The organism is Duffyella gerundensis, assembly GCF_001517405.1.
In the GTDB taxonomy this organism is placed as follows: domain Bacteria; phylum Pseudomonadota; class Gammaproteobacteria; order Enterobacterales; family Enterobacteriaceae; genus Duffyella; species Duffyella gerundensis.
Map to the genome: position 1 here is coordinate 402141 of NZ_LN907827.1, position 110965 is coordinate 513105.

Here is a 110965-nt window from a genome sequence, read left to right on the forward strand (position 1 = left end):
GCGATTTTTTTAGCCAGCGAGCTGGTGCTGTTATCGCCTGGCCCAGGCCGCATCGTGGAGCGGCTATCGCTGAACTTCGGCCAGCGCTACGCCGCTGGTGAAGCGTGCCGCGCCATTAAATCAGACGCTGACTTTATCGCCTGCCGTGAATACGTGCTTAGCCGTGTTTTCCAACAGCGCGAGGTGTTTTCATGAGCGCATTCATCAATGATAAACCGGCAACGCGTCGATTTACGCTGCGCTGGCCAATTTCCCGTCAGCTAACGCTGAGCATTTCCACGCTGCTGGTGCTGCTGGCGATCTGGTGGGCGGTAACCCGCTTGCAGCTGATTGGGCCGCTGTTCCTGCCGCCGCCGCAACAGGTGCTGCATCAGCTGTTCACCATTGCCAGCGCGCAGGGCTTCATGGATGCCACGCTGTGGCAGCATCTGGCTGCCAGCCTGACGCGCATCCTGATCGCGCTGGCCGCTGCGGTGCTTATCGGTGTGCCGGTTGGTATCGCAATGGGACTGAACGAGACCGTGCGCGGCATTCTGGATCCACTGATTGAGCTTTATCGTCCGATACCGCCGCTCGCCTATCTGCCGCTGATGGTGATCTGGTTTGGCATTGGGGAAACGTCGAAGATCCTGCTGATCTATCTCGCCATTTTTGCACCTGTCGCGCTGTCAGCGCTGGCTGGCGTGAAAAGTGCGCAGCAGGTGCGAACTCGCGCCGCGCAGTCGCTGGGGGCCAGCCGCTGGCAGGTGTTGTGGTATGTGATTCTGCCCGGCGCGCTGCCGGAAATCCTGACCGGCTTACGTATTGGGCTTGGCGTCGGCTGGTCAACGCTGGTGGCGGCCGAACTGATCGCCGCCACGCGCGGACTCGGCTTTATGGTGCAGTCCGCCGGAGAATTTCTTGCAACCGACGTGGTGCTGGCGGGCATAACCGTTATCGCCCTGATCGCCTTTACCTTAGAACTGGGGCTGCGTGCACTTCAGCGCCGCTTAACGCCCTGGCATGGAGAACAGCAATGAACGAACGTTTGGTCATCAAACCCTTAGGCCCTTACATCGGTGCGCAGATCAGTAATGTCGATTTGGCCCGGCCGCTGAGCGACGCACAGTTTGAACAGCTTTATCATGCGCTGATTCGCCATCAGGTGCTGTTTTTGCGCGATCAGCCGATTACGCCGCATCAGCAACGGGCGCTCGCCGCGCGATTTGGCGATCTGCATATTCATCCCGTTTATCCGCACGCCGAAGACGTCGAGCAGATCATTGTGCTGGATACTCACAACGATAATCCGCCGGACAATGACAACTGGCACACTGACGTGACCTTTATCGATACGCCGCCAGCTGGCGCAATTCTGGCGGCAAAACAGCTGCCGGAAACCGGCGGTGATACCTTATGGGCCAGCGGCATTGCCGCATGGGAAGCACTCTCGCTGCCTTTTCAGACGCTGTTAAGTGGGCTGCATGCCGAGCACGATTTTAAAAAGTCGTTTCAGGAATACAAACATCGCAACAGCGAGCAGGAGCACCAGCGCTGGCAGCGAGCGGTGATCAACAATCCCCCGGTGGTGCATCCTGTGGTGCGCATTCATCCGGTAAGCGGCAAAAAAGCGCTGTTCGTCAACGAAGGCTTCACCACGCGAATCAAAGAACTGAGCGAAAAAGAGAGCGATACGCTGCTGCACTTCCTGTTTGCTCATATTACTAAGCCAGAGTTTCAGGTGCGCTGGCGCTGGCAGGAAAATGATGTGGCGATGTGGGATAACCGGGTCACGCAGCATTATGCCAATGCCGATTATTTGCCGGCGCGACGGATTATGCACAGGGCGACGGTATTGGGGGATAAACCTTTTTGAATCAGGAAGGAGAGGCTGCGCAGGACTGCGACGGCGTTGCTCACATACAGTATGCTCCGCTCGCTTAGCGCCTGGTGCCTTGTCTCGCCGTTGCTCAGTCTGGAGCCGCAGCCGGAAAATAAGAAGTAAGTTGGCAGGAAAAAAACGGGCGATGAGAATTCGGCGAGTGGCGATCCCTTGAAGGATCGCCGCTTGCCTGACTGCTGGTGATGTTAGCTTGCCAGCAGGGTTTCTAACTGCTCTTGTGCATCAAGCCATGCCATCTCGACCTCTTCCAGCGCCGATTTTGCGTTGGCCTGGGCGGCAAGCGCGGCGGTGAGATCCGCTTTGCGGCTGTGATCGTAAATCGCGCTGTCGCTCAGTTGGCTTTCAGCGGCAGCCAGCTGCTCCTGAAGTTTTGCCATCTGCTTTTCCAGCTTCTCAATCTGCTTACGCAGCGGCTGCGTTTGGGTGCGCAGCTCGGCGTCGCGACGCTTCTGATCTTTACGCGCCTGCGCGCTGTTGCTGCTGTCCGCTTTCGGTGTGGCGTCCTGCTGCGCCTGCTGTCGCTGCTGATCGCTTAGCCACTGCTGATAATCATCAAGATCGCCGTTGAATACGTCGACTTTACCGTCATGCACTAAATAGAGATCGTCAGTGGTAGAGCGCAACAAATGTCGATCGTGCGAGACTACCACCAGCGCGCCTTCGAAATCGATCAGCGCCTCGGTGAGCGCCTGACGCATATCGAGATCGAGATGGTTAGTGGGCTCATCCAGCAACAGCAGGTTAGGGCGCTGCCAGACGATCAGCGCCAACACCAGCCGCGCTTTCTCACCGCCGGAGAAACGTGCCGTTTGCTCGCTTACGCTGTCGCCCTGAAAACCGAAGCCGCCAAGATAATCACGCAGCTGCTGCTCCAGCGTTTTAGGGGCCAGCCGCGCCAGATGCTGTAGCGGCGACTCATCGGCGCGTAAAAACTCCAGCTGATGCTGCGCGAAATAGCCAAGCTTGATGCCTTTCGCCAGACCAATATCGCCCTGCATCGGCGCCAGTTCGCCCGCCAGCATTTTAATCAGCGTTGATTTACCGGCGCCATTGCGGCCCAGTAAACCGATCCGCGAGCCCGGCACCAGATTAAGCTTGATGGCGTCAAGAATGACGCGATCGCCGTAGCCTGCGGTGACCTTTTCCATCTTCAACAGGGGATTTGGCAGGCTCTCTGGCTGACGAAAGCTAAAGCTGAAAGGATTATCCACGTGCGCGGGGGCAATCAGTTCCATGCGCTCCAGCATCTTTATGCGACTCTGTGCCTGCTTGGCTTTGGTCGCCTGTGCCCGGAAGCGATCGATATACTTCTGCAGATGGGTGACTTTTTCCTGCTGATGCTCATACAACGACTGCTGCTGGGCCAGTTTGTTGGCGCGCTGCCGCTCGAACGAGCTGTAGTTACCGGTATATTCAAACAGCGACTGCTGCTCAATATGCAGAATTTTGTCTACCACCGGATCGAGAAAATCGCGATCGTGGGAAATTAGAATCAGCGTGCCAGGATAGCTTTTCAGCCAGCGTTCCAGCCAGATCACCGCATCTAAATCGAGGTGGTTGGTGGGCTCATCCAGCAGCAGCAGATCGGAGCGACAGAGTAGCGCCTGCGCCAGGTTGAGACGCATGCGCCAGCCGCCAGAAAAATCGCTGACCGGATGTTGCAGCTGCTCCTGACTGAATCCCAGCCCGTGCAGCAGGCTGGATGCGCGGGCATGAATGCTCCACGCCTGAATAGCATCAAGCTTGCCATGCAGCAGCGCAATCGCGTTGCCGTCATTAATGTCGTTGGCGTGCTGAAGTTCTGCTTCCAGTTGACGATACTCACGGTCGCCATCAATCACATATTCCAGCGCAGGCACGCTGAGCGCCGGGGTTTCCTGATTGACCCAGGCGAGCGCCCAGTTGCCGGGAAACGTCAGATTGCCGGCATCGGCCGCCATTTCATTTTTCAGTAGCGATAACAGGGTGGATTTACCACAGCCGTTCTTACCCACCAGTCCCACTTTTTGCCCGGGATTGATGGTGGCGGTGGCGTTATCTAACAGCACGCGGGTACCGCGACGAATTTGTAATGCGGAAAAGACAATCATAAGCGCCGTATCGTCAGAATATGTTAATTTACTGGGATTATAATCAGAGAGCCGGAATAGCTATTCCGTTGCGTCGTGCATGGTAGCGGAAAAGCATCGCCATGACGACGATTTGGAGGGAAACGATGTCGCAGCTGCCTAAGGTTCTGCTTTTATATGCTCACCCAGAGTCACAGGATTCCATCGCCAATCGCGTATTATTGCAGCCCGCTCGTCAGCTTGAGCACGTGACGGTGCATGACCTCTACGCGCATTATCCTGACTTTTTTATCGATATTCATTATGAACAGCAGCTGTTGCGCGACCATCAAATCATTGTGTTTCAGCATCCGCTTTATACCTATAGCTGTCCGGCGCTGCTCAAAGAGTGGCTGGATCGCGTATTGTCGCGCGGCTTTGCCAGCGGCACCAATGGCACGGCGCTGGCAGGAAAATATTGGCGCAGCGTCATCACCACCGGTGAACCGGAAAGCGCCTATCATCACGACGGCCTGAACGGCTATTCGATGTCAGCCATCATGCGGCCCTTTGAGCTGACCGCGCAGATGTGCGGCATGCACTGGCTCACGCCGATGATCGTCTATTGGGCGCGCCGTCAGGAACCCGATGTGATGAAAAATTTTGCCCGCGCTTATGGCGACTGGCTGGCTTCGCCGTTGCCCTATGGAGGCATTTAATGGAAGGACAAACTTTGCTGACCGCAGGGGTGCTTTACCTGTTTGCGGCGGTAGTGGCGGTACCTATTGCGGCGCGCCTGGGCATCGGCGCGGTGCTCGGCTATCTGTTAGCGGGTATCGCCATCGGCCCATGGGGCCTCGGTTTTATCAGCGATGTTCAGGAGATTTTGCACTTTTCTGAACTCGGTGTGGTGTTCCTGATGTTTATCATCGGCCTGGAACTGAATCCCTCTAAACTGTGGCAACTGCGTCGCTCGATTTTTGGTGTAGGCGCCGCGCAGGTGCTGGTCAGCGCCGCTATTCTCGGCGCACTGCTTTACCTGTCGCAATTTAGCTGGCAGGCCGCGGTAATTGGTGGCCTCGGCCTGGCGATGTCGTCGACCGCCATGGCGTTACAGTTGATGCGCGACAAAGGCATGAACCGCAACGAATCGGGCCAGCTCGGTTTTTCCGTGCTGCTGTTTCAGGATCTGGCGGTGATCCCGGCGCTGGCGCTGGTACCCCTGTTAGCTGGCACCGACAGCGGGAATATTGACTGGATGAAAGTGGGCATGAAAGTGCTGGCCTTTGCCGGCATGCTGATTGGCGGCCGCTATCTGTTACGTCCGATCCTGCGCTATATCGCCTCTTCAGGCGTCCGCGAGGTGTTTACCGCTGCGGCTCTGCTGCTGGTGCTGGGATCGGCGTTGTTCATGGAAGCGCTGGGCCTGTCGATGGCGCTGGGCACCTTTATCGCGGGTATCCTGCTGGCGGAAAGTGAATACCGGCACGAGCTGGAAGTGGCGATTGAGCCGTTTAAAGGATTGCTGCTGGGGCTATTTTTTATCTCCGTTGGCATGGCGCTGAACCTGGGCGTGCTTTACACCCATATCGTCGCCATTCTGGTTGGCGTACTGGTGCTGGTGGCGGTGAAAATTGCGGTGCTCTATCTCCTGTCACGCATTTATGGTTTACGCAGCCTGGAACGAATGCAGTTCGCCGGCGTGTTGAGTCAGGGCGGTGAATTCGCGTTTGTGCTCTTTTCTGCCGCATCATCAACCAAACTGTTCAGCGGCGATCAGCTGCCACTGCTGGTGGTAACGGTTACGCTTTCAATGATGACGACGCCATTATTGATGCAGGCGATTGATAAAATCCTGACACGACGCATCAACGATGGCGAAGATCACGACGAGAAGCCGTTTGTTGATGACGATCAGCCGCAGGTCATCGTGGTGGGGTTTGGCCGATTTGGTCAGGTTGTGGCGCGTCTGCTCATGGCGAATCAGAAGCGGATCACCGTGCTGGAGCGTGATATCAGCGCCGTCAGTTTAATGCGAAAATACGGCTATAAAGTATACTATGGAGATGCGACGGAACTGGAGCTGCTGCGGGCAGCGGGTGCGGCAAATGCGCAATCGGTGGTCATTACCTGCAACGATCCGGAAGATTCGATGACCATTGTGCATCTTTGCCAGCAGCATTTTCCGCATCTGCAAATTCTGGCGCGCGCACGTGGGCGCGTTGAAGCTCATGAACTGTTGCAGGCGGGCGTGACGCAGTTTTCTCGCGAAACCTTTTCCAGTGCGCTGGAACTGGGGCGCAAGACGCTGATGACGCTGGGCATGCATCCGCATCAGGCGCACCGTGCGCAGCAGCATTTTCGTCGACTCGATATGCGTATGCTGCGCGAGCTGATGCCGAATCATGCTGACAGCGCGCAGATCTCACGGGTGAAAGAGGCGCGGCGCGAACTCGAAGATATTTTTCAGACTGAAATGCAGCAGGAACGACGCCAGTATGATGGCTGGGATGGACATGAATAAATGCTCAGCCACCGTTGGCTGGGCTGCTGAGGAAACTTATGCGTAAACGTTTTATCGCCGGTGCGGTGTGCCCGCACTGCCAGCAAAAAGATACGCTTGCCATGTGGCGTGAAAACAATGTCGACGTGGTTGAGTGTGTGAAATGCGGTCATCAGATGCGCGAAGCGGATAAACAAATCCGTGACAAAATCCGCACTCAGGAACAAGTCATTGGAATTTTTCATCCGGAGTAGCGAAACGCGCCGGCTTTTTTTAAGCTTAGCCACACAGCGGCATTGAATTCCGCTACAATCGGCGCAATAACGTTTTATACCTCATTTGCGGTAAGCAATGAAAATAGTGTTCAACTGAGTGGTACAACCTTAAACCTTTCTGGTTGGTGTTATTGCACGCAAAAATAGACCAATGAGACGGGGTCTCAGTTCTCAACGGTTAGGAGATATCATGAAAGTAGCAAAAGACCTGGTGGTTAGCCTGGCCTACCAAGTACGTACAGAAGACGGTGTGTTGGTTGACGAGTCACCGGTAAGTGCACCGCTGGACTATCTGCACGGTCACGGTTCACTGATTTCAGGTCTGGAAAAGGCACTGGACGATCATACCGTTGGCGATAAGTTTGATGTGCATATCGCGGCTAACGAAGCTTACGGCCAATATGATGACAACCTGGTGCAGCGCGTACCGAAAGATGTCTTCATGGGTGTGGATGAGCTGCAGGTTGGCATGCGCTTCATGGCGGAAACCGATCAGGGCCCGGTGCCGGTAGAAATTACCGAAGTCGAAGACGATCATGTTGTGGTTGATGGTAATCACATGCTGGCCGGTCAGAACCTGAACTTCAACGTTGAAGTTGTGGCGATTCGCGAAGCCACGCCAGAAGAGCTGGAGCACGGTCACGTGCACGGCGAGCACGATCATCATCACGATCATGACCACGACCACGACCATGGTAAAGGTGGTTGCGGTACCGGCGGCTGTGGCTGCCACTAAGCACAACAGTTTGCACAAGGCCACTCATTGCAGTGGCCTTTTTTTTGGCCTTTGAAAGCCGGTAGTATGTCAGCAAAATCGCTAACTGCGCACGGCTGAGCAGTCAGTGCCGCTAATGCAGCATAATCGCTGCATTAGCGGCAACAAAGTCAGTAGTGTGGTGGCGGCGTTTCTTCTGATTGCGACGCCATCAGTGAAGGTGCAGCGGCCTTGAGTTTCTCCAGCAATGCTCTGAGCTGCTCGCGCATTTTGCTCATCTCCAGCTCATGCTGAACCACGGTGTGATTAAGTTCTTCAATGGTGTGCTCCTGGAAAGCAAGCTTGCTCTCCAGCGCTTCCAGCCGCTGTTCAATCATTGATTGTTGCATACGCTTTCCTCATGTTACCGTGCCAGGCAATGTTTCAGGTTTGAAACCGCTAATTCTACGGGTTATTGGAATGGATTCATCCGTTACGGCCACTAATTTGCGCCGTATGGTTGAAAATAAGTGCCGTCGGTATCATCTATGTTGAAACTTCCGCCGTAAAATAGAGTCGGAAGTTAACCCGGTAAGTTAGGGTGGGAAGCGGTCAGATGCCGTCCCACATATAAAATTCAGGCTTCTGGTCTGTCATGATTCCCGAGGTGAGAGGCTTCGGTTTTGGAGAAAGGATGAAATCACTGTTTAAAGTTACATTGTTAGCTACCACTATGGCCGTCGCGCTGAATGCACCGCTGGCAATGGCAGCAGAATCCACCCCAGCTCAGCCCGCCGCCGATCAGGCTGCTGCGCCTCAGGCCCCTAAAAATAACGCCTTTAAAAATGACGATCAGCAGTCCGCTTATGCGCTGGGCGCATCGCTGGGCCGTTACATGGATAACTCGCTGAAAGAGCAAGAGAAGCTGGGTATCAACCTTGATAAGCAGCAGCTGATCTCTGGCGTGCAGGATGCCTTTGCTGGCAAGAGCAAATTATCCGATCAGGAAATTGAGCAGACCTTGCAGGCATTCGAAACCCGCGTTAAGGGCACTGCGCAGGCGAAGATGGAAAAAGACGCCACTGAAAACGCGACTAAAGGCAAAGCGTTTGCTGATAAATTTGCGAAAGAAAAGGGCGTTCAGAAAACCGATACAGGTCTGCTGTATCAAGTTGAGAAAGAAGGTACCGGTAACGTACCTAAAGACAGCGACACCGTTGTGGTGAACTACAAAGGTACGCTGATCGACGGCACCGAATTTGATAACTCTTATTCACGTGGCGAGCCGCTGTCATTCCGTCTTGACGGTGTGATTCCTGGCTGGACCGAAGGTCTGAAGCACGTTAAAAAAGGTGGCAAGATCAAGCTGGTCATTCCACCGGAACTGGCTTACGGCAAAAATGGCGTTCCGGGTATCCCGCCGAACTCCACGCTGGTATTTGACGTTGAACTGTTAGATATCAAGCAAGCACCAAAAGCCGATACCAAGGCACAGGCGCCAGCAGCCGAAGAGAAAAAAGCGAACTAATTTCTACCACCGCCGCATTTACTGCGGCGGTTTTGTTTTATCCCCACAAAAGCTCTGGCATAAGGCCAGGACATTTGCCAGACTAATGCCTGCGCGAAATATCTATTGTCGAGTCTGCCCTGCTGCGCCGAGACAGGCTCCAGCCATTTAGGGTAATCCTTTGATGTCCAATCCATTTAATCCTGGCGATTTAACTGACTCCGATCTGCTGGAGCAGCATCCTTTTGATCGGACCGACTACGACATTCTGAAATCCTACGAAGCGGTAGTGGACGGTCTGGCGATGCTGATTGGCTCGCATTGCGAAATCGTTCTGCATTCTCTGGAAGATCTCAAATGTTCGGCGGTGCGCATCGCGAATGGCGAACACACCGGGCGTAAAGTGGGATCACCGATTACCGATCTCGCGCTGCGCATGCTGCATGATATGACCGGGCAGGACAGTAACGTCTCCCGCGCCTATTTTACTCGTGCTAAAAGCGGCGTGCTGATGAAGTCGGTTACCATCGCGATCAGAAATCGCGATCAACGTGTTATCGGCCTGCTCTGTATCAATATGAACCTCGATGTGCCGTTCTCGCAGATTATGTCGACGTTTATGCCGCCTGAAATGCAGCAGGTGGACTCTTCGGTGAACTTTGCCTCTTCGGTGGAGGATTTGGTCACCCAAACGCTGGAGTTCACCATTGAAGAGGTTAGCGCCGACCGTAATGTGTCGAACAATGCAAAAAACCGTCAGGTAGTGCTGAATCTGTATGAGAAGGGCATTTTTGATATCAAAGATGCCATTAATCAGGTGGCTGATCGGCTCAACATTTCCAAGCACACGGTTTATCTTTATATCCGTCAGTTTAAAAACGACGATCTGCCTGCTCAGGAGAAGTAATGCGTTTTTCTCTGCTGGTAACCGGTCCGGCGTATGGCACGCAACAGGCGAGCAGTGCACTGCTGTTCGCGCGGGCGGTGCTGGCTGCTGGCCATCAGCTTACGAACGTCTTTTTTTATCGGGAAGGCGTTTTCAATGCGAATCAGCTAACCGCGCCGGCCAGCGACGAATGTGATCTGGTCCGAGCCTGGCAGCAGATTGGCGAGCAGGGTGTGGCGCTAAATGTCTGTGTAGCGGCAGCGCTGCGCCGTGGTGTGACGGATGCACAGGAGGCCGCTAATAACGGCTTGTCCGCGGCTAACCTGCAGCCAGGCTTTCAGCTGAGCGGCCTAGGCGAGCTTGCGCAGGCGGCGTTGACCTGCGATCGCATGGTGCAGTTTTAATGAACAGCGTAGCGATTGTCTTTAGCCAGCCCCCGCATGGTAGCAGTGCCGGCCGTGAAGGGTTGGATGCCGTATTAGCTATCTCTGCCCTCAGTGAAAACGTCGCGCTGTTTTTTATTGGCGACGGTGTTTTTCAATTGGTTCAGGGGCAACAGCCGCAACAGATATTGGCTCGTGACTATATTGCCACCTTTGGTGTGTTGCCTCTGTATGATGTGGAGCAGTGCTATCTATGCGCGCAATCACTAGCTGAACGAGGACTGAGGTCGGAGGATGTAAAAGTCCTGCCCGTTTCTCTACTCTCGGTAACCGAATGGCGCGATCGGCTGGCAAACTTTGACTGTGTGCTGAGTTTTTAAGGCGGCAAATGATGTTATTCACGCTTATGCGCTCACCTTATCAAATTGATTTGGATATTTTACTGCAAGCGTTAACGGCAGAAGATGCGTTGTTATTGCTGCAGGATGGCGTTACTGCCGCCGTTGAAAAGAGCCGCTTTTTACCTCGCCTGAAGGCGTGCGGTGCACAATTATATGTGTTGCAAGAGGATGTTGCGGCGCGCGGGCTTGTTGCTCAAATTTCAACCAACTTCGCTGTGATCGACTATAATGGTTTCGTTACGCTGACGATTAAGCACCAACAACAGGTTGCCTGGTAGCACGCGAAGCCTGGTTATTTCTTGACACCTTTTATGCTCAGCCCTAAAATTCTGCGTCCTCGTACTACTGCGAGGAGATTTATTACGTGTTTACGAAGCAAAAGCTAAAACCAGGAGCTATTTAATGGCAACAGTTAATCAGCTGGTACGCAAGCCACGCGCACGCAAAGTTGCTAAAAGCAACGTGCCTGCGCTGGAAGCATGCCCGCAGAAACGTGGCGTATGTACTCGTGTGTACACCACTACCCCTAAAAAACCGAACTCAGCACTGCGTAAAGTTTGTCGTGTGCGTCTGACCAACGGTTTTGAAGTGACTTCTTATATCGGTGGCGAAGGCCACAACCTGCAGGAACACTCCGTGATCCTGATCCGTGGCGGTCGTGTTAAAGACCTGCCAGGTGTGCGTTACCACACCGTTCGTGGCGCGCTGGACTGCTCAGGTGTTAAAGACCGTAAGCAATCCCGCTCCAAGTACGGCGTGAAGAAGCCAAAGGCTTAATGGTTCTCCGTTAAGTAAGGCCAAACGTTTTAACTTAAATGTCAAACTTAACTCGTAGAGTTTTGGACAATCCTGAATTAACAACGGAGTATTTCCATGCCACGTCGTCGCGTAATTGGTCAGCGTAAAATCCTGCCAGATCCTAAGTTCGGATCAGAATTGCTGGCCAAATTTGTAAATATCCTGATGGTAGATGGTAAAAAATCTACTGCAGAATCTATCGTCTATACCGCGCTTGATACCCTGGCTCAGCGTTCTGGTAAAGATGGTCTGGAAGCTTTCGAGGTTGCTCTCGAAAACGTACGTCCGACTGTAGAAGTTAAGTCACGTCGCGTTGGTGGTTCAACCTACCAGGTTCCAGTTGAAGTACGTCCGGTTCGTCGTAATGCCCTGGCAATGCGTTGGATCGTAGAAGCTGCTCGTAAACGCGGTGATAAATCTATGGCTCTGCGCCTGGCGAACGAACTTTCTGATGCTGCTGATAACAAAGGTACAGCAGTTAAGAAACGTGAAGACGTTCACCGTATGGCCGAAGCCAACAAGGCGTTCGCTCACTACCGCTGGTAATAGCCACGTAGTTGTTATTAACCCAGCGGGCGCTCAAATAGCCAACCCGCTGGGGTTTACTAACTTTGAACGTCCGAGAATCAGAGGAATCAAATGGCTCGTAAAACACCCATTGAGCGCTACCGTAACATTGGTATCAGCGCTCACATCGACGCCGGTAAGACTACTACTACCGAACGCGTTCTGTTCTACACCGGTGTAAACCACAAGATCGGTGAAGTACATGACGGCGCAGCAACCATGGACTGGATGGAGCAGGAACAGGAACGTGGTATCACCATCACTTCCGCTGCGACCACCTGTTTCTGGTCTGGTATGGCTAAGCAGTTCGAACCACACCACGTAAACATCATCGACACCCCAGGACACGTTGACTTCACCATCGAAGTAGAGCGTTCTATGCGTGTGCTTGATGGCGCGGTAATGGTTTACTGTGCAGTTGGCGGCGTTCAGCCACAGTCTGAAACCGTATGGCGTCAGGCTAACAAATACAAAGTTCCACGCATCGCGTTCGTTAACAAAATGGACCGCATGGGTGCTAACTTCCTGAAAGTTGTTGATCAGATGCAAACTCGTCTGGGCGCAACTCCGGTGCCACTGCAACTGGCTATCGGCGCAGAAGAGAAATTCACCGGTGTTGTTGACCTGGTGAAAATGAAAGCCATCAACTGGAACGAAGCCGATCAGGGCGTCACCTTCGAATACGAAGATATTCCAGCTGACATGCAGGAACTGGCTGAAGAATGGCGTGCGAAACTCGTTGAAGCCGCAGCTGAAGGCTCTGATGAGCTGATGGAGAAGTTCTTTGGTGGCGATGAGCTGACTGAAGAAGAGATCAAAACTTCTCTGCGTAAGCGCGTTCTGAACAACGAAATCATCCTGGTTACCTGTGGTTCTGCATTTAAGAACAAAGGTGTTCAGGCGATGTTGGATGCGGTTGTTGAATACCTGCCAGCACCGACTGACGTTACTGCAATCAACGGTATGTTGGACGACGGTAAAGATACTCCAGCTGTTCGTCACTCAGACGACAAAGAGCCGTTTGCTGCTCTGGCGTTTAAAATTGCAACCGACCCATTCGTGGGTAACTTGACCTTCTTCCGCGTTTACTCTGGTGTTGTAAACTCAGGCGATACCGTGTTCAACCCGGTTAAATCTGCTCGTGAGCGTCTGGGCCGTATCGTTCAGATGCACGCCAACAAGCGTGAAGAAATCAAAGAAGTTCGTGCAGGCGACATCGCTGCAGCAATCGGTCTGAAAGATGTGACTACGGGTGACACCCTGTGTGATCCAGATAACGTCATCATCCTGGAGCGTATGGAGTTCCCAGAGCCGGTAATCTCTATCGCCGTTGAGCCGAAAACCAAAGCTGACCAGGAAAAAATGGGTCTGGCTCTGGGTCGTCTGGCGAAGGAAGATCCATCATTCCGCGTATGGACTGATGAAGAAACCAACCAGACTATCATCGCTGGTATGGGTGAGCTGCACCTCGACATCATCGTTGACCGCATGAAGCGTGAATTCAACGTTGAAGCTAACGTGGGTAAACCTCAGGTTGCTTACCGCGAAGCGATTCGCGCGAAAGTTACTGATATCGAAGGTAAACACGCCAAGCAGTCTGGTGGTCGTGGTCAGTATGGTCATGTTGTTATCGACATGTACCCTCTGGAGCCGGGTGTGAACCCTAAAGGCTACGAATTTGTCAACGATATCAAAGGCGGTGTGATTCCAACTGAATACATCCCTGCGGTTGATAAAGGCCTCCAGGAGCAGCTGAAATCAGGTCCACTGGCAGGTTATCCGGTAGTCGATCTGGGTGTTCGTCTACACTATGGTTCATACCATGATGTCGACTCCTCAGAACTGGCGTTTAAACTGGCTGCGTCTATTGCCTTTAAACAAGGCTTTAAACAAGCGAAACCAGTTCTGCTTGAACCTATCATGAAGGTTGAAGTTGAATCGCCAGAAGAGAACACGGGTGATGTCATCGGTGACCTTAGCCGTCGTCGTGGTGTGCTCAAAGGGCAGGAATCTAACGCTACTGGCGTTCAGATTCACGCTGAAGTTCCGTTGTCTGAAATGTTCGGATACGCAACTCAGCTGCGTTCTCTGACCAAAGGTCGTGCTTCTTACTCCATGGAGTTCCTGAAGTATGATGATGCGCCGAACAACGTTGCGCAGGCCGTTATTGAAGCTCGTAGCAAATAAGCTACAGTTTTAAACTATTGATCCTATGCTCTCATCAACGGATGAGAGCATTAAAGTAAGGAATATCGTCGTGGCTAAAGAAAAATTTGAACGTAAAAAACCCCACGTCAACGTTGGTACTATCGGCCACGTTGACCACGGTAAAACTACCCTGACTGCAGCAATCACCACCGTTCTGGCGAAAACCTACGGCGGTTCTGCTCGTGCATTCGATCAGATCGATAACGCACCGGAAGAAAAAGCACGTGGTATCACCATCAACACGTCTCACGTTGAGTATGATACCCCGACTCGCCACTACGCGCACGTTGACTGCCCGGGCCACGCCGACTATGTGAAAAACATGATCACCGGTGCTGCCCAGATGGACGGCGCAATCCTGGTTGTTGCTGCGACTGACGGCCCAATGCCGCAGACCCGTGAGCACATCCTGCTGGGTCGCCAGGTTGGCGTTCCTTACATCATCGTGTTCATGAACAAGTGCGACATGGTTGATGATGAAGAGCTGCTGGAACTGGTTGAGATGGAAGTACGTGACCTGCTGTCACAGTACGACTTCCCGGGCGACGACACGCCAATCGTTCACGGTTCAGCGCTGAAAGCACTGGAAGGTGACGCTGAGTGGGAAGCGAAAATCATCGAGCTGGCCGGTCACCTGGATAACTACATCCCGGAACCAGAGCGCGCAATCGACAAGCCGTTCCTGCTGCCAATCGAAGACGTGTTCTCAATCTCAGGTCGCGGTACCGTTGTGACCGGTCGTGTAGAGCGCGGCATCGTTAAAGTCGGCGAAGAAGTTGAAATCGTGGGTATCAAGGATACCGTGAAATCAACCTGTACCGGCGTTGAGATGTTCCGTAAGCTGCTGGACGAAGGCCGTGCGGGCGAAAACTGCGGTATCCTGCTGCGCGGCGTTAAGCGCGAAGATATCCAGCGTGGACAGGTACTGGCCAAGCCGGGCACCATCAAGCCACACACCCAGTTCGAATCAGAAGTGTACATCCTGTCGAAAGACGAAGGCGGCCGTCATACTCCGTTCTTCAAGGGCTACCGTCCACAGTTCTACTTCCGTACAACTGACGTGACCGGAACCATCGAGCTGCCGGAAGGCGTTGAGATGGTAATGCCAGGCGACAACATCAAAATGGTTGTTACCCTGATCCACCCAATCGCTATGGACGATGGTCTGCGCTTCGCAATTCGCGAAGGCGGCCGTACCGTTGGCGCGGGCGTTGTTGCTAAAGTTATCGCTTAATCGCATAACCAGGCATGGCCGTTTTAAAACGGCCAATGACAGAAAAGAGCACTTCGGTGCTCTTTTTTTTTGCCAAATTACATAGCTACTCATCAGCAGAAGATCAGAACGTCTCAGCATGTTTGTAATGGAAACGATTATTATTTACACTTAACCCAGGCTGGGTTTAAGGGTAGTCCAATGTATATCTGCCTGTGTAACGGCATAAGTGACAAGAAGATTCGCGAAGCTATTCGCCGCTATCAGCCTGCCTCTGTACAACATCTCCGTAAAATTCTGCCTGTTGGTAAACAGTGTGGAAAATGTTTGCGCGCCACGCGTGAAATTCTTGATGAAGAGTTGCAGCACATTCCTCAGTACAAAGAACTTCTCTGACTATACCCACACATTTCATCCAGCTTTTTTGACTTCTTTTTAACCGCTTCTACGCTGTTATAAACAGGATGAGGAGGAAAGCGATGAAAGGTGACAATAAAATCATACAGCATCTCAATAAATTACTTGGAAATGAGCTGGTTGCGATAAATCAGTATTTCCTTCATGCCAGAATGTTTAAAAACTGGGGCCTGATGCGCTTAAATGATATTGAGTATCATGAGTCCATTGATGAGATGAAGCATGCTGACCAATACATTGAACGTATCCTTTTTTTAGACGGCATACCCAATCTTCAGGATCTTGGCAGGCTACGTATTGGCGAAGACGTCGAAGAGATGTTGAGATCGGATTTATTGCTGGAGCTTGAGGGAGCAAAAGACCTGAGGGAAGCCATTGCTTACGCCGATAAGGTTTTCGATTATGTTAGTCGTGACATGATGATCAAGATACTTGCTGATGAAGAACACCACATCGATTTTATTGAAACAGAACTCGATCTGCTTCAGAAAATTGGGCTGCAAAATTACCTGCAAGCCCAGATAAAAAGCGAAGGAAAGGGCGAGTGATTCAAAATTTTATGAACATGATGATCCAGCCGGCAACTGCAAGATAAGGCCCAAAGGGTTGCCTGCTGAACATCACGTTGCGCTTTGCTTTGTGAAAAAATGATATAGCTAGTGTGCCCGCAATACCTAATCCCGCCGCAAGCAAGGCTATTTCTGGTAGCAATGCCCAACCATGCCAGGCGCCCAGAGCCGCAAACAGTTTCACATCACCATAGCCCATACCCGATGAACCACGAACGATTTGCCAGCCTTCAGCTAAAAACGCAAACGCAAGATAGCCCACTGTTGCTCCTGCGATGGCATCAACAGCCGTGAGCTGATTGTGCAAACTGTGAAAAATTAATCCTGCCCATAAAAAGGGGAGGGTCAGGATATCTGGTAAAACTCCATAACGACGGTCAATATCTGCCAGCAAAAGCAGCATCAGCGTATAACTGCCCATCCACAACTGCATCTCAAGACCGGCAATTAGCCAGTACTGCACTACAAGCAGCAAGCTAGAAATGTATTCGAGTAACAATAGAGTGAATGGCAGGGGCTGCGAGCAGTAGCGACATTTCCCGCGTAGCAGCAGCCAACTGATCCCCGGAATCAATTCTCGCCAGCGTAGCTGATGTAAACAGTGTGCACAGTGTGAGGCAGGGGAGAGCAGATAACGTAGCCACTCACGATAATTATTGGCGAGAGAATATCGCTCCGTGGCCAAAGCCAGAAAACTGCCCAACAGCATGCCAACAAGGCCAAAGAGTAATACGCTCATGCCACCTCCTATTAATGTAAGTGGCGAAGATAAGTCGAGATAAGACTTCAGCCAAACGCTAAAGTGCCGCTATGCGTCGCGACTCGAATGAAACATCTCGCAGATGCGAGCCATTACAAAGTGACCTGCGTTGCATTCAAAAAGTGATTTAAGCTGGCTGCATGGGTTGCTTCCTGAGCTGATTTACGTATAATGCGCGGGCTTGCCAATATTAGCAGGCGCGATTCGAGCAGAATCGCAGGTGCTGTCGATATGATGTCGCCTGACAATACTCCCAATTGTGGAGTTATATGCTGAACGATTACACTCCCCCATCAATCGCAATGGGGTGCGAGTAGTAATTTTTTTCGTTTATAAAATTGGAGCTCTGGTCTCATGCAGAACCAAAGAATCCGTATCCGTCTTAAAGCGTTTGATCATCGTCTGATCGATCAATCAACCGCGGAAATCGTTGAGACTGCCAAGCGCACTGGTGCGCAGGTTCGTGGTCCGATCCCGCTGCCGACCCGTAAAGAGCGCTTTACCGTTCTGATCTCTCCGCACGTTAACAAAGACGCGCGTGATCAGTACGAGATCCGCACTCATAAGCGTCTGGTTGACATCGTTGAGCCAACTGAGAAAACCGTTGATGCTCTGATGCGTCTGGATCTGGCTGCCGGTGTAGACGTGCAGATCAGCCTGGGTTAATCAGGCCACCGAGCGATTGAGAGGTTGAAACAATGATTGGTTTAGTCGGTAAAAAAGTGGGTATGACCCGCATCTTCACTGAAGATGGCGTTTCTATCCCAGTAACCGTAATCGAAGTTGAAGCAAACCGCGTTACTCAGGTCAAAGGTCTGGAGAACGATGGTTACCAAGCTATTCAGGTCACTACCGGCGTTAAGAAAGCAAGCCGTGTAACTAAGCCTGAAGCAGGTCATTTTGCTAAAGCTGGCGTTGAAGCTGGCCGTGGTCTGTGGGAATTCCTTACCGTTGAAGGTGAAGAATACACCGTAGGTCAGAGCATCAGTGTTGAAATTTTCGCTGACGTTAAGAAAGTTGACGTGACTGGTACGTCCAAAGGTAAAGGTTTTGCCGGTACTGTAAAGCGCTGGAACTTCCGTACCCAGGATGCCACCCACGGTAACTCCTTGTCACACCGCGTTCCGGGTTCTATCGGTCAGAACCAGACTCCGGGCAAAGTGTTCAAAGGCAAAAAAATGGCTGGTCAGCTGGGTAATGAGCGCGTAACCGTTCAGAGCCTGGACGTAGTACGTGTTGACGCTGAGCGCAACCTGCTGCTGGTGAAAGGTGCTGTCCCCGGTGCAACCGGTGGCGATCTGATCGTTAAACCAGCTGTGAAGGCGTGAGGAGATAGGAATGGAATTGGTATTGAAAGACGCGCAAAGCGCGCTGACTGTTTCCGAAACTACCTTCGGTCGTGATTTCAACGAAGCGCTGGTACATCAGGTTGTTGTTGCTTATGCAGCAGGCGCCCGTCAAGGTACTCGTGCTCAGAAGACCCGCGCTGAAGTAACTGGTTCTGGCAAAAAGCCATGGCGCCAGAAAGGCACCGGCCGTGCGCGTGCAGGTTCTGTAAAGAGCCCAATCTGGCGTTCTGGTGGTGTGACCTTTGCTGCAAAGCCACAGGATCACAGTCAAAAAGTTAACAAAAAGATGTACCGCGGCGCGCTGAAAAGCATCCTGTCCGAACTGGTACGTCAAGATCGTCTGATCGTTGTCGAGAAGTTTTCTCTGGAAGCGCCTAAAACTAAGCTGCTTGTAGAAAAACTGAAAGACATGGCTCTGGAAGACGTACTGATCATCACTGGCGAACTGGAAGAGAATCTGTTCCTGGCCGCTCGCAACCTGTACAAGGTTGATGTTCGTGATGCAGCCGGTATTGATCCAGTTAGCCTGATCGCCTTCGACAAAGTCGTTATGACTGCTGACGCAGTTAAGCAAGTTGAGGAGATGCTGGCATGATCCGTGAAGAACGTCTGCTAAAAGTACTGCGCGCGCCGCACGTATCAGAAAAAGCGTCTACTGCGATGGAAAAAACAAATACCATCGTTCTCAAAGTTGCAAAAGACGCGACCAAGGCAGAAATCAAAGCCGCTGTACAGAAACTTTTCGAAGTGGAAGTTGAAGTCGTTAACACCCTGGTTGTTAAAGGGAAAGTTAAACGTCATGGACAGCGTATTGGTCGTCGTAGCGACTGGAAAAAAGCTTACGTCACCCTGAAAGAAGGCCAGAATCTGGACTTCGTCGGCGGCGCAGAGTAAGTCGGAGGAGAGAAACAATGGCAATTGTTAAATGTAAACCGACATCTCCGGGTCGTCGCCATGTAGTTAAAGTGGTGAACCAGGAGCTGCACAAGGGCAAACCATTCGCCCCGCTGCTTGAGAAAAACAGCAAATCTGGCGGCCGCAACAACAACGGTCGCATCACTACTCGTCATATCGGTGGTGGTCACAAGCAGGCTTACCGTATTGTTGACTTTAAACGCAACAAAGATGGTATCCCGGCAGTTGTTGAACGTCTTGAGTACGATCCGAACCGCTCAGCGAACATCGCTCTGGTTCTGTACAAAGATGGCGAACGCCGTTACATCCTGGCCCCTAAAGGCCTGAAAGCTGGCGACCAGATTCAGTCTGGCGTTGATGCTGCGATCAAAGCAGGTAACACTCTGCCGATGCGTAACATCCCAGTAGGTTCAACTGTTCACAACGTAGAAATGAAACCAGGCAAAGGCGGTCAGATTGCTCGCTCAGCTGGTACTTACGTGCAGATCGTTGCGCGCGAAGGTTCCTACGTTACCCTGCGTCTGCGTTCTGGTGAAATGCGTAAAGTCGAATCCGACTGCCGCGCTACCCTTGGCGAAGTCGGCAATGCAGAGCATATGCTCCGCGTTCTGGGTAAAGCAGGTGCAGCTCGCTGGCGTGGTATTCGTCCGACCGTTCGTGGTACTGCGATGAACCCAGTTGATCACCCGCACGGTGGTGGTGAAGGTCGTAACTTTGGTAAGCATCCGGTGTCCCCATGGGGCCTCCAGACCAAAGGTAAGAAGACCCGTAGCAACAAGCGTACTGATAAATTTATCGTACGTCGCCGTAGCAAATAAAATTAGAGGATAAGCCATGCCACGTTCTCTCAAGAAAGGTCCTTTTATTGACCTGCACTTGCTGAAGAAGGTAGAGAAAGCGGTGGAAAGCGGTGACAAGAAGCCCCTGCGCACTTGGTCCCGTCGTTCAACGATCTTTCCAAACATGATCGGTTTGACCATCGCTGTCCATAATGGTCGTCAGCACGTTCCAGTTTTTGTTTCCGATGAAATGGTCGGTCACAAGCTGGGTGAATTTGCGCCGACTCGTACTTATCGCGGTCACGCGGCTGATAAAAAAGCCAAGAAACGCTAAGGCAGGAGGAAGAGATGGAAACTTTAGCTCAACATCGCCACGCTCGTTCTTCTGCTCAAAAGGTTCGCCTTGTGGCTGACCTGATTCGCGGTAAGAAAGTGTCGCAGGCTCTGGACATTTTGACCTACACCAACAAGAAAGCGGCTGTACTGGTCAAGAAAGTACTTGAATCTGCCATTGCTAACGCCGAACACAACGATGGCGCTGATATCGATGATCTGAAAGTCGCGAAAATTTTCGTCGACGCAGGCCCAAGCATGAAGCGCATTATGCCGCGTGCAAAAGGTCGTGCAGATCGTATCCTGAAGCGCACCAGCCACATTACTGTGGTTGTGTCCGATCGCTGAGACTCTGGAGACTAGCAATGGGTCAGAAAGTACATCCTAATGGTATTCGCCTGGGTATTGTAAAGCCCTGGAACTCTACCTGGTTCGCGAATACCAAAGAATTCGCTGACAACCTGGACAGCGATTTTAAAGTTCGTCAGTTTTTGACTAAAGAACTGTCAAAAGCGTCTGTCTCTCGTATCGTAATCGAGCGTCCGGCTAAGAGCATCCGTGTGACTATTCACACCGCTCGCCCGGGCATCGTAATCGGTAAGAAAGGCGAAGACGTCGAGAAACTGCGTGCGGTCGTAGCAAATATTGCTGGCGTCCCTGCACAGATCAATATCGCTGAAATCCGTAAGCCGGAACTGGACGCTAAATTGGTTGCTGACAGCATCACTTCACAGCTGGAGCGTCGTGTGATGTTCCGTCGTGCTATGAAGCGTGCTGTACAGAACGCAATGCGTCTGGGCGCTAAAGGTATCAAAGTTGAAGTTAGCGGCCGTCTGGGCGGCGCCGAGATCGCACGTACTGAATGGTACCGTGAAGGTCGCGTGCCGTTGCATACTCTGCGTGCTGACATCGACTACAACACCTCTGAAGCGCACACTACTTATGGTGTAATCGGCGTTAAGGTATGGATCTTCAAAGGCGAGATCCTGGGTGGTATGGCTGCTGTTGAACAACCGGAACCGGCTGCTCAACCTAAAAAGCAGCAGCGTAAAGGCCGTAAGTAAGGAGAGTCGCTATGTTACAACCAAAGCGTACAAAATTCCGTAAAGTGCATAAAGGCCGCAACCGTGGTCTGGCGCAGGGTACGGATGTTAGCTTCGGGACTTTCGGTCTGAAAGCTGTTGGCCGTGGTCGTCTGACTGCCCGTCAGATCGAAGCAGCACGTCGTGCTATGACCCGTGCAGTTAAGCGTCAAGGTAAAATTTGGATCCGTGTATTCCCGGACAAACCAATTACTGAGAAGCCGCTCGAAGTGCGTATGGGTAAAGGTAAGGGTAACGTTGAGTATTGGGTTGCCCTAATCCAACCGGGCAAAGTCCTGTATGAAATGGACGGCGTTCCGGAAGAGCTTGCCCGTGAAGCCTTCAAGCTGGCAGCAGCAAAACTGCCTATCAAAACCACCTTTGTAACTAAGACGGTGATGTAATGAAAGCAACTGAGCTGCGTGAAAAAAGCGTTGAAGAGCTCAACACTGAGCTGCTTAACCTGCTGCGTGAGCAGTTTAACCTGCGCATGCAGGCAGCATCTGGCCAGCTGCAACAGTCTCATCTGTTGAAGCAAGTTCGCCGTGATGTTGCACGCGTTAAGACTTTACTGACTGAGAAGGCGGGTGCGTAATGACCGATAAAATCCGTACTCTGCAGGGTCGTGTGATCAGTGACAAGATGCAGAAATCTGCTGTTGTTGCTATCGAGCGTTTCGTGAAACACCCAATCTACGGTAAATTCATTAAGCGTACGACTAAGCTGCACATCCACGACGAGAACAATGAATGCGGTATCGGCGACGTGGTTGAAATCCGCGAATGCCGTCCGCTGTCCAAGACTAAGTCATGGACACTGGTTCGCGTTGTAGAGAAAGCGATTCTGTAATAGAATCTGCCCTCTTAAAAAATAAAATAAACGGCTCAGTCGAGCCGTTTATTTTTTCTACCCAAATTGGGGAACCGGTGTTATAATGCCGCGCCTTCAATTATGGGGCTATCAATCGACCTGTTTCTAGGTCCCGAAGTAGTAGTTGACATTAGCGGAGCACTAAAATGATCCAAGAACAGACTATGCTGAACGTCGCCGACAACTCCGGTGCACGTCGCGTAATGTGTATCAAGGTTCTGGGTGGCTCGCACCGTCGCTACGCAGGCGTAGGCGACATCATCAAAGTTACCATCAAGGAAGCAATTCCTCGCGGTAAAGTTAAGAAAGGTGATGTGCTTAAGGCGGTAGTGGTGCGCACCAGGAAGGGTGTTCGTCGCCCTGACGGTTCTGTCATTCGCTTCGATGGCAATGCATGCGTTATTTTAAATAATAACAGTGAGCAGCCTATCGGTACGCGTATTTTTGGGCCGGTAACTCGTGAGCTTCGTACTGAAAAGTTCATGAAAATTATCTCTCTGGCACCAGAAGTACTCTAAGGAGCGAGCAATGGCAGCTAAAATCCGTCGCGATGACGAAGTTATCGTGCTGACCGGTAAAGATAAAGGTAAGCGCGGTAAAGTAAAAAATGTCCTGTCTTCTGGTAAGGTCATTGTTGAAGGTATCAACCTGGTTAAGAAGCATCAGAAGCCGGTTCCGGCTACAAACCAGGCGGGTGGCATTGTTGAGAAAGAAGCCGCAATTCAGGTTTCCAACCTTGCAATCTTCAACACGGCAACTGGTAAGGCTGACCGTGTAGGCTTTAGATTTGAAGACGGAAAAAAAGTCCGTTTCTTTAAATCAAACAGCGAAACTATCAAGTAATTTGGAGTAGTACGATGGCGAAACTGCATGATTACTACAAAGACGAAGTAGTTAACAAACTCATGACTGAGTTTGGCTACGCTTCTGTCATGCAAGTCCCTCGGGTCGAGAAGATCACCCTGAACATGGGTGTTGGTGAAGCGATCGCTGACAAGAAGCTGCTGGATAATGCAGTAGCTGACTTGGCAGCAATCTCCGGTCAAAAGCCGTTAGTCACCAAAGCACGCAAATCAGTTGCAGGCTTCAAAATCCGTCAGGGCTATCCGATCGGCTGTAAAGTAACTCTGCGTGGCGAGCGCATGTGGGAGTTCTTTGAGCGTCTGGTCACTATTGCTGTTCCACGTATTCGTGACTTCCGTGGCTTGTCCGCTAAGTCATTCGATGGTCGTGGTAACTACAGCATGGGCGTCCGTGAGCAGATCATCTTCCCAGAAATCGACTATGACAAAGTCGATCGCGTTCGTGGTTTGGATATTACCATCACCACTACTGCGAAATCTGACGATGAAGGCCGTGCTCTGCTGGCCGCCTTTGAATTCCCGTTCCGCAAGTAAGGTAGGGTTACTTAATGGCTAAGCAATCAATGAAAGCACGCGAAGTTAAGCGTGAGAAATTAGCAGACAAATTCTTCGCAAAGCGCGTTGAGCTGAAAGCTATCATTTCTGATGTGAACGCTTCTGACGAAGATCGTTGGAATGCTGTTCTCAAGCTGCAGTCTCTGCCGCGTGATTCCAGCCCGTCCCGTCAGCGTAACCGCTGCCGCCAAACTGGTCGTCCGCATGCTTTCCTGCGGAAGTTCGGGTTGAGCCGTATCAAGGTCCGTGAAGCCGCTATGCGCGGTGAGATCCCGGGTCTTAAAAAGGCTAGCTGGTAATTGTCACCATTTGAATCACGGGAGTTATACTGATGAGCATGCAAGATCCGATCGCGGATATGCTGACCCGTATCCGTAACGGTCAGGCCGCGAACAAAGTCGCGGTCATTATGCCTTCCTCCAAGCTGAAAGTGGCAATTGCCAACGTGCTGAAGGAAGAAGGCTATATTGAAGATTTTAAAATCGAAGGCGACATCAAGCCTGAACTGGAACTGACTCTTAAGTATTTCCAGGGCAAGGCTGTGGTAGAGAGCATTCAACGTGTTAGTCGCCCAGGTCTGCGCATCTATAAGCGCAAAGACGAACTGCCAAAAGTTATGGCAGGTTTGGGCATCGCGGTTGTTTCTACCTCTAAAGGTGTTATGACTGATCGTGCAGCGCGCCAAGCTGGTCTTGGTGGCGAAATTATCTGCTACGTAGCTTAATCGGAGGAAGAAATGTCTCGTGTTGCTAAAGCACCTGTCGCTATTCCTGCCGGCGTAGAGGTAAAACTCAACGGTCAGGTTATTTCGATTAAAGGTAAAAACGGCGAGCTGATTCGTACTATCAATGATGCTGTTGAAGTTAAACAAGCTGACAACACGCTGACCTTCGCTCCGCGCGATGGTTACGTTGACGGCTGGGCGCAGGCGGGTACTACTCGTGCGCTGATGAACTCAATGGTTATCGGTGTTACCGAAGGCTTCACTAAGAAGCTGCAGCTGGTTGGTGTAGGTTATCGTGCGGCCGTTAAGGGCGACGTGGTGAATTTGTCTCTGGGCTTTTCTCACCCTGTTGAACACGCGCTGCCGGCAGGCATCTCTGCAGAATGTCCAACTCAAACTGAAATCGTACTGAAAGGTGCAGATAAGCAGTTGATTGGCCAGGTTGCAGCTGATTTGCGCGCCTACCGTCGTCCTGAGCCTTATAAAGGCAAGGGTGTTCGTTACGCCGACGAAGTCGTGCGTACCAAAGAGGCTAAGAAGAAGTAAGGTAACACTATGGATAAGAAATCTGCTCGTATCCGTCGTGCGACCCGCGCACGTCGCAAGCTCAAAGAGCTGGGTGCTACTCGCCTGGTGGTACATCGTACCCCGCGTCACATTTACGCACAGGTAATCGCACCGAACGGTTCTGAAGTTTTGGTTGCTGCTTCTACTGTAGAAAAAGCTATCACTGAACAACTGAAGTACACCGGTAACAAAGACGCTGCAGCTGCTGTGGGCAAAGCCATTGCAGAGCGCGCAATTGAGAAAGGCATCACTGGTGTCTCTTTCGACCGTTCCGGGTTCCAATATCATGGTCGCGTCCAGGCACTGGCAGATGCTGCCCGTGAAGCTGGCCTTCAGTTCTAAGGTAGAGGTCTAAGATGGCACACATCGAGAAACAAGCTGGTGAACTGCAGGAAAAACTGATCGCGGTAAACCGTGTATCTAAAACTGTTAAAGGCGGTCGTATCTTCTCCTTCACAGCACTGACTGTTGTAGGCGACGGTAATGGTCGTATCGGTTTTGGTTACGGTAAAGCGCGTGAAGTTCCAGCAGCGATCCAGAAAGCGATGGAAAAAGCCCGTCGCAATATGATTAACGTCGCGCTGACGCACGGTACCCTGCAACACCCGGTTAAAGGTGTTCACACGGGTTCTCGCGTGTTCATGCAGCCAGCTTCCGAAGGTACCGGTATCATCGCCGGTGGTGCAATGCGCGCCGTTCTGGAAGTTGCTGGAGTTCATAACGTTCTGGCCAAAGCATATGGTTCCACTAACCCGATTAACGTGGTGCGTGCAACTATTGATGGCCTGGCGAATATGAATTCTCCAGAAATGGTCGCTGCCAAGCGTGGTAAATCCGTTGAAGAAATTCTGGGGTAATCACCATGGCAAACACTATTAAAATTACACAAACCCGTAGTTCGATCGGCCGTCTGCCTAAACACAAGGCAACGCTGCTTGGCCTGGGTCTGCGTCGTATTGGTCATACCGTTGAGCGTGAAGATACGCCTGCTGTTCGCGGTATGGTTAACGCGATTTCCTACATGGTTAAAGTGGAGGAGTAAGAGATGCGTTTAAATACTCTGTCTCCGGCCGAAGGATCTAAACACGCTTCTAAGCGTCTGGGTCGTGGTATCGGTTCGGGCCTCGGCAAAACCGGTGGTCGTGGTCACAAAGGTCAGAACTCACGTTCTGGCGGTGGCGTACGTCGCGGTTTTGAGGGCGGTCAGATGCCTCTGTATCGTCGTCTGCCAAAATTTGGCTTCACTTCTCGCAAAGCAATGGTGACGGCTGAAGTTCGTCTCTCTGACCTGGCGAAAGTAGAAGGCGGTATTGTAGACCTGAACACGCTGAAAGCAGCGAATATTATTGGTGTACAGATTGAGTTCGCTAAGGTGTTTTTGTCTGGCGAAGTTACTACACCAGTAACAATTCGTGGCCTGCGTGTAACGAAAGGCGCTCGTGCTGCAATCGAAGCTGCTGGCGGAAAAATCGAGGAATAAGTAGCAGATGGCTAAACAACCGGGATTAGATTTTCAAAGTGCCAAGGGTGGGCTGGGTGAACTGAAACGCAGACTGTTGTTTGTAATTGGTGCACTTATTGTCTTCCGTATTGGCTCTTTTATTCCGATCCCTGGTATTGATGCCACTGTACTTGCCAAACTGCTTGAGCAACAGCGTGGCACCATCATTGAAATGTTTAACATGTTCTCTGGTGGTGCTTTAAGCCGTGCTTCTATCTTTGCTCTGGGAATCATGCCCTATATTTCGGCATCGATTATTATCCAGTTGCTAACTGTGGTTCATCCTGCATTAGCTGAAATAAAGAAAGAAGGGGAGGCTGGCCGTCGTAAGATTAGTCAGTACACTCGTTACGGTACGTTGGTACTTGCCATATTCCAGGCGATCGGTATTGCTACTGGTTTGCCCAATATGGCGGGAATGCAGGGCCTGGTGATGAATCCAGGCTTTGCTTTCTATTTTACCGCTGTTGTGAGCTTGGTTACGGGAACAATGTTTCTCATGTGGCTGGGTGAACAGATTACTGAGCGCGGTATCGGAAACGGTATTTCAATCATAATCTTTGCTGGTATCGTTGCGGGTTTACCGCCGGCCATTGGCCATACCATCGAGCAAGCAAGGCAAGGTGACCTGCACTTCCTCCTGTTGCTGTTGGTTGCAGTTCTCGTATTTGCAGTGACCTTCTTCGTTGTTTACGTAGAGCGTGGTCAACGCCGCATTGTGGTGAACTATGCGAAACGTCAGCAAGGCCGTCGTGTCTATGCTGCTCAGAGCACGCATTTGCCGCTGAAAGTTAATATGGCAGGGGTTATCCCGGCTATTTTTGCTTCCAGTATTATTCTGTTCCCGGCAACTATTGCTCAGTGGTTCGGCGGCAGTACCGGTTGGAACTGGTTAGCAACTATTACAATGTATTTGCAACCAGGTCAGCCGCTATATGTGCTACTCTATGCGACTGCGATCATCTTCTTCTGTTTCTTCTATACGGCGTTGGTTTTCAACCCACGTGAAACAGCAGATAACCTGAAGAAGTCTGGTGCATTTGTACCAGGAATTCGTCCGGGAGAGCAAACGGCGAAGTATATCGATAAAGTAATGACTCGACTGACCTTAATCGGCGCTCTGTATATTACTTTTATCTGCCTTATCCCGGAGTTCATGCGTGATGCGATGAAAGTTCCTTTCTACTTTGGCGGTACGTCACTGCTTATTGTAGTAGTTGTCATCATGGACTTTATGGCTCAAGTGCAAACTCTAATGATGTCAAGTCAGTACGAGTCTGCATTGAAGAAAGCAAACCTGAAGGGCTACGGCCGTTAATTCAGGCGCTTGAGAAGTTACGGAGAGTAAAAATGAAAGTTCGTGCTTCCGTCAAGAAATTATGTCGTAACTGCAAAATCATTCGTCGCGACGGCGTCGTACGTGTGATTTGTAGCGCCGAGCCAAAGCATAAACAGCGCCAAGGCTGATTTTCACATATTTTTCTTGCAAAGTCGGGTTGAGCTGGCTAGATTAGCCAGCCAATCTTTTGTATGTCTATGCGTTTCCATTTGAGTATCCTGAAAACGGGCTTTTCGGCATGGAACGTATATATTTTTTATAGGAGTGCATAGTGGCCCGTATAGCAGGCATTAACATTCCTGATCAAAAACATACCGTAATCGCTTTAACATCGATCTATGGTATCGGCAAGACTCGTTCACAAGCTATCTGCGTTGAAACGGGTATCGCTGAAAATGTTAAGATCAGTGAGTTATCTGAAGAGCAAATCGACTTGCTGCGTGATGCAGTCGCGAAGTTCGTCGTCGAAGGCGACCTGCGCCGTGAAGTCACCCTGAGCATCAAACGTCTTATGGACCTTGGTTGCTATCGTGGTTTGCGTCATCGTCGTGGTCTTCCGGTTCGCGGCCAGCGTACCAAGACCAACGCTCGTACCCGTAAGGGTCCGCGCAAACCGATCAAGAAATAATCGGGGTGATTGAATAATGGCAAAGGCACCAGTTCGTGCACGTAAGCGTGTAAGAAAGCAAGTCTCCGACGGCGTGGCACATGTCCATGCTTCTTTTAACAACACCATCGTTACTATCACTGATCGTCAGGGTAACGCACTGGGTTGGGCAACCGCCGGTGGTTCCGGTTTCCGCGGTTCACGTAAATCTACCCCGTTCGCTGCTCAGGTTGCTGCAGAGCGCTGTGCAGAAGCGGTAAAAGATTACGGTATTAAGAACCTGGAAGTTATGGTTAAGGGTCCGGGTCCGGGTCGCGAATCAACGATTCGTGCTCTGAACGCCGCTGGTTTCCGCATCACGAATATTACTGATGTGACTCCGATCCCTCATAACGGTTGTCGTCCGCCGAAAAAACGCCGCGTATAACGCTCGTTTTTAGGATAGTTGGAGAAAGAAAATGGCAAGATATTTGGGTCCTAAGCTCAAGCTGAGCCGTCGTGAGGGCACAGATTTATTCCTTAAATCTGGCGTTCGTGCGATTGACACCAAGTGTAAAATTGATCAAGCGCCTGGTCAGCACGGAGCGCGTAAACCGCGTCTGTCTGATTACGGCGGTCAGTTACGTGAAAAGCAAAAAGTACGTCGCATTTATGGCGTTCTTGAGCGTCAGTTCCGTAACTATTATAAAGAAGCAGCACGTCTGAAAGGCAACACAGGTGAAAATCTGCTGGCTCTGCTTGAAGGCCGTCTTGATAACGTAGTTTATCGTATGGGTTTTGGTGCCACTCGTGCAGAAGCACGCCAGTTGGTAAGCCATAAATCCGTCATGGTTAACGGCCGCGTTGTTAACATCGCTTCTTATCAGGTAACTCCGAATGACGTTGTTAGCATCCGTGAGAAAGCCAAAAAGCAATCTCGCGTGAAAGCCGCTCTGGAGCTGGCTGAGCAGCGTGAAAAGCCAACCTGGCTGGAAGTTGATGCTACTAAGATGGAAGGTGTGTTCAAGCGTATTCCTGAGCGTACCGATCTGTCTGCGGACATTAACGAACACCTGATCGTCGAGCTTTACTCTAAGTAAAGCTTAGTACCAAAGAGAGGACACAATGCAGGGTTCTGTGACAGAGTTTCTAAAACCGCGCCTGGTAGATATCGAGCAAGTCAGTTCGACGCACGCCAAGGTGACCCTTGAGCCTTTAGAGCGTGGCTTTGGCCATACTCTTGGTAACGCACTGCGCCGTATTCTGCTTTCATCCATGCCGGGTTGCGCGGTGACCGAGGTTGAAATTGATGGTGTACTTCATGAGTACAGCACCAAAGAGGGAGTACAGGAAGATATCCTGGAAATCCTGCTCAACCTGAAAGGGCTGGCGGTAAGAGTTCAGGGTAAAGATGAGGTTATTCTTACTCTGAATAAATCTGGCATTGGCCCTGTGACTGCAGCCGACATTACCCATGACGGTGATGTCGAAATCGTCAAGCCGCAGCACGTGATCTGCCATCTGACCGATGACAACGCATCTATTAATATGCGTATCAAAGTTCAGCGTGGCCGTGGTTATGTGCCGGCGTCTGCCCGAATTCATTCGGAAGAAGATGAGCGCCCGATCGGCCGCCTGTTGGTTGACGCCTGTTACAGCCCTGTAGACCGTATCGCCTACAATGTTGAAGCAGCGCGTGTAGAACAGCGCACCGACCTGGACAAGCTGGTCATCGAAATGGAAACCAACGGCACAATCGATCCTGAAGAGGCGATTCGTCGTGCGGCAACCATTCTGGCTGAACAACTTGAAGCTTTTGTCGACCTACGTGATGTACGTCAACCAGAAGTTAAAGAAGAAAAACCAGAATTCGATCCGATCCTGCTGCGCCCTGTTGACGATCTGGAATTGACTGTCCGCTCTGCTAACTGCCTTAAGGCAGAAGCTATCCACTACATCGGTGATCTGGTGCAGCGTACTGAAGTTGAGCTCCTTAAAACGCCTAACTTGGGTAAAAAATCTCTTACTGAGATTAAAGATGTGTTGGCATCACGTGGTCTTTCTCTGGGCATGCGCCTTGAGAACTGGCCGCCAGCCAGCATTGCTGATGAATAAACCGATCACAGGTTAAGGTTTCACTGAGAAGGATAAGGTCATGCGCCATCGTAAGAGTGGTCGTCAACTGAACCGCAACAGCAGCCATCGTCAGGCTATGTTTCGCAACATGGCTGGCTCTCTGGTTCGTCATGAGATCATCAAGACGACCCTGCCGAAAGCGAAAGAGCTGCGTCGTGTAGTTGAGCCGCTGATTACACTTGCCAAGACCGACAGCGTAGCTAATCGTCGTCTGGCATTCGCCCGCACTCGTGATAACGAGATCGTGGCAAAACTGTTTAATGAACTTGGCCCGCGTTTCGCGAGCCGCGCAGGTGGTTACACTCGTATTCTTAAGTGTGGCTTCCGTGCTGGTGACAACGCTCCGATGGCTTACATCGAACTCGTTGATCGTCCAGAAGTTCAAGCAGAAGCTGCTGCAGAGTAATCTGTAGCTACTTGGAAAAACCCGCTCCGGCGGGTTTTTTTATATCTTTATTATGGCGGTACGCTAACCTGAGCCAGTCACGTCTCTTTTTTCAGGGGGTAATATATGTGGTTAATTGACCAACTTGCTGAAGAGCATATTCGTAAAGCACTGGCTGAAGGTGAACTCGATAATCTACCTGGTGCTGGCATGCCACTTCAGATAGAGGATGATAGCCATGTCCCTCAGGAGTTACGCGCGTCTTATCGAATACTAAAAAATGCAGGTTTTTTGCCGCCAGAACTTCAGTTGCGTCGCGAAGCCATGGAGTTAAATGAATTATTAGAAAGTTGCCAGCTTGAAAATCCGCAATACGCACACTATCTTAAGCGTCTGCAAGTCGTGGAGTTAACGTTGCGTCAGGCAGGAATGAATACCGAGTTTCTCTATGGTGATTATGCCGCGAGTTTACGCAACCGTATGAAATAATCATCTGCACTAAATTGTTCAGATGACATCCATTTTAAACACAGGAAATGATTGTATGGCCCACTACAAGCATACGAAGGGGAAAATACGCGATAACGCGCTCGAAGCTTTGTTACACGATCCATTATTTAGAGCACGTGTTGAAGTAAATCAGAAAGGGAAAGGAAGTTTTAAACGGAAGGATAAACATCATAAGAAGGGCAACTGGGAGGCCAGTGGTAAAGCAAACTTTACCACTGGCCTTTTAGCTTTAGCCCGGCGTAAATTTTAGATCTTGCTGTTTTGCTGCTTTAACAGGTCTCGGATCTCAGTGAGCAGGTTTTCTTCAGCCGTAGGCTTCGGTGCTGGCTTCTCAACTTCTTTCTTCTTGTGCAACTTATTCATCAGCTTGATAGCAATGAAAATCGCAAAAGCTACGATGACAAAATCGAATACGGTCTGCAAAAACATGCCATATTCCATTACTACCGCAGGCGTTGACCCATCCGCTGGTTTTAATATCCAGCTGAACTGCTTGAAATCTACTCCCCCGATAAGCAAGCCTAGTGGCGGCATGATAATGTTTGAGACCAATGAAGATACAATCTTACCAAAGGCCGCACCGATGATGACACCTACTGCCAAATCCACCACATTGCCGCGCATGGCAAAATCGCGAAACTCTTTGAATAAACTCATTCTTATCTCCTTTCCGTTACCAGTGGGTAAAGTCTAACAAACGATACGGGGTTTGCCATGTTGCTTAGCTAATTTGCATAGATTGCTAATAACTTATCTGGAAATCTTTTACAGAAAAAACGGACTTGGCTGGAACAGGCGCTCAACATCAGGAACGAACTTTTTATCAGTCAGGAACATGATGACATGGTCGCCTTGCTCAATGCGCAAATTGTTATTGGCAATCATCACGTCATCTCCACGAACCACTGCCCCAATGATCGTTCCTGGGGGAAGTTTAATATCGTTAATGGTGCGACCAACAACCCGTGAAGTACTTTCATCGCCGTGAGCAATCGCTTCTATCGCTTCTGCTATGCCGCGTCGGAGTGATGAAACGCTGACGATATCAGCTTTACGTACATGTCCAAGCAGGGCGGAAATAGTGGCTTGTTGAGGCGAAATGGCAATATCAATGACGCTGCCCTGAACCAGATCAACATATGCACGACGCTGGATCAGCACCATGACTTTTTTGGCACCCATTTTCTTGGCCAGCATTGCTGACATAATATTAGCCTCATCGTCATTGGTAACGGCGATAAACAGATCGATTTGATCGATATGCTCTTCGGCTAATAATTCCTGATCGGATGCGTCACCATAAAACACGATGGTATTTTGCAGTTGTTCAGCGAGTTCCGCGGCTCGTTGTTGATTTCTTTCAATCAGCTTGACGCTGTAATGCTTTTCCAGGCGTTGCGCTAAGCCAAAACCGATATTGCCGCCACCGACTAACATGATGCGTTTATAGGGTTTTTCCAGTCGCTGAAGCTCGCTCATCACGGCGCGAATATTCTGGCTGGCGGCGATAAAGAAGACTTCATCACCGGCCTCCACAATCGTAGAACCTTGCGGTCGGATAGGGCGATCCTGTCGGAAAATTGCAGCAACTCGTGTGTCTATATGCGGCATGTGCTCGCGCATAATAGACAGAGCATTGCCAACTAGTGGTCCGCCATAATAGGCTTTTACCGCCGCAAGACTAACTTTCCCATCTGCGAAATTGACCACTTGCAGCGCACCAGGATATTCGATCAGGCGATAAATGTTATCAATCACCAGTTGCTCAGGCGCAATCAGGTGATCAATCGGTACGGCTTCAGGGCCAAATAATTTCTCAGAGTCACGCACATAATCCACGGCACGAATACGAGCAATGCGGTTCGGTGTATTAAAAAGCGTGTAGGCTACCTGACACGCGATCATGTTTGTTTCATCTGAGCTGGTTACGGCGACCAACATGTCAGCATCTTCGGCGCCAGCTTCGCGTAAAACGCGAGGATGTGAGCCGTGTCCCTGAACTACACGAAGATCGAATTTGTCCTGCAACTGGCGCAGCCGCCCGGTATCGGTATCCACAACGGTGATATCGTTATTTTCGCCAACCAGGTTTTCCGCCAGCGTTCCGCCCACTTGCCCGGCGCCTAATATAATGATTTTCATCAGTGAACCTGCCTCAAGTTTTAGGCTTCAGATTAACGTTTAATCAGCTTCGCATAGTAAAAACCATCACCGCTGTCGTGCTGCGGGAAAATTTGTAATCCCGGTTCCGCTGAATCAGTAAGTGGAACATGTTGCGCATCCGGATGCCGCTGTAAAAATGCTGCTACCTGAAGGTGATTCTCTTCTGGGAGTACTGAGCATGTAGCATATAAAAATGTGCCGCCGGATTTTAAGCGCGGCCAGACCGCATCAAATATTTCACTCTGCAGCTTAACCAGTTCGGCAATATCTGCATCTCGTCTTAACCACTTGATGTCTGGATGACGACGAATGACACCGGTTGCAGAGCAGGGCGCATCCAGCAAGATACGATCGAACTGGCTGGCTTCGCACCATTGTTCCGGAAAACGCCCATCTCCTGCTTTAACATCAGCGTGCTGCCCGAGGCGTTTCAAATTTTCGTGAACACGCGCAAGCCGTTTTTCATCGACATCAACGGCAAGTACAATGGCTTCAGGCGCTGCTTCCAAAATATGCGTGGTTTTCCCGCCAGGAGCAGCGCATAAATCAAGAATGCTTTCTCCATTTTGCGGTTCTAAAAACTCAGCACACCGCTGAGCTGAAAGATCCTGTACGGTTACCCAACCTTCACTAAATCCCGGAAGCTGCGAGACACCACAAGGTGTTTCAAGACGCACTGCATGTCTTGCATGCTCGTCAGCGATGGCGTTTTTACCACTTTCCTGCAACAGCTTTAGCCAGTCTTCGCGTGAATGATGCTGCTGATTAACACGTAGCCACATCGGCGGACGCTGATTATTTGCTTCTATAATCGATTGCCATTGCTCAGGCCAGGCCTGTTGCAAGCGATTCATCAGCCATTTAGGATGCAAATAGCGCTGTGCAGATTGCTCATGCTGCGCAAGAAGCTCATCCTGCTGGCGCTGAAATTGACGCAAAACACCGTTAATTACCCCTTTCAGCTGTGGGCGTTTCAGCGCGACTGCGCCTTCAACGGTTTCTGCCAGGGCGGCATGAGCAGGAATACGCGTATGTATAAGCTGATAAAGACCAACCATGATCAAGAAATGAATAGTCCGCTGCTTGCCGGTCATGGGGCGGGCCATTAACTTGCCAATAATACCTTCCAGCTGCGGAAGAGTACGTAGAACGCCATAGCTGAGCTCTTGCAAAAGTGCGGCATCTTTTTCCGCTACTTCTCGCTGTATAACGGGCAATACGGTGCTCAGCGATTGCCCCTGTTCTATTACGCGCTCAACAGCAATGGCCACCAGGCTACGAAGATTGGTTGTTTTTTTCATTTTACATCGTCATTAAATAAAACCCGGCGAAGGCCGGGTTCGGGTATCAGGTAAGCACGGTTCCTGGCGTAAACCAATCACGGCGTGAGTTAAGCAGGTCTTGCGCTGTCATGGCTTTTTTTCCAGCAGGCTGTAATTGCTCAATATTCAATACGCCATCAGACGTTGCGATCTGAATACCGTGCTTATCGGCGGCGATGACTTCCCCCGGCGTGGTATTCGGCTGGTGAGGGAAAATGCTGGACTGCCATACTTTCACTGGTTGCTCATCAACGACAAAAAAGCTGACTGGCCACGGATTAAAGGCGCGAACACAGCGCTCAAGTTGCGCCGCGCTCAAATGCCAGTTCAGGCGAGCTTCCTCTTTACTGAGTTTTTCAGCATAAGTCGCGCTGGCTTCATTCTGCACTTCCGGCTTCGCTTCGCCAGTTGCCAACAAGGCCAACGTTTCAAGCATGCCTGTTGGCCCCAGCTGGGCAAGCTTGTGATAAAGCGTTGCACTGGTATCTTCAGGTTCAATGGGGCAGTCAAGCTTAAGCAGCATGTCTCCAGTATCAAGACCAACATCCATTTGCATAATGGTCACGCCGGTCTGCGCATCGCCAGCCCATACGGCACGCTGAATGGGCGCTGCGCCGCGCCAGCGTGGCAGCAGCGAGCCATGAACGTTGATACAGCCCAGCCGCGGCATTGCCAGTACTGACGCAGGCAGAATCAACCCATAAGCGACAACAACCATGATGTCAGCCTGTAAATCTGCAACCAGCTGCTGATTTTCTGCAGGCCGCAAAGATTTTGGTTGGTACACCGGAATATTATTTTCAAGAGCCAGCGTTTTTACTGGGCCGGCAGCTAATTTATTACCACGCCCGGCCGGTCTGTCAGGCTGCGTGAAAGCAGCCACGACACGATGCTGTGATGACAGAAGCGCCGACAGGTGTTGGGCCGCGAAGTCTGGCGTGCCGGCAAAAATGATGTTCAATGATTCGGACACGCTTATTCCTTAATCAGGCATCGCGCGCATTCAGGCGCGCCAGTTTTTCCATTTTTTGGCGAATACGCTGACGTTTCATCGGTGAAAGATAATCAATGAATAACTTGCCAACCAGATGATCCAGCTCATGCTGAATGCAGATGGCGAGCAGGCCGTCGGCTTCTAGCTCAAATGCTTCGCCTTCGCGGTTTAATGCGCGAATCTTCACTCGTTCTGCGCGCGGCACAAAAGCACGCTGCTCCGGAATAGAAAGGCAGCCTTCCTCAATACCGGTTTCGCCATCTTTTGACAGCAATTCAGGATTGATGAGCGTTAAACGCTCATCACGATTTTCTGATACATCGATAACGATGATGCGCTGATGAATATCCACCTGCGTAGCCGCTAAGCCAATGCCTTCTTCGGCGTACATCGTTTCAAACATATCATCCACGATGCGCTGAATATCCGCATTCACTTCTTTGACTGGCTTGGCGACAATGCGAAGACGATCGTCAGGGAAATGTAATACCTGCAAAACTGACATAACTATCCAGATCTGTGTTCAAGGAAAGGGAAAATTGTTCCCTGTATTGTAGACATTTCACTGCCCGATTGACAGCATTCCGGCATGGGATACCGGGCTTTGCAAGGAGGCAGCCGTGGAAAAAAGTGAGCTTTGGTTGCGGTTATCGGTAGTAAAAGGATTAAAAGGTACACAGCTGCTGGCTACAGCGAGGTATCTGTCTCAACTGGGAGTCGATGAAGACGCGTGTATACATGCCGGATTAACTGAATTGCAGCGGCAGCAATTTTGGTCATGTCCGCAGCGCCTCATAGAGCAGACAGCAATGTGGCTGGAAGCCGATAACCATTTTTTAATTACCGCCGAAGATGAACGCTATCCGCCACAGCTGCTTGCTATTACTGCATTTCCTGCACTGTTGTTTGTGACTGGCAATGTTTCATTACTGCTGACACCTCAGCTAGCCGTTATTGGAAGTCGAAATTGTTCACATTATGGTCGTCAGTGGGGGGAATACTTTACCCAGGCGCTTGCGCTAAGCGGACTAACAATAACCAGCGGGCTGGCAAGAGGAATTGATGGTATTGCACATCGCGCCGCGCTGTCAGTATCGGGAAAAACACTGGCAGTGCTCGGAAGTGGGTTGGAAAATATATATCCGCAGCGACATATTGGCCTGGCACATGACATTATTGAGGCGGGCGGGGCGATAGTTTCCGAATTCCCGCTATCGTTACCCCCCTACGCCACTAATTTTCCGCGAAGGAATCGCATTATTAGCGGCCTTAGCAAAGGCGTTCTGGTTGTTGAGGCTTCCATCAAGAGTGGTTCTCTGGTCACGGCGCGTTATGCGCTTGAGCAAAATCGCGATGTGTATGCGTTGCCCGGACCGCTGGGAAATAACAGCAGTGAAGGTACGCATTGGCTTATTCAGCAAGGCGCCTTACTGGTCGCACATCCCAATAATATTGTTGAGCAGCTCAATCAAAATTTTGCCTGGTTACCATTTTCTGCGGATGACGCAATATATTCATCAGACAACGTTGATGTTCCATTGCCATTTGCTGAGGTGTTGGCTAACGTAGGAGATGAGGTTACACCTGTTGACGTCGTCGCTGAACGTGCCGGCCAACCTGTGCCAGCTATCGCAGCAAAGTTGCTTGAGCTGGAGTTAGCAGGATGGATCGCAGCTGTACCCGGCGGCTATGTCCGATTGAGGAGGGCATGCCATGTTCGACGTACTAATGTACTTGTTTGAAACGTATATCCACAGCGAGGCTGAAATGCGCGTTGATCAGGATAAGCTCACTGATGATTTGACGGACGCCGGCTTTCATCGGGAAGATATCTACAATGCGTTGAACTGGTTGGAGAAGCTGGCAGATTATCAGGATGGCCTCGTTGCGCCGATTTTGTTAACTACCGATCCGCTCTCTATGCGTATTTATACGGAAGAAGAGAGCCAGCGTCTTGATGCCAGTTGCCGGGGCTTTATTCTGTTCCTGGAACAGATTCAGGTACTAAATCTCGAAACCCGGGAGATGGTTATTGAACGCATCATGGCGCTTGATACTTTTGAATTCGATCTGGAAGATCTTAAATGGGTCGTGTTGATGGTGTTATTTAACATCCCGGGATGTGAAAATGCCTATCAGCAAATGGAAGAATTACTTTTTGACGTCAACGAAGGAATGATGCACTGAAGACTCTCTTCATGCCTGAGCAGTTATGAATAAACCAGCGCTCTTTACGGTGCGAAAAAACGAACTCTGCCCCAAATGTGGGGCAGAAATTGTTATACGCTCCGGTAAACATGGTCCCTTCCTGGGCTGCACGCATTATCCTCAATGTGATTATTCTCGTCCGCTTAAAAGTCAAAGCGACGGGCACGTTGTGAAAATTTTAGAGGGACAGAGCTGTCCAGTCTGCAGTAACGATTTAGTATTGCGCCAGGGACGATACGGCATGTTTATTAGTTGCTGCCACTACCCGGAATGTCCGCATACGGAAGTGATCGATCGTCCGGATGAAACAGCAATTGCTTGCCCTCAGTGTGAGACTGGCCATCTGGTTCAACGACGTTCACGTTTTGGCAAAACTTTTCATTCCTGTAATCGCTATCCCAGCTGCCAGTTTGCGATTAACGCACAACCGATAGAAGGCGAATGTGCGTTTTGCCATTTTCCTCTGCTAATAGAAAAGAAAACCGCACAGGGAATGAAGCAATTTTGTGCCAGCAAAATTTGCGGCAAACCTGTGGCATCAGGAACTGAAAGTGATTAACTCGATTCATTCATCATCATTTGAGAACTGCCTGCACCATTTACGCAACCATAACGTTATTGCTTATCCAACCGAAGCAGTTTTTGGGCTGGGATGCGATCCGGATGATGAGCAGGCGGTTTTAGCTCTGCTCGCTCTGAAGCAGCGTCCGATCGAAAAAGGTTTGATCCTAATTGCTGCCGACTACTCGCAATTAGAACCCTATATTGCCGATCGTGAATTATCTGTTATCCAGCGTGAACGCATGCTGAACAGCTGGCCTGGACCAGTAACATGGGTGGCGCCGGCAAAGCCGCAAACTCCACGATGGCTTACCGGCCAGTTTGATTCGTTGGCTATCCGCGTAAGCGATCATCCTGATGTCAGAGCTCTCTGCCAGACATTGGGCAAACCTATCGTTTCTACCAGTGCCAATCTTTCCGGTCAGCCTCCTTGCCGTTCGATGGAAGACGTTTTGGCACAGTTTGGTAGCGATTTTCCCGTATTGGCAGGCGTGACCGGCGGAAGAAAAAATCCTTCGGAAATTAAAGATGTTATTACAGGTGCGTTGATTCGTCAGGGATAAAAGATGGAACGTTTTGCCGTATTTGGTCATCCAATCACTCACAGTAAATCACCGTTGATTCATGCGTTGTTCGCTGCACAAACGGGCATCGAACATCTGTATGGTCGCGTCTGTGCACCCATTGACGCTTTTCCTGCCACGATAAAAGACTTTTTTGCAAACGGTGGCGAAGGCGCAAATGTGACGGTGCCGTTTAAACAACAGGCATTTGAGCTGGCAGATGAGTTAACCGAGCGAGCAGCTCTGGCGGGAGCCGTCAACACGCTTAAAAAAATCGGTGCGGGAAAGATTCTCGGCGACAACACCGATGGGATTGGTTTAGTCAGCGATCTTTCCCGCCTGCAAATGATCGCGCCGGGCTGCCGTATTTTGCTGGTGGGCGCGGGAGGGGCAGCAAGAGGGGTTATTCTGCCACTGCTTTCTGCAGGCTGCGTGATCACCATAGCAAATCGAACGGCTGAGAAGGCGCAGGAACTGGCCACTCTCTTTCAATCACATGGCGACGTAATCGCATGTCCCATGGAAAAATTGAGCGGACAGCCGTTTGATGTGATTGTGAATGCAACGTCCAGCGGGATTTCGGGAGAAGTGCCAGCGTTACCTTCAACAATCATTGCGCCTTCGACCCGCTGTTACGACATGTTTTACCAGCCGGGTTTAACGCCTTTTCTGCGCTGGGGTCAGCAACATGAGGCCAGTCAGCTTGCAGATGGATTAGGGATGCTGGTGGGACAAGCTGCACATGCTTTTTATCTCTGGCATGGCGAGTTTCCCGACGTTGAACCTGTGATTGACCGTTTGCACAAAGAGCTGCTGTCATGAATCAGGCAATTCAATTTCCCGATCGCGAAGAGTGGAATAAAGAGATTGATGCGATGTGTTTTCCCGCGCTGGTAAATGGCATCAGCCTTACCTGCGCTATTTCTGCAAGTGAGTTACAGCATCGTTATGGCAATGAGCACCTGGCTGACAAACTGTTCAGTGCTCATCGCTGGGATCTGGAAGAGGAAGCGCAAACCCTCATCGAACAGCAAAAAGATGATGATCAGGGCTGGGTCTGGTTGGGCAGCGCGAGATAGTCATTTTTCCAGTTAACGTAGTTAGTCGCTGAATGAAGCAATCCTGCAATTTCCTGCTCATTCAAAGGGCGTATCTGCTTTACGGGATTGCCAAAGTAGAGATAGCCGCTTTCCAGTCTTTTGCCCGGAGGTACAAGACTACCTGCACCAATCATTACGTCATTTTCGATAATGACGCCATCCAGCACAATAGTTCCCATCCCAACTAAAACTCGATCGCCAATGGTACAGCCATGCAGCATGGCTTTGTGGCCGACTGTCACATCTTTACCAATCAACAACGGGAAACCCTGAGGGTTACGGTCCGACTTATGCGTAACATGCAGTACGCATCCATCCTGAATGTTGCTGCGTTCGCCAATAATAACGTGATTAACGTCACCACGAATCGCTACCAATGGCCAGATGCTAACATCGTTAGCCAGATGAACATCACCGACTACCACACTGGATTCGTCGACCATGACGTGCTCACGACAGACGGGAAAGGTATCTTTATAAGCTTTTAACGGTTGAGGCATGCTTTGCTCCTTACATGAAATCATCTAATTGTGTGGCAAAACCTCAAGTTTAGTGAGCGAAAGTTAAGCGGATCGTATGTGATCCGGACGATGAGCACAGAATCTGCGCAATCAAAATAAAAGATCTAAAAAACGCTTGTGCTAATCGAACGGATCCCTATAATGCGCCTCCACTGACACGGCACAACGGCTTACACAGCACGGTGTGCAGGATGAGGAAACTCTCCAGTGTGTGGGAGGTTCAGGAAGTTCTGAACCGCCGGAAAAAATCCTGAGAAAAGGGATTGACTCCGAAGGAGGAAAGCGTAATATACGCCACCTCGCAACGGACGGTTAACCCGCCGGTTGCGCTGCTCTTTAACAATTTATCAGACAATCTGTGTGGGCACTCGCAGGATTGATATCACGCGTCTCCGGACGCAAAAAAATATCAAGTCTTAAGAGTGAACACGTATTGAAATTCATTACGACGTTTTCCTTGAGCATCGCTTCACGAGTTGAAGCAAATCGAACTTTTAATTGAAGAGTTTGATCATGGCTCAGATTGAACGCTGGCGGCAGGCCTAACACATGCAAGTCGAACGGTAGCACAGAGGAGCTTGCTCCTTGGGTGACGAGTGGCGGACGGGTGAGTAATGTCTGGGGATCTGCCCGATGGAGGGGGATAACCACTGGAAACGGTGGCTAATACCGCATAACGTCGCAAGACCAAAGTGGGGGACCTTCGGGCCTCACACCATCGGATGAACCCAGATGGGATTAGCTAGTAGGTGGGGTAACGGCTCACCTAGGCGACGATCCCTAGCTGGTCTGAGAGGATGACCAGCCACACTGGAACTGAGACACGGTCCAGACTCCTACGGGAGGCAGCAGTGGGGAATATTGCACAATGGGCGCAAGCCTGATGCAGCCATGCCGCGTGTATGAAGAAGGCCTTCGGGTTGTAAAGTACTTTCAGCGGGGAGGAAGGGGACGAGGTTAATAACCTCGTTCATTGACGTTACCCGCAGAAGAAGCACCGGCTAACTCCGTGCCAGCAGCCGCGGTAATACGGAGGGTGCAAGCGTTAATCGGAATTACTGGGCGTAAAGCGCACGCAGGCGGTCTGTTAAGTCAGATGTGAAATCCCCGGGCTTAACCTGGGAACTGCATTTGAAACTGGCAGGCTTGAGTCTTGTAGAGGGGGGTAGAATTCCAGGTGTAGCGGTGAAATGCGTAGAGATCTGGAGGAATACCGGTGGCGAAGGCGGCCCCCTGGACAAAGACTGACGCTCAGGTGCGAAAGCGTGGGGAGCAAACAGGATTAGATACCCTGGTAGTCCACGCCGTAAACGATGTCGACTTGGAGGCTGTGAGCATGACTCGTGGCTTCCGGAGCTAACGCGTTAAGTCGACCGCCTGGGGAGTACGGCCGCAAGGTTAAAACTCAAATGAATTGACGGGGGCCCGCACAAGCGGTGGAGCATGTGGTTTAATTCGATGCAACGCGAAGAACCTTACCTGCTCTTGACATCCACGGAATTCGGCAGAGATGCCTTAGTGCCTTCGGGAACCGTGAGACAGGTGCTGCATGGCTGTCGTCAGCTCGTGTTGTGAAATGTTGGGTTAAGTCCCGCAACGAGCGCAACCCTTATCCTTTGTTGCCAGCGATTCGGTCGGGAACTCAAAGGAGACTGCCGGTGATAAACCGGAGGAAGGTGGGGATGACGTCAAGTCATCATGGCCCTTACGAGCAGGGCTACACACGTGCTACAATGGCGCATACAAAGAGAAGCGACCTCGCGAGAGCAAGCGGACCTCACAAAGTGCGTCGTAGTCCGGATCGGAGTCTGCAACTCGACTCCGTGAAGTCGGAATCGCTAGTAATCGTGGATCAGAATGCCACGGTGAATACGTTCCCGGGCCTTGTACACACCGCCCGTCACACCATGGGAGTGGGTTGCAAAAGAAGTAGGTAGCTTAACCTTCGGGAGGGCGCTTACCACTTTGTGATTCATGACTGGGGTGAAGTCGTAACAAGGTAACCGTAGGGGAACCTGCGGTTGGATCACCTCCTTACCTGAAGATACCTTCCCGCGCAGTGTCCACACAGATTGTCTGATAGAAAGTAACGAGCAGAAAACCTCTACAGGCTTGTAGCTCAGGTGGTTAGAGCGCACCCCTGATAAGGGTGAGGTCGGTGGTTCAAGTCCACTCAGGCCTACCATGCTTTTCTCCTTGCGGAGCAAAGCGGCATCCTTGCCTGAGGATGCACTCGGTTGAGTGGTAGTAAAGGTCTCTGCAAGACTGTATGGGGCTATAGCTCAGCTGGGAGAGCGCCTGCCTTGCACGCAGGAGGTCAGCGGTTCGATCCCGCTTAGCTCCACCATATGGTTTTCAACAATACTTCAGAGCGCGCCGGCAACGGCGGGCTGCGAAGTATTATGCTCTTTAACAATCCGGAACAAGCTGAAAATTGAAACGACACGTCGTCGCGTCCCTCCGTAATAAGGGGCGCAGAGAGCGGCGTGTTCGCGTCACGCTTATGACCGCAGCGTCTCACGAGACGCCTGTGGGTTGTGAGGTTAAGTGACGAAGCGTACACGGTGGATGCCCAGGCAGTCAGAGGCGATGAAGGGCGTGCTAATCTGCGATAAGCGTCGGTAAGGTGATATGAACCGCAACAGCCGACGATACCCGAATGGGGAAACCCGGTGCACCCAGGTGCATCATTGCAGCATGAATACATAGTGCTGCAAGGCGAACCGGGGGAACTGAAACATCTAAGTACCCCGAGGAAAAGAAATCAACCGAGATTCCCCCAGTAGCGGCGAGCGAACGGGGAGGAGCCCGGAACCATCATCAGCTTGTGCATTAGTGGAAGCGTCTGGAAAGTCGCACGGTACAGGGTGACAGTCCCGTACACAAAAATGCACCTGCTGTGAGTTCGAAGAGTAGGGCGGGACACGTGGTATCCTGTCTGAATATGGGGGGACCATCCTCCAAGGCTAAATACTCCTGACTGACCGATAGTGAACCAGTACCGTGAGGGAAAGGCGAAAAGAACCCCGGCGAGGGGAGTGAAACAGAACCTGAAACCGTGTACGTACAAGCAGTGGGAGCACCTTCGTGGTGTGACTGCGTACCTTTTGTATAATGGGTCAGCGACTTATATTCTGTAGCAAGGTTAACCGTATAGGGGAGCCGCAGGGAAACCGAGTCTTAACTGGGCGTTAAGTTGCAGGGTATAGACCCGAAACCCGGTGATCTAGCCATGGGCAGGTTGAAGGTTGGGTAACACTAACTGGAGGACCGAACCGACTAATGTTGAAAAATTAGCGGATGACCTGTGGCTGGGGGTGAAAGGCCAATCAAACCGGGAGATAGCTGGTTCTCCCCGAAAGCTATTTAGGTAGCGCCTCGTGAACTCATCTTCGGGGGTAGAGCACTGTTTCGGCTAGGGGGCCATCCCGGCTTACCAACCCGATGCAAACTGCGAATACCGAAGAATGTTATCACGGGAGACACACGGCGGGTGCTAACGTCCGTCGTGAAGAGGGAAACAACCCAGACCGCCAGCTAAGGTCCCAAAGTCATGGTTAAGTGGGAAACGATGTGGGAAGGCCCAGACAGCCAGGATGTTGGCTTAGAAGCAGCCATCATTTAAAGAAAGCGTAATAGCTCACTGGTCGAGTCGGCCTGCGCGGAAGATGTAACGGGGCTAAACCATGCACCGAAGCTGCGGCAGCGGCGCGCAAGCGTTGTTGGGTAGGGGAGCGTTCTGTAAGCCGTCGAAGGTGGACTGTGAGGTCTGCTGGAGGTATCAGAAGTGCGAATGCTGACATAAGTAACGATAAAGCGGGTGAAAAGCCCGCTCGCCGGAAGACCAAGGGTTCCTGTTCAACGTTAATCGGAGCAGGGTGAGTCGACCCCTAAGGCGAGGCCGAAAGGCGTAGTCGATGGGAAACAGGTTAATATTCCTGTACTCGGTGTTGCTGCGAAGGGGGGACGGAGAAGGTTAGGTTGGCCGGGCGACGGTTGTCCCGGTTTAAGCGTGTAGGTGTGTGTTCCAGGCAAATCCGGTTCACTTTAACACTGAGGCGTGACGACGAGGCACTACGGTGCTGAAGCAACTGATACCCTGCTTCCAGGAAAAGCCTCTAAGCATCAGGCAGCATCAAATCGTACCCCAAACCGACACAGGTGGTCAGGTAGAGAATACCAAGGCGCTTGAGAGAACTCGGGTGAAGGAACTAGGCAAAATGGTGCCGTAACTTCGGGAGAAGGCACGCTGGCGCGTAGGTGGAGGGACTTGCTCCCCGAGCCGAAGCCAGTCGAAGATACCAGCTGGCTGCAACTGTTTATTAAAAACACAGCACTGTGCAAACACGAAAGTGGACGTATACGGTGTGACGCCTGCCCGGTGCCGGAAGGTTAATTGATGGGGTTATCGCAAGAGAAGCTCCTGATCGAAGCCCCGGTAAACGGCGGCCGTAACTATAACGGTCCTAAGGTAGCGAAATTCCTTGTCGGGTAAGTTCCGACCTGCACGAATGGCGTAATGATGGCCAGGCTGTCTCCACCCGAGACTCAGTGAAATTGAACTCGCTGTGAAGATGCAGTGTACCCGCGGCAAGACGGAAAGACCCCGTGAACCTTTACTACAGCTTGACACTGAACATTGAGCCTTGATGTGTAGGATAGGTGGGAGGCTTTGAAGCGCGGACGCCAGTCCGCGTGGAGCCAACCTTGAAATACCACCCTTTAACGTTTGATGTTCTAACGTGGCCCCGTGATCCGGGGTGCGGACAGTGTCTGGTGGGTAGTTTGACTGGGGCGGTCTCCTCCCAAAGCGTAACGGAGGAGCACGAAGGTCAGCTAATCACGGTCGGACATCGTGAGGTTAGTGCAATGGCATAAGCTGGCTTGACTGCGAGAGTGACGGCTCGAGCAGGTGCGAAAGCAGGTCATAGTGATCCGGTGGTTCTGAATGGAAGGGCCATCGCTCAACGGATAAAAGGTACTCCGGGGATAACAGGCTGATACCGCCCAAGAGTTCATATCGACGGCGGTGTTTGGCACCTCGATGTCGGCTCATCACATCCTGGGGCTGAAGTAGGTCCCAAGGGTACGGCTGTTCGCCGTTTAAAGTGGTACGCGAGCTGGGTTTAGAACGTCGTGAGACAGTTCGGTCCCTATYTGCCGTGGGCGCTGGAGAACTGAGGGGGGCTGCTCCTAGTACGAGAGGACCGGAGTGGACGCATCACTGGTGTTCGGGTTGTCATGCCAATGGCACTGCCCGGTAGCTAAATGCGGAAAAGATAAGCGCTGAAAGCATCTAAGCGCGAAACTTGCCCCGAGATGAGTTCTCCCTGAGACTATAAGTYTCCTGAAGGGACGTTGAAGACTACGACGTTGATAGGCCGGGTGTGTAAGCGCAGCGATGCGTTGAGCTAACCGGTACTAATGACCCGTGAGGSTTAACCTTACAACGCCACAGGCGTTTTGCAGTGACGCGGTTTCAATTTTCAGCACGTACCGGATTATCGGGCCCGCCTTTTTTGGGGGGGTCCGGAACAGAATTTGCCTGGCGGCACTAGCGCGGTGGTCCCACCTGACCCCATGCCGAACTCAGAAGTGAAACGCCGTAGCGCCGATGGTAGTGTGGGGTCTCCCCATGCGAGAGTAGGGAACTGCCAGGCATCAAAATTAAATGTGCTGATATGGCTCAGTTGGTAGAGCGCACCCTTGGTAAGGGTGAGGTCCCCAGTTCGACTCTGGGTATCAGCACCAGTTTTAGATAAGTAAATGGGTTCGGCAAATAAAGAATTTGCCTGGCGGCTGTAGCGCGGTGGTCCCACCTGACCCCATGCCGAACTCAGAAGTGAAACGCCGTAGCGCCGATGGTAGTGTGGGGTCTCCCCATGTGAGAGTAGGGAACTGCCAGGCATCAAACAGACAGAGCCCCGTGCGAAAGCACGGGGCTTTTTCTTTTGGATCTTATTCATACCATTATCCTGAACTACCTGAACTACCTGAACTACCTGAACTACCTGAACTACCTGAACTACCTGAACTACCTGAACTACCTGAACTACCTGAACTACCTGAACTACCTGAACTACCTGAACTACCTGCAGTTCATTTTAATCCTCAGATCACTTCAAATGGGCGAAAGCAGCGTGGGTTAATCTATCAGCGCAAAAAAAAGCCCTCGGCAACTCCAGCGGCCAAGGGCTTCTCTGGTTTTACTACACTTCGTCAGTGAATTACCTGAGACAGAAAGGCGCGTGTACGCTCAGATTTAGGTTGTGAGAAAAATTCTGTCGGCGGAGCCTGCTCAACAATTTCACCACGATCCATAAAGATCACCCGATCGGCTACCGTACGAGCAAAACCCATCTCGTGCGTTACACAAAGCATGGTCATACCATCTTCGGCCAAGCCAATCATCGTATCCAGTACCTCTTTAACCATCTCCGGATCAAGCGCTGAAGTTGGCTCATCAAACAGCATAATTTTCGGCTTCATGCACAGCGAACGCGCGATGGCGACTCGTTGTTGCTGACCGCCGGATAACTGTCCAGGAAACTTATGGGCGTGCTCAGCAATGCGTACCCGTTCCAGATAATGCATAGCCAGCTGTTCTGCTTCTTTCTTCGGTGTCTTACGTACCCATGTCGGCGCCAGAGTACAGTTTTGCAGTACGGTAAGATGGGGAAAAAGGTTAAAATGTTGGAATACCATGCCAACTTCTGTGCGCACACGTTCAATATTGCGCAGGTCATCGTTCAGATGAATGCCATCTACTACAATCCGTCCCTGCTGATGTTCTTCAAGATGATTGATGCAGCGTATGGTGGTCGATTTTCCCGAGCCTGATGGACCACAGAGTACAATACGCTCGCGCGGTTTAACCTGCAGATTGATATCTTTAAGTACATGAAACTGCCCATACCATTTATTGACATTCTCAAGGGATATCATCAGGTTATCGGCATCTTTAATCATAGATTGGGTCATGATATTCCTTAGTGTGCGGTGCGGCCAGTATGAAAACGCTTCTCCAGATACTGGCTATAGCGCGACATGCTAAAACAAAAAATCCAGTAAACCAGGGCAGCAAATACATAACCCTCGGTCGACATTCCCAGCCAGGTCGGATCAACGGTTGCCTGTTGCACACTGCTGAACAGGTCGAATAAGCCAATAATGATCACCAGGCTAGTATCTTTAAACAGGGCGATGATGGTGTTCACCAGCCCTGGAATCGTTAACTTCAATGCCTGAGGCAGGATCACAAACGCCTGCGTTTTCCAGTATCCCAGCGCCAGCGACTCTGCAGCTTCGTACTGCCCTTTAGGCAGCGCTTGTAAGCCGCCACGTACTACCTCCGCAACATAAGCAGACTGGAATAGCACCACCCCTACCAATGCACGAATCAATTTGTCGATCGATGTTCCTTCCGCCATAAAAAGAGGCAGCATGACGGATGACATGAACAGCACGGTTATCAGCGGAACGCCGCGCCAGAACTCGATGAAAATGATCGATAGTGTGCGTACTACTGGCATACGTGAGCGACGAGCCAGCGCCAGTAAAATGCCCAGCGGCAATGCACCGGCAATACCTACCGCGGCAATAATCAGCGTCAGCGTCAGGCCGCCCCATTGGCGAGTTTCAACCCGCTCAAGGCCGAAGAATCCCCCGTACAGCAGAAACCAAACCACGACTGGATAAACGATAATCCAGCCAGCAATGTAGCGTCCGCGATGCGGCATGCTTTTTACAAACATCGGTATCAGGGAAAGCAGGCCAATTATTAGAGTAAGGTTAATGCGCCAGCGCAGTTCATGCGGATAGAGGCCATACATAAACTGGCCAAACCGCGCATGAATGAAAACCCAGCAGGCACCCTCTTTAGTACAGTCTGCACGGGTGGTACCCAACCAGTTAGCCTGAAAAATCAGCCAGTTCAGCGCCGGAGGAATAACCGTCCACATGATCCACAGGCAAAACAGGGTTAGCAGGCTATTGCCCCAGCTGGAGAACAGATTTTTGCGTGCCCAGCGCCATGCGCGTGAAGGAAAGCTGGTTGGTGCTGCCTGTGGTTGATGCGTTGTCACCGTCATGTTTATTCTCTTAGCGCTCAACCAGCGCAATTTTGCGGTTATAGATATTCATTAACAGTGAAATAATCAGGCTGATAATCAGATAAACCGCCATGGTAATCGCAATGGTTTCTATCGCCTGTCCGGTTTGATTGAGCACCGTTCCGGCAAACAATGACACCATATCGGGATAGCCGATCGCCGCTGCCAGTGAGGAGTTTTTAACGATGTTTAAATATTGGCTGGTCAGCGGCGGGATAATGACGCGCATCGCCTGTGGGATGATTACCTGTCGTAGCGTAACTGGATTAGGCAATCCTAATGAGCGTGCCGCCTCATGTTGGCCGTGAGGCACTGACTGAATCCCTGAGCGAATAACCTCAGCGATGAACGATGACGTATAAATAGAGAGTGCCAGCGTCAGCGCAGCCAGTTCAGGGATCAGCACAAAGCCGCCACGGAAGTTAAAGCCGCGCAAGACTGGAATATCCCAGTGCATGGCCGCGCCAAAGATGGCATGGGTTATCGCCGGAAATACCAGCAACACAGCAATGGCTGTGGGCCAGGTACGACGCAATTGGCCGGTTTTAACCTGATGTTGACGGTTAAAGCGATATATCGCGATGGTGCCAATGATGGTCAGAAGCAGGGCGATCAAAAACGGCAGCGTGCCCGGTGCATATTGTGGCCAGGGAATATAGAGTCCGCGGTTGCTGACGAAGGTTAAATCAAATGCACTAAGTGCCTGACGCGGGCCAGGCAGATTACGCAGCACAGCAAAATACCAGAAGAAGATCTGCAGCAGCGGTGGAATATTACGGAACGTCTCAATGTAGATGGTTGAAATTTTTCTCAGCAGCCAGTTGTCCGACAGGCGGGCCAGACCGAGAAAGAAACCCAGGATCGAGGCGAAAACGATACACAGCGCTGATACCAGCAACGTATTGGTCAATCCGACCAGAAACACGCGCGCGTAGGTATCGCTTTCTGAATACTCAATCAGATGTTGAACGATGCCAAAACCGGCAGTGCGCTCGAGAAAACTAAAACCCGACGTAATGCCGCGATTAGCCAGGTTAACGATGGTGTTATGAACCAGATAACCCACAACCAGTATCACAGCGGCTACCGCAATGATTTGGTACACCCAGGCGCGAACCGCAGGGTTGGAGAATGAGAAATCCCTTTTCACGGTTGGGCGTTGAGACATGATGCAACCTCAGTGACGACATTACTGATCCGGACGCCAGAAAGGCGTCCGGTGATAAACAAGAGCGAGCAGAAATTAACGCACTGGTGGAGCGTACTGAATGCCACCCTGATTCCATAACGCGTTCTGACCACGTGCAATTTTCAGCGCACTGTCTTTACCCACGTTACGGTCAAAGCTTTCCTGATAGTTACCTACCTGCTTAATGATGTTGTAAGCCCACTTGTTATCCAGCTTCAGGTCTTTGCCAAAGTCGCCCTCTGCACCGAGCAGATGTGCCATATCCGGCGTGGTTGGCTTAGCGGCCATTTGATCGACGTTTTTAGAGTTGATGCCCATCTCTTCGGCATTCAGCATCGCGAAGAACGACCATTTTACGATGGTAAACCAGTCATCATCGCCACGACGCACTACCGGACCCAGAGGCTCTTTTGAAATCACTTCAGGTAAGACGATGAACTCATCCGGTTTGCCCAATTTGATACGCAACGCGTAAAGCTGAGACTGATCGGAAGCCAGCGTATCGCAGCGTCCGCTATCCAGTGCTTTTGCCGACTCATCCGAACGATCGAACGTCACCGGTGTATAGGTCATTTTGTTGGATTTAAAGAAGTCGGCGACGTTCAGCTCGGTATCGGTTCCGGCCTGAATACAAACGGTGGCGCCATCCAGCTCTTTAGCGCTTTTCAGGCCTGCTTTGTTGTGAGTCAAAAAGCCGATGCCATCATAATAATTCACGCCGGCAAACAGAAAGCCCATGCCTCCATCGCGCGCTGATGTCCATGTGGTGTTACGTGAAAGAATATCGACTTCGCCAGATTGCAGCGCGGTGAAACGTTCCTTTGCAGTCAGCGGGGTATATTTCACTTTTGTCGCATCGCCAAATACAGCGGCAGCGGCAGCACGGCAGACATCCACATCCAGACCGGTAAATTTGCCGCTGGCATCAGCGTAGGAGAATCCAGGCAGGCCATCACTAATGCCGCACTGAACAAAACCTTTCTTTTTAATGGCATCCAGCGTCGTGCCTGCATGAGCCTGATTAGCCAGCGTAAGCAGAGAGGCGGCCGCAACCAAAGTGGTAAGCATCATTTTTTTCATAAAGCATCCTGTGTGGCGAAGCATATTGTTATGGTGAGCAGCGCACCTTAATGCGCGCTTTTGCTGTCTGAGGTGGTTAGCCACCCACGACTTTGCAAAGGCAATGCCAGGTTTGCAGCAGTATGAATTTATTGGAAATATCTGTTAATAACCTGACGTAACTGGAAAGTTCACTTAATATCGCGCACTAAAGCGGTGCGGCGTGAGTCGACAGGATCACATTTGGTGCAAAAAGTTTCACCAGATAGAGGCTATGTGAGCGCTGACGCGAAACGAGAAGGGCGTTGCTGAAAAATTGCAAAAAAAAAGCCCGCCGATCACATTCGGCGGGCTTTGATAACGCTAAGCAGGCTTAGTAAAGCGATGCTTTGCCCGTAGGGCGCGTTTTGAAGCGGCGATGAAGCCACAGATACTGGCTTGGCGCGCGCAGGATTTCGCGTTCAATCACTTTGTTCATGTAGGCTGCGGCCTCATGTTCATTATCCAGCGGATAGTCCTGCAACTCAGGCTGAATAACCAGCTCATATCCCTGACCCTGTTCTTTACGAATCAGTACGACGGTGATCATCGCTGGTTTTGCCATGCGCGCCAGCATATAGGTGCCGCTAGTGGTAGCGGCCTGAGAAACCGCGAACAGCGGAGCGAACACGCTGCCTTTTGGACCGTAATCCTGATCCGGGGCAAACCAAACCGCTTCACCTTGTTTCAGCGCTTTTACCATGCCACGCAGATCACGACGATCAATCATCGCTTTATTAGAACGCGTACGACCTTTGGTCTGTACCCATTCCATCAGTTTGTTGTTATGCGGACGATACATGGCCATCATTGGCTGGCACAGACCCATCGCGCGGCCACCTAATTCAAGTGACATAAAGTGCACGCCAATAATTAATGCGCCGCGTTTCTTTTCCTGCGCGCTTTTGAGGTTATGCAACCCGTTGACGGTGAACCAGCGTTTGACGCGTTCATCTGACCAAAACCAGGCCATCCCGGTTTCCATCAGGCCCATACCGAGAGATTCAAAATTGTGGACGATCAGCGCATCGCGTTCGGCTTCACTCAGGTCCGGGAAGCAGAGCTCCAGATTACGCTGCGTAATGCGCATACGGCGTTTCAGAAACCTCATGGACGTACGGCCCAGCCAGATACCCAGTTTCTCTAACAAAGGAAACGGCAGCTGTACCAGTAAGAAAAGCAGGCCAAGACCAAACCAGGTTAACCAGTAACGTGGATGGAGCATATGGCGGGAAAAGCGAGGTGCTGATTTCATCGATATCTCGTTATGCAGTAATGGATGACGGTAACGCATAAAGATGTACATCAGTCGCGATACAGATCGTTGGACAGCATGATGAATCAAAAGTTGAATAACAAGCGGAATTTTTACACGATTCAGACATTTCAATCGGCAGAATAGTGATTAAAAAAAAGGCGCTAACCCGAAGGCGCGCCTTTTTTTTCCGGTCATGAACTTAGTTCATGCCATATTTTTTCAATTTCTTGCGCAGCGTACCGCGGTTGATGCCCATCATCAGAGCAGCACGGGTCTGGTTGCCACGGGTATACTGCATTACCATGTCCAACAGAGGCTGTTCCACTTCAGCCAATACCAGCTCATAGAGATCGTTAACATCCTGACCATTCAGTTGAGCAAAATAGTTCTTCAGTGCCTGTTTAACTGAATCACGCAGTGGCTTTTGGGTCACCTGGTCTTGTGAGTTAACAGTAGAAACGGTCAGTACGTCAGAATTTACGCGTTGTTCGAACATAGTTCTTTCAGCTCTTTATTTCGTTTACGCAAGATTTTCGAAGTATGCCTCCAACGCCTCCAGCTGTTCGCTGGCATCCTCAATGGCGTTGAATGTGCGCCGAAACTGGTCGTCAGGGGCGTGCTCCTGGAGATACCAGGAGACGTGTTTTCGGGCAATACGGTATCCCTTGCGCTGACCGTAAAAGTCGTGCAGTTCCCGTATGTGTCCAATCAGCAAGTGCTTTATCTCTGCCATTGGCAGAGGAGCAAGCAACTCCCCAGTGTCCAGGTAGTACTGGATTTCCCGGAAGATCCACGGTCTTCCCTGGGCAGCGCGGCCTATCATCAGGGCATCAGCCCCCGTATAGTCCAGCACTGCTTTGGCTTTATGCGGGTCAGTAATGTCCCCATTCGCGATAATCGGAATGGAAACGTTCTGCTTAACTGTCCGAATGCTGTCGTATTCAGCTTCGCCATTGAACAAACAGGCGCGAGTGCGTCCATGAATGGTCAGGGCCTGAATGCCACACCGTTCGGCCAATTGGGCAATCTCTACGCAATTGCGATTTTCAGTATCCCAGCCGGTACGTATCTTCAGCGTAACGGGCACGTCAACTGCATTCACCACCGCGAGAAGAATCGATCTCACTAACTCAGGGTGTTGCAGCAGTGCCGAACCTGCCAGCTTGCGATTCACCTTTTTCGCCGGGCAGCCCATGTTTATATCGATAATCTGAGCACCGGAAGCCACATTAATGCGCGCTGCCTGTGCCATATCATCGGGATCGCAACCGGCAATTTGCACGGTGCGTATTCCAGGCTCGTCACTATGAACCATGCGCAAACGCGACTTATCGCTTGCCCAAACTTCCGGGTTCGACGAAAGCATCTCAGACACTGCCATTCCGGCGCCTAACTGATAACACAATGTCCTGAAGGGCCGGTCTGTTATCCCGGCCATCGGGGCGGCAATCAGTCGATTACGGAGCTGGTGGTGTCCAATGCGCATGAAAAAGAAGTGACCATAACTGTTCGCAAGGCGGCGTATATTACGCATTTTTTTCAGAAGATGAAAGGCCAAGTTTTGAACAATTGGACACAGAAAGCAGCAGGAAGAGAATAGCAACGGGGCGTTACTTTTTTTTAATTATTTATAACAACGAGTTATGTGATTTTAAGGTGAAAAAGTATACAAATAATTTCTTTTTTTTAAGCCTAATCACCCGATAAAAACCGCCAAATAGCCTTATGTACAGCACATTTGGCGGTAAATATCATGATGTTTTATCAGGATTTAGCAGGATTATTCCACAATTACACGGCCGTTGAGCGTTTGTACCGGACGGCTGTTACCATGCTCGCCGAGGATTTTTTCAAACGAGGCAATCTGGGCAGGCGAAGCATAAACCGCATCTTTCATTACCAGCCAGCGTACGCCTTCTGTGCAAGGGGGGGTCGTCAGCGATCCGCTGTAGCGATAGTACTGTTTGTTCACCGGTTTCAGTGATGAAAGATCAAGCGGCTTATTCAGGCGTTTCTCTTCATTCACCTTTGCAGGCACGCTGCGCAGGATCGCCTCCAAAGTAGGATTCACTGCGCCGGGTTTAAACATCACGCCCATTACCGCCAGGCCGCCCTGAGCGCTGCTGTGCACAAAATGCACTTCAAGCGGGAAGGATTCGCCGTTAATCATGTTTTCTGCTGGCGTATGGAAATGGAACTGGCGCAGGGTAAACGTTTCGTCATCAACCTTGATATCATCGCCATCCTGCACGTTGATCTGCACGGTGTGGCCATTGTTCACAATCGATTTCTGCTTAGCGTTATATTTCACCGCCAGCGGCTGCAGCTGACCGTTTACCGCGCTACGAATATCGATAGGTGACTGGTTTTGGCCGTTTTTGCAGGTGGCAAAATCGGCGTTGATTTCGCCCCATTGATCGGGTGATTCATAAGACCAGTGATGATCGTGGGCCCAGGAGAAAGGTGCAGCGGAAATAGCCAGAGCACAGAACGTATATTTTAATTTCATTTCAGAGACTTCCCCAGTGTTAATAACCGAATGCGCGGTATAACAACAGCGCAGAAACAGCACTAATTTCTGGCGGGGATAGTAACCAAACGATTGTAAAGAAACGCCCTGTGGCGAGCACCGGAGGGCGTTTTGAGACAGGTCTCAGGCAGAGGCGCGGATACCGGTAATGCGGCACCACTCTTCGCGTTCTGCTACTGGATCGAGCTGAAAGCGATCGGCATAGGCTTCGCATACGCTTTCCGCCTGGCTCGCCAGAACGCCCGACAGGCCTAAATGTCCTCCCGCTTTCGGTAGCACACCAATCAGCGGTGCCAGCTCGCGCAGAGGACCCGCCAGAATGTTAGCTACCACCACATCGGCGCTGAGATTGTCAGGCTGCTGATGCGGCAGATAGAGCGAAAGTCGGTCCGACACGCCGTTGCGTTCAGCGTTGTCGCGGCTTGCCTGAATCGCCTGCGGATCGATATCGATCCCGATCGCCTGAGCAGCGCCCAGTTTCAACGCGGCGATGGCTAAAATGCCGGATCCACAACCAAAGTCGATGATCGTTTTGCCAGCCAGATCCAGACCATCAAGCCAGGCAAGGCAGAGCGCAGTAGTGGGATGGGTACCGGTGCCGAATGCCAGACCCGGATCAAGCATGACGTTAACCGCGTCAGGATCGGGTACGTCGCGCCAGCTCGGGCAGATCCACAAACGTTCGCCAAAACGCATGGGATGAAAGTTCTCCATCCACTCACGCTCCCAGTCTTTATCTTCAATCTGCTCAATTTTGTAATGGTAATCCGCCGCTAACAGCGGATGCTGACCCATGCTCTGTACCACCGGTTCCATGTCGGTTTCGGCATCGAACAGGCCAATAATATCGGTATCGCCCCACAAACGGGTTTCACCCGGCAGCGGTTCGAAAACCGGATTATCATGGGTGTCCTGAAAAGTCACCGAAACGGCGCCCAGTTCGATTAGCGCATCGCCCAGCTCTTCAGCATGCGCGCCGGTGGTATTAATCTTGATTTGAATCCATGGCATAGCAATTCTCTTTATTTATGCAAAGTCGTCGCCATCCGCCTCGTGCGGCGTCTGACCAAACAGGTTGCCCACTAAAAACGCCAGCAGGCTGAGCGTTAATGCAGGCACAATCGGATGAAATCCGCCCGGCTGCAGCTTGAAGCTGGCCAGCAGGGTGTAGCTCAGCGCCCCGACGATCATGGCGCTGAGCGCGCCCACTGCGTTGGCTTTTTTCCAGTACAGACCCAGTACCAGCGGCCATAAAAATACCGCCTCTAAGCCACCAAACGCCAGCAGGTTAAGCCAGATCAGCATATCCGGTGGATTCCATGCCGCAATCAGCAGCAGCAACCCGAGTAAAAAAGTGATGCTGCCAGACAGAAATTTTACCCGCGGCTCATTGGTGATCTGCTGAGGATAAAGACGCAGATAGAGATCCTTCACGATCGTGGCGGAGGATTGTAGCAATTGTGCATTGATCGTCGACATAATCGCCGCCAGCGGCGCCGCGAGAAAGATCCCGGCAGCAAAGGGCGGCAATACGGTGATCATCAGCCGGGGGATCACCTGATCCGGAACGGTAAGATCGGGCAACACCGCACGACCCAGCGCGCCAGCGAGGTGCATACCGAACATCAGCACGCTCATCACCAGAGTACCGATGATAATGCCGCGATGCACGGCCCGACTGTCTTTGTAAGAGATGCAGCGCACGGCGGTATGTGGCAAACCGATCACGCCAAAACAGACCAGCACGCTAAACGAGGCCAGAAAGGCAGGATTAATGATATCGCCCACGCCTTGCGGCTGAGTCAGCTTAGGATCGATGCGCTGTAAGGTTTCCACGGCGGTAGAGAGGCCGCCAGCTGCGTGAATCACGGCGAACAGCAGCAAAAAGGTGCCAGCCAGCATCACAATACCCTGCATAGCATCGTTCAGCACGCTGGCACGAAAGCCGCCGAAAGCGGTATAGACCGCAATGGTGCCGCCGAAGATGATCAGGCCGGTATCGTAGGGAATGCCGGCAGCCGTCTCCAGCAGCCTGGCCCCGCCAATAAACTGTACGGTCATAGCACCAACAAAGGCCACCAGCAGGCTCAGGCTGGCCAGCCAAATCAACAGCGGGCTGCGAAAACGCGCATACAGCATGTCGTTCAGCGTAATGGCATTATGCCGGCGGGCAAGAATGGCAAATTTTTTGCCGAGGATACCCAGCGACAGCCAAACGGCCGGCACCTGCACCATCGCCAGCAGCACCCAGCCAAGACCATATTTATAGGCCGCACCGGGCCCACCAATAAAGGAGCTTGCGCTGATATAAGTGGTGGTTAATGTCATCGCCAGCAGAAAGCCGCCCATCGAGCGACTGCCTAAAAAATATTCCGTTAAAAAGCTGCCTTGCTGACGTTTACGCATTGCCCACACCGAAAGGGCGGCCACCAGCAGCAAATAGGCGAACAGCGGCAGGATAATGTTAACGTCCATGCGGCTCCTCCAGCGGGATATTTTTGAATACCAGACGAATCATCAATGCGCAAAGCACGATAAACAGCACGGGAGCAAACAGGCAGGAGAGTTCAAACCAGAGCGGCAAACCGGCAATACCGGGTTGATTGCCACCCAGCCAGGCGCAAAGGCCCCAAACGGTCAGATAAGCGACAGCCAACAGCAGCGACCAACGAGCCTCTCTGTTAGCCTGGATAAAGCGCGCATCCATCAGCACATCCTCAATGCGAAACGCCGAAAGCTGGAAAAACAAAAGGCCGGATAACCGGCCTTCAGGGTACTCAGAACGCGATTACTTTTCCTGCAACCCGAGCTTTTTCTCCAGATAGTGGATATTGGTTCCACCCTGCTGGAAGTGCTCATCGGACATGATTTTCATCTGCAGTTCAACGTTGGTTTTAATGCCGTCGATGATCAGTTCAGCCAGCGCATTTTTCATGCGCGCAATCGCCACCTCACGGGTTTCCCCATAGGTAATCAGCTTGCCGATCATGGAGTCGTAATAAGGCGGCACGGTATAGCCGGCATAAATATGCGACTCCCAACGAACGCCAAACCCGCCCGGCGCGTGGAAACGGGTAATTTTACCCGGACTCGGCAGGAAGGTATTTGGATCCTCAGCGTTGATACGGCATTCCACGGCATGACCGCGAATGACCACTTCATCCTGCGTCAGGGACAAGCCCTGGCCTGCGGCAATGCGCAGCTGCTCTTTAATCAGGTCAACGCCGGTAATCATTTCGGTTACCGGATGTTCAACCTGAATACGGGTGTTCATCTCAATGAAGTAGAACTCACCGTTTTCGTAGAGGAATTCAAAGGTACCGGCACCGCGATAGCCAATTTCCGCACAGGCTTTAGCGCAACGCTCACCGATAAAGCGACGCTGCTCGGCGGTGATGCCTGGCGCTGGCGCTTCTTCGACAACTTTCTGGTGACGACGCTGCATGGAGCAGTCGCGTTCTGCCAGATAGATCGCTTTGCCCTGACCATCAGCCAGAACCTGGATTTCAACGTGACGTGGATTCTCGAGGTATTTCTCCATGTACACCATGTCGTTGTTAAAGGCAGCTTTCGCCTCCGCACGGGTCATGTTGATAGAGGTTTCGAGATCTTTATCGCCGCGCACGACGCGCATACCGCGACCGCCGCCGCCGCCAGAGGCTTTGATGATCACCGGATAACCGATGCGTTTAGCAAAGGCACGGTTTTTTTCCATATCGTCGGTCAACGGACCGTCGGAACCCGGCACGCACGGCACGCCTGCTTTTTTCATCGCGTTGATGGCAGAAACTTTATCGCCCATCAGGCGAATGGTATCTGCTTTCGGGCCGATAAAGATAAAGCCGGAACGTTCAACCTGCTCAGCAAAGTCGGCGTTCTCGGACAGAAAACCATAACCTGGGTGAATAGCATCCGCGCCGGTGATCTCGGCAGCCGAAATCAGCGCAGGAATATTCAGGTAGCTTTTGACCGACGGTGCCGGGCCGATGCAGACGGTTTCGTCTGCCAGCAGCACGTGCTTCAGATCACGGTCAGCGCTTGAGTGAACCGCCACCGTTTTGATACCGAGCTCTTTGCATGCGCGTAAAATGCGCAGCGCAATCTCGCCGCGGTTGGCAATGACAATTTTATCCAGCATGGTAGGCCCCGTTATTCGATGATGATCAGCGGCTCGTCAAACTCCACCGGCTGGCCGCTTTCGACCAGAATGGCTTTCACCACGCCAGACTTGTCGGCTTCGATCTGGTTCATCATTTTCATCGCTTCAACGATGCACAGCGTATCACCGGCGCTAACCTTCTGGCCCACTTCAACGAACGCTTTCGCATCCGGGCTTGGGGTACGGTAGAAGGTACCTACCATAGGTGAGCGCACGAGATGGCCGCTGATTTCAGCAGCAGGTGCTTCGGCGACAGGCGCGGCAGGTGCCACAGCGGCGGCAAGGCCTGGCTGCTGCTGAGCCATTGGCATCGCGTACGCCTGCTGCATCATGGGATAGCCGGTATTAGCCGGTGCACGGCTGATACGAACAGACTCTTCGCCTTCAGAAATTTCCAGCTCGGAGATGCCCGATTCTTCAACCAGTTCGATCAATTTTTTAATCTTACGAATATCCATGAGTGTGGTTCCGTACTCTGTTTAATTTATGTTGGAAAGGCGTTTTACTGCCGTTTGTAAAGCCCAGTTATAACCGTCGGCGCCAAGGCCACAGATTACACCGGCAGAAATATCAGAAAGATAGGAATGATGACGAAAGGGCTCACGTGCATGAACGTTGGACAGATGAACTTCAATAAAAGGAATATTCACCGCCAGCAGGGCGTCACGCAGAGCGACGCTGGTGTGCGTAAACGCTGCCGGATTGATGATGATATAATCAACATCCTCTTTCGCCTGATGAATACGATCGATAAGGACGTACTCTGCATTCGATTGCAGATGGCTGAGTTTCACATCAATGGCGCTGGCGCTGGTGGTCAATTGGTTAACAATCGCGTCCAGCGTGGTTGAACCGTACTTTTCTGGTTCGCGGGTGCCCAACAGATTGAGGTTGGGGCCGTTTAAAAGCAGAATGTGAAACTTATGCGCCATTGTGCTGCTATCTCCTGCAATATCTAAGGCATCGCGTAAAATACCGCGCAAAAATCAATTTGTCACCTTATGCACCCAAAATAAGCCATATCTTGAATGCGAAGCCGGGCATTATAATGATTTCGGGACAATTAGCAGCTAAATACTGGTCTTATCTGCGAAGTTGATCAACCGTAACGTGCTGAGACATTACGGTTAATCATCAAAAAGCGGGGCGATGTCACTGAAAAACAGGCTAGCGTGAAAACCAGCGACGAAACTTTTTATAACGCCAGGCGAGCAGAATTGCTGCCAGCAGTGCATAAATCACCGGCTGCGGGGAAACGGTTTTTACCGACCATAAAAAGTGGATCGGCGCGAGAATCGCCACCAGATAAATCGCGTTGTGCAGCGTTTGCCAGCGTTTGCCCAGTTTGCGCTGCGCACGCTGGAAAGAGGTCACTGCCAGCGCGAGCAGAATAAACCAGCTGATAATACCCAGCGTCAAATAAGGGCGCGTCAGTAATTCCCGCCCTAACAATGCCAGGTTATTGATACCCAGTTCCAGCAGCCAGTAGCTGGTCAGATGCAGTGATGCCCAGGCAAAACACCAAATGCCGAGCAGACGTCGGGTACGAATCAATAATGGCTGCTTGCCCATTCTGCTTAACGGCGCGACCAGCAGCGTAGCCAGAAGAAACTTCAGCGCCATACGGCCGGTAAAATGCTGGATATCTTTGGCCGGGTCGGCGCTCAGCCAGTTTTGGTCAATCGCCAGAATCAACCACAGTAGCGGCAAAAAGCCGGCCAGATGCAGTGCCACTTTAAGCCAGCCGATCTGTTTAAGGTTTAAACGCACCTAAAAATTCTCCCGCAAATCAAGGCCACGATAAAGCGATGCGACCTCGTCTGCATAGCCATTAAACAGCAGAGTAGGCTGACGCTTTACATCCAGGATGCCACCGGCACCGATAAAGCGTTCACTCTCCTGCGACCAGCGCGGGTGGTTAACGTGCGGGTTCACATTGGCGAAAAAACCGTACTCGTTGGGCGCGGATTCATTCCACGTGGTTGGCGGGCGATCGCGCGTCAGCGAAATATGCACAATCGACTTAATGCCTTTGAAGCCATATTTCCACGGCACGGTGAGGCGAATCGGCGCCCCATTCTGCGGTGGCAGCGCTTTGCCATACACGCCCGTCGTCAGCAGGGTTAGCGGGTGCATTGCCTCATCCAGTCGCAGGCCTTCCACGTAGGGGTAATTAAGGCCACCGCCAATAAAGCGATCTTTCTGTCCTGGCATCTGATCCGGCGCGTAAACCGTTTTAAACGCGACGAAGCGCGCGTTGCTGGTCGGTTCTGCGGCCTGAATCAGTTTACCGAGCTGGAAACCAATCCACGGCACGACCATTGACCAGGCTTCCACGCAGCGCATGCGATAGATCCGTTGCTCCATAGGGAAACGCTTGAAGATATCATCCATATCCAGCGTCAACGGTTTGGCGACTTCGCCATCGATACGCACTTTCCAGTCCTCGGTTTTCAGGCTACCGGCGTTAGCGGCCGGGTCAGCTTTATCGAGCCCAAACTCGTAAAAGTTGTTATAGCCGGTGACCTTATCTTCTGGCGTCAGCATCAGGTTCGCCTGATAGGCCTCAGGCTTGCTGAAGTCGAGCGCACGGCCAGGGGGTGCGGGCGGGCGATCGTTGCCTTTGAACCAGCTCAGTAAATCAGCATGAGCGGCCTGAGGGAGAGCCGCCGCTGCCGCACCCAGGCCCAGCGTTTTCATGAGTTTTCTGCGCTGCTGATTAAAAATCGCTTCTGGCGTGACATCAGATTCAGTTAAACGGTTGACCGGCTTCATGGCATTTTCCTGTGGCAAGAGCAGTGTGCTGAGCATGAATAAAAGCGTGATGGCTGGCGACTTTTATCCACAAAATGTGAAATTTCCTGGTCATAAGCCGCTGCAATCAGAATAGACTGAATAATAGCCAGATGCGATCATCTGTTGTTGATAGCCGCTGGAGGGTTTGCCGCGCGGTAACCGCGTGGCACAATCATTTTTCACGACATAATTTGTGTTACTTTGTGCGCCACCGGCACACCTTTACGACACTTTTAACGCGTGCTTGCAGCAGCGATCTGTTGATAAGCGCGTTTACAGGCACAGGGATGCGAATAACCACCAAACTATCTGCGTTTATAACGTTATTAAGTGCGCTGGCGATGATTCTGATGCTGGTGGGCTGTCTGGCAAGCTTTCTTTATATCCTCAACCAACGGGTGGAACAGCGCGTACAGACGCTGGCCGCTGAAGTGAATACCGCTTTTTCCACGCAGACCGCACCCCAGATGGCTAGCTGGCTGGAGAAAGTGATGCCGCCGCTGAATATTGAACATCTGGAAATCCGTAATGCCTCGCAGGCCGTGCTGACGCTGGCGCGCCATCAAAACGCCATGCTTGAGGACGAACCCAACCGCTTTCGTCAGTTTGACGTCCCGTTGCCGTTGCAGCCCGGTATGACCTTGCGCGTTCAGGTGCTGGATCCGACCCGCACCTGGTTTCAGTCGCTGGTCGGGACCTTTACGCTGAGCGCTATCGCCATTGTTGGCCTGGTGATGTCGATGCTGCTGCTGCTGACCCATCGCTGGCTCTATCGCCAGTTAAAAGGCATGGAGCGCCTTGAGCAACGCGCCAGCCGCGTGATGCGCGGTGAGCGCGGCAGCGTTGAGCGCGGCTCAATTCTGGAGTGGCCACCTAAAGCGAGCGCCGCACTGGATCTGTTACTGGCAGATTTGCGCGCAGCGGGCGAGCAGCGTACCCGTATTGATACCCTGATTCGTGCTTTTGCGGCTCAGGATGCGCGCACCGGCCTGAATAATCGTCTGTTTTTTGACAATCAGCTGGCGACGCTACTGGAAGACCCTGAGGATGTCGGCACGCATGGCGTGGTAATGATGATTCGCCTGCCCGATTTCGATACCTTGCTGGACGACTGGGGCCATCAGCAGGCGAAAGATTATCTTTTTGACCTGGTCAATATGCTGTCGACCTTTGTGCTGCGCTATCCCGGTGCGCTGCTGGCCCGCTATTTTCGCAGTGACTTTGCCGTTTTGCTGCCGCACCGCACCCTGAAAGAGGCGGACGGCATTGCGGCGCAGCTGATCAAAGCGGTGGATGCACTACCGCCTACGCAGATGATGGATCGCGATGACATGATTCATATCGGCATCAGCGCCTTTCGCAGCGGCCAGCTGACCCAGCAGGTGATGGAAAACGTGGAATCTGCGACCCGCCACGCTTCGTTGCAAGGTGGAAATGGCTGGTCGGTGGGTGAAGGCAACACCATTGAAATGGGACGTGGCAGCGTAAAATGGCGCACGCTGCTGGAAAATACGCTCAGCCGCGGTGGGCCGCGGTTATATCAAAAGCCGGCCGTACTGGCGGGTGGCAAAGTGCATCATCGCGAGATTCTGGCGCGCATTTTTGATGGCGATAAAGAGCTGTTAGCCGCTGAGTTTATGCCGCTGGTACTGCAACTTGGCATGGCGGAAGCCTTTGATCGGCTGATGGTTTCGCGCATCATCGCGCTATCGGCTATCTGGCCGGAAGAGGTCTTCGCCTTGCCGGTCACCAGCGATGCGCTGCTGCAGCGGCCGTTTCAGCGCTGGCTGAAGGCCATGCTGTTGCAATGTACAAAATTGCAAAGAAAACGATTTTTATTTGAACTTGCAGAAGCCGATGTTGGTCAACATATCAATCTTTTACAGCCAGTATTTCGTTTACTGACCGGCTTCGGTTGCCGACTGGCAGTTAATCAGGCGGGACTGACGGTCGTTAGTAGTGCCTATATCAAACAGTTTAACGTTGAGCTGATCAAGCTTGATCCGGGGTTGGTCAGAAACATCGATCGACGCACCGAAAACCAGCTGTTTGTACAAAGTTTGCTTGAGGTCTGTAAAGATACGCCAACGCGCGTTTTTGCCACCGGTGTTCGGACCCGTTCTGAATGGCAAACGCTCAGTGATTTGGGCGTGTCGGGCGGACAGGGTGATTTTTTTGCCTCATCCGAGCCGGTAAACAGCAATGTGAAAAAATATTCACAGAGCTACCGTCTTTAAGCACCGCTTTCACGTAGAATAGCCGCGCAGTGGTGGCGGCGTTCACGGATGCATCGTTATCGATGCAGACCAGAAATGTTAAAATTTGTGTTTATTGTGTCCGCTTACCAGCCTGTGAAATGAGAAATTAAGCCGTGATGCAAGCCTTACCTTGTGGTTTCGTTTTCGGGGTTATGTATCAGGTCGCGGCATGCGTAATTTTTCACCGGAGCAGAACGTTTTTGCGCCTTGTGGCTGCACCCGGTGGTTGGTAAAGTAAGCGGATTTTATTTTCCGCCCCCAGCTTGCAGGATTATCCTTTAGTATGTTTAAAAAATTTCGTGGCATGTTTTCTAACGACCTGTCCATCGACCTGGGTACTGCGAATACCCTGATTTATGTGAAAGGACAGGGCATCGTGTTGAACGAGCCATCTGTTGTTGCCATTCGCCAGGACCGTGCCGGCTCCCCAAAGAGCGTGGCGGCCGTTGGCCATGATGCCAAACAGATGCTGGGTCGCACACCCGGCAATATTGCCGCTATTCGTCCAATGAAAGATGGCGTCATCGCCGACTTCTTCGTTACTGAAAAGATGCTGCAGCATTTTATCAAGCAGGTGCATAGCAACAGTTTTATGCGTCCCAGCCCGCGAGTGCTGGTGTGTGTGCCGGTTGGCGCAACGCAGGTTGAGCGCCGTGCTATCCGTGAATCAGCGCAGGGCGCCGGTGCACGTGAAGTCTTCCTGATTGAAGAGCCGATGGCTGCTGCGATTGGCGCAGGCCTACCGGTATCCGAAGCGACCGGTTCGATGGTGGTCGATATCGGTGGCGGTACGACCGAAGTCGCGGTGATCTCGTTGAACGGCGTGGTTTACTCTTCATCTGTCCGTATCGGCGGCGATCGCTTTGATGAAGCGATCATTAATTATGTGCGTCGTAACTACGGCTCGCTGATCGGCGAAGCGACTGCAGAGCGCATCAAACATGAGATCGGCTCGGCGTATCCGGGCGACGAAGTGCGTGAAATCGAAGTGCGCGGCCGTAATCTGGCTGAGGGCGTACCGCGCGGATTCACCCTGAACTCCAACGAAATTCTGGAAGCGCTGCAGGAACCTTTAACCGGTATCGTTAGCGCGGTAATGGTTGCCCTGGAACAGTGTCCGCCAGAGCTGGCCTCAGATATCTCTGAGCGCGGCATGGTATTGACCGGCGGTGGCGCATTGCTGCGCAATCTTGATCGCCTGTTAATGGAAGAGACAGGTATCCCGGTAGTCGTGGCTGAAGATCCGCTTACCTGCGTCGCCCGCGGCGGTGGTAAAGCGCTGGAAATGATCGACATGCACGGCGGCGATTTGTTCAGCGAAGAATAATTGCCTCAATCAGGCTACGCGCGCCAGCAGCGGCCGGTCAGGCACTGGCGCGCATGGCTCAGGGGAGTGGATCCGCACTCCCTTTTTTGTTGCCGAGGACTACGCAGAATTTATGAAGCCGATTTTCAGCAGAGGACCTTCCCTGCAGTTGCGCCTGTTTTTGGCGGTTTTGGTTGCTATAGGCATCATCATTGCCGACAGTCGGGTGGGGTCGTTTACCCAGATACGCAACTACATGGATACCGCAGTTAGCCCATTCTATTTTCTGGCCAACGGGCCACGACAGATTCTGGATAGCGTTTCAGACACCCTGGCCTCCCGGCAGCAGCTGGAGCTGGAAAACAAAGCGCTGCATCGAGAGCTATTTCTGAAGAACAGTGAAATCCTGATGCTGGGTCAATACAAGCAGGAGAACGCACGTCTGCGCGAACTGCTGGGCTCGCCATTGCGTCAGGATGAGCAAAAAATGGTTACGCAGGTGATCTCTACCGGCACCGATCCTTATACCGATCAGGCCGTGATTGATAAAGGCAGCGTGAACGGCGTCTATGAAGGGCAGCCGGTGATCAGTGATAAAGGTGTGGTCGGTCAGGTGATTGCCGTGGGCAAAGTCTCCAGCCGCGTGCTGCTGATTTGCGATGCCTCTCATGCGTTGCCGATTCAGGTGTTGCGTAACGATATCCGCGTGATTGCCGCGGGCAATGGCTGCACCGAAGATCTGCAGCTTGAGCACCTGCCGGGCAATACCGACATTCGGGTGGGCGATGTGCTGGTCACGTCAGGCCTTGGGGGCCGTTTCCCGGAAGGTTATCCGGTTGGCGTGGTGTCCTCCGTGAAGGTGGATACCCAGCGCGCTTACACCGTTATTCAGGCTCGCCCAACCGCAGGATTACAGCGTCTGCGCTATCTGCTGCTGCTGTGGGGCGCTGACAAACATGGCGATATGCCGATGGCACCGGATGAGGTGCACCGCGTGGCCAACGAACGCCTGATGCAGATGATGCCGCAGGTGCTGCCGCCAGCCGGTGAAATGGGGCCACCTGCACCCGCAGCGGCAACCACCGCGCCCGCCAGCAACGGTACCCCGGCCACCACGCGCGGAGGTCAGCCTTGAGCAGCTATCGCAGCCATGGTCGCTGGGTTATCTGGCTCTCATTTCTTATGGCGCTGATATTGCAAATTATGCCCTGGCCGGAACAGCTTTATATGTTCCGGCCATCGTGGCTGTTGCTGATTCTGATTTATTGGGTGCTGGCGCTGCCACACCGGGTTAGCGTCGGCACCGGCTTCCTGATGGGCGGCATCATGGATCTGGTTGCCGGCTCCACCTTAGGTGTGAGAGCACTGGCATTAAGCATCATCGCTTACCTGGTGGCCTTCAAATTTCAGCTTTTCCGCAACCTCGCGTTGTGGCAACAGGCATTAATGGTTATGGTGCTGTCGCTTGCCATGGATGTCATTGTTTTTTGGGCTGAATTTCTTGTGATCGATATCTCGTTTCGTCCGGAAATATTCTGGAGCAGCGTCATCGACGGGATCCTCTGGCCCTGGCTATTCTTATTGATGAGAAAAATCCGCCGTCAGTTTGCCGTTCAATAAGGAAAAGTATGCTATCCCTCTATCTCGCCTCCGGTTCACCGCGTCGACGTGAACTGTTAACGCAGCTTGGCCTGCAATTTGAGCGTTTGATCACCAGCGTGGTTGAGCAGCGTGACGATCACGAAACTGCCGAGCAGTATGTGCGTCGTCTGGCGCTGGATAAAGCGCGCGCGGGCGTGGCGGTGGCACCTACCGATCTGCCAGTTTTGGGCGCGGATACGCTGGTGGTGCTGGAAGGTGAAATTCTTGAAAAACCGCGCGACGCCGATCATGCTGCCGCGATGCTGGCTATGCTTTCCGGCCAGACGCACCGGGTGATGACCGCAGTAGCGCTGGCCGATCGGCAGCAGCAGCTTGATTGCCTGGTGACCACGGAAGTGACGTTCCGCACCTTAACCGCAGACGATATTGCCGCCTACGTTGCCACCGGTGAGCCGATGGACAAAGCGGGCGCCTACGGCATTCAGGGCATTGGCGGCAACTTCGTCCGTAAAATTAATGGCAGTTATCATGCCGTCGTGGGATTACCGTTGGTAGAAACCAGCGAACTGGTTAGCCATTTTCACGCGCTGCGTGCCTTGAGAGGATAAAATGACGGCTGAATTACTGGTCAATGTCACGCCTTCAGAAACCCGGGTTGCCTATATTGATGGCGGCATCCTGCAGGAAATTCATATTGAACGCGAAGCGCGTCGTGGCATCGTTGGCAATATCTACAAAGGGCGCGTGAGCCGGGTTTTACCGGGTATGCAGGCTGCCTTTGTCGATATTGGCATGGATAAAGCCGCCTTTTTGCACGCCTCTGACATCATGCCGCACACCGAATGCGTTGCTGGTGAAGAGCAGAAAAAATTCAACGTGCGCGATATTGTCGAGCTGGTGCATCAGGGGCAGGATTTGATGGTGCAGGTGGTGAAAGATCCGATCGGCACGAAAGGTGCCCGTCTGACCACAGACATTACGCTGCCGTCGCGCTATCTGGTGTTTATGCCTGGTGCCTCACACGTCGGCGTGTCGCAGCGTATCGAGAGTGAAGCCGAGCGCAACCGTCTGAAGGCGGTGGTCGCCAACTATTGCGATGAGCACGGCGGTTTTATTATCCGCACCGCGGCGGAAGGCATTGGCGAAGAGGAGCTGGCGCAGGATGCCGCGTTCCTCAAGCGCCTGTGGACCAAAGTGATCGAGCGTAAAAAACGTAACCAGACGCGCTGCCGCCTGTATGGTGAACGCGCTCTGGCGCAGCGTATCCTGCGCGATTTTGCCGGTGCCGCGCTGGATCGCATTCGCGTCGATTCCCGGCAAACCTGGGAGCTGCTGCGTGAATTTACCGCGGAATATATCCCGGAAATGACCGACAAGCTGGAGCTCTATAATGGCAAACAGCCGGTGTTTGACCTGTTCGACGTTGAGAACGAAATTCAGCGCTCGCTGGAACGCAAGGTTGAACTGAAGTCGGGCGGTTATCTGATCATCGATCAGACCGAAGCGATGACCACCATCGATATTAATACCGGCGCCTTTGTCGGCCACCGTAATCTCGATGAAACTATTTTTAACACCAATACCGAAGCGACGCAGGCGATTGCCCGGCAGTTGCGACTGCGCAATCTGGGCGGCATCATTATCATCGACTTCATCGACATGAGTAATGAAGATCACCGCCGTCGGGTTTTACATTCGCTGGAAAGTGCCCTGAGTAAAGATCGGGTCAAAACCGGCATCAGCGGCTTCTCGGCGCTGGGCCTGGTGGAAATGACCCGTAAGCGCACGCGCGAAAGCATTGAGCATGTGCTGTGCCACGATTGCCCGGTATGCAAAGGGCGCGGCACGCTAAAAACGGTGGAAACCGTCTGCTATGAGATCATGCGTGAAATCGTCCGCGTGCATCATGCCTACGAGTCCGACCGTTTCCTGGTCTATGTTTCCCCGGCGGTAGGCGAAGCGCTGAAGAGCGATGAATCCCATGCGCTGGCAGAAGTGGAAATTTTTGTTGGTAAGCAGGTCAAAGTGCAGATTGAACCACTCTATACTCAGGAACAGTTTGACGTGGTGATGATGTAGGTTGTTGACGACTTTCGTATTGAGAATGCACAAAACAAGGAGAGATAAGTGAGGCAGCTGCCCAGAATCCTGCTACTGACGGCAGCCACCTTAATTGTCATCGTGGCGTTGCTGGTCAGCGGCCTGCGTCTGCTGATGCCGCAGATGGATAACTGGCGTGAGCCGATCCTCAAGGCGATCTCCTCTGCCAGTGGCACACCGGTCAATGCGGCCTCGCTGCACGGCAAATGGGAAAACTTTGGCCCCACGCTGGATGTGCGTGACATCAACGTCACGTTACCCGAAGGCGATTCGCTGAAGATTTCGCGCGTCACGCTGGCACTGGATGTCTGGCAATCTCTGCTTCACGCTCGCTGGCAGTTTCGTCAGCTCACTTTCTGGCAGCTTCAACTGCACACCAACACGCCGCTGCTCACCAGCGACAGCCAGCATCACACTTTAAAACCCGGCCAGCTCAGCGATCTCTTTCTGCGCCAGTTCGACCATTTCGATCTGCGCGACAGCAGCATCAGCTTTCTGACACCATCCGGCCAGCACGCCCGCCTGTCTATTCCACGGCTGAGCTGGCTGAATGAAAAAGCGCGACACCGTGCGGAAGGGGAAGTGAGCTTATCGAGCTTCACTGGTCAACATGGCGTGGTACAGGTACGGCTTAATCTCGATGACAGCAACGGCCTGCTGAACAACGGTCGCCTCTGGATGCAGGCGGATGATGTGGATGTGCGGCCATGGCTGGGCCAATGGATGCAGGACAATACCACCTTAAAAAGCGCGCGCTTTAGCCTGGCGGCCTGGGCCGAGCTGCGGCAGGGCGAACTGTATCAGGGTGACGTGCAGCTGAAGCAGGGTGGCGCGCAATGGTTGGGTGAACAGCAGCAGACCCATCAGATGACGGTGGATAACCTGACGGCCCATCTCAGCCGTTTTAAAAATGGCTGGAGCCTGACCGTGCCGCAGACACGATTGCGCACCGATGGCATCGCCTGGCCTGAAGGCCACTTCTCGCTGCTCTGGCAGCCGGAGAGCGGCTTGTTACCTGGCCCGGATCGACAGGCAGAGTTCCGCGCTCGTGCGACTAAGTTGGATTTGCAACGGCTGGCGCCGCTGATTCCGCTGTTCTCCCGCCTGTCGCCGCAGCTGCTGGAAAACTGGCAGCAGTTGCAGCCACGCGGCGTAATCGATGCGCTGGCGCTGGATGTGCCCCTTTCACAGCCGGAAGAGACGCGCTTTATCGCGCACTGGCACGACCTGAGTTGGCAACACTGGAAGCTGCTGCCGGGCATGGAGCATTTCGCTGGTAGCCTGACCGGCAGCGCTGCGCATGGTCGGCTTGATCTTGCCATCAACAACGCCACGTTGCCTTACGGCACCTTGTTCAAAGCTCCGCTGGAAATCAAACAGGCCACCGGCGCAATCGGCTGGCAGCTCAGCGGCGACAGTCTGACGTTAGAGGGCACCGATCTGGACGTACAGGCGCGATCGCTGCACGCGCGCGGCGATTTCCGCTATCAACAGCCGCAGAAAGCCGCGCCTCAGCTCGATATCCTTGCTGGCATTAACGTCACCAACGCCGGCGATGCATGGCGCTATTTCCCGCAGCCGTTGCTGGGGTCGAACCTGACGCGTTATCTCAGCGGGGCGATAAAAGGCGGCCAGGTCAGCAATGCGACTCTGCTGTTTGCCGGGAATCCGCAGCTCTTTCCGTTCAAACACAACGACGGCATGTTTGAAGTCACCGTGCCGTTGCGCCACGCGACCTACGCTTTCCAGCCGGGCTGGCCCGATATTGAGAACCTCGATATCGATCTCGATTTCCTGAATGATGGGTTATGGATGAAAGCGCAGCAGGCGATGTTGGGCAAGGTCAGCGTCACCGACATCAGCGCCATCATTCCCGATTACCTGAAAGAGAAACTGATTATCACCGGTAACGTCAGCGGTGCAGGGCAGGATATCGGCGATTATTTCCAGCAAACGCCGCTGAAAAGCTCACTGGGCAGCGCACTGGAGGAACTGCAGGTCAAAGGCAAAACCCGCGGAAAGCTCAATCTCGACATCCCGCTGGATGGTCAGCAGGTGCACGCCAGCGGCAACGTGGTGCTGAATAATAACGATCTCTACATCAAGCCGCTCGACAGCACGGTAAAGAACCTCAGCGGCCGTTTCCGCTTCAATAATGGCAATCTTGAGAGTGAAGAGCTGAACGGCAACTGGTTTGGTCAACCGCTGAGCGTGAAATTTACTACCCAGGAAAACAAGCAGGATATGGCGATCAACGTCAATCTGCTGGGTGACTGGCAACCGGGCAAAGTCACGCTATTGCCTGCGGCAGTGGCGCAAAAACTTCAGGGCAATTTGCCGTGGCAGGGCACGGTAGCGGTTGATCTGCCCCATCAGGGCGGTGCCAGCTATCGCGTGGATGTGAAGGCGGAAGGTAAAAATGTAAGTAGTCACTTACCTGCGCCACTCGATAAAGCAACGGGCAGTGCTTTGCCGGTTGAGGTCAGTGTCAAAGGCGACCTGAACAGCTTTACCCTCAGCGGCAGCGTCGATCGCCGCCACCGCTTTAACAGCCGCTGGCTGTTGCAGAATGGCCTGCGCGTTGAACGTGGCATCTGGTTGAACGAGGCAAAAAGCACGCCTGCACTGCCGGAACGGCCGGCTATGATCGTCAATCTCCCGGCGCTGAACGGTGAAGCCTGGCTGGGCCTGATGGCAGGATTAAGCAAGGCTGGCGGCGCGTCCGGCGGCGATAAAGCCTTACCGGGCAAGGGCCTGCCGGGCAACATAGTATTACGTACGCCAGTGCTGACCCTCGGCGGCCAGCAGTGGCACGATCTGGAAATTACCCTGAATCAGTTGATGGCGGGCGGCATGCAGGCCACGGCAAAAGGCAAAGAGATTCGCGGCAGTCTCGCGGCTCCAGGCAGCAACAACTGGCAACTGCATCTCGACTATCTCTACTACAATCCTGAATGGAAAACGGCTGAGGCCAGCAGCACCGGCAGCGGCGACAGCACCATTGATTTCAGCGGCTGGCCCGCGCTGCGTCTGGCGTGTGATGAGTGTTGGCTGCGCGGCCAGAATGTGGGTCGCATTCAGGCTGAGACACGCATCAATGGTGATACGTTAGCGCTTACTAACGGTTTGATCGACACCGGTAGCGCGAAGCTGGCGGTTGAGGGCGAATGGGTAAACCGTCCAGGCAGCCAGCGCACCTCGCTGAAAGGCAAGCTCAGCGGTAAAAGCATCAATGAGGCGGCTAACTGGTTCGGCGTTAACTCGCCGTTGCACGATGCGCCGTTCAACCTGCACTACGATCTGCACTGGCGCTCTACGCCGTGGCAACCTTCGGAAGCGACATTAACCGGCGTATTAAAATCCCATCTTGGCAAAGGCTATGTTGCTGATGTCGATACCGGCAGCGCCGGGCAGGTGCTGCGGTTGATCAGCGTCGATTCGCTGGTGCGTAAGCTTCGTCTCGATTTCAGCGATACGTTCGGCCAGGGGTTCTATTTTGATAGTATTAACGGTACCGCGTGGATTAAAGACGGTCAGTTACAAACCGATAATTTGCTCGTTGACGGCATCGAAGCCGATATTGCGATGCAGGGCAAGGTCGATTTAGTGCGTCGCCGCATCGATATGGAAGCGGTGGTCGCACCAGAAATTTCCGCCACGGTGGGCGTCGCTACCGCCTTTGCTATTAATCCGGTAGTCGGTGCCGCGGTGTACGCCGCCAGCAAAGCGCTGGCACCGCTCTGGAACAAAATTTCAGTCTTGCGTTATCACATCAGCGGGCCGGTTGATAAACCTGAAATTGATGAAGTATCGCGGGCGCCGCGCGAAACCAAAGGCGCCTCCGCGAAGTGATTTGACGGCGCTGAGGAATTCCCGCAGGCTGTACTGATGGCTAATTAACAAGTGAGAAACGATGAGTCTGAATCTGGTAAGTGAGCAGTTACTGACTGCTAACAATATTAATCAGCAAGATCTGTATGCCCTGCTGGGGCAGCTTTCAGAACGTCGCCTGGATTATGCCGACCTCTATTTCCAGTCCAGCTACCATGAATCCTGGGTGCTGGAAGATCGCATCATTAAAGATGGCTCTTATCATATCGATCAGGGCGTCGGGGTACGCGCCGTCAGCGGTGAAAAAACCGGTTTTGCCTATGCGGACCAGATCACCCTGAATGCGCTCACGCTGAGTGCTGAAGCAGCACGCAGCATTGTACGTGAACAGGGCAACGGCAAAGCGCATACGCTGTCGGCAGTGAACCATCGCGCCTTGTATCCCACGCGCGATCCGCTGAGCAGCCTGACCCGCGAAGAGAAAATTGATCTGTTACACCGGGTCGATCGTGCGGCACGCGCCGCCGATAAGCGCGTGCAGGAAGTCAGCGCCAGCCTGAGCGGCGTCTATGAACTGGTGCTGGTTGCCGCCACTGATGGCACGCTGGCTACCGACGTGCGTCCACTGGTGCGCCTCTCCGTGAGCGTGCAGGTCGAAGATGACGGCAAGCGTGAGCGTGGCTCCAGCGGCGGCGGCGGTCGTTCCGGCTATGAGTTTTTCCTCGCCGATGAAAATGGCGAAGTGCGGGCGGAAGCCTGGGCGCGCGAAGCGGTGCGCATGGCACTGGTTAATCTCTCTGCTGTCGCCGCCCCGGCCGGATCGATTCCGGTGGTGCTGGGCGCTGGCTGGCCTGGCGTACTACTGCATGAAGCGGTTGGACACGGCCTGGAAGGCGACTTTAACCGTCGCGGCACCTCGATGTTTAGCGGCCAGATGGGCAAGCTGGTGGCGTCTGAACTCTGTACCGTGGTTGATGACGGCACCATTGACGGCCTGCGCGGTTCGCTGGCTATTGATGATGAAGGCGTTCCCGGCCAGTACAACGTGCTGATTGAGAACGGCATTCTCAAAGGCTATATGCAGGACAAGCTGAACGCGCGTCTGATGGGCGTTCCGCCGACCGGTAACGGCCGTCGTGAATCCTATGCACATCTGCCGATGCCACGTATGACCAACACCTATATGCTGGCGGGTCAATCCACGCCGCAGGAGATCATCGAAAGCGTGGAGTTCGGCCTGTATGCGCCTAACTTCGGCGGCGGCCAGGTGGATATCACCTCCGGCAAGTTCGTTTTCTCGACTTCTGAAGCCTATCTGATTGAAAACGGTAAGGTGACGAAGCCGGTGAAAGGCGCAACTCTGATCGGTTCTGGCATCGAAGCGATGCAGCAAATCTCTATGGTCGGCAACGATCTGGCGCTGGATAAAGGCGTGGGCGTTTGCGGTAAAGAGGGACAAAGTTTGCCGGTGGGCGTTGGTCAGCCAACGCTGAAGCTCGACAAACTCACCGTCGGCGGCACCGCCTGACAAACTACGGCGGGCATGTTGCCCGCCGTTTTATTATCCTGCCCGATGAGCCTGATAAACCGCTCCCACCTGCTGAAAATAATCCGTTAAATAGTCGATGCACACCTGCACCTTGAGCGGCAGCTTATCCTTTTCGGTATACACCGCGTAGACCGGCCGCGGATGCGACTGATAATGCGGAAATAGAATGTCGATTTCACCGGCATTGATCTGATCAATTACCCACATCAGCGGCACATACGCAATGCCAACACCGGCATTCAGCCAGCGAATCAGCGTTTGCGAATCGTTGGTGGCAAAGCGTCCCTGCGGTGCCAGTCGCGTGACCAGACCTTCTGGTGAGATCAGTTCAAAGGTGTTATCGGGCCGCACGCTGTATTCCAGCCAGGAGAACTTATCCACATCGGCAGGTTTTTCCGGTGTGCCGTGCTGGCTGAGATAGTGCTTGCTGGCGCACACCACCATCGGCATCGAACCAAGCCGCCGTGAGAAAAGGCTGGAATCCTGCAGTGCGCCAACGCGAATAACCAGATCAAGCCCGTTGGCGATCAGGTCGGGCGCGGGAATGCCGCTCATTACGTTGACCGTCAGGCCCGGATATTCACGCAGAATATCCGCCGTCATCACCGATAACACGTTCTGCGCCATGGTCGAGGAGCTGCCAATGCGCAGCGTGCCAATCGGCATATTGTTAAAGGCGTAGAGCTGCTCGTGCACCTGTCGCGCTTCCGCCAGCATTCGACCGCAGCCCTGATAATAAATTTTGCCCGCCTCGGTCAGGCCAATACTGCGTGTGCTGCGGTTCAGCAACTTTACCTGTAGCTCATCTTCCAGTTTTGCCACAATTTGGCTCGCTGACGAGACGCTCATCTGCATCTGGCGCGCAGCAGCGGTAAACGAACCTAATTCAACCACTTTGGCAAACACCGACATACTTTTTAGTCGTTCCATTATTCACTCTGGCTTAAAAGTGATTTAGATCACAATTGGTAGAAAACATATAGTCAGCCGCGTTACTATAGCAACGCCGCGAAAACCCTTTACGCTTTTCTCTCGTTTTAGTTGCCTGAGGCTAAGCTATTATTCATTGCGTCACGGTAATCCCTTTACTGCAGTGTATGCAGTTACCGCTGTGCGTATTTATCCTGATTCCAGGAGAGCGCGTCGATCGCAGGGCGTTCCCGGCATGGTTTGTTTAAGGATAAAAGATGAGTGTGCTTCCGGTTATCGTTATATTTGGGCTCTCTTTCCCGCCCATTTTCGTTGAGTTGATTTTGTCGCTGGCGCTGTTCTGGCTGGTACGCCGTGTGTTAACGCCTACCGGTCTTTACGATATGGTCTGGCATCCGGCCCTGTTCAATACGGCGCTGTACTGCTGTGTGTTTTACGTCGTTTCCTGTCTGCTGGTCTGAGGTTTAAGTGAAAGCGCTTATAAGAAAAGTCGCGCGTTATGCAGTGACCGTTATTCTGGTGATCATCGCCGCCGTCATTATTTTTCGTGCCTGGGTGTTCTACACCGAATCGCCGTGGACGCGGGATGCCAAATTTACCGCCGATGTGGTGGCCATTGCGCCCGACGTTACCGGGCTGATCACCGAGGTGCCGGTGCATGACAATCAGCTGGTGAAGAAAGGCGATGTGCTGTTTGTGATCGATCGTCCACGTTTTCAGAAAGCGCTGGATGAAGCTCAGGCCGACGTCGCATATTACCAGGCTATCGCCAGTGAAAAGCGGCGAGAAGCGTCACGTCGCAACCAGCTTGGCGTGCAGGCGATGTCACGCGAGCAGATTGAGCAGGCCAATAACGATTTGCAAACCACCGAGCATCAGCTGGCAAAAGCTGCCGCTACGCGTGATTTAGCCGCGCTGGATCTGCAACGTACCACCGTGCGTGCGCCTTCTGACGGCTGGGTAACCAACCTGAACGCCTTCGAGGGTGAGTTTATCACTCGCGGATCGGTTGCCGTCGCGCTGGTGAAACAACATTCGTTCTACGTGCTGGCGTATATGGAAGAGACCAAGCTTGATGGCATTCGCCCTGGCTACCGCGCTGAAATCACGCCGCTGGGCAGTAACCGCGTGCTGCATGGCACGGTGAACAGCATCGCAGCAGGTATTACCAACAGCAGCAGCAGCGTCGATAGCAAAGGCATGGCCACGGTCGATTCTAATCTGGAATGGGTTCGTCTGGCGCAGCGTGTGCCGGTGCGTATCCATCTTGATGAGCAGATCGGCAATCTCTATCCTTCGGGCACCACCGCAACCGTTGTAGTGACCGGGCCTGAAGATCGCCAGCAAAAACCTGCCTCGCCGGTGATGCGCTTTTTCAATCGCCTGCGTGAGTTTGGTTAGGCCGGGCGATGATGCAACTTGAAACGCTGCGCTTTCCGATCAAGCTGACCTTTGCCGTTGTTGCGGCGTTGATGATTGGATTTCATTTCAATCTGGAAACGCCGCGCTGGGCGGTGATGACCGCTGCCATTGTGGCTGGCGGTACGGCTTTTGCTGCCGGTGGTGATCCCTATTCGGGCGCGCTGCGTTACCGTGGCGTGCTGCGTATTATCGGCACGTTTCTCGGCTGTATCGCGGCACTTGCCATCATGATTGGCACGATTCGCGCACCGGTGGTAATGCTACTGCTCTGCTGTCTGTGGGCGGGCATCTGCGTCTGGTTGTCGTCACTGATTCGGGTAGAGAACTCTTATGCACTTGGCCTGGCGGGCTATACGGCGCTGATTATCGTGGTCACCGCCGACGCCAATGGCGCGCTGACGCTGGCGCCGCAATATGCGGTGGAGCGCTGTAGCGAGATCGTGCTGGGTATTGTTTGCGCCATTGTCGCGGACATGATCTTCTCCCCGCGATCGATCAAAAAAGTGATCGATCGCGAAGTGGAATCGCTGCTGGTCGATCATTACAAACTGCTGCAACTGTGCGTTGCGCACGACGATAAAGACGCCGTGGATAAGGCGTGGAGCGGGCTGGTGCGTCGGACCACCGCGCTGGGCGGCATGCGCAGCCAGCTGATGATGGAATCGGCACGCTGGCAGCGGGTCAGTCGCCGCTTACATATGCTGAATACGCTCTCGCTCACGCTGATTACTCAGGCTGCTGAAACTTTTTTGGTGCAGAACAGCCGTCCGGATTACATCGCGCCGCAGTATCGCTTGCTGCTGGATCGCGAGGTCAACGATGTTAACGACGTGCGCAAACGGCTGAAGGTGTTGCGCCGGGTGATTACCGCCAGTAGCAGTAAATCCCTGCCGCTTACGCTGGCCAGCTGGGTGGGCGCTGCATCGCAGTACACGCTGCTGATGAAAGGCATTCAAACCAACAGCCGCATCAGCCATATCGAAGAGCAGATTTTGCAGGGCGAAGTGGTGATAAAAGCCCGCTCGGCAGAAACCCATCACGCGATGATTAACGGCATTCGCACCTTTGTTGCTACGGCGGCGGGTTCGCTGTTCTGGCTCTATTCCGGCTGGACCTCGGGCAGCGGCTGTATGGTGATGCTGGCGGTGATCACTGCGCTGGCCATGCGCATGCCGAATCCCCTGATGATCGCCAAAGATTTTCTTTACGGTATGACCGTTGCGCTGCCGTTGGGCGGCATCTACTTCATGTATATTCTGCCCGCTACGCAGCAGAGCGCGCTGCTGCTGTCGATTGCGATCGGCCTGCTGGCGTTTGTGGGGGGGATTTTTATCCAGCGGCGACAAATCGGCACGTTGGGCGCACTGGTCGGCACGCTCAATATTCTGGTGCTGGATAACCCAATGACGTTTCGCGTCAACGTGTTTCTCGACAATGCGCTTGGCCAGGTGATTGGCTGTTTTGTGGCGCTGCTGGTGATTCTGCTGATTCGCGATAAGTCGAAGGCGCGCACCGGCCGCAAGCTGCTGAACCGCTTTATGTATGCCGCGGTGGCGGCGATGACCACCAATCAGGCCCGTCGTCGTGAAAATCATCTACCGGCGCTTTATCAACAGCTGTTCCTGCTGTTAAACCTGTTTCCCGGAGATATTAACAAGTTCCGTCTGGCGCTGACCCTGATTATCGGCCATCAACGGCTGCGTGCGGCGGAGATTCCGGTGAATGACGATCTCTCCGCCTGGCATAAGCAGATGCGCTATACCGCCGATCGGGTCATTGCCGCACGCAGCGACGATAAGCGGCTGTACTATTATCAGCGGCTGTTGCAGGAGCTGGAGATCTACCAGCAAAAGCTGGCACAGTATGCCGCGCCGCCAACCGTCACCGAACCGGTGCACCGGCTGGCAGATATCCTGCAGCGCTATCAAAGCACCATGATAAAAATATGATCGTCAGCCGCCTGCGGGCGGCTTTTTTTTGTCCACTTTCTTGCCGCACTGCCAGCCTCACCGCCGCGGCCGTCACGATTCACCACTATAATGATGAAAACATGATGGTAAATTCCGCCAGGAGGAGAAATGTCACAGTCCCTGCACGATCACCCGCTTTTCCAGACAGGCTACCTTAGCAATGGCCGCTGGCAGAGCCTGAGCAGCACCTTTGATGTATTGAACCCGGCCACCGGCGAGGTCATTGCCCGAGTTGCCAACGCGGGCAAACAGGAAACGGAGCAGGCGATTGCTGCCGCTGAGCAGGCCTTCCCCGGCTGGCGTGCACAAACCGCCAAGGCGCGTTCTGAATATCTGTATCGCTGGTACGAGCTGATAATCGAGAACAAGCGCTGGCTGGCAGAGCTGATGACCGCCGAGCAGGGCAAGCCGGTGAAAGAGGCAGAAGGGGAAGTAGACTATGCCGCCAGCTTTATTCAGTGGTTTGCAGAGGAGGCAAAGCGTGCCAACGGCGAGATTATTCCTCCGGCCAAAGCGGGATCGCGCATTCTGGCCACGCGGGAACCGGTAGGTGTGGTCGCCGCGATCACCCCCTGGAATTTCCCGATGGCCATGCTGACACGCAAGCTGGGTGCGGCGCTCGCCGCGGGCTGCACCGGCCTGATCAAACCAGCCAATAATACGCCGCTTTCCGCCTTTGCGTTGCTTGAGCTGGCAAAACAGGCGGGCATACCGGACGGCGTGCTGAATGCGGTGGCGGGCGATACGCAAGCCATCAGCGATGCAATCATGGCCAGCAGCGTAGTACGCAAAATTTCTTTCACCGGCTCTACCGCCGTTGGCAAGCTGTTGGTGCGCAACGCGGCGGAAACCATGAAGAAAGTCTCAATGGAGCTGGGTGGAAATGCGCCTTACATCGTGTTTGAGGATGCTGATATCGATGCGGCAGTAAAAGGCGCGATTGCCAATAAATTCCGCAATGCAGGTCAGGTGTGCGTTAGCGTGAACCGCTTCTTTATTCATAACGCTATCTACGATCGCTTTGTGACCCAACTGGCTGATGAAGTTAAGGCACTCAAGGTCGGCAACGGCATGGAGGAAGGGGTAGTCGTGGGGCCGTTAATCAATGCGGCAGCGGTGGAAAAAGTTGAAGAACATGTGCAGGACGCCGTTGCTAACGGCGGACGCGTTGTGGCAGGTGGCGCGCGGCATGCTCTGGGCGGCAACTTCTGGCAGCCGACGGTGATTGCCGACGCCAGTGAAAATATGAAGCTGGCCCGCGACGAGACCTTCGGACCAGTGGCTGCCTGTTTCCGCTTCGATGACGAAGAAGAGGTGATTCGTCGCGCCAATGACACTGAATATGGCCTGGCCGCCTACTTCTACACCCAGAACCTGCAGCGCGTGTTCCGGGTCGCTGCGGCGCTGGAAAGTGGCATGGTGGGTATCAACGAGTGTGCCGTTTCTACCGAGCTGGCGCCGTTTGGTGGCGTTAAAGAGTCGGGACTGGGTCGTGAAGGATCGGTGCTGGGGCTGGAAGAGTATTTACAGGTCAAAGCGCTGCACATCGGCGGACTCTAAAATCCCGGGCAGCGCAAGCTGCCCGATTGTATGGCGGGAGCGGCCATCATGAATAAAACGACATTTGATTTTAACGAGATTGTCGACCAGAGCCATTTCTTGCGGCAGTTTAGCGAACGCTTTGCGCATGGAGAGACATTTTACGATCTCGATGAACTATGGGATGCGGTGATGGGGCCTGCCATGCCGCTGCCAATAGAAGTTGAGTTTATCCATCTTGGCGCCGGACAGAAACGTCGCTATGGCGCTTTGATTCTGCTGTTTGAAGAGGCCGAAGCGGAACTGGAAGGCCGCCTGCTGTTTTCCATTCGTTAACACCACGCAAAAAAATGCCCCGCATGGCGGGGCAAAATCTTCGTCACAAGGTGACGGGGAAACTTATTTGTAGAGTTCAGCAGTCAGGTGGTAGCTGTCACCGGTGCGTGCTTCAATCACTTTATAGGCGCTGGCGCCTTGCTCATCAGCTTTTTGTGACAGGGCCGCACGGTAATCTGTTGGCGCACCACCGATGCCGCTGATACTGATCGTTCCTGCTGGCTGCAGATCCGCTGCCTGCTGGCTGGTCACCAGCTGAGCCGCCGAAGCGCCAAAACTAAGCAGGGATAACAGACTTAACGTTGCAAGTGTCGCTTTAATTTTCATGGTGTCTTTCCTCATTCGGGTCAACAACCTGCAGGCTAAACAGAGTAGGTCAGGTCGTCAGAGATAGTGATGTCGTTCAAAAAACTACCGCGCGCTGTTACTTATAGAGTTCAGCGGTAGCGTGGTAGTTGCCGTTGTTATACGCCTCAATAATGCGATATTTGCTGGCGCCCTGCGCATCGGCTTTATCGGACAGCGCCTGACGAATAGTCATTGGCGAACTGTCGAGACCGCTAACGCTCACGGTGCCCGCTGACTGCAGGTTTTGTGCCTGCTCGTTGGTGACCAAGTCGGCTGCGCTGGCGCCGAAAGAGAGCGCAGAAAGTACGCTTAGTGCAGCAAGAGTGGTTTTAACGTTCATGTGAGATTCCTCGTTAATGTTTTTTATTAGATTGCTTACTGTGATTCTCATCACGAAAATAAGTGTATATCTAATAACGCAGGAAATCATTATTCGGCTAATAATATTTTGGTGGGATACTTTAGGCAGTTGTAGCTTTTTAATAACTACAGGTTATAAAAAATGCTTATATTTCGCACTGCTGCTCATCAATCCTTCAAAAATCATAAGGATAGTGAGAATGCGCTATTTGTGCTCTCTGCTGCCATATATCGACCTGCGTTGAGACAGATCATGGAATATTACACTGCTTTTCAGCCCGTGAAGCAGCGTATTAGCGAGGTAGTGGTGAAATGGAGGTAAAGAAAGAGGCAGATGCGAAAAGGGCGCCGACAGCCTGGCTGTCGGCAGAGCAATTACAGTTCCTGTTCAAACAGCATCAGGATTGCGTCATACAGCTGTTTCACGGTAAAGCTGCGTGCTGGCGTGATAAAGATGGTGTCATCTCCGGCGATGGTGCCCAAAATGCCTTCCGCTTTACCCAGTGAGTCCAGCAGGCGGGCAATCAGCTGCGCTGCACCAGGACTGGTATGAATCACGACCAGTGCATCGTTGTAGTCGATATCCAGCACCAGATTTTTCAGCGGACTGGTGGTGGTGGGCACGCCCAGCTCAGCGGGCAGGCAGTAAACCATCTCCATTTTCGCATTGCGCGTGCGTACGGCACCGAACTTGGTCAGCATGCGCGACACTTTGGATTGATTGATATTTTCGAAGCCCTCTTCCTGCAGCGCTAATACGATCTCGCCTTGAGAGCTAAATTTCTCTTCTTTTAATAAGGCTTTAAAGGCCTTGACCAGATCTTCCTGCTTGGATGGATTACGCATATTTTACCGAAATTAAGAGTGAAATGGGCCAGTTCACGGGGTGGTTACTGTATTATTATGCATATAAATGAATTTTTATGCAAACAGTCTGCTGGGTATTACGAGGAAATTATTCAGGCGGCGCATCTTAACAAAAATGTTTTATGAATCAAGTGCGTTAACTGTGCGCTGGGTCAGAGGAAAAAGTGAACAAATTGTTATAAAATTGCTGATGTTCATTCAGTGGGACGGCATGGCATTCACACCGGCTCACAATCAAGACAGATAAATACCGATTGTCTGAATGAGTGCGACAACAGACAAAAGCTACCTGTCGCACTCGCCACTGGCGTTCAGGTTGACGGGGGTCCTGTGAAAAGGGATTCTTCGCACTTTTCCGCCTCACCATTATAAGGAGTTTAGGATGAAAGTTGCAGTTCTCGGCGCAGCAGGCGGCATTGGACAGGCGCTCGCGCTCCTGCTTAAAACCCAGTTACCCGCGGGTTCAGAACTCACTCTCTATGACATCGCGCCGGTGACACCGGGTGTGGCGGTTGACTTGAGCCATATCCCAACGGCGGTAAAAATTACCGGTTTCAGTGGTGAAGATGCAACGCCAGCGCTGCAAGGTGCGGATGTGGTATTGATTTCCGCCGGTGTGGCACGCAAGCCAGGCATGGACCGTTCCGATCTGTTTAACGTCAACGCTGGCATTGTGCGTAACCTGATTGAGCAGGTTGCGGCCACGGCACCGAAAGCGCTGATCGGCATCATCACTAACCCGGTCAATACTACGGTGGCGATCGCCGCTGAAGTACTGAAAAAAGCGGGTGTGTATGACAAAAACCGTCTGTTTGGCATCACCACGCTGGATATTATTCGCGCCAACACCTTCGTTGCCGAACTGAAGGGCAAGCAGCCAGAGCAGGTTAACGTGCCGGTGATCGGCGGTCACTCTGGTGTAACCATTCTGCCGCTGCTGTCACAGGTAGAAGGCGTCAGCTTCAGCGAGCAGGAAGTGGCTGAACTGACCAAACGCATTCAAAATGCCGGTACCGAAGTGGTGGAAGCCAAGGCGGGTGGCGGATCGGCCACGCTGTCGATGGGCCAGGCCGCGGCACGTTTCGGTCTCGCGCTGGTACGTGCACTGCAGGGTGAAAGCAACGTGGTGGAATACGCCTATGTCGAAGGCGATGGCGAACACGCGCGCTTCTTTTCACAGCCGCTGTTGCTGGGCAAAAATGGTATCGTTGAGCGCAAGCCCATTGGCACGCTGAGCAGTGCTGAACAGCAGGCGCTGGATGGCATGCTGGATACGCTGAAAAAAGATATTCAGCAGGGCGAAGAGTTTGTTAAGTAAGCGCTAGCCCGAAATAAAAAGGAGCCGCAGGGCTCCTTTTTTTATGGCTGATGGCTAATTTTGCGTGGGATATTCGAGGATAGTCACCGGCAGCGTCAGTTTTTGTTCGTTGCGGATCACGTCGACGTTGATCACAGAACCGGGGCGAATCTCGGCAACCTGGTCCATGGTTTCCTGCGCAGAAATCGCCGGTTTGCCGTTAACGTTAACCAGCACATCGTTGACCTGAATGCCGGCTTTCGCGGCGGGGCCATTCGGCGCAACCTCACTGACAATAATGCCCTGAATACGATCGATATTACTGCCCTGGCCGTGCAGCTGTGGCGCCTCACGGCCGGTAATGCCGATATAGCCGCGAATGACCCGACCGTCGCGAATCAGCTTATCCATAATTTTGGTGGCTAACTGCGTGGGAATGGCAAAGCCTATACCTTCGGGTGTTTCACCGTCGTTGCTCTTGTCGAAAGAGAGCGTATTAATGCCCACCATTTCGCCCAGTGAATTGACCAGTGCACCGCCAGAGTTGCCGTGATTGATGGAAGCATCGGTCTGGATGAAATTTTGGCGCCCGGATGGGCTGAGTCCAACGCGGCCGGTAGCGCTGATAATCCCCTGCGTCACCGTTTGTCCCAGATTGTAGGGGTTACCAATCGCCATCACGATATCGCCAACATGCGAGACACGCTGCGTATTGATGGGGATGACCGGCAGGGTCGATGCGGTCACTTTCAGCACGGCTAAATCGGTCAGGCTGTCAGAACCCACCAGCATCGCTTCAAAAAAGCGGCCATCCTGCAGGGCCACGATGATCTGATCGGCATCATTGATGACATGTTTATTGGTCAGGATATAGCCTTTGGCGTTCATGATTACGCCAGAGCCGAGCACCGTGGTGGCGCGTGCGCTGCCGCCATTGCCGGCACTGCGGTTGTAGACGTTCACCACCGCTGGCACGGCACGGCGTACACCCTGGTTAAAGCTTAGCGGCGTTTCGTCAGCGCTATCTTCACTCGCGGGCACGAGGGTGCCGCCGAGGCGCAGGGCAGGCAGAGCCAGCAGCAAAATGCCTGCGACAATCAGGCCAAGGATCACTGAGCGCAATAGTTTGATAAACATGGTGTAATTTAAGCCAGGAATGAACGGAAGGCAGAATAACATGAGTTAAGCGGACACACACCTTGTTGTGTCCGCTTCCTGAGACTTATCGCAACAGTAAATAAATGGTGTCTTCGCCACGTACGACGTGAAGCGCCATGACCGCCGGTTTGGCATCGAGGAATTTACGCATCTCTGCCAGATTCTGCACGCGGCTGCGATTAACGCCGACGATAACGTCACCTTTCTGCAAACCGATCTGTTCAGCCGGCGTGCCTTTGTCGACGGCATCAACGTTCACACCTTTGTCACCGGTTTTGGTCTGGCCATCGCTTAAGGTTGCACCCTGCAACGCTGGCGACATCAGCTGCGCGCTGGCGGTAGATTGCGCGCTCTGTTCCAGCGTCACCGTGACGCTCTGCGGCTTGCCTTCACGTACCAGGCCGACTTTTACCTGTTTGCCCGGCGCGGTGGTGCCAATCTTCACGCGTAGCTCAGCAAAGCTGGTGATGTTTTTGCCATCCAGCGAGGTAATGATATCGCCTGCTTTGATGCCCGCCTTTGCCGCCGCTGACTGCGGCAGCACTTCTGAGACAAAAGCTCCGCGCTGCGCATCGACGTTAAATGCTTTGGCGATGTCTGGCGTTAGTTCGGTGCCTTTGATGCCCAACTGACCGCGTTTAACCTCGCCAAACTCAATCAGCTGCTTCGCCAGTTCAACCGCCATGTTGCCCGGAATGGCGAAGCCAATGCCGATGTTGCCGCCGCTGGAGGCGAGAATGGCGGTGTTAATACCAATCAGTTCGCCATTAAGATTGATGAGCGCGCCACCGGAATTACCCCGGTTGATCGCCGCATCGGTCTGGATAAAGTTTTCCAGCCCTTCGAGGTTCAACCCGCTGCGGCCCAGCGCAGAGATAATGCCCGAGGTTGCCGTCTGGCCCAGGCCGAACGGGTTGCCGATAGCCACGGCGAAGTCGCCAACTTTAAGCGCATCGGAATCAGCCACTTTAATTTGCGTCAGGTTTTTAGCGCCCTGAATCTGGATCAGCGCGATATCGGTCTGCTCATCATGACCGATCAGTTTGGCATCATATTCATTGCCGTCGCTGAGCTGAACGCTGATTTTGTCTGCGCCGTTGACCACGTGATTATTGGTCAACACATAACCTTTAGCCGCATCAATGATCACGCCGGAACCTAAGCCTTCAAAAGGCTGCGGCTGATTATCGCCCGGCTGCTGGCCAAAGAAACGCTTCAGCGGTTCAGGAATCTCCTGGCGGTCTTCCGTGGCGGTGCCTTCAACATGCACGCTGACCACCGCAGGCAGGACTTTCTCCAGCATCGGTGCCAGGCTCGGCAGCGCCTGACCCTGAATCTGCGCCGGTAATGTCGCCATGGCTGACGGCATCGCACCGAGATTGATGCCGATGCTCAATGCTAATGCGCTAAACAAAAGTGATTTCTTTTTCATCGTGACAACGCTCTCGCTGCGTAAGGTGGAATATAACGAAGGTTCGCCTTACATTGGCAAACACTGTGGTATCCGGTATGCAAAAGGGCGCTGAAGGCGCCCTGAAAATCTGCTTAATCGCGAGGTGAACGTTCGCTGCGCAGCAAGCCTGACGCGCTCTCAGAATAATCGCGCGGCATCTGCACCGGCGCCTGATCGTTATCCGCTTCCGCTTCGGTCAGTTGATACGCAAAGGGATTTTTCTCACCCGGTAAATTAGGCAGTAAATCGTTCGAACCTTTTGCCATGTGCTGGTAAAGCTGACGATAATCACGCGCCATATTATCCAGCAGCTCAGCGCTGTGGGCGAAATGATTGGTCAGTTCTTCACGGTAATCTGCTAATTCCGATTTAGATTTTTCCAGCTCATACTGCAAACTACGCTGCTCGCGCAGCTTCTTGTTGCCGAAGCGCATAGCAACCGCGCCGATAATAATGCCAATCACTAAACCAATCAGCCCATATTCCCAGGTCATAATGACTCCCATATTGTCTTCGTTGTCCGTAGGGCATACCACAGTGTCACTATAACCGGTAATCTTACCGATGTGGAATCCTGCCGCGGTATCGCTTAGTGTAGAACGGCCTTTTTTTCGACGATCAACCTGGCGTTGACCCATTTTTCATGGAAGCAGAGAGCATCATGCATAGCCCGTCACCTTTAGCGCTTTACGAACAGGCGTTGGCCAGTAATGAATTCAAACCTGATGAGGTTCAACGTGAGGCGATTAGCCGTCTGGACGCGATTCAACAGGCGTTAGTCGCTTTAAAACCTGCCGATGCTGCGCCTGCAAAAGGGCTGTTTGGTCGGCTAAATAAGTTGATTGGCAAAGAGAAAAGCGCGGCGCAAACGCCCGTGCGTGGCCTCTATATGTGGGGCGGCGTGGGTCGCGGTAAAACCTGGATTATGGATCTCTTTTTTCAGTCAATTCCTGGCGACCGTAAGCTGCGTTTGCACTTCCATCGCTTTATGCTGCGCGTGCATCAGGAACTGACGCAGCTGCAGGGCCAGAGCGATCCGCTAAATGTCATCGCCGATCGCTTTAAGGCGGAAACCGACGTGCTGTGCTTTGATGAGTTCTTTGTCTCTGATATCACCGATGCCATGCTGCTGGGAACGCTCATGGAAGCGCTGTTTGCACGCGGCATCACGCTGGTTGCCACCTCGAACATTCCGCCAGACGATCTCTACCGCAACGGCCTGCAGCGCGCGCGTTTTCTGCCAGCCATTGAACAGATCAAGCAGCACTGCGACATCATGAACGTTGATGCCGGCATCGATTATCGCCTGCGTACGCTGACCTCGGCGCATTTATGGAATGCGCCACTGAACGAGGCGAGCGCAAAAGAGATGGATCGAATGTTTAAAGCGCTTTCCGGCGGCGGACGGGAAGAAGCGCCAGTGCTGGAGATCAATCATCGCGCGATGCCGACCAAAGGGGTTCGTGAGGGCGTGCTGGCGATCGATTTTGTCACGCTTTGCGGGGAAGGGCGCAGCCAGCATGATTACATTGAGCTGTCGCGGCGTTTTCACAGCGTGCTGCTGTTTGATGTGCCGGTGATGATTTATAAAACCGAAGATCAGGCGCGCCGCTTTCTGGCGCTGGTGGATGAATTCTATGAACGCCACGTAAAACTGGTCGTCGCCGCGGAAAGCTCGCTGTTTGAAATCTATCAGGGTACGCGGCTGAAATTTGAGTATCAGCGTTGCGTATCGCGTCTTCAGGAGATGCAAAGCGAAGAGTATTTGCGCCTGCCGCATCTGCCCTGAAATGCCGCGGCAGAAAGGTATAAATTAAACGCAGAAAAGGTTCGATCTTTAGCACCGACTTCCCTATAATCTTGCGACCCCACGTTACGACATCAGTTTTTTTCCCAAAACTCGATGTGCTCCGGTAACTCTATCCGAAGGGGTGGGCTTGCTGGTCAAGATGGTCGTGTGAGCCTCAACCGTTTATTCAAGCGTTTGGGATTTCACCAACGTGTAACTTAATTTGGGTAAGCTTTTAGATGAAAACTTTTACAGCTAAGCCAGAAACCGTCCAACGTGACTGGTATGTTGTTGACGCAACAGGCAAAACTTTAGGTCGTTTGGCGACTGAACTGGCGAGCCGTCTGCGTGGCAAGCATAAAGCGGAATATACTCCGCACGTCGATACTGGTGATTACATTATCGTTCTTAACGCTGAGAAAGTTGCCGTAACCGGTAACAAGCGTAGCGATAAGATCTATTATCATCACACCGGCCACATCGGTGGTATCAAGCAGGCGACCTTCGAAGAGATGATTGCCCGCCGTCCTGAGCGTGTGATTGAAATCGCGGTTAAAGGCATGCTGCCAAAGGGCCCGCTGGGCCGTGCTATGTACCGTAAACTGAAAGTTTACGCGGGCAACGAGCACAACCATGCGGCACAGCAACCGCAAGTTCTTGACATTTAATCGGGATTACAGGCAATGGCTGAAACTCAAAACTACGGCACTGGTCGCCGCAAAAGCTCTGCCGCTCGCGTCTTTATCAAGCCGGGCAGTGGTAACATCGTAATCAACCAGCGTACACTGGAACAGTACTTCGGCCGCGAAACTGCGCGCATGGTAGTACGTCAGCCGCTGGAACTGGTTGATATGGTTGGTAAATTTGACCTGTACATCACTGTTAAAGGTGGTGGTATTTCTGGTCAGGCAGGCGCAATCCGTCACGGCATCACTCGTGCTCTGATGGAATATGACGAATCTCTGCGTGGCGAACTGCGTAAAGCAGGCTTCGTTACTCGTGATGCTCGTCAGGTTGAACGTAAGAAAGTCGGCCTGCGTAAAGCACGTCGTCGTCCTCAGTTCTCCAAGCGTTAATAATTCCTGCTTCGGCAGAGGATTGTTACGAAAAACCCGCTTCGGCGGGTTTTTTTATGCACGCAGCAAAAACGCTAACCTGCTGAATCTAAAGGCACTGTGTGTGGCCTGCCGCGCAAATATTGCGTGCCGCGCCCACAACGTACTTAAAATCTGGTAAACTCTCTGTCACTTTGCGCCCGCTTAGCCCGTCTGCTGAATACAAACGTCCTGTCAGGATAGGGGACAGCAGCAACCCGGCTGCGTGCGGTGATGTCAAGCAGGTTACCTGCCTTATGGCTGGCTACTCGCAGTACTTTTCTGGATAAACTTGGAGGTTTTCATGGCTGTCGCTGCCAACAAACGTTCGGTAATGACGCTGTTTTCTGGTCCGACTGACATTTTCAGCCATCAGGTACGTATCGTACTGGCTGAGAAAGGTGTCAGCGTAGAGATCGAGCAGGTTGAAACGGATAATCTGCCGCAGGATCTGATTGACCTCAATCCGTATCGCACCGTGCCAACGCTGGTAGATCGTGAGCTGACCCTGTATGAATCACGCATCATCATGGAATACCTTGATGAGCGTTTTCCGCATCCACCGTTGATGCCGGTTTATCCGGTTGCGCGTGGCGAGAGCCGTCTGATGATGCATCGCATCGAGCAAGACTGGTATAGCCTGATGCGCCTTGTCGTTAACGGTTCGGCGCAGGAAGCAGAAGGCGCGCGTAAGCAACTGCGTGAAGAGCTGTTGGCTATCGCGCCACTGTTTGCACGCACGCCATACTTCATGAGCGAAGAGTTCAGCCTGGTTGACTGCTACCTTGCACCGCTGCTGTGGCGTTTGCCGCAAATGGGCATTGAGCTAGTCGGTACCGGCTCGAAAGATCTGAAAGGCTATATGAATCGTGTGTTTGAACGTGATTCTTTCCTCGCTTCTCTGACTGAAGCTGAACGTGAAATGCGCCTGCAAGCCCGAGGCTAATGCTATGGATATGACGCAACTTACCGCTCGTCGTCCCTATTTGCTGCGTGCATTCTATGAATGGCTGCTGGATAACCAGCTGACGCCACATCTGGTCGTGGATATCAATCTGCCAGGCGTGCTGGTGCCGCTGGAATATGCGCGCGATGGTCAAATCGTATTGAATATCGCGCCACGCGCCGTCGGCAACCTTGAGTTGGGCAACGACGATGTGCGTTTTAACGCGCGCTTCGGCGGCGTGCCGCGTCAGGTGACCGTACCGTTGGCGGCCGTGATGGCAATTTATGCGCGTGAAAACGGAGCCGGAACGATGTTTGAACCGGAACCGGCTTACGAAGGCGCTGATGAGCTGGATCATGATACGGCTCAGGATGAAACCGTAATGTCTGTGATTGATGGCGATAAGCCTGACGATGCGGGCAGTAACGAAGACGATCATTCTGATGACGAGCCGCCGCCGCCGCGCGGTGGTGGACGACCGGCACTGCGTGTCGTGAAATAAAAAACGGACCTTAGGGTCCGTTTTTTTATGGCCTTTATCCGCAGATTTGGGCGACGCACTCGCCGCCCGTGAACATATTACACTTCCAGATAATCCATAATACCTTCTGCCGCTTTACGGCCTTCAGCAATGGCGGTCACCACCAGATCAGAGCCGCGCACTGCATCGCCGCCAGCAAAGATTTTAGGGTTACTGGTCTGGAACGCTTTTTCAGGCCCTTCCGGTGCGATGATACGTCCCTGACCGTCAAGCTCGACGCTGAAGTCGGCCAGCCAGTTCATTTTGTGTGGACGGAAACCAAACGCCATCACCACCGCATCCGCAGGCAGCAGATGCTCAGAGCCCGGCACGATTTCTGCACGACGACGGCCATGCTCATCCGGCTGGCCCATTTCGGTACGCGCAACCTTCACGCCACTTACCCGACCGTTGGCATTGATTTCCACACCCAGCGGTTGCAGGTTAAACTGGAATTCCACGCCTTCTTCCCGCGCATTCTTCACTTCGCGACGTGAACCCGGCATGTTCTCTTCATCACGACGATAGGCACAGGTTACGTGCGTTGCGCCTTGACGGATTGACGTACGCACGCAGTCCATCGCAGTATCGCCACCGCCCAGTACCACCACGCGCTTGCCTTCCATGCTGGTGTAAGGCTGCTCGGTTTTTTCAGCGAAGCCCATGGTGTGCATCGTGTTAGCAATCAGGAACGGCAGCGCATCGTAAACGCCCGGCGCATCTTCGTTTTCCAGACCACCGCGCATCGACTGATAGGTGCCGACGCCGAGGAATACCGCATCGAAGTCATTGATCAGGTCGCTCATCTGCACATCACGGCCAACTTCAGTGTTGAGCTGAAACTCAATACCCATGCCGGTGAAGAGATCGCGGCGTTTAATCATCACCTCTTTTTCCAGCTTAAAGGCCGGGATGCCGAAGGTCAGCAGACCACCGATTTCAGGATGACGATCGTAAACCACCGCTTTCACGCCATTACGCGTTAAGACGTCGGCGCACGCCAGTCCGGCCGGACCGGCACCGATGACCGCCACCCGTTTGCCGGTAGGTTTCACGTGAGACAGATCGGGCTTCCAGCCCATTTCCAGCGCTTTATCATTGATATAGCGCTCGATGTTACCGATGGTCACGGCGCCAAACTCATCGTTTAGCGTGCAGGATCCTTCGCACAGACGATCCTGCGGACAGACGCGGCCACACACTTCTGGCAGGCTGTTGGTTTGATGCGACAGCTCAGCGGCCTCAATAATGCGGCCTTCATTGGCCAGTTTCAGCCAGTTAGGAATGTAGTTGTGTACCGGACACTTCCATTCGCAATAAGGGTTGCCACAGGACAGGCAACGATCTGCCTGCGCCTTGGCCTGACTTTCTGAAAAGGGTTCGTAGATTTCTACGAACTCAATCTTACGGATTTTCAGCGGTTTTTTCGGCGGATCAACGCGCTGCAAGTCGATAAATTGATAAACGTTTTGACTCATCTCAACCTCTTACTGCGCTTGCACCCGCAGCTCTGCTGCGGAACGACTACGGTGACCCAACAATGCTTTAACATCACTGGACTTCGGTTTAACCAGAGCAAACTTCGCTGACCATGCATGCCAGTTGGCGAGGATCTCTTCACCGCGTGAAGATCCGGTCTGCTGGACGTGCTCGGTAATCAGGCCGCGCAGATGCTCTTCATGAATCGCCAGATCATCCACGCTCAGCACTTCCACCAGCTCGGCGTTTACGCGCTTGCGGAATTCGCCATCTTCATCCAGCACATAGGCAAAACCACCGGTCATACCTGCGCCAAAGTTAACGCCGGTGCGACCCAGCACGCAGACAATGCCGCCGGTCATGTATTCACAACCGTTATCGCCAATGCCTTCCACCACGGTAATGGCGCCAGAGTTACGTACGGCGAAGCGCTCACCGGCACGCCCTGCAGCAAACAACTTGCCGCCAGTTGCGCCATACAGGCAGGTGTTGCCCGCGATAGTCGCTTCATGGCTACGGAAAGCTGAGCCAACCGGTGGGCGAATGGCTAACATGCCGCCCGCCATACCTTTACCGACATAGTCATTGGCATCACCGGTAAGCGTCAACTCTACGCCGCCCGCATTCCAGACGCCGAAGCTCTGGCCGGCCGTGCCAGAAAAATGTGCCTTGATCGGATCGGCAGCCAGGCCCTGATCGCCATGCAATGCGGCAATCGCACCGGACAATGTCGCGCCTACCGAACGGTCGGTGTTGCGAATATCAAAGTAAAACGTTTTGCTCTGCTTCGCTTCAACATACGGCAGCGCCTGATCGTGCAACGCTTTGTTTAGCACACCATTATCAAAAGGCGGGTTACTGCTTTCGGTGCAATATACTGCTTTGCCCGGCATTGGCTCCGCGGTCTTCAGCAGCGCCGACAGATCGAGGTTCTGCTGTTTAGCGGTAAAACCATCCAGCTCTTTCAACAGATCGGTGCGACCAATCAGATCAACCAGGCGCTTCACGCCCAGTTCCGCCATCAGCTCGCGAGTTTCACGCGCAATAAACTCAAAATAGTTCGTCACGCGATAAGGCAGGCCGTGGTAATGGTTTTTCCGCAGCTTCTCATCCTGCGTTGCCACGCCCGTTGCGCAGTTGTTGAGGTGACAAATACGCAGATATTTGCAGCCCAGCGCCACCATCGGACCGGTACCAAAGCCGAAGCTTTCGGCGCCAAGAATGGCTGCCTTAATGATATCGAGGCCGGTTTTTAAACCGCCATCGACCTGCAGACGGATTTTGTGACGCAGGCCGTTAGCAACCAGCGCCTGCTGGGTTTCGACCAGGCCCAGCTCCCACGGACAGCCCGCGTACTTCACTGAACTTAGCGGGCTGGCACCGGTGCCGCCATCATAGCCAGCAATGGTGATCAGATCGGCATAGGCTTTTGCCACGCCGGTGGCAATGGTGCCAACGCCGGGTTCAGAAACCAGCTTCACCGAAATCATCGCCTTTGGATTGACCTGCTTAAGGTCAAAAATCAGCTGCGCCAGATCTTCGATGGAATAGATATCGTGATGCGGCGGTGGCGAAATCAGCGTAACGCCAGGCACGGAATAACGCAGCTTAGCGATATACGGCGTAACTTTATCGCCCGGCAGCTGGCCGCCTTCGCCAGGTTTTGCACCCTGAGCAACTTTAATTTGAATCACATCGGCATTCACCAGATAGGCTGGCGTAACGCCAAAACGGCCAGAAGCCACCTGCTTGATGCGTGACACTTTATTGGTGCCGTAGCGTGCCGGATCTTCACCGCCTTCGCCGGAGTTAGAGTAACCGCCGAGGCTGTTCATCGCTTCAGCCAACGACTCATGGGCTTCAGGACTCAACGCACCGATCGACATCGCTGCGGTATCAAAGCGTGTGAACAACTCGCTGGCGGATTCCACCTGATCGATGTGCACCGATTCACCGGAGGATTGCAGCTGCAGCAGATCGCGTAACGCTGCAACCGGACGTTCGTTAACCAGCTTCGCGTAAAGTTCATAATCCGCATACTCGCCGCTGTTCACCGCTTTTTGCAGCGTGCCAACAACATCCGGGTTATAGGCGTGGTATTCACCGCCATAAACGTATTTCAGCAATCCACCCTGATCCAGCGGTTTACGCGCCAGCCAGGCACGTTTCGCCAGGTTAACCAAATCCTGCTCAAAGTCAGCGAAGTTCGCACCGCTGATACGGCTGACCACGCCGTTAAAGCAGATGCCTGAGACATCGGCATGCAGACCCACCGCTTCAAACAGCTTCGAGCAGCGATAAGAGGCGATGGTCGAAATGCCCATTTTGGACATGATTTTGTAGAGGCCTTTGTTGATGCCGTTACGGTAGTTCAACATCAGGCTGCGGTAATCTTTTTCGATTACGCCGCTGTCGGCCATCTTCGCCAGTGATTCATAGGCGAGATAGGGATAAATAGCGGTCGCGCCAAAGCCCAGCAGCACAGCGAAATGGTGCGGATCGCGGGCGCTGGCCGTTTCGACAATGATGTTGGCGTCGCAGCGCAGATTTTTATCCACCAGCCGAGCCTGTACCGCACCGACAATCATCGGTGCCGGAACCGGCAAACGCGTGGCCGAAATCGCGCGGTCAGAGAGCACCAGCAGTACGGTACCGTTACGCACCATGCTTTCCGCCTGCTCACACAGTTGGTGAATGGTCTGCTCAAGCGACTGCAGCGCCGGATCAAAGGTGCAATCCAGTGTATCAGCGCGATAGTATTCGCCTTGCATGGTCGTGAGCTGCTGGAAGTCAGAATAGAGCAGGATTGGCGATTTAAAGCTTACGCGATGCGCCTGGCCTTCTGCTTCACAGAATACGTTCATCTCGCGGCCGATGCTGGTCGCCAGCGACATCACATGATTTTCACGCAGCGGATCGATGGGCGGGTTAGTCACCTGCGCAAACTGCTGGCGGAAATAGTCATAGATTATGCGCGGTCGGCTGGAGAGCACGGCAAATGGCGTATCATCGCCCATCGATCCCACCGCTTCCTGACCATTTTCGCCGAGTACGCGAACAATCGAATCCAGCTCTTCGGCACTGTAACCAAACTGCTTCTGGAAGGTCACCAGCAGGTTGTCATCCAGCTCGCGGCTGCCCACCCGATCGTCGGGCAGATCTTCAAACGGCACCAGACGTTTGACGTTTTTCTCCATCCACTCTTTGTAAGGGTGGCGGCTTTTCAGATCGTTGTCGGTTTCCGCTGAGTGCAGAATACGGCCAGCACGGGTATCGATGACCATCAGTTCGCCAGGGCCAACGCGGCCTTTCTCGATCACTTCATCGGGCTGATAATCCCAGATGCCCACTTCCGAGGCGCAGGTAATCAGCTTGTCTTTAGTGATGACATAGCGCGCCGGACGCAGACCGTTACGATCAAGGTTACAGGCCGCATAGCGGCCATCGGACATCACGATGCCCGCCGGGCCATCCCACGGCTCCATGTGCATGGAGTTGAAGTCAAAAAAGGCGCGCAGTTCCGGATCCATATCCGGATTATTTTGCCAGGCTGGCGGCACCAGTAAGCGCATCGCACGGATCAAATCCATGCCGCCGCTCAGGAACAGTTCCAGCATGTTATCCATTGAACTGGAGTCAGAGCCGGTCTCGTTGACAAAAGGCGCGGCGTTCTGCAGATCGGGAATCAGCGGCGTATCGAATTTATAGGCACGCGCTCGCGCCCAGTGGCGGTTACCGGCGATGGTATTGATTTCACCGTTGTGCGCCATGTAGCGGAACGGCTGCGCCAGCGGCCAGCGCGGAACGGTGTTGGTAGAAAAGCGCTGGTGGAACAGGCAAATGGCCGATTCCAGACGCAGATCCGCCAGATCGAGATAAAAACGCGGCAGGTCGGCGGGCATGCACAGCCCTTTATAAATATTGACCTGATTAGAGAAGCTACAGATGTAGAACTCTTTGTCAGCCAGCGCTTCGATGCGTTTTTCGCTGCGACGGCGCGCCATATAAAGGCGGCGCTCCATGTCGCGCGGGCGCCAGCCGGCCGGAGCATTGATAAACAGTTGTTCAATACGTGGCAGAGAGGAGAGGGCGATTTCACCCAGCACATCTTGATTGGTCGGCACATCGCGCCAGCCCACTACCGACAGCGTTTCACGCTGAACTTCTTCCTCCACAATGCGGCGGCTCGCCTCAGCCTTTTCCGGATCCTGGTTGAGGAACAGCATGCCAACGGCGTAGTTTTTTGCCAGGCGCCAGCCTTTCTCTTCGGCCACCACGCGGAAAAAGCGATCGGGTTTCTGTAATAACAGACCACAGCCGTCGCCGGTCTTGCCGTCAGCAAGGATCGCGCCACGGTGTTGCATACGGGCGAGTGCGTGAATAGCGGTACGCACCACCTTATGGCTAGGTTCGCCTTCTATGTGGGCGATCAGGCCGAAACCACAGTTATCCTTTTCAAGGGATTTATCGTACAACATATCAGTGAACCTCCCCAGGCTCTGTGGATCCCCATTTCCGACGGCGCTCAGGCGTAGCAAAGAGGCGCGATTGTTATGACGAAGGGATGGTCACTTCGCTACTCGCCTCTTTCCTGATGGCCTTTTATGTCGGTGTCACAAGTATTGCGGACTTGCTTCAGAGGGAATCTCAATTACTGCATAATTATGGCGGATGGAACATCCGTCGAGAAAGCTTCCAGCGGATTTCCAACTTATCGGGAAAGCGCACACAGGTCAAATAGCGACGTTAATCAGCTGTTTATCGCTCTTTATGTGCGTATGATTTTGATTTTAAAAGTATTTAAGGTGAAATTAGTGGCAATCGAAGGTCTATTTCAATTCAGTGCATACTGAATCGTCCCACTGTAGTGCAGCGCCGGAATCTCTGCACCATGCTGGTGCTGGCGTGTTTTACAGCATAATACACTGATTAGCTGCGCCGCTGCCTGCTAACAATCTGTTTTTCACCCAGGCATCGTTTTGAATCAAACTGCGTTTTTGTATTAGTAAAATTAATTACGCAGTGGGTGATTAAAACAGCGAAAAAGATGAATTTTTATTCGTTCAGGAAATAAGAATCAGGCGCAGGTAACGGCGTTACTGCACAAAAAGAGTGGAATTACAGCGAGATTGCTCACAAACGAGCGGGTTATCAATGTAAGCGGTCATCATAATTAGTCAAGCCCTTTGTCTCCAGAGCGTTGCCAGCATGCAAACTAAGCCGGCAATGCACTTAAAGAGTGCAACGGCGCGGGTTTGCGTCAATGGTGCCGATAATAAAATACGCTATGATGGTGACTTGCTTTGAACAGGGATTAATCATGAAACAAATTCGCCTTTTGGCACAGTACTATGTTGATTTGATGGTCAAACTTGGCCTGGTGCGTTTTTCTCTGCTGTTGGCATCGGCGCTGGTGGTGCTGGCGATGATTGTGCAAATGGCGGTGACCCTGGTGCTGCGCGGTCACGTAGAAAGCATCGACATGGTACGTTCTGTTTTTTTTGGCCTGCTGATTACTCCCTGGGCGGTCTACTTTCTTTCTGTGGTGGTGGAGCAACTGGAAGAGTCGCGACAGCGCCTGGCGCGGCTGGTGGATAAACTGGAGGAGATGCGCAATCGCGACCTTGAGTTAAACCAACAGATGCAGCTCACCATTACCCAGCTGAATCAGGAGATCGCCGATCGTATCAAGGCGGAAAAAGCGCGACGTCAGGCGATGGAAAAGCTCACTGAAGAGATGGCGCGCCGCGAGCAGGCCCAAATCGAACTTGAACAGCAATCCTCTTTTTTACGCTCATTTCTGGATGCCTCGCCTGACCTGGTGTTTTATCGCAACATCGACAAGCAATTTTCCGGCTGCAATCGCGCCATGGAATTATTGACCGGCAAAAGTGAAAAGCAGCTGATCGGGCTGACGCCGGAAGATGTCTATGATGATGAAGCCGCGACTAAGGTGCTGGAAACCGATGAGAAGGTGTTTCGTCATAATGTCTCGCTGACCTATGAACAGTGGCTGCAATATCCCGATGGCCGCAAAGCCTGTTTCGAAATTCGTAAGGTGCCTTATTACGATCGCGTCGGCAAACGCAGTGGCCTGATGGGCTTTGGACGCGATATTACCGAACGTAAGCGTTATCAGGATGCGCTGGAGAACGCCAGTCGCGAGAAGACCACCTTTATCTCTACGATCAGCCACGAGCTGCGTACGCCGCTTAATGGCATCGTTGGCCTGAGTCGTATTCTGTTGGATACCGAGCTAAATCAGGAGCAGCTAAATTATCTGAAGACCATTCACGTCTCGGCTATTACGCTGGGCAACATCTTTAACGATGTGATTGAAATGGACAAAATCGAGCGCCGTAAGGTGCAGCTTGATAATCAGCCGGTGGACTTTACCGGCTTCCTCGCCGATCTTGAAAATCTCTCTGGCCTGCTGGCTCAGCCGAAGGGGCTGAAATTTGTATTGCAGCCTGAATCGCCGGTGCCGCATAAAATCATTACTGATGGCACCCGGCTGCGACAGATTTTATGGAACCTGATTGGCAATGCGGTGAAATTTACCCAACAGGGCGAGATTGTCGTGCGGGTTAATTATCAGCCGGACGAAACGCTACGCTTTGATGTCATCGACTCAGGCATGGGGATTCCGCAGGATGAGCAGGATAAAATTTTCGCCATGTATTACCAGGTGAAAGACCAGCACGGCGGCAAACCGGCAACCGGCACCGGTATCGGGCTGGCGGTATCGCGGCGGCTGGCGCAAAGCATGGGCGGTGATATCACCGTACAAAGCGCGCCGGGCACAGGATCCTGCTTTACCGTCACCGTTCAGGCACCGCGGATTGCGGATGAAGTGGAAGATGAACAGTCAGAAGAAGAGATGCCACTGCCCGCACTTCACGTCCTGTTGGTGGAGGATATTGAACTCAACGTCGTCGTTGCGCGCTCGGTGCTGGAAAAACTCGGCTGTAGCGTAGAAGTGGCGATGACCGGCGGCGAAGCGCTGCGTATGTTCCAGGTGGATGAGTTTGATCTGGTGCTGCTGGATATCCAACTGCCTGATATGACCGGGCTGGACGTTGCGCGTGAAATCCATCGTCAGCATCCTCAGGCGCAGCTGCCGCCGCTGGTGGCATTAACCGCTAACGTACTCAAAGATAAAAGAGAATATCTGGAAGCGGGCATGGATGATGTGCTGAGTAAGCCGCTGGCGGTACCGGCGCTGACGGCGATCATCAAGAAGTACTGGGATTATCATGATGACGACGGTGACGTTACTGAGATCGAGGAAGAGGACAGCCGGTTGACGCTGCTCGATATTCCCGTGCTGGAGCAGTATATCGACCTGGTCGGGCCGGGGTTAATTCGTCAAAGCCTGGCGATGTTTGAACAGATGATGCCGGGATATCTGGCGGTGCTAGACTCTAACATGATGGCGCGCGATCAAAAGGGCATTGCCGAAGAGGGCCATAAAATCAAAGGCGCGGCAGGTGCCGTGGGATTACTGCATTTGCAGCAGCTCGCTAAACAGATTCAAAGCCCGGAATTGCCTGCATGGTGGGATAATGTTCAGGAGTGGGTCGACGAGCTCAACCAGGAGTGGCGAAACGACGTGGACGTGTTGAAAGCGTGGGTTGAGACGGTAGAAAAAAATGACCCCAGCTGAGCTGGGGTGCGCGAATACTGCGCCAACACCAGGGAAAAGGGTACTGAAGCCGTTATTAACATCTGTTATCACAGGGCATCAGTTTGGTATTGGGTAGTGCCTGATAAATACCTTAGCAAATATGTAAAACGCTGCGACAAGATTGATTAAAATCTGTGATGTAGAGCAGCGTCTCCGTACAGAAAACATTAATTTGGCAACACAGTCAAGCTGTGAATCATTTTATTGATCTCTCTGCCTGAAATTTCAGCGAATGTAATGATTTTGTTAAATGCCGTTAAAGGCTTCACTTACGGGATCTGCGTCACAGGATATATGCAAATGCCAGCAGGTTATAAGCCACTTTATTTTTTTGTAATTGCCTGAATAACATGCTTTTTCTATAAAGAAACGTTTCGATGCTGTTGGCTCCGTGGCTTAACAATGTTCCACGTAACAAAGTAAGTTTCTACCTGTTAAAAAACACTTATCCATCGTTATCATAAGCTTTCTTGCTCAGAGTTTAACGATGTTCTGCCGTCTCTGGCAGATTTTCTTTACACCATTTATCAACTTTTCAATGACGATTATCCTGTATGGTGCAACATGATAAATAAGAAAAGTGAATGTTTCGTTTTGCAGTGACTTCACCGTAATCATTAAAACCAAAAAGCGTTGTGCTGATTAATAAAACGGCATGGAACCGATTCCTTATTTCAGGAAGTGCATGAGATACGACAAGATATTACAAACCCGGCGCAGGGCGTTGGCGTTTATTTGCACTTCCGCTCCAGGCGTTTCTCACCTAAAATCAATGCATAACATCGCTGAAACGTTCCAAAAGGTTCAGTAATTGATAAGCTCCGGCAACATGAAAGGTAAGCGTTAACATGGCTAAACATAAGGAAGGCAGGCTGGAGAAGATAAAACGGTTGCTGGTACGGACAGTACTCTCTGTATTAGCGATCTGGATTGCTAGCATTTTGCTGTTTTCATTTGTTCCGGTACCGTTTTCAGCCGTGATGGTTGAACGACAGCTTGCGGCCTGGTTGACCGGTGATGTGAGTTACGTTGCGCATTCCAGCTGGGCAGGAACCCATGAGATTTCGCCCTGGATGTCGCTGGCGGTTATCGCCTCAGAAGACCAAAAGTTCCCGACACACTGGGGATTTGACGTTGATGCAATTGAATCAGTCCTCGACAAAGGCGAAAAAGGGCGCATGCGTGGTGCGTCGACCATTTCTCAACAAACGGCTAAAAATGTTTTTTTATGGGATGGCCGCAGCTGGGTGCGCAAAGGGCTGGAGGCTGGCTTAACGGTCGGTATTGAAACGGTCTGGAGCAAACGACGTATTCTGACGGTTTATCTCAACGTCGCTGAATTTGGTGAAGGCGTATTTGGCGTGGAAGCGGCATCACAGCGTTATTTCCACAAACCCGCCAGTAAGCTGACCATTTCCGAAGCCGCGCTACTGGCAGCGGTATTGCCCAATCCGCTGCGCTTTCGTGCCGACGCGCCGGGCGCCTACGTTCGTCAACGTCAGCAGTGGATCATGCAGCAGATGCGCCAGCTAGGCGGTGAAGGCTTTCTGGTCCAGCATAAGCTGATGTAGGCCACGCGCACCGGAAGGCTGCCGGTGCGCGATATCACTCTTCGTCAAAACCCGACTCAAACAGCTCAATCACCGCGGCTAAAGCCACTTCTTCCTGCGGGCCCTGTACTTCAATTTCAATATGTCCACCCTGGGCGGAATCAAGCATCAGCAGCGCAATAACGCTGCTGGCTTCTGCTTCGGTGCCCGCTTCATTACGCAGCAGCACTTCAGCATCAAAACTCTGCACCAGCTCAAACAGTTTCATTGCCGGACGTGCGTGCATGCCCAGCTTATTTTTGATCTCAACGGTCTGCTTAACGGTCATGATTTGCGTTTTTCCAGTGTGCGATGACGTGACTGCACATTTTTGCCACGCGAACGGAAGTAATCAGCCAGCTGTTCGGCAATATAAACCGAACGATGCTTACCGCCAGTACAGCCGATGGCCACGGTCAGGTAGCTGCGGTTATTGGTTTCCAGCATCGGCAACCACAATTCAAGATAGCTGCGGGTTTGATAAATAAAGTTGTGCACTTCGGTATGGCGATCAAGAAAGGCAGCGACGGGTCGATCGAGCCCGGTCATCGGTCGCAGCTTTGGATCCCAGTGGGGATTGGGCAGGAAGCGCACGTCGAAAACGTAGTCGGCATCGATGGGAATACCGTGTTTAAAGCCAAAGGATTCAAACACCATAGTGAGTTCGCGCTCACGCTTGCCCAGCAGCCGAGTACGCAGCATCTCAGCCAGTTCATGCACCGACATCTCTGAGGTATCGATGATCAGATCGGCGCGTGAGCGTAAAGGCTCCAGCAGATCGCTCTCTTCATCAATGGCGCTCTCCAGAGAGAGATTTTTACTGGAAAGAGGATGCAGGCGACGCGTATCGCTGTAACGACGAATCAGCGTATTGCGGTCGGCATCAAGAAACAGCAGTTGCGGCGAAAAGCTGTCCGGCAGGCTGGTGAGGGCTTTTTCAAATACCTCAGGCGATTCCGGCATATTGCGAACATCAATGCTCACTGCGGCAGAGATATTTCGCTCCGCCAGCGATGACGCTAAATCGGGAAGCAGCACAACCGGCAAGTTATCGACACAGTAAAAGCCCATGTCTTCCAGGGCCCGTAACGCTACCGATTTGCCCGATCCAGAGCGGCCACTGACAATCATCAGCACCATGAATTCTCTCTCCTGTTTAACCCGGCATTAAGATTGCGACTCATCCTGAGATTCTGTGATGATTTCATACAGTTCATTATCGCTTTGGGCCGCACGCAGGCGACGACAAATGCTCTTATCGGCCAAACGCCTGGCCACTAAAGAGAGGGTATGTAAGTGCGTTTTGCACTGGTCTGCTGGTACCAGCAGCGCAAACAGCAGATCAACCGGCTGGTTGTCCACCGCGTCAAACGCAATGGGCTGATCGAGACGAATAAAGACGCCCACTGCACGCAGCGTATCCTCTTCCAGCTTGCCATGAGGAATCGCAATGCCGTTACCAATGCCTGTACTTCCCATACGCTCGCGCGTCAGGATGGATTCAAAAATCGTCTGGTGCGGCAAGTTAAGCTGTTTCGCCGCCAGTTCGCTGATGATTTCCAGTGCCCGCTTCTTGCTCTGGCAATGTACGCCGCTGCGGGTACATTCGATGGAAAGAACAGAACGGAGTTCCAGGGTCAGATCGTTATTCATCATAGTTTCACTTACGTGTTCACGTGCCACGGATGCAGCCATTCACTTTACGCGCCTTCAGGCGGGAAAAGCAGCAAAAACTGAGGTGGCATTTTGCCTGAATGGAAAAAGGGGGCGAATAAATTCGCCCCTTGCGTCGGGCAGACAGGCTGCCGTTCGTTGATCCATCATGCGGTTATAAAATTAATGTTGTTTGAGTTTGTCTTTATGCTTGTTCAGCTGACGAGTCAGCTTATCGACCAGGCTGTCAATCGACGCATACATGTCATCCGCTTCAGCTGTCGCATGTAGCTCACCCCCATTGACATGCAATGTTGCCTCAGCAATTTGCATCACTTTTTCCACTTTCAGCACAATGTAAACCTGATTAATTCGGTCGAAGTAGTGCTCAAGCTTGGCAAACTTGGTGTTGAGGTATTCGCGCAGAGGAGCCGTAACTTCAACGTGTTGCCCGGTGATATTTAGTTGCATAGGTCTTCCTTCTCGTTGCTGATCAAACCAATTGCTTGCGCTGGTTCGAGGGTGGGATAGACAAAGACTCACGGTATTTTGCCACGGTGCGGCGCGCAACCATAATGCCCTGATCGGAAAGCAGGGAAGTCAGCTTGCTGTCGCTCAGCGGCTTAGCGGGATTTTCAGCAGATATCAGCTTTCTCACCAGCGCGCGAATCGCCGTTGATGAGGCTTCTCCGCCGCCTTCAGTATTTACGTGGCTGGAGAAAAAGTATTTAAGCTCGAAGATGCCGCGCGGGCTGTGCAGGTATTTCTGCGTGGTGACGCGCGAAATAGTCGATTCATGCATCTCGACTGCCTGCGCGATATCCGCCAGCACCATCGGGCGCATGTGCTCTTCGCCCTGCTCAAAAAACGCCTGCTGCTGCTCCACAATGCAACGTGTGACCTTCAGCAGCGTGTCGTTGCGGCTTTCCAGACTTTTGATTAACCATTTCGCTTCCTGCAGATTGCTGCGGATAAACTGGTTATCGCTATCGTTGCGTGAGGATCCGCCGAGCGCGGCATAGTGCTGATTTACCCGCAAACGCGGCAGGCTGTCGGCATTGAGATCGACCTGCCAGCGGTTGCCGATCTTGCGCACCAGCACATCAGGAATGACATATTCGGGTTCGGAGGTATTAATTGACTGGCCGGGGCGCGGATCCAGCGACTGGATCAGCTGCATTGCGCACTTCAGCGTCTCTTCTTTCAGACGCGTTACGCGCATCAGGCTGCGAAAATCGTGGTTAGCCAGCAGATCAAGATGATCGCTGACGATCTGACGCGCCTCTTTCAGCGATGGTGTATCAACATCATATTGTGACAGCTGAACCAGCAGACAATCGCGCAGATCGCGGGCGCCAACACCAACCGGATCAAAGCGTTGAATGCGTTTAAGCACCGCTTCAACTTCATCGAGCGCAAGGTCGTCGCTGCCTACGCCATCGCGAATCTCTTCCAGCGTGACGGTCAGATAACCGGTGTCGTCAATGGCATCAACGATGGAGGTCGCAATGGCGCGATCGGTATCCGTAAAGGGAGTGAGCTCAACCTGCCACATCAGATAATCCTGCAACGTCTGCGTGGTTTCGCCCTGATACACGGGCAGCTCATCGTCGTGGTAATCGGTACCGGTGCCGGAAGGTGTGCCCGCGGTGTAAATCTCATCCCACGTGGCATCCAGCGGCAACTCTTCCGGCATATCTTTCTGTTCCAGCGCTTCGCGGGTGTCCAGCGCCTCGGTTTCCTGGGTTTCCCGTGAATCTATCTCTTCATGAATATCGGCTTGCTCAAGCAGGGGATTACTCTCCAGTGCCATCTGTAGCTCCTGCTGGAGCTCAAGCGTAGAGAGTTGCAGCAAACGTATCGCCTGCTGCAGTTGCGGTGTCATCGCAAGTTGTTGGCTGAGCCTGAGTTGCAAACCTTGCTTCATAGTCAGGATTAACGTTCCTAAACAAACATACCGGTTACCAACACCTTATCAGAGTCTGAACTCTTCGCCCAAGTAAACCCGCTTAACTTGTTCATCGGCGAGGATTTCATCCGGCGTACCGTGGGCAATCAGGCTGCCCTGACTAACGATATAGGCGCGTTCACAAACCGCCAACGTTTCGCGCACATTATGATCGGTAATCAACACGCCCAAGCCACTGTCACGCAGATGCTCAATAATTTTCTTGATATCGATAACCGAGATGGGATCGACACCGGCAAAAGGCTCATCCAGCAGAATAAATTTTGGATTCGCAGCCAGCGCCCGGGCAATCTCAACGCGGCGACGTTCTCCGCCAGATAACGCCTGGCCCATGCTGTCACGCAGATGTTCGATATGAAACTCTTCCATCAGCTCATTAGCACGATCCTCGCGCTGTTCCGTGGTCAGATCGTTGCGCACCTGCAGCACCGCCATCAGGTTGTCGTAGACGCTCAGGCGACGGAAGATCGAGGCTTCCTGCGGCAAGTAGCCGATGCCGCGGCGTGCTCGCGCATGCAGTGGCAGAATACTGATATCTTCATCGTCGATCACAATGCGCCCGGCATCACGCGGCACGATGCCGACCACCATGTAAAAAGTGGTCGTTTTGCCAGCGCCGTTCGGGCCAAGCAGGCCAACAATCTCGCCTGATTTGACCTCAAGGCTGACATCTTCAACAACGCGCCGACCTTTGTAGGCTTTCGCCAGATGTTCTGCGATTAAAGTTGCCATACGAATCAGTTACTCTTCTTTTGGCTGCTTGCGGAGCCGTTTTTATCCTGCAGCTGCGACGGCACTAACACCGTGGTCACGCGATTGCTTTTGCCTTCGCTGTAGGCCTGCATTTTCTGCTGTTTCACCAGATAAGTGATGCGATCGCCTTTGATGTTGCTGTCCAGCTGCTCTAAATAGGCGTTGCCAGTCAGCTCAACAAAGTCGTTAGCCAGTTCGTAATGCATCTTTGAAGCGTTGCCTTTGACCGGTTTGCCGTTGTCCTGCAACTGGTAAAACGTCGCGGGCGCGCCGTAAGCGTCGACCACGGTTTTTTTGCTGTCGCCGCCAGGACGAGTAACTACCACTTTATCCGCGGTAATTTTGATCGAACCCTGCGTCACGATAACGTTGCCGGTAAAGGTGGCGACGTTGCCCAGCATATCGAGCTGCTGGTTCTGCGAATCGATGTTTACGGGCTTTTCCGAGTCGCCGGTCAGCGCGAACGCCGGCAGGCTCGCGGTCAGCAACGCGCTAACCACCAATAATTTAAGGCTGTTTTTGGATTTCATATGAGGTTTTAACCTTTTCAATTAACTCGGCGTTTTTCGTCCGTAAATTACCGCGCATTTTCATGCCGGTAGAGTTAAAACTGGTGCCCCACAGCGTAACCTGATCGTCGGACGTAACATCCTGTGTGACCAAATTGACCTGCGCATTGTCGGTTTTAATACGTTGCAGCTGAGAGTCCTGCGTCAGCGTGTTCACTTCCACATGACCATAAAGATAAAGCATGCGATCCTGCGTCAGTTTGGCTTTATCCGCTTTAACTGACCAGGTCGGCACCTTGTTCTCATCGTACGTCGTCATTACGGGTTTATCGAACCAGCTGACGCCATCGGATGAAAAATAGGTGACCTTATCGGAAACCAGCTGATAGCTGAGCGAACCTGCCGGGTTGTAGACCAGTGATTTTGAATTGGCACTGGTGTAAGTCGGCTCTTCGCCGTTGGCGGAGGGATTGGTCTGCACATCCTCATTATTTGTGAGGCTCCAGCCAATCAACACCAGCGCAATCAGGGCCAGTAACAGTGTGATCCAACGCCTGCTTTTACTCATACCGATTGCCCTTTGGCGTCATCGAATTTGTCCTGCGCGATCAGTATCAGATCGCAAATTTCGCGCACTGCGCCGCGTCCGCCGGCAATGCGCGTGGTGTAATGGGCACGTGGTAACAGCACCGGATGCGCGTCCGCCACGGCGACGCTCAATCCGACGCGGGCCATCACCGGCCAGTCGATTAAGTCATCGCCAATATAGGCAACCTGATCGGGCTGTAGCGACAGTTTATCGAGAAGCTCGGTGAAGGCCAAAAGCTTATCGGATTGCCCCTGATAAAGATGGGTAATGCCGAGCGTCTGACAGCGATCTTCCATCAGTTTTGCGTTGCGGCCGGTTATAATAGCGACTTCCGTGCCGGAGGTCAGCAGACAGCGAATGCCGTAGCCATCGCGAACGTTAAAGGCTTTCAGCTCTTCGCCGCTGTTTCCCATGTAAATCTGTCCGTCCGACATCACGCCATCAACGTCACAAATCAACAGCTTAATCTCGCGTGCGCGTGACATCACGTCCTGAGAAACGTCGCCGTAGCAGGTGGTAACCACTGCGTTTTCCTTACTCATTTTTGCTTCCCGTTTACACTACGCCAGCGCGCAGCATGTCATGCATATGAACAACCCCGAGTAGCTGATCGCCATCGGCGACCATAATCGCGGTGATATTTTTGCTCTGCATTAAATTAAGTGCGTCTACCGCCAGCATAGCAGGGCGAACGCGAATGCCGCCTGGCGTCATCACCTGCGCAATGCTTGCCTGCTGAAAATCGATGCCCATATCAAACACCCGACGCAGGTCGCCATCGGTAAACACGCCTTCGATTTTCAGCAGGTCATTAACTATGACCGTCATGCCGAGATTTTTACGCGTGATCTCCAGCAGCGCATCGCGCAGCGAGGCATCACGCGTCACGTGCGGCATTTCAGCGCCGGTATGCATGATATCGCTGACGCGTAACAGCAGCTTACGGCCCAGCGCGCCGCCAGGGTGCGAAAGGGCAAAATCCTCTGCGGTAAAGCCGCGCGCTTTCAATAGCGCAACGGCCAGCGCATCGCCCATGACCAGCGTGGCGGTAGTGCTGGTGGTCGGCGCCAGCCCCAGCGGGCAGGCTTCGTGCGGGACTTTTACACAGAGATGAATATCGGCGCTGCGTCCCATGGTGCTTTCCGGACGGCTGGTGACGCAAATCAGCGAAACGTGCAGACGCTTCAGTACAGGAATCAGCGCCAAAATCTCATTGGATTCGCCGGAGTTGGAGATAGCGATCACCACGTCGTTGGCGCTGACCATGCCCAGATCGCCATGGCTGGCCTCTGCCGGATGCACGAAAAACGCAGGTGTACCGGTGCTGGCAAAGGTTGCCGCCATTTTTTTACCGATATGCCCCGATTTCCCCATGCCCATCACCACAACTTTACCCTGGCAATAAAACATCATTTCGCAGGCACGGGAAAAGTCTTCATTGATGTATTGATCGAGCTGCTCCAGCCCCTGACGTTCAATGTCGAGAACGTCTCTGCCAGCCTGCTGAAAGTCGAAGCCGGATTCGATAGAGTGATGAGACATCGCTTTTATCCTTATTAATGCGTTTGCATTGGCTGCAGCCAGAGTACCGCGACCCAAACCATAAAGCCGCAAAGCAGCAGGGCACCGGCGAGGCGGCCAATACAGCGGCGGCGCTGCAAACAGAGCAGGGCAAACAGTGCGCTTACCCCAAGCATGATCCAGTAATCGCGAGCAAAAATATCGGTATCGAGCAGGCCGGGATGAATCAGCGCCGGTATGCCCAGTACAATGGCGATATTATAGATATTAGAGCCGATGAGGTTGCCGATGGCGATATCGTCTTCGCCTTTCAGCGCGCCCGCAATTACCGTTGCCAGTTCTGGCAGGCTAGTGCCTACCGAGATTAATGTCAGGCCGACCACTAATTCTGAGACGTTGAAGTAGTCAGCGATCACCGAGGCATTATCAATGACCATTCGGGTCGACATTGGCATAATAATTAGCGCTACGGCCAGCCACAGAAACGCCACGGTATTGCTGGCGTCATCACGCGGCAGTTCCGCCAGCTGTTCCCGCGTCAGGGTATCGTTGTTGGCGCGTTCCGCTTTGCGGGCGATGCGAATGATAAAGAGCAGATAGATCGCGGCAATGGCGATCAGCGCTAACCCGTCAAGCCGACTAAGCTCATTATCGAACAGCGTCAATCCACACAGCAGCGTCACCAGCAACATCAGCGGTAATTCGCGACGAATCAGATTCGAATGCAAGGAAAGAGGATGGAGCAACGCCGCGCCGCCCAGTATCAGCAGAATATTGGTAATGTTGGAACCGATGGCGGTACCCACGGCAATATTCATTTGCCCATGCGCCGCCGCCGAAAAAGAGACGATCATTTCTGGCAGCGACGTGCCGATGCCCACCACGGTCATGCCAATGATCAGCGGAGGAATGCCGAATGAACGGCACAGAATCGACGCACTGAACACCAGACGATCGGCTCCATACACAAGCAACATCAAACCGATGACCAACAGTGCTATGGCTAAAAACATGAAGCGTCCTTTGTCGGCTATAATCGTCGGCTTGCCGCATCCGACTTTTCCGGGCGAAATGGTGGTTAGCCGCTGATTTTGACCGTCTGTGAGCAAAAAGTAAAACGGATGCCGGTTTTCGTCACACGGTTGCGATAGTTTTCTGTGAAAGTAACGCCGTTTAGTTGTTAACCTCATCGCTGGACGAGGGCAACCTGCGTTATGTCACCTTTGAAAAAGCATTTTGTAGTGGGAGAAGTCATGAGTAGCAGTCAGGCGCCGACTAATTTGGTCGATGTGCGGGGCGTGAGCTTTGCACGGGGTAATCGACAGATTTTCGATAATATCTCGCTGACCGTACCTAAGGGAAAAGTGACAGCGATCATGGGCCCATCCGGCATCGGCAAAACCACATTGCTGCGTCTGATTGGTGGTCAGTTACAGCCAACCGCCGGCGAAATCTGGTTCAACGGCGAGAATATTCCGCAACTCTCGCGTTCACGTCTCTACGACGTGCGCAAAAAAATGAGCATGCTGTTCCAGTCCGGCGCGCTCTTTACCGATCTCAACGTGTATGACAATGTCGCCTGGCCGCTGCGTGAACATACGCGCCTGCCGGAGCCGCTGCTGCACAGCACGGTGATGATGAAGCTTGAAGCCGTGGGGCTGCGTGGTGCGGCGCAGCTTAAACCTTCAGAACTCTCTGGCGGCATGGCGCGGCGCGCGGCGCTGGCGCGGGCCATCGCGCTGGAACCAGACCTGATCATGTTTGATGAGCCTTTTGTTGGCCAGGATCCGATTACCATGGGCGTGCTGGTGAAATTAATCGATGAACTCAATCACGCGTTGGGTGTGACCTGCATCGTGGTTTCACACGATGTGCCAGAGGTATTGAGCATCGCCGATTACGCCTATATTGTTGCCGGGCAAAAGATTATTGCGCAGGGCTCAACGCAGCAGCTGCAGGATAATGAGGATGCGCGTGTTCGCCAGTTTATCGACGGCATTGCCGATGGCCCGGTGCCATTTCGCTTTCCGGCAGGCGATTACCTGGCTGACTTAACCGATTCAGGGAGATAACCCATTGATGTTTATTGATGCGATCGCTGCGCTGGGGCGAAAAGGCATAGAAACCTGTGCATCGTTTGGTCGCGCCGGTTTAATGCTTTTTCACGCGCTGGTCGGTAAGCCCGAATTTCGCAAACATGCGCCGCTGTTGATTAAACAGCTCTATAGTGTGGGTGTGTTGTCGTTGCTGATTATCGTGGTATCCGGGCTGTTTATCGGTATGGTTCTTGGGCTGCAGGGCTACCTGGTGCTGACCACTTACAGCGCTGAAACCAGCCTTGGCATGCTGGTGGCGCTGTCGTT

123 protein-coding genes, 3 tRNA genes and 4 rRNA genes (2 of these 130 only partly in view) are annotated in these 110965 nt (G+C 52.6%); 85 read left to right on the plus strand and 45 right to left on the minus strand.

Features of this window, described 5'->3' with window-relative positions; translation table 11 throughout:
* The 3 genes in view from tauB to tauD are tightly spaced (each overlapping or abutting the next) and all read left to right on the plus strand, a layout consistent with a single transcriptional unit that may run on beyond the window.
* Positions 1-195, plus strand: partial view of a taurine ABC transporter ATP-binding subunit gene (gene tauB / locus EM595_RS01715; RefSeq protein ID WP_067427303.1) — the 3' end only. Its footprint begins 573 nt before the window's first position; only the last 195 of its 768 coding nucleotides appear in the window; its start codon lies beyond the left edge, outside the window; its stop codon occupies positions 193-195.
* The gene (tauC, locus tag EM595_RS01720) at positions 192-1019 is read left to right on the plus strand and encodes a taurine ABC transporter permease TauC (protein WP_067427306.1); all 828 of its coding nucleotides are present in this window, start codon (positions 192-194) and stop codon (positions 1017-1019) included. Before tauB ends, tauC begins: the two co-directional genes overlap by 4 nt.
* Complete coding sequence (gene tauD / locus EM595_RS01725; RefSeq protein WP_067427309.1) at positions 1016-1855, plus strand: taurine dioxygenase; 840 nt, start codon at positions 1016-1018, stop codon at positions 1853-1855. The genes tauC and tauD overlap by 4 nt, the downstream gene beginning before the upstream one ends.
* Before the next feature lie 212 nt (positions 1856-2067).
* Here the strand turns inward: tauD and EM595_RS01730 are convergent, their stop codons facing one another.
* Positions 2068-3972: an ABC transporter ATP-binding protein gene (locus tag EM595_RS01730; RefSeq protein WP_067427313.1), complete on the minus strand. Its 1905-nt coding sequence runs from the start codon at positions 3970-3972 to the stop codon at positions 2068-2070.
* 125 nt (positions 3973-4097) lie between these two features.
* Between EM595_RS01730 and kefG the strand changes: the two genes are divergently transcribed.
* The 4 genes from kefG (at position 4098) to slyD (ending at position 7444) form a co-directional block, all read left to right on the plus strand.
* Complete coding sequence (gene kefG, locus EM595_RS01735) at positions 4098-4649, plus strand: glutathione-regulated potassium-efflux system ancillary protein KefG (protein WP_067427315.1); 552 nt, start codon at positions 4098-4100, stop codon at positions 4647-4649.
* Positions 4649-6454 (plus strand): glutathione-regulated potassium-efflux system protein KefB, encoded by a 1806-nt coding sequence (gene kefB / locus EM595_RS01740; RefSeq protein WP_067427317.1) that lies wholly within the window; start codon positions 4649-4651, stop codon positions 6452-6454. The genes kefG and kefB overlap by 1 nt, the downstream gene beginning before the upstream one ends.
* Before the next feature lie 38 nt (positions 6455-6492).
* Positions 6493-6687 (plus strand): YheV family putative zinc ribbon protein, encoded by a 195-nt coding sequence (locus tag EM595_RS01745; protein WP_067427319.1) that lies wholly within the window; start codon positions 6493-6495, stop codon positions 6685-6687.
* Between the two features lie 211 nt (positions 6688-6898).
* Positions 6899-7444 (plus strand): peptidylprolyl isomerase, encoded by a 546-nt coding sequence (gene slyD, locus EM595_RS01750; RefSeq protein ID WP_067427321.1) that lies wholly within the window; start codon positions 6899-6901, stop codon positions 7442-7444.
* Between the two features lie 149 nt (positions 7445-7593).
* On the opposite strand, the gene EM595_RS01755 is transcribed toward slyD, so the two are convergent.
* Positions 7594-7812: a SlyX family protein gene (locus tag EM595_RS01755; RefSeq protein WP_067427324.1), complete on the minus strand. Its 219-nt coding sequence runs from the start codon at positions 7810-7812 to the stop codon at positions 7594-7596.
* 284 nt (positions 7813-8096) lie between these two features.
* On the opposite strand from EM595_RS01755, the gene fkpA reads away from it, so the two are divergent.
* From fkpA to bfr, 11 genes are all read left to right on the plus strand, one after another.
* Positions 8097-8930, plus strand: a complete 834-nt coding sequence (fkpA, locus tag EM595_RS01760; protein ID WP_067427325.1) for an FKBP-type peptidyl-prolyl cis-trans isomerase — start codon at positions 8097-8099, stop codon at positions 8928-8930.
* 163 nt (positions 8931-9093) lie between these two features.
* Positions 9094-9816, plus strand: a complete 723-nt coding sequence (locus EM595_RS01765; RefSeq protein WP_067427326.1) for a helix-turn-helix transcriptional regulator — start codon at positions 9094-9096, stop codon at positions 9814-9816.
* Positions 9816-10199, plus strand: a complete 384-nt coding sequence (tusD, locus tag EM595_RS01770; protein WP_067427328.1) for a sulfurtransferase complex subunit TusD — start codon at positions 9816-9818, stop codon at positions 10197-10199. Before EM595_RS01765 ends, tusD begins: the two co-directional genes overlap by 1 nt.
* Positions 10199-10558 carry a sulfurtransferase complex subunit TusC gene (tusC, locus tag EM595_RS01775; RefSeq protein WP_067427330.1) on the plus strand — a complete coding sequence of 120 codons (360 nt, stop codon included), beginning with the start codon at positions 10199-10201 and terminating at the stop codon, positions 10556-10558. The genes tusD and tusC overlap by 1 nt, the downstream gene beginning before the upstream one ends.
* Positions 10559-10569: 11 nt before the next feature.
* Positions 10570-10857, plus strand: a complete 288-nt coding sequence (gene tusB, locus EM595_RS01780; RefSeq protein ID WP_067435069.1) for a sulfurtransferase complex subunit TusB — start codon at positions 10570-10572, stop codon at positions 10855-10857.
* A gap of 124 nt (positions 10858-10981) precedes the next feature.
* On the plus strand, positions 10982-11356 hold the full coding sequence (gene rpsL, locus EM595_RS01785) for a 30S ribosomal protein S12 (protein WP_013204141.1): 375 nt from the start codon (positions 10982-10984) through the stop codon (positions 11354-11356).
* Positions 11357-11452: 96 nt separating this feature from the next.
* A complete protein-coding gene (rpsG, locus tag EM595_RS01790) occupies positions 11453-11923 on the plus strand; it encodes a 30S ribosomal protein S7 (RefSeq protein WP_067427333.1) in 471 nt (156 codons plus the stop codon).
* Positions 11924-12016: 93 nt separating this feature from the next.
* Positions 12017-14131, plus strand: coding sequence for an elongation factor G (gene fusA / locus EM595_RS01795; protein WP_067427335.1), 2115 nt, complete (start codon positions 12017-12019; stop codon positions 14129-14131).
* Positions 14132-14201: 70 nt separating this feature from the next.
* The gene (gene tuf / locus EM595_RS01800; protein WP_067427337.1) at positions 14202-15386 is read left to right on the plus strand and encodes an elongation factor Tu; all 1185 of its coding nucleotides are present in this window, start codon (positions 14202-14204) and stop codon (positions 15384-15386) included.
* 180 nt (positions 15387-15566) lie between these two features.
* A complete protein-coding gene (gene bfd / locus EM595_RS20530; RefSeq protein ID WP_071852472.1) occupies positions 15567-15761 on the plus strand; it encodes a bacterioferritin-associated ferredoxin in 195 nt (64 codons plus the stop codon).
* An 83-nt stretch (positions 15762-15844) separates the two neighbouring features.
* Positions 15845-16330 carry a bacterioferritin gene (bfr, locus tag EM595_RS01810; protein WP_067427341.1) on the plus strand — a complete coding sequence of 162 codons (486 nt, stop codon included), beginning with the start codon at positions 15845-15847 and terminating at the stop codon, positions 16328-16330.
* A 1-nt stretch (position 16331) separates the two neighbouring features.
* Here the strand turns inward: bfr and EM595_RS01815 are convergent, their stop codons facing one another.
* A complete protein-coding gene (locus tag EM595_RS01815; RefSeq protein ID WP_067427343.1) occupies positions 16332-17090 on the minus strand; it encodes a prepilin peptidase in 759 nt (252 codons plus the stop codon).
* A 375-nt stretch (positions 17091-17465) separates the two neighbouring features.
* Here EM595_RS01815 and rpsJ point away from each other — a divergent pair, with 375 nt between their 5' ends.
* From rpsJ to EM595_RS01960, 30 genes are all read left to right on the plus strand, one after another.
* Positions 17466-17777, plus strand: coding sequence for a 30S ribosomal protein S10 (gene rpsJ / locus EM595_RS01820; protein WP_001181005.1), 312 nt, complete (start codon positions 17466-17468; stop codon positions 17775-17777).
* Between the two features lie 32 nt (positions 17778-17809).
* Positions 17810-18439, plus strand: a complete 630-nt coding sequence (gene rplC, locus EM595_RS01825; protein WP_067427345.1) for a 50S ribosomal protein L3 — start codon at positions 17810-17812, stop codon at positions 18437-18439.
* A gap of 10 nt (positions 18440-18449) precedes the next feature.
* Positions 18450-19055, plus strand: a complete 606-nt coding sequence (gene rplD, locus EM595_RS01830; RefSeq protein ID WP_067427347.1) for a 50S ribosomal protein L4 — start codon at positions 18450-18452, stop codon at positions 19053-19055.
* Complete coding sequence (rplW, locus tag EM595_RS01835; protein ID WP_000617546.1) at positions 19052-19354, plus strand: 50S ribosomal protein L23; 303 nt, start codon at positions 19052-19054, stop codon at positions 19352-19354. Before rplD ends, rplW begins: the two co-directional genes overlap by 4 nt.
* Positions 19355-19371: 17 nt before the next feature.
* A complete protein-coding gene (gene rplB / locus EM595_RS01840; RefSeq protein ID WP_067427349.1) occupies positions 19372-20193 on the plus strand; it encodes a 50S ribosomal protein L2 in 822 nt (273 codons plus the stop codon).
* A 16-nt stretch (positions 20194-20209) separates the two neighbouring features.
* A complete protein-coding gene (gene rpsS, locus EM595_RS01845) occupies positions 20210-20488 on the plus strand; it encodes a 30S ribosomal protein S19 (protein ID WP_004929772.1) in 279 nt (92 codons plus the stop codon).
* Positions 20489-20502: 14 nt separating this feature from the next.
* Complete coding sequence (gene rplV / locus EM595_RS01850) at positions 20503-20835, plus strand: 50S ribosomal protein L22 (protein WP_067427351.1); 333 nt, start codon at positions 20503-20505, stop codon at positions 20833-20835.
* A 17-nt stretch (positions 20836-20852) separates the two neighbouring features.
* Positions 20853-21551 carry a 30S ribosomal protein S3 gene (rpsC, locus tag EM595_RS01855; protein WP_067427353.1) on the plus strand — a complete coding sequence of 233 codons (699 nt, stop codon included), beginning with the start codon at positions 20853-20855 and terminating at the stop codon, positions 21549-21551.
* An 11-nt stretch (positions 21552-21562) separates the two neighbouring features.
* On the plus strand, positions 21563-21973 hold the full coding sequence (rplP, locus tag EM595_RS01860; RefSeq protein ID WP_002438716.1) for a 50S ribosomal protein L16: 411 nt from the start codon (positions 21563-21565) through the stop codon (positions 21971-21973).
* Positions 21973-22164, plus strand: a complete 192-nt coding sequence (rpmC, locus tag EM595_RS01865; protein ID WP_013204129.1) for a 50S ribosomal protein L29 — start codon at positions 21973-21975, stop codon at positions 22162-22164. The genes rplP and rpmC overlap by 1 nt, the downstream gene beginning before the upstream one ends.
* Complete coding sequence (gene rpsQ, locus EM595_RS01870; RefSeq protein ID WP_067427355.1) at positions 22164-22418, plus strand: 30S ribosomal protein S17; 255 nt, start codon at positions 22164-22166, stop codon at positions 22416-22418. The genes rpmC and rpsQ overlap by 1 nt, the downstream gene beginning before the upstream one ends.
* Positions 22419-22585: 167 nt before the next feature.
* Entirely contained in the window at positions 22586-22957 is a 372-nt protein-coding gene (rplN, locus tag EM595_RS01875; RefSeq protein WP_006120590.1) for a 50S ribosomal protein L14, read from the plus strand.
* Positions 22958-22967: 10 nt separating this feature from the next.
* A complete protein-coding gene (gene rplX, locus EM595_RS01880) occupies positions 22968-23282 on the plus strand; it encodes a 50S ribosomal protein L24 (RefSeq protein WP_067427357.1) in 315 nt (104 codons plus the stop codon).
* Between the two features lie 14 nt (positions 23283-23296).
* Positions 23297-23836, plus strand: a complete 540-nt coding sequence (gene rplE, locus EM595_RS01885; protein WP_067427359.1) for a 50S ribosomal protein L5 — start codon at positions 23297-23299, stop codon at positions 23834-23836.
* A 14-nt stretch (positions 23837-23850) separates the two neighbouring features.
* Entirely contained in the window at positions 23851-24156 is a 306-nt protein-coding gene (rpsN, locus tag EM595_RS01890; protein WP_067427360.1) for a 30S ribosomal protein S14, read from the plus strand.
* A gap of 32 nt (positions 24157-24188) precedes the next feature.
* Positions 24189-24581 (plus strand): 30S ribosomal protein S8, encoded by a 393-nt coding sequence (rpsH, locus tag EM595_RS01895; RefSeq protein WP_067427361.1) that lies wholly within the window; start codon positions 24189-24191, stop codon positions 24579-24581.
* Positions 24582-24593: 12 nt separating this feature from the next.
* On the plus strand, positions 24594-25127 hold the full coding sequence (gene rplF, locus EM595_RS01900; protein WP_067427362.1) for a 50S ribosomal protein L6: 534 nt from the start codon (positions 24594-24596) through the stop codon (positions 25125-25127).
* Between the two features lie 9 nt (positions 25128-25136).
* Positions 25137-25490 carry a 50S ribosomal protein L18 gene (rplR, locus tag EM595_RS01905; protein WP_067427363.1) on the plus strand — a complete coding sequence of 118 codons (354 nt, stop codon included), beginning with the start codon at positions 25137-25139 and terminating at the stop codon, positions 25488-25490.
* A gap of 14 nt (positions 25491-25504) precedes the next feature.
* Positions 25505-26005, plus strand: a complete 501-nt coding sequence (gene rpsE / locus EM595_RS01910) for a 30S ribosomal protein S5 (RefSeq protein WP_067427365.1) — start codon at positions 25505-25507, stop codon at positions 26003-26005.
* 5 nt (positions 26006-26010) lie between these two features.
* Entirely contained in the window at positions 26011-26190 is a 180-nt protein-coding gene (gene rpmD, locus EM595_RS01915; protein ID WP_067427367.1) for a 50S ribosomal protein L30, read from the plus strand.
* Positions 26191-26193: 3 nt separating this feature from the next.
* A complete protein-coding gene (gene rplO / locus EM595_RS01920) occupies positions 26194-26628 on the plus strand; it encodes a 50S ribosomal protein L15 (RefSeq protein ID WP_067427369.1) in 435 nt (144 codons plus the stop codon).
* Positions 26629-26635: 7 nt separating this feature from the next.
* A complete protein-coding gene (secY, locus tag EM595_RS01925; protein ID WP_067427371.1) occupies positions 26636-27967 on the plus strand; it encodes a preprotein translocase subunit SecY in 1332 nt (443 codons plus the stop codon).
* A 32-nt stretch (positions 27968-27999) separates the two neighbouring features.
* Positions 28000-28116, plus strand: a complete 117-nt coding sequence (gene rpmJ / locus EM595_RS20535) for a 50S ribosomal protein L36 (RefSeq protein ID WP_004160566.1) — start codon at positions 28000-28002, stop codon at positions 28114-28116.
* 143 nt (positions 28117-28259) lie between these two features.
* The gene (gene rpsM / locus EM595_RS01930) at positions 28260-28616 is read left to right on the plus strand and encodes a 30S ribosomal protein S13 (protein WP_067427373.1); all 357 of its coding nucleotides are present in this window, start codon (positions 28260-28262) and stop codon (positions 28614-28616) included.
* Positions 28617-28632: 16 nt separating this feature from the next.
* Positions 28633-29022, plus strand: a complete 390-nt coding sequence (gene rpsK / locus EM595_RS01935; RefSeq protein ID WP_004160563.1) for a 30S ribosomal protein S11 — start codon at positions 28633-28635, stop codon at positions 29020-29022.
* A gap of 31 nt (positions 29023-29053) precedes the next feature.
* Positions 29054-29674 carry a 30S ribosomal protein S4 gene (rpsD, locus tag EM595_RS01940; RefSeq protein ID WP_067427375.1) on the plus strand — a complete coding sequence of 207 codons (621 nt, stop codon included), beginning with the start codon at positions 29054-29056 and terminating at the stop codon, positions 29672-29674.
* A gap of 25 nt (positions 29675-29699) precedes the next feature.
* Positions 29700-30689, plus strand: a complete 990-nt coding sequence (locus EM595_RS01945) for a DNA-directed RNA polymerase subunit alpha (RefSeq protein WP_067427376.1) — start codon at positions 29700-29702, stop codon at positions 30687-30689.
* A gap of 40 nt (positions 30690-30729) precedes the next feature.
* Entirely contained in the window at positions 30730-31116 is a 387-nt protein-coding gene (rplQ, locus tag EM595_RS01950; protein ID WP_067427377.1) for a 50S ribosomal protein L17, read from the plus strand.
* Between the two features lie 105 nt (positions 31117-31221).
* Complete coding sequence (locus tag EM595_RS01955; RefSeq protein WP_067427378.1) at positions 31222-31584, plus strand: DnaJ family domain-containing protein; 363 nt, start codon at positions 31222-31224, stop codon at positions 31582-31584.
* A 55-nt stretch (positions 31585-31639) separates the two neighbouring features.
* A complete protein-coding gene (locus tag EM595_RS01960; protein ID WP_067427379.1) occupies positions 31640-31855 on the plus strand; it encodes an alternative ribosome-rescue factor A in 216 nt (71 codons plus the stop codon).
* Here EM595_RS01960 and mscL read toward each other — a convergent pair.
* The 5 genes from mscL to def form a co-directional block, all read right to left on the minus strand.
* Positions 31852-32262 (minus strand): large-conductance mechanosensitive channel protein MscL, encoded by a 411-nt coding sequence (gene mscL, locus EM595_RS01965; protein ID WP_067427381.1) that lies wholly within the window; start codon positions 32260-32262, stop codon positions 31852-31854. The genes EM595_RS01960 and mscL overlap by 4 nt on opposite strands.
* A gap of 108 nt (positions 32263-32370) precedes the next feature.
* Positions 32371-33747 carry a Trk system potassium transporter TrkA gene (gene trkA, locus EM595_RS01970; RefSeq protein WP_067427383.1) on the minus strand — a complete coding sequence of 459 codons (1377 nt, stop codon included), beginning with the start codon at positions 33745-33747 and terminating at the stop codon, positions 32371-32373.
* Positions 33748-33779: 32 nt separating this feature from the next.
* Positions 33780-35069 carry a 16S rRNA (cytosine(967)-C(5))-methyltransferase RsmB gene (rsmB, locus tag EM595_RS01975; protein ID WP_067427384.1) on the minus strand — a complete coding sequence of 430 codons (1290 nt, stop codon included), beginning with the start codon at positions 35067-35069 and terminating at the stop codon, positions 33780-33782.
* 46 nt (positions 35070-35115) lie between these two features.
* Positions 35116-36063, minus strand: a complete 948-nt coding sequence (gene fmt / locus EM595_RS01980; protein WP_067427385.1) for a methionyl-tRNA formyltransferase — start codon at positions 36061-36063, stop codon at positions 35116-35118.
* Between the two features lie 13 nt (positions 36064-36076).
* Positions 36077-36589, minus strand: coding sequence for a peptide deformylase (def, locus tag EM595_RS01985; protein WP_067427386.1), 513 nt, complete (start codon positions 36587-36589; stop codon positions 36077-36079).
* Positions 36590-36704: 115 nt separating this feature from the next.
* Between def and dprA the strand changes: the two genes are divergently transcribed.
* The 6 genes from dprA to EM595_RS02010 are packed head-to-tail and all read left to right on the plus strand — an operon-like array spanning position 36705 to position 40495.
* On the plus strand, positions 36705-37826 hold the full coding sequence (dprA, locus tag EM595_RS01990; protein ID WP_067427388.1) for a DNA-protecting protein DprA: 1122 nt from the start codon (positions 36705-36707) through the stop codon (positions 37824-37826).
* Positions 37798-38271 carry a DUF494 family protein Smg gene (smg, locus tag EM595_RS01995; protein ID WP_067427390.1) on the plus strand — a complete coding sequence of 158 codons (474 nt, stop codon included), beginning with the start codon at positions 37798-37800 and terminating at the stop codon, positions 38269-38271. Before dprA ends, smg begins: the two co-directional genes overlap by 29 nt.
* 25 nt (positions 38272-38296) lie before the next feature.
* The gene (locus tag EM595_RS20540; protein ID WP_071852473.1) at positions 38297-38851 is read left to right on the plus strand and encodes a DNA topoisomerase family protein; all 555 of its coding nucleotides are present in this window, start codon (positions 38297-38299) and stop codon (positions 38849-38851) included.
* A complete protein-coding gene (gene tsaC / locus EM595_RS02000; protein WP_067435071.1) occupies positions 38844-39416 on the plus strand; it encodes an L-threonylcarbamoyladenylate synthase type 1 TsaC in 573 nt (190 codons plus the stop codon). The genes EM595_RS20540 and tsaC overlap by 8 nt, the downstream gene beginning before the upstream one ends.
* Positions 39417-39419: 3 nt before the next feature.
* Complete coding sequence (gene aroE, locus EM595_RS02005; RefSeq protein WP_067427392.1) at positions 39420-40238, plus strand: shikimate dehydrogenase; 819 nt, start codon at positions 39420-39422, stop codon at positions 40236-40238.
* Positions 40235-40495 (plus strand): DUF1488 family protein, encoded by a 261-nt coding sequence (locus EM595_RS02010; RefSeq protein ID WP_067427394.1) that lies wholly within the window; start codon positions 40235-40237, stop codon positions 40493-40495. Before aroE ends, EM595_RS02010 begins: the two co-directional genes overlap by 4 nt.
* Here the strand turns inward: EM595_RS02010 and EM595_RS02015 are convergent.
* Entirely contained in the window at positions 40462-41016 is a 555-nt protein-coding gene (locus EM595_RS02015; protein ID WP_067427396.1) for a gamma carbonic anhydrase family protein, read from the minus strand. The genes EM595_RS02010 and EM595_RS02015 overlap by 34 nt on opposite strands.
* Before the next feature lie 516 nt (positions 41017-41532).
* On the opposite strand from EM595_RS02015, the gene EM595_RS02020 reads away from it, so the two are divergent.
* The 8 genes from EM595_RS02020 (at position 41533) to EM595_RS21335 (ending at position 47186) form a co-directional block, all read left to right on the plus strand.
* Positions 41533-43074 (plus strand): 16S ribosomal RNA (locus EM595_RS02020).
* A gap of 71 nt (positions 43075-43145) precedes the next feature.
* Positions 43146-43222, plus strand: a tRNA-Ile gene (locus EM595_RS02025).
* An 86-nt stretch (positions 43223-43308) separates the two neighbouring features.
* Positions 43309-43384, plus strand: a tRNA-Ala gene (locus tag EM595_RS02030).
* Between the two features lie 194 nt (positions 43385-43578).
* Positions 43579-46483: ribosomal RNA gene (locus EM595_RS02035) — 23S ribosomal RNA — on the plus strand.
* Between the two features lie 98 nt (positions 46484-46581).
* Positions 46582-46697, plus strand: a 5S ribosomal RNA gene (gene rrf, locus EM595_RS02040).
* Between the two features lie 15 nt (positions 46698-46712).
* Positions 46713-46788: transfer RNA gene (locus EM595_RS02045), tRNA-Thr, on the plus strand.
* Between the two features lie 40 nt (positions 46789-46828).
* Positions 46829-46944: ribosomal RNA gene (gene rrf, locus EM595_RS02050) — 5S ribosomal RNA — on the plus strand.
* Together the 16S, 23S and 5S rRNA genes with 3 tRNA genes alongside form the textbook arrangement of a ribosomal RNA operon.
* Positions 46945-46988: 44 nt before the next feature.
* Positions 46989-47186 carry a hypothetical protein gene (locus tag EM595_RS21335; RefSeq protein WP_231938713.1) on the plus strand — a complete coding sequence of 66 codons (198 nt, stop codon included), beginning with the start codon at positions 46989-46991 and terminating at the stop codon, positions 47184-47186.
* A gap of 70 nt (positions 47187-47256) precedes the next feature.
* Here the strand turns inward: EM595_RS21335 and EM595_RS02060 are convergent, their stop codons facing one another.
* The 16 genes from EM595_RS02060 to msrP form a co-directional block, all read right to left on the minus strand.
* Positions 47257-48018, minus strand: a complete 762-nt coding sequence (locus EM595_RS02060; protein ID WP_067427400.1) for an amino acid ABC transporter ATP-binding protein — start codon at positions 48016-48018, stop codon at positions 47257-47259.
* Between the two features lie 8 nt (positions 48019-48026).
* Entirely contained in the window at positions 48027-49127 is a 1101-nt protein-coding gene (locus EM595_RS02065; RefSeq protein WP_067427402.1) for an amino acid ABC transporter permease, read from the minus strand.
* 10 nt (positions 49128-49137) lie between these two features.
* Complete coding sequence (locus tag EM595_RS02070) at positions 49138-50316, minus strand: amino acid ABC transporter permease (protein ID WP_067427404.1); 1179 nt, start codon at positions 50314-50316, stop codon at positions 49138-49140.
* A 75-nt stretch (positions 50317-50391) separates the two neighbouring features.
* Positions 50392-51417 carry an amino acid ABC transporter substrate-binding protein gene (locus tag EM595_RS02075; protein WP_067427406.1) on the minus strand — a complete coding sequence of 342 codons (1026 nt, stop codon included), beginning with the start codon at positions 51415-51417 and terminating at the stop codon, positions 50392-50394.
* Positions 51418-51769: 352 nt separating this feature from the next.
* Positions 51770-52690 (minus strand): kdo(2)-lipid IV(A) palmitoleoyltransferase, encoded by a 921-nt coding sequence (gene lpxP, locus EM595_RS02080; protein ID WP_067427408.1) that lies wholly within the window; start codon positions 52688-52690, stop codon positions 51770-51772.
* A 202-nt stretch (positions 52691-52892) separates the two neighbouring features.
* Positions 52893-53189, minus strand: coding sequence for a DNA-binding transcriptional regulator Fis (gene fis / locus EM595_RS02085; protein WP_000462905.1), 297 nt, complete (start codon positions 53187-53189; stop codon positions 52893-52895).
* 24 nt (positions 53190-53213) lie between these two features.
* Positions 53214-54179 (minus strand): tRNA dihydrouridine synthase DusB, encoded by a 966-nt coding sequence (dusB, locus tag EM595_RS02090; protein WP_067435074.1) that lies wholly within the window; start codon positions 54177-54179, stop codon positions 53214-53216.
* Positions 54180-54473: 294 nt separating this feature from the next.
* Positions 54474-55202: a carbonic anhydrase gene (locus EM595_RS02095; RefSeq protein WP_067435077.1), complete on the minus strand. Its 729-nt coding sequence runs from the start codon at positions 55200-55202 to the stop codon at positions 54474-54476.
* A gap of 144 nt (positions 55203-55346) precedes the next feature.
* Positions 55347-56234: a 50S ribosomal protein L11 methyltransferase gene (prmA, locus tag EM595_RS02100; RefSeq protein WP_067427410.1), complete on the minus strand. Its 888-nt coding sequence runs from the start codon at positions 56232-56234 to the stop codon at positions 55347-55349.
* Between the two features lie 15 nt (positions 56235-56249).
* Positions 56250-57698: a sodium/pantothenate symporter gene (panF, locus tag EM595_RS02105; protein ID WP_067427412.1), complete on the minus strand. Its 1449-nt coding sequence runs from the start codon at positions 57696-57698 to the stop codon at positions 56250-56252.
* On the minus strand, positions 57688-57930 hold the full coding sequence (locus EM595_RS02110) for a YhdT family protein (RefSeq protein ID WP_067427416.1): 243 nt from the start codon (positions 57928-57930) through the stop codon (positions 57688-57690). Before EM595_RS02110 ends, panF begins: the two co-directional genes overlap by 11 nt.
* A gap of 81 nt (positions 57931-58011) precedes the next feature.
* A complete protein-coding gene (gene accC / locus EM595_RS02115; RefSeq protein ID WP_067427417.1) occupies positions 58012-59361 on the minus strand; it encodes an acetyl-CoA carboxylase biotin carboxylase subunit in 1350 nt (449 codons plus the stop codon).
* An 11-nt stretch (positions 59362-59372) separates the two neighbouring features.
* Positions 59373-59840, minus strand: coding sequence for an acetyl-CoA carboxylase biotin carboxyl carrier protein (gene accB / locus EM595_RS02120; RefSeq protein WP_067427419.1), 468 nt, complete (start codon positions 59838-59840; stop codon positions 59373-59375).
* Between the two features lie 21 nt (positions 59841-59861).
* Entirely contained in the window at positions 59862-60314 is a 453-nt protein-coding gene (aroQ, locus tag EM595_RS02125; protein WP_067427421.1) for a type II 3-dehydroquinate dehydratase, read from the minus strand.
* A gap of 235 nt (positions 60315-60549) precedes the next feature.
* Complete coding sequence (gene msrQ, locus EM595_RS02130) at positions 60550-61152, minus strand: protein-methionine-sulfoxide reductase heme-binding subunit MsrQ (RefSeq protein ID WP_067427423.1); 603 nt, start codon at positions 61150-61152, stop codon at positions 60550-60552.
* Positions 61153-62157 carry a protein-methionine-sulfoxide reductase catalytic subunit MsrP gene (msrP, locus tag EM595_RS02135; protein ID WP_067427425.1) on the minus strand — a complete coding sequence of 335 codons (1005 nt, stop codon included), beginning with the start codon at positions 62155-62157 and terminating at the stop codon, positions 61153-61155.
* Between the two features lie 308 nt (positions 62158-62465).
* On the opposite strand from msrP, the gene csrD reads away from it, so the two are divergent.
* The 8 genes from csrD (at position 62466) to tldD (ending at position 74803) form a co-directional block, all read left to right on the plus strand.
* The gene (gene csrD / locus EM595_RS02140; protein WP_067427427.1) at positions 62466-64415 is read left to right on the plus strand and encodes an RNase E specificity factor CsrD; all 1950 of its coding nucleotides are present in this window, start codon (positions 62466-62468) and stop codon (positions 64413-64415) included.
* A gap of 304 nt (positions 64416-64719) precedes the next feature.
* Positions 64720-65763, plus strand: a complete 1044-nt coding sequence (gene mreB / locus EM595_RS02145; protein ID WP_003855260.1) for a rod shape-determining protein MreB — start codon at positions 64720-64722, stop codon at positions 65761-65763.
* A gap of 112 nt (positions 65764-65875) precedes the next feature.
* Positions 65876-66877, plus strand: a complete 1002-nt coding sequence (gene mreC, locus EM595_RS02150) for a rod shape-determining protein MreC (RefSeq protein WP_067427429.1) — start codon at positions 65876-65878, stop codon at positions 66875-66877.
* Positions 66874-67362 carry a rod shape-determining protein MreD gene (mreD, locus tag EM595_RS02155; RefSeq protein WP_067427431.1) on the plus strand — a complete coding sequence of 163 codons (489 nt, stop codon included), beginning with the start codon at positions 66874-66876 and terminating at the stop codon, positions 67360-67362. Before mreC ends, mreD begins: the two co-directional genes overlap by 4 nt.
* Positions 67363-67370: 8 nt before the next feature.
* The gene (locus EM595_RS02160; protein WP_067427433.1) at positions 67371-67952 is read left to right on the plus strand and encodes a Maf family protein; all 582 of its coding nucleotides are present in this window, start codon (positions 67371-67373) and stop codon (positions 67950-67952) included.
* Between the two features lies 1 nt (position 67953).
* Positions 67954-69423, plus strand: coding sequence for a ribonuclease G (gene rng / locus EM595_RS02165; protein WP_067427438.1), 1470 nt, complete (start codon positions 67954-67956; stop codon positions 69421-69423).
* Between the two features lie 48 nt (positions 69424-69471).
* The gene (yhdP, locus tag EM595_RS02170; RefSeq protein ID WP_067427440.1) at positions 69472-73296 is read left to right on the plus strand and encodes an AsmA2 domain-containing protein YhdP; all 3825 of its coding nucleotides are present in this window, start codon (positions 69472-69474) and stop codon (positions 73294-73296) included.
* 61 nt (positions 73297-73357) lie between these two features.
* On the plus strand, positions 73358-74803 hold the full coding sequence (tldD, locus tag EM595_RS02175; protein WP_067427442.1) for a metalloprotease TldD: 1446 nt from the start codon (positions 73358-73360) through the stop codon (positions 74801-74803).
* Positions 74804-74836: 33 nt separating this feature from the next.
* Here tldD and aaeR read toward each other — a convergent pair whose 3' ends face one another.
* Positions 74837-75754 carry an HTH-type transcriptional activator AaeR gene (gene aaeR / locus EM595_RS02180; protein WP_067427444.1) on the minus strand — a complete coding sequence of 306 codons (918 nt, stop codon included), beginning with the start codon at positions 75752-75754 and terminating at the stop codon, positions 74837-74839.
* A gap of 257 nt (positions 75755-76011) precedes the next feature.
* Here aaeR and aaeX point away from each other — a divergent pair, with 257 nt between their 5' ends.
* From aaeX to EM595_RS02205, 5 genes are all read left to right on the plus strand, one after another.
* The gene (gene aaeX / locus EM595_RS02185; protein ID WP_067427446.1) at positions 76012-76215 is read left to right on the plus strand and encodes a p-hydroxybenzoic acid efflux pump operon protein AaeX; all 204 of its coding nucleotides are present in this window, start codon (positions 76012-76014) and stop codon (positions 76213-76215) included.
* 7 nt (positions 76216-76222) lie between these two features.
* Positions 76223-77155, plus strand: coding sequence for a p-hydroxybenzoic acid efflux pump subunit AaeA (gene aaeA / locus EM595_RS02190; protein WP_067427447.1), 933 nt, complete (start codon positions 76223-76225; stop codon positions 77153-77155).
* 11 nt (positions 77156-77166) lie between these two features.
* A complete protein-coding gene (gene aaeB, locus EM595_RS02195) occupies positions 77167-79125 on the plus strand; it encodes a p-hydroxybenzoic acid efflux pump subunit AaeB (protein WP_067427449.1) in 1959 nt (652 codons plus the stop codon).
* A 129-nt stretch (positions 79126-79254) separates the two neighbouring features.
* Positions 79255-80706: an NAD-dependent succinate-semialdehyde dehydrogenase gene (locus tag EM595_RS02200; RefSeq protein WP_067427451.1), complete on the plus strand. Its 1452-nt coding sequence runs from the start codon at positions 79255-79257 to the stop codon at positions 80704-80706.
* Between the two features lie 48 nt (positions 80707-80754).
* Positions 80755-81021, plus strand: coding sequence for a hypothetical protein (locus EM595_RS02205; RefSeq protein ID WP_067427453.1), 267 nt, complete (start codon positions 80755-80757; stop codon positions 81019-81021).
* Positions 81022-81084: 63 nt separating this feature from the next.
* Here the strand turns inward: EM595_RS02205 and yhcN (EM595_RS02210) are convergent, their stop codons facing one another.
* The 3 genes from yhcN (EM595_RS02210) to argR form a co-directional block, all read right to left on the minus strand.
* Positions 81085-81348, minus strand: coding sequence for a peroxide/acid stress response protein YhcN (yhcN, locus tag EM595_RS02210; protein WP_067427455.1), 264 nt, complete (start codon positions 81346-81348; stop codon positions 81085-81087).
* Positions 81349-81445: 97 nt separating this feature from the next.
* Positions 81446-81709, minus strand: coding sequence for a peroxide/acid stress response protein YhcN (yhcN, locus tag EM595_RS02215; protein WP_067427457.1), 264 nt, complete (start codon positions 81707-81709; stop codon positions 81446-81448).
* Positions 81710-82104: 395 nt separating this feature from the next.
* Positions 82105-82575, minus strand: coding sequence for a transcriptional regulator ArgR (gene argR, locus EM595_RS02225; protein WP_067427461.1), 471 nt, complete (start codon positions 82573-82575; stop codon positions 82105-82107).
* A gap of 403 nt (positions 82576-82978) precedes the next feature.
* Between argR and mdh the strand changes: the two genes are divergently transcribed.
* Entirely contained in the window at positions 82979-83914 is a 936-nt protein-coding gene (gene mdh / locus EM595_RS02230) for a malate dehydrogenase (RefSeq protein WP_067427463.1), read from the plus strand.
* Between the two features lie 54 nt (positions 83915-83968).
* Here the strand turns inward: mdh and degS are convergent, their stop codons facing one another.
* From degS to zapG, 3 genes are all read right to left on the minus strand, one after another.
* Positions 83969-85030 carry an outer membrane-stress sensor serine endopeptidase DegS gene (degS, locus tag EM595_RS02235; protein WP_067435080.1) on the minus strand — a complete coding sequence of 354 codons (1062 nt, stop codon included), beginning with the start codon at positions 85028-85030 and terminating at the stop codon, positions 83969-83971.
* 85 nt (positions 85031-85115) lie between these two features.
* Positions 85116-86483 (minus strand): serine endoprotease DegQ, encoded by a 1368-nt coding sequence (degQ, locus tag EM595_RS02240; RefSeq protein WP_067427465.1) that lies wholly within the window; start codon positions 86481-86483, stop codon positions 85116-85118.
* Positions 86484-86596: 113 nt separating this feature from the next.
* Complete coding sequence (gene zapG, locus EM595_RS02245) at positions 86597-86998, minus strand: Z-ring associated protein ZapG (protein WP_067427467.1); 402 nt, start codon at positions 86996-86998, stop codon at positions 86597-86599.
* 167 nt (positions 86999-87165) lie between these two features.
* Between zapG and zapE the strand changes: the two genes are divergently transcribed.
* From zapE to sspB, 5 genes are all read left to right on the plus strand, one after another.
* Entirely contained in the window at positions 87166-88293 is a 1128-nt protein-coding gene (gene zapE / locus EM595_RS02250) for a cell division protein ZapE (protein ID WP_067427469.1), read from the plus strand.
* A 239-nt stretch (positions 88294-88532) separates the two neighbouring features.
* Positions 88533-88961, plus strand: coding sequence for a 50S ribosomal protein L13 (gene rplM, locus EM595_RS02255; RefSeq protein ID WP_067427471.1), 429 nt, complete (start codon positions 88533-88535; stop codon positions 88959-88961).
* Positions 88962-88976: 15 nt separating this feature from the next.
* Complete coding sequence (rpsI, locus tag EM595_RS02260) at positions 88977-89369, plus strand: 30S ribosomal protein S9 (RefSeq protein WP_067427473.1); 393 nt, start codon at positions 88977-88979, stop codon at positions 89367-89369.
* Positions 89370-89691: 322 nt separating this feature from the next.
* Positions 89692-90333: a stringent starvation protein SspA gene (gene sspA, locus EM595_RS02265; RefSeq protein ID WP_067435083.1), complete on the plus strand. Its 642-nt coding sequence runs from the start codon at positions 89692-89694 to the stop codon at positions 90331-90333.
* 4 nt (positions 90334-90337) lie between these two features.
* Positions 90338-90835, plus strand: coding sequence for a ClpXP protease specificity-enhancing factor (gene sspB / locus EM595_RS02270; protein WP_067427475.1), 498 nt, complete (start codon positions 90338-90340; stop codon positions 90833-90835).
* 77 nt (positions 90836-90912) lie between these two features.
* Here sspB and EM595_RS02275 read toward each other — a convergent pair whose 3' ends face one another.
* On the minus strand, positions 90913-92331 hold the full coding sequence (locus tag EM595_RS02275; protein WP_067427477.1) for a glutamate synthase small subunit: 1419 nt from the start codon (positions 92329-92331) through the stop codon (positions 90913-90915).
* A 9-nt stretch (positions 92332-92340) separates the two neighbouring features.
* The gene (gene gltB / locus EM595_RS02280) at positions 92341-96810 is read right to left on the minus strand and encodes a glutamate synthase large subunit (protein ID WP_067427479.1); all 4470 of its coding nucleotides are present in this window, start codon (positions 96808-96810) and stop codon (positions 92341-92343) included.
* 842 nt (positions 96811-97652) lie between these two features.
* Here gltB and arcB point away from each other — a divergent pair.
* The gene (gene arcB, locus EM595_RS02285; protein ID WP_067427481.1) at positions 97653-99998 is read left to right on the plus strand and encodes an aerobic respiration two-component sensor histidine kinase ArcB; all 2346 of its coding nucleotides are present in this window, start codon (positions 97653-97655) and stop codon (positions 99996-99998) included.
* A gap of 869 nt (positions 99999-100867) precedes the next feature.
* Entirely contained in the window at positions 100868-101590 is a 723-nt protein-coding gene (gene mtgA / locus EM595_RS02290; protein ID WP_067427483.1) for a monofunctional biosynthetic peptidoglycan transglycosylase, read from the plus strand.
* A 34-nt stretch (positions 101591-101624) separates the two neighbouring features.
* On the opposite strand, the gene npr is transcribed toward mtgA, so the two are convergent.
* The 11 genes from npr to EM595_RS02345 form a co-directional block, all read right to left on the minus strand.
* A complete protein-coding gene (npr, locus tag EM595_RS02295; RefSeq protein ID WP_067427484.1) occupies positions 101625-101897 on the minus strand; it encodes a PTS phosphocarrier protein NPr in 273 nt (90 codons plus the stop codon).
* Entirely contained in the window at positions 101894-102748 is an 855-nt protein-coding gene (gene rapZ, locus EM595_RS02300; RefSeq protein ID WP_067427486.1) for an RNase adapter RapZ, read from the minus strand. The genes npr and rapZ overlap by 4 nt, the downstream gene beginning before the upstream one ends.
* A gap of 27 nt (positions 102749-102775) precedes the next feature.
* Complete coding sequence (ptsN, locus tag EM595_RS02305) at positions 102776-103261, minus strand: PTS IIA-like nitrogen regulatory protein PtsN (protein ID WP_173645387.1); 486 nt, start codon at positions 103259-103261, stop codon at positions 102776-102778.
* 183 nt (positions 103262-103444) lie between these two features.
* Positions 103445-103732: a ribosome hibernation promoting factor gene (hpf, locus tag EM595_RS02310; protein WP_067427488.1), complete on the minus strand. Its 288-nt coding sequence runs from the start codon at positions 103730-103732 to the stop codon at positions 103445-103447.
* Between the two features lie 22 nt (positions 103733-103754).
* Positions 103755-105188: an RNA polymerase factor sigma-54 gene (gene rpoN, locus EM595_RS02315; protein ID WP_067427490.1), complete on the minus strand. Its 1434-nt coding sequence runs from the start codon at positions 105186-105188 to the stop codon at positions 103755-103757.
* A gap of 48 nt (positions 105189-105236) precedes the next feature.
* Positions 105237-105962 (minus strand): LPS export ABC transporter ATP-binding protein, encoded by a 726-nt coding sequence (gene lptB, locus EM595_RS02320; RefSeq protein ID WP_067427492.1) that lies wholly within the window; start codon positions 105960-105962, stop codon positions 105237-105239.
* Between the two features lie 5 nt (positions 105963-105967).
* Complete coding sequence (gene lptA, locus EM595_RS02325) at positions 105968-106513, minus strand: lipopolysaccharide ABC transporter substrate-binding protein LptA (protein WP_067427497.1); 546 nt, start codon at positions 106511-106513, stop codon at positions 105968-105970.
* Positions 106491-107060 (minus strand): LPS export ABC transporter periplasmic protein LptC, encoded by a 570-nt coding sequence (gene lptC / locus EM595_RS02330; RefSeq protein ID WP_067427500.1) that lies wholly within the window; start codon positions 107058-107060, stop codon positions 106491-106493. The genes lptA and lptC overlap by 23 nt, the downstream gene beginning before the upstream one ends.
* Positions 107057-107623 carry a 3-deoxy-manno-octulosonate-8-phosphatase KdsC gene (kdsC, locus tag EM595_RS02335; RefSeq protein WP_067427501.1) on the minus strand — a complete coding sequence of 189 codons (567 nt, stop codon included), beginning with the start codon at positions 107621-107623 and terminating at the stop codon, positions 107057-107059. The genes lptC and kdsC overlap by 4 nt, the downstream gene beginning before the upstream one ends.
* Positions 107624-107636: 13 nt before the next feature.
* A complete protein-coding gene (gene kdsD, locus EM595_RS02340; RefSeq protein ID WP_067427503.1) occupies positions 107637-108623 on the minus strand; it encodes an arabinose-5-phosphate isomerase KdsD in 987 nt (328 codons plus the stop codon).
* Between the two features lie 14 nt (positions 108624-108637).
* On the minus strand, positions 108638-109615 hold the full coding sequence (locus tag EM595_RS02345; protein ID WP_067427504.1) for a calcium/sodium antiporter: 978 nt from the start codon (positions 109613-109615) through the stop codon (positions 108638-108640).
* A gap of 240 nt (positions 109616-109855) precedes the next feature.
* Between EM595_RS02345 and mlaF the strand changes: the two genes are divergently transcribed.
* A complete protein-coding gene (gene mlaF, locus EM595_RS02350; RefSeq protein ID WP_067427505.1) occupies positions 109856-110674 on the plus strand; it encodes a phospholipid ABC transporter ATP-binding protein MlaF in 819 nt (272 codons plus the stop codon).
* 7 nt (positions 110675-110681) lie between these two features.
* Positions 110682-110965, plus strand: the start of a protein-coding gene (mlaE, locus tag EM595_RS02355) for a lipid asymmetry maintenance ABC transporter permease subunit MlaE (protein ID WP_067427507.1). It continues 499 nt past the right edge of the window; the window shows 284 of its 783 coding nt (coding positions 1-284); the start codon lies at positions 110682-110684; the stop codon falls past the right edge of the window.

Bases quoted from the DNA above. Each gene is read 5' to 3' on its own strand.
- EM595_RS02110 (WP_067427416.1), bottom strand. From the start codon at position 57,930: ATGGATGCGCGCTTTATCCAGGCTAACAGAGAGGCTCGTTGGTCGCTG.
- secY (WP_067427371.1), top strand. From the start codon at position 26,636: ATGGCTAAACAACCGGGATTAGATTTTCAAAGTGCCAAGGGTGGGCTG.
- rplC (WP_067427345.1), top strand. From the start codon at position 17,810: ATGATTGGTTTAGTCGGTAAAAAAGTGGGTATGACCCGCATCTTCACT.
- lptB (WP_067427492.1), bottom strand. From the start codon at position 105,962: ATGGCAACTTTAATCGCAGAACATCTGGCGAAAGCCTACAAAGGTCGG.
- EM595_RS02075 (WP_067427406.1), bottom strand. From the start codon at position 51,417: ATGAAAAAAATGATGCTTACCACTTTGGTTGCGGCCGCCTCTCTGCTT.
- fkpA (WP_067427325.1), top strand. From the start codon at position 8,097: ATGAAATCACTGTTTAAAGTTACATTGTTAGCTACCACTATGGCCGTC.
- rpsI (WP_067427473.1), top strand. From the start codon at position 88,977: ATGGCTGAAACTCAAAACTACGGCACTGGTCGCCGCAAAAGCTCTGCC.
- mreB (WP_003855260.1), top strand. From the start codon at position 64,720: ATGTTTAAAAAATTTCGTGGCATGTTTTCTAACGACCTGTCCATCGAC.
- rng (WP_067427438.1), top strand. From the start codon at position 67,954: ATGACGGCTGAATTACTGGTCAATGTCACGCCTTCAGAAACCCGGGTT.
- rplE (WP_067427359.1), top strand. From the start codon at position 23,297: ATGGCGAAACTGCATGATTACTACAAAGACGAAGTAGTTAACAAACTC.
- EM595_RS01765 (WP_067427326.1), top strand. From the start codon at position 9,094: ATGTCCAATCCATTTAATCCTGGCGATTTAACTGACTCCGATCTGCTG.
- EM595_RS02015 (WP_067427396.1), bottom strand. From the start codon at position 41,016: ATGCCTCAACCGTTAAAAGCTTATAAAGATACCTTTCCCGTCTGTCGT.
- degS (WP_067435080.1), bottom strand. From the start codon at position 85,030: ATGTTTATCAAACTATTGCGCTCAGTGATCCTTGGCCTGATTGTCGCA.
- EM595_RS02160 (WP_067427433.1), top strand. From the start codon at position 67,371: ATGCTATCCCTCTATCTCGCCTCCGGTTCACCGCGTCGACGTGAACTG.
- csrD (WP_067427427.1), top strand. From the start codon at position 62,466: ATGCGAATAACCACCAAACTATCTGCGTTTATAACGTTATTAAGTGCG.
- rplD (WP_067427347.1), top strand. From the start codon at position 18,450: ATGGAATTGGTATTGAAAGACGCGCAAAGCGCGCTGACTGTTTCCGAA.
- EM595_RS02200 (WP_067427451.1), top strand. From the start codon at position 79,255: ATGTCACAGTCCCTGCACGATCACCCGCTTTTCCAGACAGGCTACCTT.
- sspA (WP_067435083.1), top strand. From the start codon at position 89,692: ATGGCTGTCGCTGCCAACAAACGTTCGGTAATGACGCTGTTTTCTGGT.
- rpsD (WP_067427375.1), top strand. From the start codon at position 29,054: ATGGCAAGATATTTGGGTCCTAAGCTCAAGCTGAGCCGTCGTGAGGGC.
- ptsN (WP_173645387.1), bottom strand. From the start codon at position 103,261: ATGAATAACGATCTGACCCTGGAACTCCGTTCTGTTCTTTCCATCGAA.
- dusB (WP_067435074.1), bottom strand. From the start codon at position 54,179: ATGCGCATTGGACACCACCAGCTCCGTAATCGACTGATTGCCGCCCCG.
- rpmJ (WP_004160566.1), top strand. From the start codon at position 28,000: ATGAAAGTTCGTGCTTCCGTCAAGAAATTATGTCGTAACTGCAAAATC.
- EM595_RS02095 (WP_067435077.1), bottom strand. From the start codon at position 55,202: ATGAAATTAAAATATACGTTCTGTGCTCTGGCTATTTCCGCTGCACCT.
- rpsJ (WP_001181005.1), top strand. From the start codon at position 17,466: ATGCAGAACCAAAGAATCCGTATCCGTCTTAAAGCGTTTGATCATCGT.
- gltB (WP_067427479.1), bottom strand. From the start codon at position 96,810: ATGTTGTACGATAAATCCCTTGAAAAGGATAACTGTGGTTTCGGCCTG.
- EM595_RS01960 (WP_067427379.1), top strand. From the start codon at position 31,640: ATGGCCCACTACAAGCATACGAAGGGGAAAATACGCGATAACGCGCTC.
- lptC (WP_067427500.1), bottom strand. From the start codon at position 107,060: ATGAGTAAAAGCAGGCGTTGGATCACACTGTTACTGGCCCTGATTGCG.
- EM595_RS20540 (WP_071852473.1), top strand. From the start codon at position 38,297: ATGAATAAACCAGCGCTCTTTACGGTGCGAAAAAACGAACTCTGCCCC.
- degQ (WP_067427465.1), bottom strand. From the start codon at position 86,483: ATGAAAAAGAAATCACTTTTGTTTAGCGCATTAGCATTGAGCATCGGC.
- EM595_RS02060 (WP_067427400.1), bottom strand. From the start codon at position 48,018: ATGACCCAATCTATGATTAAAGATGCCGATAACCTGATGATATCCCTT.
- rplV (WP_067427351.1), top strand. From the start codon at position 20,503: ATGGAAACTTTAGCTCAACATCGCCACGCTCGTTCTTCTGCTCAAAAG.
- trkA (WP_067427383.1), bottom strand. From the start codon at position 33,747: ATGAAAATCATTATATTAGGCGCCGGGCAAGTGGGCGGAACGCTGGCG.
- rplN (WP_006120590.1), top strand. From the start codon at position 22,586: ATGATCCAAGAACAGACTATGCTGAACGTCGCCGACAACTCCGGTGCA.
- yhcN (WP_067427455.1), bottom strand. From the start codon at position 81,348: ATGAAAATTAAAGCGACACTTGCAACGTTAAGTCTGTTATCCCTGCTT.
- rsmB (WP_067427384.1), bottom strand. From the start codon at position 35,069: ATGAAAAAAACAACCAATCTTCGTAGCCTGGTGGCCATTGCTGTTGAG.
- rplW (WP_000617546.1), top strand. From the start codon at position 19,052: ATGATCCGTGAAGAACGTCTGCTAAAAGTACTGCGCGCGCCGCACGTA.
- rpsS (WP_004929772.1), top strand. From the start codon at position 20,210: ATGCCACGTTCTCTCAAGAAAGGTCCTTTTATTGACCTGCACTTGCTG.
- rplP (WP_002438716.1), top strand. From the start codon at position 21,563: ATGTTACAACCAAAGCGTACAAAATTCCGTAAAGTGCATAAAGGCCGC.
- rpsH (WP_067427361.1), top strand. From the start codon at position 24,189: ATGAGCATGCAAGATCCGATCGCGGATATGCTGACCCGTATCCGTAAC.
- fusA (WP_067427335.1), top strand. From the start codon at position 12,017: ATGGCTCGTAAAACACCCATTGAGCGCTACCGTAACATTGGTATCAGC.
- sspB (WP_067427475.1), top strand. From the start codon at position 90,338: ATGGATATGACGCAACTTACCGCTCGTCGTCCCTATTTGCTGCGTGCA.
- mlaF (WP_067427505.1), top strand. From the start codon at position 109,856: ATGAGTAGCAGTCAGGCGCCGACTAATTTGGTCGATGTGCGGGGCGTG.
- rplQ (WP_067427377.1), top strand. From the start codon at position 30,730: ATGCGCCATCGTAAGAGTGGTCGTCAACTGAACCGCAACAGCAGCCAT.
- rapZ (WP_067427486.1), bottom strand. From the start codon at position 102,748: ATGGTGCTGATGATTGTCAGTGGCCGCTCTGGATCGGGCAAATCGGTA.
- aaeX (WP_067427446.1), top strand. From the start codon at position 76,012: ATGAGTGTGCTTCCGGTTATCGTTATATTTGGGCTCTCTTTCCCGCCC.
- EM595_RS02065 (WP_067427402.1), bottom strand. From the start codon at position 49,127: ATGACGGTGACAACGCATCAACCACAGGCAGCACCAACCAGCTTTCCT.
- rpmD (WP_067427367.1), top strand. From the start codon at position 26,011: ATGGCAAACACTATTAAAATTACACAAACCCGTAGTTCGATCGGCCGT.
- EM595_RS01755 (WP_067427324.1), bottom strand. From the start codon at position 7,812: ATGCAACAATCAATGATTGAACAGCGGCTGGAAGCGCTGGAGAGCAAG.
- hpf (WP_067427488.1), bottom strand. From the start codon at position 103,732: ATGCAACTAAATATCACCGGGCAACACGTTGAAGTTACGGCTCCTCTG.
- aaeB (WP_067427449.1), top strand. From the start codon at position 77,167: ATGCAACTTGAAACGCTGCGCTTTCCGATCAAGCTGACCTTTGCCGTT.
- rpsL (WP_013204141.1), top strand. From the start codon at position 10,982: ATGGCAACAGTTAATCAGCTGGTACGCAAGCCACGCGCACGCAAAGTT.
- rplB (WP_067427349.1), top strand. From the start codon at position 19,372: ATGGCAATTGTTAAATGTAAACCGACATCTCCGGGTCGTCGCCATGTA.
- fis (WP_000462905.1), bottom strand. From the start codon at position 53,189: ATGTTCGAACAACGCGTAAATTCTGACGTACTGACCGTTTCTACTGTT.
- bfd (WP_071852472.1), top strand. From the start codon at position 15,567: ATGTATATCTGCCTGTGTAACGGCATAAGTGACAAGAAGATTCGCGAA.
- npr (WP_067427484.1), bottom strand. From the start codon at position 101,897: ATGACCGTTAAGCAGACCGTTGAGATCAAAAATAAGCTGGGCATGCAC.
- lpxP (WP_067427408.1), bottom strand. From the start codon at position 52,690: ATGAAATCAGCACCTCGCTTTTCCCGCCATATGCTCCATCCACGTTAC.
- tauD (WP_067427309.1), top strand. From the start codon at position 1,016: ATGAACGAACGTTTGGTCATCAAACCCTTAGGCCCTTACATCGGTGCG.
- rplX (WP_067427357.1), top strand. From the start codon at position 22,968: ATGGCAGCTAAAATCCGTCGCGATGACGAAGTTATCGTGCTGACCGGT.
- EM595_RS02205 (WP_067427453.1), top strand. From the start codon at position 80,755: ATGAATAAAACGACATTTGATTTTAACGAGATTGTCGACCAGAGCCAT.
- kdsD (WP_067427503.1), bottom strand. From the start codon at position 108,623: ATGTCTCATCACTCTATCGAATCCGGCTTCGACTTTCAGCAGGCTGGC.
- bfr (WP_067427341.1), top strand. From the start codon at position 15,845: ATGAAAGGTGACAATAAAATCATACAGCATCTCAATAAATTACTTGGA.
- rpsN (WP_067427360.1), top strand. From the start codon at position 23,851: ATGGCTAAGCAATCAATGAAAGCACGCGAAGTTAAGCGTGAGAAATTA.
- zapE (WP_067427469.1), top strand. From the start codon at position 87,166: ATGCATAGCCCGTCACCTTTAGCGCTTTACGAACAGGCGTTGGCCAGT.
- arcB (WP_067427481.1), top strand. From the start codon at position 97,653: ATGAAACAAATTCGCCTTTTGGCACAGTACTATGTTGATTTGATGGTC.
- tusD (WP_067427328.1), top strand. From the start codon at position 9,816: ATGCGTTTTTCTCTGCTGGTAACCGGTCCGGCGTATGGCACGCAACAG.
- EM595_RS02345 (WP_067427504.1), bottom strand. From the start codon at position 109,615: ATGTTTTTAGCCATAGCACTGTTGGTCATCGGTTTGATGTTGCTTGTG.
- rpsE (WP_067427365.1), top strand. From the start codon at position 25,505: ATGGCACACATCGAGAAACAAGCTGGTGAACTGCAGGAAAAACTGATC.
- kefB (WP_067427317.1), top strand. From the start codon at position 4,649: ATGGAAGGACAAACTTTGCTGACCGCAGGGGTGCTTTACCTGTTTGCG.
- msrP (WP_067427425.1), bottom strand. From the start codon at position 62,157: ATGAAGCCGGTCAACCGTTTAACTGAATCTGATGTCACGCCAGAAGCG.
- rpsK (WP_004160563.1), top strand. From the start codon at position 28,633: ATGGCAAAGGCACCAGTTCGTGCACGTAAGCGTGTAAGAAAGCAAGTC.
- EM595_RS01745 (WP_067427319.1), top strand. From the start codon at position 6,493: ATGCGTAAACGTTTTATCGCCGGTGCGGTGTGCCCGCACTGCCAGCAA.
- rplM (WP_067427471.1), top strand. From the start codon at position 88,533: ATGAAAACTTTTACAGCTAAGCCAGAAACCGTCCAACGTGACTGGTAT.
- kefG (WP_067427315.1), top strand. From the start codon at position 4,098: ATGTCGCAGCTGCCTAAGGTTCTGCTTTTATATGCTCACCCAGAGTCA.
- aroE (WP_067427392.1), top strand. From the start codon at position 39,420: ATGGAACGTTTTGCCGTATTTGGTCATCCAATCACTCACAGTAAATCA.
- rpsC (WP_067427353.1), top strand. From the start codon at position 20,853: ATGGGTCAGAAAGTACATCCTAATGGTATTCGCCTGGGTATTGTAAAG.
- accC (WP_067427417.1), bottom strand. From the start codon at position 59,361: ATGCTGGATAAAATTGTCATTGCCAACCGCGGCGAGATTGCGCTGCGC.
- prmA (WP_067427410.1), bottom strand. From the start codon at position 56,234: ATGCCATGGATTCAAATCAAGATTAATACCACCGGCGCGCATGCTGAA.
- tauC (WP_067427306.1), top strand. From the start codon at position 192: ATGAGCGCATTCATCAATGATAAACCGGCAACGCGTCGATTTACGCTG.
- tusC (WP_067427330.1), top strand. From the start codon at position 10,199: ATGAACAGCGTAGCGATTGTCTTTAGCCAGCCCCCGCATGGTAGCAGT.
- kdsC (WP_067427501.1), bottom strand. From the start codon at position 107,623: ATGAGTAAGGAAAACGCAGTGGTTACCACCTGCTACGGCGACGTTTCT.
- mscL (WP_067427381.1), bottom strand. From the start codon at position 32,262: ATGAGTTTATTCAAAGAGTTTCGCGATTTTGCCATGCGCGGCAATGTG.
- tusB (WP_067435069.1), top strand. From the start codon at position 10,570: ATGTTATTCACGCTTATGCGCTCACCTTATCAAATTGATTTGGATATT.
- aroQ (WP_067427421.1), bottom strand. From the start codon at position 60,314: ATGGCGCATAAGTTTCACATTCTGCTTTTAAACGGCCCCAACCTCAAT.
- mtgA (WP_067427483.1), top strand. From the start codon at position 100,868: ATGGCTAAACATAAGGAAGGCAGGCTGGAGAAGATAAAACGGTTGCTG.
- rplR (WP_067427363.1), top strand. From the start codon at position 25,137: ATGGATAAGAAATCTGCTCGTATCCGTCGTGCGACCCGCGCACGTCGC.
- mreC (WP_067427429.1), top strand. From the start codon at position 65,876: ATGAAGCCGATTTTCAGCAGAGGACCTTCCCTGCAGTTGCGCCTGTTT.
- rpmC (WP_013204129.1), top strand. From the start codon at position 21,973: ATGAAAGCAACTGAGCTGCGTGAAAAAAGCGTTGAAGAGCTCAACACT.
- zapG (WP_067427467.1), bottom strand. From the start codon at position 86,998: ATGACCTGGGAATATGGGCTGATTGGTTTAGTGATTGGCATTATTATC.
- rplO (WP_067427369.1), top strand. From the start codon at position 26,194: ATGCGTTTAAATACTCTGTCTCCGGCCGAAGGATCTAAACACGCTTCT.
- rpsG (WP_067427333.1), top strand. From the start codon at position 11,453: ATGCCACGTCGTCGCGTAATTGGTCAGCGTAAAATCCTGCCAGATCCT.
- EM595_RS02010 (WP_067427394.1), top strand. From the start codon at position 40,235: ATGAATCAGGCAATTCAATTTCCCGATCGCGAAGAGTGGAATAAAGAG.
- rpsQ (WP_067427355.1), top strand. From the start codon at position 22,164: ATGACCGATAAAATCCGTACTCTGCAGGGTCGTGTGATCAGTGACAAG.
- mdh (WP_067427463.1), top strand. From the start codon at position 82,979: ATGAAAGTTGCAGTTCTCGGCGCAGCAGGCGGCATTGGACAGGCGCTC.
- EM595_RS01945 (WP_067427376.1), top strand. From the start codon at position 29,700: ATGCAGGGTTCTGTGACAGAGTTTCTAAAACCGCGCCTGGTAGATATC.
- lptA (WP_067427497.1), bottom strand. From the start codon at position 106,513: ATGAAATCCAAAAACAGCCTTAAATTATTGGTGGTTAGCGCGTTGCTG.
- EM595_RS01955 (WP_067427378.1), top strand. From the start codon at position 31,222: ATGTGGTTAATTGACCAACTTGCTGAAGAGCATATTCGTAAAGCACTG.
- def (WP_067427386.1), bottom strand. From the start codon at position 36,589: ATGTCAGTTTTGCAGGTATTACATTTCCCTGACGATCGTCTTCGCATT.
- EM595_RS01730 (WP_067427313.1), bottom strand. From the start codon at position 3,972: ATGATTGTCTTTTCCGCATTACAAATTCGTCGCGGTACCCGCGTGCTG.
- rpoN (WP_067427490.1), bottom strand. From the start codon at position 105,188: ATGAAGCAAGGTTTGCAACTCAGGCTCAGCCAACAACTTGCGATGACA.
- aaeR (WP_067427444.1), bottom strand. From the start codon at position 75,754: ATGGAACGACTAAAAAGTATGTCGGTGTTTGCCAAAGTGGTTGAATTA.
- slyD (WP_067427321.1), top strand. From the start codon at position 6,899: ATGAAAGTAGCAAAAGACCTGGTGGTTAGCCTGGCCTACCAAGTACGT.
- EM595_RS02070 (WP_067427404.1), bottom strand. From the start codon at position 50,316: ATGTCTCAACGCCCAACCGTGAAAAGGGATTTCTCATTCTCCAACCCT.
- argR (WP_067427461.1), bottom strand. From the start codon at position 82,575: ATGCGTAATCCATCCAAGCAGGAAGATCTGGTCAAGGCCTTTAAAGCC.
- rplF (WP_067427362.1), top strand. From the start codon at position 24,594: ATGTCTCGTGTTGCTAAAGCACCTGTCGCTATTCCTGCCGGCGTAGAG.
- smg (WP_067427390.1), top strand. From the start codon at position 37,798: ATGTTCGACGTACTAATGTACTTGTTTGAAACGTATATCCACAGCGAG.
- tldD (WP_067427442.1), top strand. From the start codon at position 73,358: ATGAGTCTGAATCTGGTAAGTGAGCAGTTACTGACTGCTAACAATATT.
- yhcN (WP_067427457.1), bottom strand. From the start codon at position 81,709: ATGAACGTTAAAACCACTCTTGCTGCACTAAGCGTACTTTCTGCGCTC.
- EM595_RS01815 (WP_067427343.1), bottom strand. From the start codon at position 17,090: ATGAGCGTATTACTCTTTGGCCTTGTTGGCATGCTGTTGGGCAGTTTT.
- EM595_RS02275 (WP_067427477.1), bottom strand. From the start codon at position 92,331: ATGAGTCAAAACGTTTATCAATTTATCGACTTGCAGCGCGTTGATCCG.
- accB (WP_067427419.1), bottom strand. From the start codon at position 59,840: ATGGATATTCGTAAGATTAAAAAATTGATCGAACTGGTTGAAGAATCG.
- panF (WP_067427412.1), bottom strand. From the start codon at position 57,698: ATGGACGTTAACATTATCCTGCCGCTGTTCGCCTATTTGCTGCTGGTG.